We start from the raw sequence: 115,343 nt of genomic DNA, 5'->3' as shown, positions 1-115,343 counted from the left end.
GAGCGGCATTTCGCACATCCCGACGCTGCTGCTGGACAACACCGACCGCAACCGCACCTCGCCGTTCGCCTTCACGGGCAACCGCTTCGAGTTCCGCGCCGTGGGTTCGTCGGACAACTGCGCCGAGGCGATGATCGTGCTCAACTCGGCGATGGCATACGAACTGACCGAGTTCAAGAAGGCCGTGGACGCCAAGATCGAGGCCGGGGCCAAGAAGGAGAGGGCCATTTACGAGGTGCTCAAGCAGATGATCAAGGCCTGCAAGGCCATCCGGTTCGACGGCAACGGCTATTCGGACGAGTGGAAGGCCGAGGCGAAGCGGCGCGGTCTGGACTGCGAGACGTCGACGCCGCTGATCTTCGACCGCTACCTGGACAGGGAGAGCCTGAAGATGTTCGGCGATATGGGAGTTTTCACCAAGGTCGAACTCGAAGCCCGCACCGAGGTGAAGTGGGAGACCTATACCAAGAAAATCCAGATCGAAGGCCGCGTGCTGGGCGACCTGGCGATGAACCACATCGTGCCGATCGCTTCGAAATACGAGGCGCAGTTGCTCGACAAGGTCTATAAGATGCATCAGATCGGAGGGCTGAACGCCTCGTCGGACATTCTGCTTATCAAGAAGATTCAGGACCATACGGCCTCGATCCAGAAACTCACCGGCGAGATGATCGACGCCCGCAAGGTTGCCAACCGGATCGAGGACCCGCGTGAAAAGGCCATTGCCTACCACGATACCGTGGCTGTCTGCTTCGACGAGATCCGCCGCCATATCGACAAGCTGGAAGAGATCGTCGACGATCAGATCTGGCCGCTGCCGAAGTATCGCGAACTGTTGTTCCTGCGCTGATCGGGCTGATTACGGCATAGAAAAACCGGGAACATTCCTTTCGGAGTGTTCCCGGTTCTGGTTTCATATCTTGCGGAAATTATTCGTCGTCGCGGTACATGTGTTCCACGTAAATGGCGTGCTGCATCGCCTCGCGCTTCGCGATCGAAGGCTTGGTGAAGTACTGGCGGCGGCGAAGCTCCTTCAGGACGCCCGTGCGCTCGTATTTACGTTTGAACTTTTTCAGGGCGCGCTCGATGTTTTCGCCCTCTTTTACCGGCATGATAATCATAATATTCTTTGTTTTTTGTTGTTTTGAATCTGTTTGTTCGTTCTGAAAACTGCGGGGTGCGCATCCTCGATGCATCTTCCCCAAAAACGGTCGTTTTATTCGTCGGCAGGTCCGCTGTCCGACCCGAATTGCAGATAAGGAGCCAGCCGTGCTGCCTCCTCGCGGGTCAATATGTTCTGTTCCACCAATTCTCCAGCGGTACTCCAACCTCCTTTCAACTGTCTTGCTTTCAGCAATTTTCGTAATGCCTGCGGTGCTATGTAGGGGTGTTTCCCCAGCACTTTCGGACTTGCAAAGTTAATATCAATTTTCCGAATTTTGCAACTATCGCAGTAAATTTGTTTCAAAATTTTTTCATAATTGCGTTCCCGCACTCCCGGAACCTCTGCGAGTTGCTCCGCGCGGACGAATCCGCCGAGCCGTTCGCGGTAGTGCATGATCGCCACGACGGTCCTGGGACCGATGCCCACAACCGAGCGCAGCGTCGCCGAATCGGCCGTGTTCAGCTCCACGGGCTGTTCGATCGGCCGCGCCTTCCGTTCCGGGAAGATGACGTAGGGTTTCAGCGCCGCGGCCACCGAGTCGCTCACGACGTAGCATTCGCGCAGGTCCTCCATGTCGTAGATGCCGCTCAAATCCCGCCAGCGGATGAACGCCTCGGCCTGACGCTTCGACAAGGCCCCGATGGCGCGCAGGTAGCGGGCGCTCACGGTGTCGATGCGGAACGGCCCGGGTGCGAGCGGTTCGGGGAGAATGCGCCCCGTGCGGTATTTTTCGGGTGCGATGGCGTATTTGCGGCCGATGCGCACCCAGGGTTCGAGCCGCCGGTAGAGCGAGTCGCTGATGCCGTAGCAGAGCGTCAGGTCCTCGGGTATGCGGAACACTTTGCCCGCGGCGCGGTATTTCAGCAGGCTCACCGCTTCGTGCTTCGTAAGCCCGAGTCGCCGCAGGTCGTCGAGCGAGGCCGTGTTGGGGTCGAAATGCGACATCACGACGCTGTCCGCGGGCAACGCCTCCTCCATCTCGGCCTCGGCGCGGCGGGCCGCTTCGGGGTCGGCTGCCGGGCGTACGAGCATCAGGGCTATGATCAGCAGCCCGGCCAACGGCAGGAATACCGCAATGGCGCGTATTTCGCGGTCGGAAAAAAGTTTAGCCATTGTTCTGTTTATGCGGTCATATGCTTTATCGTTTCAACTGCCGGGAGCATGCGTCGTCTCCCTTCCGGAGGGAGGCCGGGGCGGGGCCATGCTTGTAGATGGCTCCGCAGGCGGCAATGACGGCGGTCGAAAGCGATTTGTACGTCGAAGTGTGTATTCGTTTTGTCTATTTTCCGATCTCCTCCAATGCCCGCTTCACCGAACCCCAGCGCAGCAGCAGTTTGCGGGCCTCGGTTTCGTCAAGCCCCGACGCTTCGGCGACCATCCGCGTTCCGCGGGCCACGAGCTTGTCGTTGGTCAGCTGCATGTTGACCATGCGGTTGCCCTCGACACGCCCCAGGCGGATCATCACGGCTGTCGATAACATGTTGAGCATCAATTTCTGGGCCGTTCCGGCCTTCATGCGCGTCGATCCGGTCACGAACTCCGGTCCTACGACCGCTTCGAGCGCATACTCCGCTTCGGCAGCTACGGGCGACGCGGGGTTGCAGGTGATCGAGCCGGTCAGCAGTCCGTGGCGCCGCGCCGCGCGCAGTCCGCCGATCACGTAGGGCGTCGTTCCCGATGCCGCGATGCCGATCAGCACATCGCCGGCTGTGGGGTGGTAGGGCGCCATGTCGCGCCAGGCTCCTTCGGTGTCGTCTTCGGCGTGCTCCACGGCCCGCCGCAAAGCGCCGTCGCCTCCGGCGATCAGCCCGATCACCCGGTCGAACGGCACGCCGTAGGTCGGGGGCAGCTCCGAGGCGTCGGTGACCCCCAGCCGGCCGCTCGTCCCGGCGCCGATGTAAAACATCCGGCCTCCGCGCTGCATGCGCTCGACGATGCGTTCGACGAGTAGCTCCATGACGGGGATGGTCCGCCGCACGGCTTCGTGCACACGGGCGTCCTCGCGGTTGATGCCCGTCAGGATGTCGTGCACCGACATCCGTTGCAGGTCGTCGTAGGCCGAATCCTGTTCGGTGATTCTATCTTCCATAGTGGTATTTCAAAAGCCCTTCGGCGGGCGATTCTACGATGGTTTCCACGCGGCGGCCCTCCGCTTCCAGCGCCTCGCGCAGCAACGCCTCGAAGTGGGCCGCCACGCCGCCCAGCAGCGATACGGGGAGTTCCGCCGGATAACGGCTCAGGTTGCGGGACGCAAAGTCGCGGAACGACCGGAGTACCAGCTCCCTGATCTCCGGGCTGTCGATATGCGCGCGTATGAAAGGTGCGAACGAGGCCAGAAAGCGGTTGGCGTAAGGCTCGCGGTAGACGCGGCGGATGATCTCCTCGTAATTCAACCCGTGCGCCGCGAGAAACTCCTCTTTCAGCGGAATGTGCCCCTTGAAGATGCCGTTCACCAGGTTGCGCCCCAGCACGGCCCCGCTGCCCTCGTCGCCCAGCACATAGCCCAGCGGGGGGACGTTTTTCAGGATTTCGCCGTCGCGGCACAGGCAGGAGTTCGATCCCGTGCCGAGGATGCAGGCGATGCCCTCCCCGCGGCCCCAGAGCGCCCGCGCCGCGCCCAGCAGGTCCGATTCGACCGTAATGTCCGTCGTTCCGAAGTGCGCTTCCAACTCCCGGCGCAGCTTCTCGCTCGCCTCCGGGAAGGTCTCGCCGCACCCCGCGCCGTAGAATCTCACGCTCGTCACGCCGTCGCATGGCGGCAGTTCCGCGAGGGCTTCGCGTATCTGTTCGGCCGAGTGCTGCACGGCGTTGATCCCCCGCGTGCGCACGTTTGTCGTCCGTGCGCCGTCGCTGGCGATCCACGTGCATTTGGTCGATCCGCTGTCGGCTATAAGTACCATAATTCAAAGATACGGATTAATCTTCAAATTCCGGAAAAAAGCCATAACTAAATTTTTTAGTTTAAAAACTATGTAAAATAGTTGCATGTGAATTTTTTTTAGTTACCTTTGCTCCCGGGTGCATGAAAAAGGACCGATGAAGCGATGGGCGGCTGTTCCGGAGGGAGCATTTCCGGCCGGGCGTGTCCGGAAAGTCGTGGGACGAATCCGGCGGGATCGTCGGCCGCGAGGGCGCTGTTCGCCGCATCGGGACCGGACCGGGCGTTTTGCTGCGCCGCCGTATGCTGGAATGCCTCCGTTTCAACTGAAAACGATACCTGATAACGCTTGTTTGAGTGAAATATGAAAGAGAATCCTGAAAAACTGACACGCAGGGAAGAGGAGCTGATGCGCTGCTTCTGGGAGCACGGTCCGCTGTTCGTACGCGAACTGGTGGCCCTTTCGCCCGATCCCAAACCCCATTTCAACACCCTTTCGACGATGGTCCGCGCGCTCGAAGCCAAAGGCTATGTCGCCCACAACTCCTTCGGCAGCACCTACCAATACTATCCGGTGGTGAGCGAGGAGGAGTTTTCGCGCTCGACGCTCGGCAGCGTGATCAGCCGCTATTTCGAGAATTCCTACCTCGGGGCGGTCTCGGCGCTGGTCGAGGAGGAGAAGATCTCGCTCGGCGAACTGCGCAGCCTGATCGACCGCATCGAAAATCAAAACCGGTAGCGCCATGTACGACCTGATGATTTACAGCCTGAAAGTCGGCGTCTGCCTGGCTGTCTTCTACCTCTTTTTCAAATTGCTGTTGAGCCGTGAGACCTTCCACCGCTTCAACCGGATCGTGGTTCTGGGGGCGATGTTCCTCTCGTTCGTGCTGCCGCTGTGCGTGATCACGGTTTACCGCGAAATCCCCGTCCTGCCGGAAATTCCGGACGGGGAGGCTGTTGCGACGGCCTTCGCCGAACCGCTTTCCGAACCTTTTCCGTGGGAGATGCTCGCCGGGGCGGCATTCCTGCTCGGGGCGGCCGCCACGCTGCTGTGGACGCTTTGTTCGCTCATCGGAGTCCTGCGTCTGATCCGCGGCGGACGTCGCGAACGGCTGGAGGACGGGGCTGTGCTGGTGCGCACGGAACGGCCCGTGACGCCTTTCAGCTGGGGACGCTATATCGTGATGTCCGAGAGGGACCTGGCGGAAAACGGCGGGGCGATTCTGCTTCACGAACGGGCGCACCTGCGGCTGCGTCATTCGCTCGATTTGATCGTGACCGACGTTGCGGGCTGCCTGCAATGGTTCAACCCCGCGATGTGGCTGCTGCGCCGCGAACTGCGGGCCATCCACGAATACGAAGCCGACGAGGCGGTGCTCGACAGCGGCGTCGACGCCCGGAGTTACCAGATGTTGTTAATAAAGAAAGCTGCCGGCGGGAGGTGGTACTCGATTGCCAACAGCTTTAATCACAGTAAACTTAAAAACCGTATTACCATGATGTTGCGTAAAAAATCGTCGCGGTGGGCCGGAGCCAAAGCGCTCCTGTTGCTGCCGCTTATGGGCGTGGCCCTCGGGGCTTTCGCCGAAACCGCTTATGTCTTTCCGGAAGACAAAGGTAAAAAAGAAACCAGTACGATTTACATTCGGGGGTCGAAATCTTTTTCCGATGGGCAACAACCGCTGATTCTGGTCGATGGCAGGGAGGTGAAGTCGATGGACAGCCTCGCTGCCGACCGGATCGAGTCGATCACCGTGCTCAAGGATTCCGTTTCGATGGCTGTGTACGGCGAAAAGGCTGCCGACGGCGTGATTCTTGTAACGCTCAAAAAGACTGGAGAACCGGGCGATGGGGCGCAGGTCCCGGGACTGAAAGGCAAAGTCGTGACGGTCACCCGGGCGGACAGCGCCGGGACGAACGAGTCGACAACCGTGCGGGGGATCGGTCACGGTACGAGGCCGAAAGACGGAACGGTTGTGGTGAATACGGCCGGAATCGCGAAATCGTATCGGTTCAAGGTCGAGAACGGCTCGTCGGTTGAGTCGAATCCTGTATTTATCGTCGACGGCGTACAAGTGTCTGAAATCGAATCGCTCGACCCGGATCAGATTGAAAGCATGTTGGTGATCAAAGGCACGAATCTCCCCGGGGAGTTTGCCGACAAGGGGTATGAGGGCGTGATAACGATTACGACCAAACAGGCGGCTGCCGCGCAAAGGGCTGCCGCGAAGTCGGCCCGGGAGGGTATCGAAGCCGGTAGAGCCGGGATCGAAGCGGCCCGCGAAGGGATGAAATACGCCCGCAAGTATATGGATTCGGACGCCTGGAAACAGGCGCAGAAAGCGCTCGACAAGGCCCAAAAGGAGCTTGAAGCAGCCCGCAAGGAGACTTCGGCACAGCTTTCCGAAGCGCAGAAAGCGGTGGGAACGTCGCTTAAACTTTCGGCGGACGCCGGGCATGCCGATAAGGTGACCATTCAGGGCACTCCGGAAAGTTCGGTGTCGGTTTATAAGGGACAGGTTACGCTGAAAGGCGGATTTCCCGACGGCATGCTGATCCGTATCAACGGCAGGGAGGCCTCGAAAGAGGATGTTGAACGGCTGGAATCCGGGAAGATCAAGCGCATGGAGGTCTACAAGGGCGACGAGGCCGTGAAGCGTTACGGCGAGAAGGGGCGCAACGGCGTGGTCGAGATCCGCGCCCGCAGGTAAAGGCTTAAAGGAAAAACCATAAGCAGATAAAAAGTTCACGAAGGCGGGGGATTCCACGGGAATCCTCCGCCTTTTTTGTGCGTGCCTATTTGAATTCGACGATCTCGGGCCGCGTCGGCCGGTAGCGGTACTGCTCCATGCGTGTCGGGTTCGAAAGGCGGAAATATTCGCTCTCGACCAGCCCGCGTTTGCCGAAGGCCACGCCCAGCCGGATCTGGATCGTGTTGAACACCAGCCGTTCGTTTCGCAGCCGCACGCCCAGTCCGAACGAGGTGAAGAAGTCGTTTTTGAAGATATTGGGCGAATAGCCGATCAGCCCGAAGTCGGCGAACCCGAAGACGGCGATGCGGAATCCCAGCGGCTGGTAGGGGGTGAATACCACCGTCTCGGTGTTGAGGATCATGCGGTTGGTTCCGATGATGTACTCCTTGAGGGCTTGCAGGCCGTCGGTGCGCGTGAAGCGGATGCTCTCGTCGCTGCCCGTCGCACGGTTCCAGCCCTGCGTGTAGTTGAAGGCGAGGAACTGGCGGATGCGGCTGCGCTTGAACAGGAAAAGGTTGGAGAACCACCGCAGGTCGACATCTACGGCGCTGCGCTGCCACATGCCGTTTTCGAGGTCTATGTAGCTTCCGAGCGTGAAGCCGCCCATGATGTAGCCCAGTCTGCGGAATCCACCCGTTTCGTAGCTCGCGCCGAGGTAGAGGGCGTCGTTGAATTCGCCCCACGAATAGCCCGTCGTCACTTCGGCCTTGTAGCCCGTCGCGAGGTACTCGCGCGTACCGAATCCGTAGATCATGTTGGCCGTGTAGAATTTTTCGCGGTAGAGACCCCCGCCGACCAGCAGGGCGTCCTGGTCGTGCAGCGCGGGGTTGTAGTCCGGGGCTACGAGGGGCCTGCGGCTCACGCGCCGGTAGTTGTAGCGTCCCGAGAGATAAACGCTCGATTTGATCCCGCGCAGGTAGTGCGAGTAGCCGCCCCAGACGTCGAGGTTGCGCTCCTTCACCAGCAGCGACGTGTCCTGTTCGATCATGTAGCGCTTGGCTTTGATGTCGCTGTATGTAAGGCCTATCTCGTAGTCCGTGGGTTTGAGGAACTCTTTGCGCAGCCCCATGTTGAGCGTCGAGTTGTAGAAGTCGCGCCCTCCGCCGATCTCGGCGGTGTAGAAGGTCCCGAGCAGGTTGGGGATTTCGTATTCGACCATGTTGCCGCCGTAGGAGAAGTCCTTGCGGCTGAAGTTGGTCATAAATTTGAGTTTGTTGCCCGATCCGAAGATGTTGGCGTCGGAAAGCCCCACCATCGTCCGGCCCTCGGAATGCCATCCTCCGTCGACGGAGATGGTCCAGCTGTCGCGCGTGGTGATCAGGAGGTTCACGCGTGTCGAGTCCACCGCGTCGGGGAGCACCGTGACGTCGATGTCCGAGATGTAGTCGCGCGAGCGGATCAGCTGCTTGTTGCGCACGATGAGCTGTGGGTCGAGCTTGTCGCCCGAGCGGAACAGCAGGTCGCGCCGGACGACGCGGTCGCGGGTGAGCATGTGGGTTTTGTTGGCCATGCGTTCGAGCCGGTTGCCGCCGGGGTCGAAAACCTGCTGGCGTTCGATGGTGATGTCGCCGATGGTTTTCCCGGCGTAGGGTTCCAGCAGGCGGCTCTCGTCGGTGACGCGGCCGCTCATCGTGGTGTCGAGCACGGGTTTTACGAAGAGCATCCGGTAAAGCATGCGCGGCACGGCGCGCCGGCTGGTTTTCGACTGGATGCTGTCGTAGAGGCGCTGGTTGCGCGCCGATGCGTCGGGATTCGCCACGCGGGCGCTGTCGGGCGTGAACCGGTCGGGGGCGTGCGTGCCGGGTCCTGCGGCACGGACCGAGAGGACCGTTGCCGCCCCAATCAGGATCAGGGAAAATATGCAGAACCGGGCGAACATTGTGTCAAAGATAACGGATTTTTTCGGCAAAAAGTGCGACACAGGGGCCTAAATTGAGGATTCGATACCCAAATCCCGATTATTCCGTCTCGGCGGCGGGTGCAGCTCCCCGCATAGCTTATAATCCGTGTTTTCCATCCCTCTCTTTTCTTTGCCGCGACATCCTCCCCCGGAGAAGACGAAAAAGACGGCCCGAAGGTCGTCTTTTTCCATTTTCCGTTCAGCGTGGAATGGGGTCATCCCTTCCCCGCCTTATCTGCGGCCCTCTTTGGCCTCGATGCATTCCGTGGCGTGGGGCACTTTCATCAGCCGCTCCTTGGGAATGAGCTTTCCGGTCGTTTTGCAGATGCCGTACGTCTTGTTCTCGATGCGTACGAGCGCCATTTCGAGGTTGCGGATAAATTTCATCTGATGGGCAGCCAAACGACCGCTTTCCTCTTTGGAAAGAGTTGCGGCGCCCTCCTCCAGCACCTTGAACGTCGGCGATGTGTCTTCCGTATCGTTGTCGGCGGTATGGGTGATCGTGGCGCGCAGCAGCTCGTAGTCCGCACGCGCGTTCTCAAGCTTTTTCAGGATAAGCTGCCGGAACTCTTCGAGTTCGGCGTCGCTGTATCTGGTTCTTTCGTCTGCCATAATAATCTCCTCTCTTTTAAGGTTTACTGTAAAATTAAGCAATAATTCCGATATTACCAAATTTTACCGGAATATATCAAGGGGCTATATCCGCGTCACGGCGATGCGCAGCGGTTCGTCGTCCACGTCGGTTTCGACGACTGTTTCGCCTGCCGGTTCCGCTGCCGGACGGACCTCCACGGCGAGGGTCTGCGAAGCGATGTAACCGGCGAATCGGGCGATTGCGTCGGCCACCAGGGGCTTCTGTTCGATCTCTGCGCGGATCTTGTCCGTGACCTCGAATCCGGAGTCCTTGCGGATATTCTGGATGCGGTTTATCAACTCGCGTGCCACACCTTCGGCTTTCAGCTCCTCGGTGACGGTAATGTCGAGCGCCACGGTGAGTTTTCCCTCCGAGGCGACGAGCCATCCGGGCATGTCTTCCGAGGTGATCTCGAAGTCGGCGGGCGTCACGGTGATCCGCTCCGCTCCGAGGTCGAGCACCGTTTCCGGCGCGGCCTCCACCTCGGCGATACGTTCCTGCGAGAACTCCGCGACGAGGGCGGCGATCTGCTTCATCCACTTGCCGTAACGCGGCCCGAGGGTCTTGAAGTTGGGCTTGATGCGTTTGGTAATCAGCCCCGTGGTCTTTTCGATCAGCTCGATCTCCTTCACGTTGACCTCGTTCATAATGAGGTTCTTCACGGCCGAAATATGCTCCGCCGTCGCGGGGTCGAGCACCGGGATCAGGATTTTGGTCAGCGGCTGGCGCACCTTGATCGACACTTTGCGGCGCAGGGCCAGCACCATCGACGAGACCTTCTGCGCCAGCGACATCATCTCTTCGAGGCGGGCGTCGATCAGCCGTTCGTCGGCCGTCGGGAACGCCGCGAGATGCACCGATTCGTCCTTGTGGCGGCCGCTCACGGCGTTGAGGTCCGTGAAGATGCGGTCGGAGATGAACGGTGCGAACGGCGCTGCGAGCATCGTGACGGTCTCAAGACAGGTGTACAGCGTCTGATAGGCCGCCAGTTTGTCTTCCGACATGCCGCCTCCCCAGAACCGCTTGCGGTTGAGGCGCACGTACCAGTTCGAGAGGTTCTCGCCCACGAACTCCTGAATGGCGCGGGCCGCCGGAGTCGGGTCGTAGTCTTCGAGTGATTCGGTAACGTTCTTCACCAGCGTATTCAGGAGCGAGATGATCCAGCGGTCGATTTCGGGACGCTTCTCCATCGGAACCTCCTCTTCACGGCCCGTGAAGCCGTCCACGTTGGCGTAGAGGGCGAAGAACGAGTAGGTGTTGTAGAGCGTTCCGAAGAATTTGCGGCGCACTTCGTCGACGCCGTCCCTGTCGAACTTGAGGTTGTCCCACGGCTGCGAGTTGGAGATCATGTACCAGCGCGTCGCGTCGGCTCCGTAGGTGTCGAGCACCTCGAACGGATCGACGGCGTTGCCCAGGCGTTTCGACATCTTGTTGCCGTTCTTGTCCAGCACCAGACCGTTCGAAATGATATTCTTGAAAGCCATCGAGTCGAAAAGCATCGAGGCGATGGCGTGCAGCGTGAAGAACCAGCCGCGCGTCTGGTCGACGCCCTCGGCGATGAAGTCGGCGGGGTAGACCTGGCCGAAGCCCTCCTTGTTCTCGAACGGGTAGTGCACCTGCGCATAGGGCATGGCGCCCGAGTCGAACCACACGTCGATCAGGTCCGATTCGCGCCTCATCGGCTCGCCCTTCGACGAGACCAGCACGATCGAATCGACATAGGGGCGGTGCAGGTCGATGTTCTCGGTCGAGTAGTTCTCCTTCGACATGTCGCCGACCCTGAAATTCCTGTACGGGTTTTCCTGCATGACGCCCGCCGCTATCGAACGCTCTATTTCGGCCATCAGTTCTTCGACCGAACCGATGCACTTCACCTCGGAGTAGTCCTCCGTGGCCCATACGGGCAGCGGGGTTCCCCAGAAGCGCGAACGCGAGAGGTTCCAGTCCACCAGTCCTTCGAGCCACTTGCCGAAGCGGCCCGTTCCGGTCGATTCGGGTTTCCAGCGGATCGTTTTGTTCAGTTCGATCATCCGCTCGCGCAGCGCCGTGGTGCGGATGAACCACGAGTCGAGCGGGTAGTAGAGCACGGGTTTGTCCGTGCGCCAGCAGTGGGGGTAGGAGTGGGTGTGCTTCTCGATCTTGAAGGCCTTGTTTTCGGCTTTCAGCATCACCGCGATGTCGATGTCCAGCGTCGGGTCGGTCTCGCTCAGCCGCTCGTCGTAGGCGTTCTTCACGTAGCGGCCCGCATACTCCCCGTATTTCGCGGCGTCGACGTGCGTCTTCACGAACTCCGGGTCGAGCTCTTCGATCAAAAAGAATTTGCCCTGCCTGTCGACCATCGGCTGGTTCTTGCCCGCGCGGTCGACCATGAAGAGCGGCGGGATGCCGGCGGCCTTGGCCACGCGGTCGTCGTCGGCGCCGAACGTCGGGGCGATGTGCACGATGCCCGTACCGTCCGAGGTGGTCACGTAGTCGCCGACGATCACGCGGAAGGCGTCGCCTTCCGGCTTCACCCACGGGATCAGCTGCTCGTAGCGGATGCCTTCCAGCTCGGGACCTTTCCAGCTCCCCTCCATGATCTCGTATGTGCCTTCCATCTTCTTGGTGAAGTAGGAACCCAGTAGCTCTTTGGCCAGGATGACCGTCTGCGGCCGGTCGGTGTAGGGGTTGCGGCACTTGACCTTCACGTATTCGATCGCAGGGCCTACGGCCAGCGCCGTGTTCGAAGGCAGCGTCCACGGCGTGGTGGTCCAGGCCAGGAAATAGAGTTCACCTTCGACCCCTTCGAAGAGTTTCTCGCTCTTCGCGTCGCGGATCACGCGGAACTGCGACGTGCAGGTCGTGTCCTTCACGTCGCGGTAGCAGCCGGGCTGGTTCAGTTCGTGGGTCGAGAGACCCGTTCCGGCGGCGGGCGAGTAGGGCTGGATGGTGTAGCCCTTGTAGAGCAGCCCCTTGTCGAAGAGCTGCTTCAGGAGCCACCACAGCGTCTCGATGTATTTGTTGTCGTAGGTGATGTACGGGTCGTCCATGTTGACCCAGTAGCCCATCTTGCGCGTGAGGTCCTCCCACTTGCCCGTGAACTCCATCACCGCCTCGCGGCACGTGCGGTTGTACTCCTCGATGGAGATCTTCTTGCCGATGTCTTCCTTGGTGATGCCGAGCTTCTTCTCGACGCCCAGTTCCACGGGCAGTCCGTGAGTGTCCCATCCGGCCTTGCGGTGCACGAGGTAGCCCTGCTGCGTCTTGTAGCGGCAGAATACGTCCTTGATCGTGCGGGCCATGACGTGGTGGATGCCGGGCATGCCGTTTGCCGAGGGGGGACCTTCGTAGAATACGAACGTGGGATGGCCCTCGCGGGTCGTGATGCTTTTGTGGAACGTGTCGCGTGCGTCCCATTCGCCGAGCACGTCGGCGGCTATGCCTGCCAGGTCGAGGCCTTTATACTCCTTGAACTTCATATCGGTAGAAATTTCTTCGCTAATTTTCTGACAATTGGCAAAGATATAAAAAAGATTTGAAAAACGGGTCTGAAGCGTTCGATTTATGGATCTCCGTTCCGGGAAGCGGGGTCTGCGGGGGCCTTCCCTTCGTCGGGGCTGTCCGCGTCCGGCTTCGGGGCGATGACCGTCCCGGTCGTTTCCCGTCCGGTTCTGCGCCCGGGACGGACGCGGGTTTTGGGGATTACTCCCCCGCGGGAATGTCGATCCGGAAACAGGAGCCTTCGCCCGCCACGGAGTCGACGCCGACCGAGCCGCCCAGCTGTTCAGCGATCGACTTGCAGATCGACAGCCCGAGCCCGGTCCCCTGGGTGAAGGTGTCGAGTTTGACGAAACGTTCGAAGATGCGTTCCCGGTCTTCGGGCGCGATGCCGATGCCCGTGTCGCGGACGTAGAAACGGATGTGGCCGGGAATCCGGCGGAATCCGATCGTTACCGATCCTTTTTCGGTAAATTTCAGTGCATTGCGCGTAAAGTTGTTCAGCACCTGGGCAAGCCCCTTCCTGTACTCCGTGACGGGGAATTCCGGCAGCCCTTCCTCGACGCGCAGTTCCACGCCCGGCCGGCGCTGGAGGCGGAGCGAGTCGGCGACCTCCCGGCATAAGTCCCGGGCGTCGAACTGCGTGCGCTCGATGTCCGTGCGTCCCGACTCGATGCGCGCCAGATCCAGCACGTCGGAGATGATTTGCAGCAGCAGGGTGTTGTTGCGCAGGATGATGTCGGTGTACTCCCGGCGGGTTTCGTGCCTGCTTTCGTCTGCCAGCAGCTCCGAGAATCCGACGATGGCGTTCAGCGGGGTGCGGATTTCGTGGCTCATGTTGGCCAGGAACGCCGACTTGAGTTTGTTGGACTCCTCGGCGCGCTTCTTCGCTTCGCGCAGCTCCTCCTCCTCGGTGCGTTTGAGTTCGCTGATGTCGTAGTTGACGCACGCCAGGTCGATCACGCCCTCCTCCGGACGGTAGTCGCGGCAGAGCAGGTGGATTTTGATCCAGCGCATCGGCTCCTGATCGCTCACGATGCGCACTTCGTTGACGAAAGTCCGGATTTCTCCGGTTTTGAGGCGTTCGAACTCCTCCTCAAGGTGTTGCCGGTCGTCGGGATGGACCTGCCGCCAGTGGCCGAGAATCTGTGAGGCGGGCGTGTTTTCCGCTTCGCCGTAATTTTTGGCCCAGGGACCCTTGGTGTAACCCTCTCCCGTAAGGGGGTTGTAGCTGACGCAGCCCACGTGCGCGAAGTCCGAAACCAGGTTGAAGAGATGCTCGAAATCGTCCAGCTGTTCGCGGCTGCGCGTGGCGTCGGTGATGTCTTCGAGCAGGATGACCAGTTCGTCGTCGCCCGGCGTGTTGTAGATCAGGAAGCGGCAGGTGCGTTTGCCGTCCGGGCTTTTCCCGGTCTGCTCCCAGAAGGAGCAGGAGGGGATGTGCTCGAATGTGGGAATGTGTTTCAGGGGATCTATTCCCACCTCGCGGGCCGTCTTTCCGGCATGGCCCTGCGTGTGGATGCCCAGTATCCTGCCGGCCTGCTGGTTGATGTACGAAAGCAGGTAGTCGACCGCTTCGCCCGATTTGTCGCGCAGGATGTTGACGCGCAGGTAGCCGATCGGCAGGTGTTCGATCAGTTGTGCGAGGTGGCTGTAATTGCGTTGCGTCGCCTTGTAACTCTGATTGATGGAGGCCAGTTCGGCATTTTCGGGAGTGCCTTCCGTAACGCGGCGGACGGTTCCGAAAACCGAGCGGACGCCCGTCAGCGGATCGTTGGCGGCAGCCACGGCTCTGACTTGCAGGCATCTGTCGCCGTTGGCCGTGACGAACGTTTCGTCGAGCGAGTCGGAGACCTTGAGGGCGGCGCAGCGGGTGTAAATGCGCGCCCGGTGCTCCTCGCCGGGCAGCAGGTAGACCTCCTCGAACGAAATGCGGGTGCGATCTGCGCCGAAAAGGTCCGCCGCCAGCCGCGAACAGGTCATTTCGCGCTGTCCGAAGTCGAGCTGCCACCATCCGACGCCGGAGGCGTCGAGTGATTTTTGCAGCAGGTCGGGGGCGGCTTGTTCGGAGTGCATGGCAGAAATACCCTTTTTTCGATGTTTCTGCAAAAATAGAAAATTTCGGGAGAAAACGAATTTTGTCCGGATGATTTTTTGCGCGGCGGCGCTATTCGGTTTCGTCCTGCCGCGTCAGCGTGCGGATCACGCGCGCCGGGTTTCCCACGGCCACCGAGTCGGCCGGGATGTCGCGCGTCACGACGGCTCCGGCGCCGATGACCGAACGGTCGCCGATGGCGACGCCCGGGCAGACGATCACCCCTCCGCCCAACCAGCAGTCGTCGCCGACGGTGATCGGACGGCCCGCTTCGAGTCCAGTGCGGCGCTGTGCCGCGTCGAACGGATGCAGGGCGGTGAGCAGCTGCACTTTGGGCCCTATGAGCGTGTGGCGGCCGATGCGGATCGGCGCCAGGTCGAGGAACACGCAGTCGAAATTGACGAACGACCCTTCGCCGATTGAGATGTTGAGTCCGTAATCGCAGCGGAACGGTTCGCGGATGAATCCTTCGCAGCCGGGGCACAGCTCGCGCAGTGCGGCGCGGTAGGCGTCGTCGTGGCCGCAGAGTTCGACGTTGAGGCGGTGCATCAGGCGCGTGGCGTTGTCCCGGATGGCGGTGAGTTCCGCATCCCGGGGGTCGAACCACCCGCCGGCGAGCATCTTTTCCCGCTCGGTCATTTTAGTCGAAGGATTGCATTTCGATCAGCTTGGCGTAGATGCCGTTGCGTTCCATCAGCTCGTTGTGCGTGCCCTGTTCGGCGATGCGGCCGTGGTCGACGACAACGATCAGGTCGGCGTTGTGGATGGTCGACAGGCGGTGGGCGATGACCACCGACGTACGGCCTTTGAGCAGGTTGTTGAGGGCGTCCTGCACGAGTTTTTCGCTCTCGGTGTCGAGTGCCGAGGTGGCCTCGTCGAGGATCAGGATGTCGGGGTTCTTGAGCACTGCGCGGGCGATCGAGAGCCGCTGGCGCTGGCCGCCGGAGAGTTTCACGCCCCGGTCGCCGATGTTGGTCCCGTAACCGTCGGTGCATTCGCGGATGAAGCAGTCGGCGTTGGCGACCTTCGCCGCCTCGACCACCTCTTCGTGCGTGGCGCCGCGCTTGCCCATGCTGATGTTGTTTTCGATGGTGTCGTTGAAAAGCACGGTGTCCTGCGCCACGACGCTCATATGGGCGCGCACGCTCTCCTGCGTGTAGTCGCGCAGCGAAATGCCGTCGATGAGTATTTCGCCCGCCGAGGGGTCGTAGAAGCGGGGCAGCAGCTCGCTCAATGTCGACTTGCCGCCTCCCGAGGGACCGACCAGAGCCACGGTCTGCCCGCGGCGTATCTCGAACGAAATGCCGTCGATCACTTCGCGCTCCCCGTCGTAGGTGAAGTGCACGTCGCGGAATTCGATTTTCTCTTTCAGCCCCGTGAGTTCCCGGGCGCCGGGTTTGTCCTGTATTTCGGGTTTCGTGTCGATGATCGAGAAGATGCGCTCTCCGGCGGCGATTCCCTGGTTGATGTTGGCGAACTGGTCGATGAAGGTGCGCACGGGGCGCGTGATCTGCGAGAAGATGGCGATGAAGGCGATGAATCCGCCGGGGTCGAGCACGCCTTTGGCCACGAGCGAACCGCCGAAGACGAGGATCACGCCCACGGCCGTGATGCCGAGGAACTCGCTCATCGGCGAGGCCAGCTGCTGCCGGCGGGCCATCGAGAGGGTCAGGCGCGCCAGGTCGGCGCTGATGGCGTAGTATTTCTGCTTGATGTATTCCGTGGCGTTATAGCTCTTGATGACCTTGATGCCCGAGAGCGACTCGTCGAGCGTCGAGACCATCTCGCCCATGCGCTGCTGGTTGGTGCGGGCCGGGTGGCGGAGTTTCTTCACGATGCTGCCGATCAGCAGGGCCACCACCGGGAGGAACAGCACCGAGAAGATGGCCAGCTCCCACGAAATGGCCACCATCATTACGATGTAGCCGATGATCAGAAACGGTTCGCGGAACGACACCTGGAGGGTGTTGGTGATGCAGAACTGCACCACGCCCACGTCGGAGGTGATTTTCGAAATGATGTCGCCCTTGCGCTGGTCCGAGAAATAGCCCACGTTCATGTCCATCACGCGCGAGAACATTTCGTTGCGCATGCGTTGCAGGGTCCGTGTGCGCATGTTCTCCATGGTCCATGCGCCGAGGTAGCGGAACAGGTTGCTCATCAGGCTGATGCAGATGGCCACCACGGCCAGCAGCATCAGTACGTTCTGGCGGTCGTATTGTTCGAAGATGTGCGAATAGGCGAAGTTGAAAAGTGTTGCGAGGTAGTCCTGATTGAGTTCCAGGGGAGGCAGCTTTTCGACGTATTCGAAGGAGTAGTTCGCGTCGAACATGGTGTTCAGGATCGGGATGATCAGCATGAACGTCAGCGAGTTGAACAACGCGTAGAAAAGCGAGTAGAAGAAGTAGGGGATCGCGTATTTCTTGATCGGCCGGGCAAAACCCAACAGCCGCATGTATGTTTTGAACATTCGGAGCGTATGTTTGTTGGTTACGCAATTAGCGGCGTAAAGATAGGAATAATAACCCGAAAAGCGAAAAATGTACGATAATTCGATGGATTATGGTGGACTTTGTGCCGAAAAAACGGTGCGGCGGCCTTCCGTTTTACCGCTCTGCGGGATCGTAGCCCGTGTCTTCGAGCCAGTGCGCCTTGTCGTTGGCCGCCGCCACGGCCAAATAGTCGCAGCGGTTGTTCTCGACTGTTTCGGCGTGGCCCTTGACCCAGACGAAACGGACGTTGTGGCGGTTGTACATGCGCAGGAAACGCATCCAGAGATCGGGGTTTTTCTTGCCCGCGAATCCCTTGCGGACCCAGCCGAAGACCCAGCCTTTCGAGACGGCGTCGACGACGTATTTCGAATCGGAGTAGATGACCACGTCCGAACCCTCGAACTTGAGCGTTTCGAGCGCCACGCACACGGCCATCAGCTCCATGCGGTTGTTGGTCGTGAGGCGGAATCCCTGCGACAGCTCCTTGCGGTGGTGTCCCGAGAGAAGCACTGCGCCGTAGCCGCCCGGCCCGGGGTTTCCGAGGGCCGAGCCGTCGGTGTAGATGGTGATCGGAGACAAAATATGCGTAGATTAGAGATCAAACATAGAGTTTATGACGGGATGTTCCGGTCCGGTTTTCCGGGGCTTGCGCCTGCCGTCCCGCCGCCGGCCGTTTCGCGGTTCATTCGGCGGCCGTTCCGCCCAGTTCCTTGTCCAGAATCTTTTTCGCCTGGTAAAAGGCATTCGTGTAATTGCGTGCCAGTATGGTGCCGTCCGGACCGATCAGAACGAAGAACGGCCAGCCTTCGATGGCATACGTTTCCATGATCTGCCGGTTTTCCGGATGACCGGTTTCCAGTTCCGCTTCGATCCATCCGTGTTCCAGCATGCCGGCCAGCACGGGGCGCATGTCGTCCACACCCGGCGACGGCGTTTTTTTGCCTGCGGGCAGACTTTCGTATACGCTCCGGATATCGGCGATGGATTCGGTCAGTCCCACCACCTGCAACCCTTTGTCCTTGTACTTTTCGAACAGATCGCTCACCTGCCGGTCGATATGGATCGAGCCGGGACACAATCCCCAATGGTAGAGCAGCAGGTATCGGCCTTTGAAATCAGCCTTGGCGACAGTACGGTCTTCGGTCGTTGCCAGTGTGAAATCCGGCGCCGGTTTTCCTTCGGCGAGTTGTTCCATTCTTGCCATGCAGTCTGCGTACATCCGGCCGAAATAGCTCGTTTTCAACCCTTCGGACAATGTCTTGTAAAACCTGCGCGCCTCCTTGGCCGGGGTGTACGACAACTTGGGTATCCTGTCGATCAACAGGTACAGGCTTCCGTGCGGATTGGCCGCTTCGTAGGCTTTTCGCAGCATATCCTTCCGTTCTACGCCGGGATTGCCGTTGTAAAATCGGTTGAATTTTCCGCCCCATTCCCGGCTGGCTGCCGTATCGTTCCGCTCCGACGCTTCCCGTGCATTTTCCAGATAACGCCCCCGGACCCGGCCGAGCGAATCATCGACCGCCAGCAGGCTCGACAGCATGGGCTCGTCGTAAATTCCTCCGCCGAGACGGCAATAATAGATCGCATCCGTCGAGCCGGTCATGCCGATCCTATCGCCGGGCCTGACGATGACGGGTTTGCCTCCGCGATCCCCGGCTGCGGCTCTTCCGGCTTTCGGGCGGTAGGTCATCAGGTAGTACTGGTCGTGTTCCGACTTCCCCCGATGACGGAATGCGCCCGGTTTGCGGACTACGACGTCGAATCCCGGGCCGTACTTCCATGAAGGCAGGAGAATACGCTCGAAACGGAGGGTGTCTCCGGCTTGCAGTCCCTCGATCCTTCCCTCCAGTCTGAATCCCCGGGCATAGGCACAGGCTGCCGTCATGGTCAGGGCGCAGCATGACAGGAAAAGTTTGTATCGTAGGGCCATGATAGCTGTTTTAATGCTTATTTGCCGGATTCGAGCGCCGCCAGCTGTTCGCGGATCGCCGTGATCTTGGCTTCGGCGTCGGCCTGCTTGGCGCGCTCGTTGGCCACCACCTTCTCGGGCGCCGAGGCGACGAACCGCTCGTTCGAGAGCTTCTTCATCACCGAGGCGAGGAATCCCTCGTAGTAGGCCAGATCGTCCGCGAGCTTTTTGCGCTCGGCCTCGGCGTCGATCTTTCCGGCCATCGGCACGAAGTACTGCGTTGTCTTGACGATGAAAGCCGCGGCCGCCGGGTCCTTCTCCGCCACGGTCTCGATGGCCGTGAGGTTGGCCATCTTCATCACGACGGGGGCGAACTCCGCGGGATAGTTCTCATCGGCGATGACCCGGAGCGTCAGCGCCTCTTTCTGCGGCAGGCTCTTCTGGTTGCGGATGTTGCGCACCGAGGTGATGATCTCCTTCGCCAGTTCGAAGCGCGCCAGCATCGCGGCGTCTTCGGCCGCAGGCTCGGGCATCTGCGCCACGCAGATCGAAGCGCCTTCGGCGCGGGGCGCGAGGTCCTGCCAGATCTCTTCCGTGACGAACGGCATGAAGGGGTGCAGCACGCGCATCAGGGCGTCGAAATAGCCCTTCGTCGCCTCCATCGTCGGGGCGTCGATGGGCTGTCCGTAGGCGGGCTTCGCCATCTCGAGGTACAAGCCGCTGAAATCGTCCCAGAAGAGGCGGTAAGCCTCCTTGAAGGCCTCCGAGATGCGGTATGACTTGAAATCCTCGGCGATCTGGCGCAGCGAGCGGCCCAACGCCTGCCCGAACCATGCCACGGCCAGACGGTTGTTCTCGCTTTGCGCCGCCGCGGCGTCCACCGCCCAGCCGTTCAGGAGGCGGTAGGCGTTCCAGATTTTGTTGCCGAAGTTGCGGCCCTGCTCGCACAGCGCCTCGTCGAACATCACGTCGTTGCCGGCCGACGACGAAATGAGCATGGCCATGCGCACGCCGTCGGCGCCGAACTTTTCGATCAGCTCCAGCGGATCGGGCGAGTTGCCCAACTGCTTGGACATCTTGCGGCCGATTTTGTCGCGCACGATGCCCGTGAAGTAGACGTTCGAGAAGGGCTTTTCGCCGCGGTATTCGTAGCCGGCCATGATCATGCGGGCCACCCAGAAGAAGATGATGTCGGGACCGGTCACCAGATCGTTGGTGGGGTAGTAGTAGCCGATCTCCCTGTTGTCCGGGAAGCGGATGCCGTCGAATACCGAGATGGGCCACAGCCACGACGAGAACCACGTGTCCAGCACGTCCTCGTCCTGCCGCAGGTCCGTCAGCTGCAACGAGGCGTCGCCGCTCTTCGCGCGGGCCTTTTCCAACGCCTCTTCGGCCGTCAGGGCCACCACGAAGCCACCTTTGGGAAGATAGTACGCCGGAATGCGCTGGCCCCACCACAGCTGGCGCGAGATGCACCAGTCCTTGATGTTCTCCATCCAGTGGCGGTAGGTGTTCTTGTATTTCTCGGGCACGAAACGGATCGCATCCTCCATCACGGCCTTCGTCGCCGGTTCGGCCAGCTCCTGCATCGAGAGGAACCACTGCATCGAGAGTTTCGGCTCGATGGCCACGCCCGTGCGCTCCGAATAGCCCACGTTGTTGGTGTAATCTTCGGTCTTTTCCAAAAGGCCCGCCGCGTCGAGGTCCTTTTCGATCTGCCGGCGTACGTCGAAGCGGTCCTGACCCACGTACATGCCCACCTTGTCGTTGATCGTGCCGTCGTCGTTGAAGATGTCGATGGTCTCCAGCCCGTATTTCTCGCCCAGCATGTAGTCGTTCACGTCGTGGGCCGGAGTCACCTTCAGGGCGCCCGTTCCGAACTCGATGTCGACGTATTCGTCGCGGATCACCGGGATCGACCGTCCCACCAGCGGCACGACGACGCGGGCGTCGGCGGGCAGGGCCTTGTAACGCTCGTCATTGGGGTTGACGCACAGCGCCGTATCGCCCAGGATGGTCTCGGGGCGCGTCGTGGCGACGATGATTGCCCGGTCGGTTCCCTCGACCTTGTAGCGCAGGTAGTAGAGCTTGCCGTGCGACTCCTTGAAGACCACCTCCTCGTCCGAGAGGGCCGTCTGCGCCGCGGGGTCCCAGTTGACCATCCTTACGCCGCGGTAGATCTTGCCTTTCTCGTAGAGGTCGCAGAAGACGCGCAGAACGCTCTCCGTGCGGGCTTCGTCCATCGTGAAGCACGTGCGGTCCCAGTCGCACGAGGCGCCCAGCTTGCGCAGCTGTTTGAGAATCACGCCGCCGTATTTCTCCTTCCATTCCCAGGCGTGGCGGAGGAACTCCTCGCGCGTGAGCGACGACTTTTCGATGCCCTTTTCGCGCAGCATCGCCACCACCTTGGCTTCGGTGGCGATCGACGCGTGGTCCATGCCCGGCACCCAGCAGGCGTTCTTTCCCGACATGCGGGCGCGGCGCACCAGTACGTCCTGCAACGTGTTGTTGAGCATGTGCCCCATGTGGAGCATGCCCGTCACGTTGGGGGGAGGGATGACGATCGTGTAGGGTTCCCGCTGGTCGGGTTCCGAGTGGAAAATATGCTGTTCGATCCAGTAGTCGTACCATTTGGATTCGATCTGCTGCGGTGCGTATTTGTCTGCGATTTGCATGGCGCGTTGAATTTTACTTTGTTTTCAGGGATGCAAAGTTATTAACATTCTGTCAAAGATAAAATAAAATTTCTAAAAAATCGTTATATTTGCACCATTATATATCTGTATATCCTATGAGCAAAAAAGATAAGATCAAAACCATCGAAGTAGACGACGTGAATCTCGTCCCCGAGCTGCTCGACGGCAATCACCGCGTGATCCCCATCGTGACCGGCGGCGACGAGCCTGTGGAGGAGGTCGAAGTGCCCGAAATCATACCCATTCTCACGCTGCGTTCGTCGGTGCTTTTCCCCGGCGCCATCACGCCCATCACGGTGGGCCGCGACAAGAGCATCAACCTCGTGCGCGCCGTGAATGCCGAAGGCGGCATCCTGGGCGCCGTGTTGCAGCGCGAAAGCGACGTCGAGGACCCCGCGCCGGACGACATGTACAAGGTCGGCACGGCCGCGCGGATCATCAAGATCCTCGAAATGCCCAACGGCAACCTCACGGTGATCCTGAACGGCCTGGAGAAGGTCGAGATCACGGAGTACATCACCACCGAGCCTTATTTCAAGGCCCGGGTGACGGCCCTGCACGATTCGACTCCCGATGTGAAGAGCATCGAGTTCGAGGCTTTCGTGGACTCGATCCGCGACGTGGCGCTGAACATCATCAACGTGTCGCCGTCGATGCCCAAGGAGGCGGCTTTCGCCATCAAGAACATCGACTCGAAGCGCGGCATCATCAACTTCATCTGCTCCAACATGGAGCTGACGGACGAAGACCGCCAGTCGCTGCTGGAGGCCCCCGGCCTGCTGGCCCGCGCCCGCAAGCTGCTCGAAATCCTGATCCGCGAGCAGCAGCTGGCCGAGCTGAAGAACCAGATTCAGGAGCGCGTCAAGCAGGAGATCGACAAGCAGCAGCGCGACTACTACCTCCAGCAGCAGATGCGTACGATCCAGGACGAACTGGGCGACGGCGCCGATGCCGACATCGAGAAGATGCGCGAGGAGGCCAAGAAGAAAAACTGGCCCGCGGAGGTGGGCGAAACCTTCGAGAAGGAGTTGCAGAAGGTCGAGCGGCTGAACCCCGCCGTGGCCGAATATTCGGTGCAGATGACCTACCTGCAGCTGCTGCTGGAACTGCCGTGGAACGACGTGACGAAGGACAACCTCGACCTCAAGTGCGCCCGCGAACAGCTCGATCACGACCATTTCGGTCTGGACGAGGTGAAGGAGCGGCTGCTGGAGCACCTGGCCGTCATCAAGCTCAAGGGCGACCTCAAATCGCCGATCCTCTGCCTCTACGGCCCTCCGGGCGTGGGTAAGACCTCGCTGGGCAAGTCGGTGGCCGCGGCGCTGGGCCGCAAGTTCGGCCGTATTTCGCTGGGCGGCCTGCACGACGAGTCGGAGATTCGCGGACACCGCCGCACCTACATCGGCGCCATGCCGGGCCGGATCATCCAGACCATCAAGCGGTGCGGCTCGTCGAACCCCGTCATCATCCTCGACGAGGTGGACAAGGTGACCGTTTCGAACCACGGCGACCCGTCGAGCGCCCTGCTGGAGGTGCTCGATCCGGAGCAGAACACCACGTTCCACGACAACTACCTCGACATGGAGTACGACCTGTCGAAGGTGCTGTTCATCGCCACGGCCAACAACGTGGCCAATATCGCTCCGGCGCTGCGCGACCGCATGGAGATGATCAACATCGCCGGTTACCTCCTGGAGGAGAAGGTGCGCATCGCGCTGGACCACCTGCTGCCCAAGCAGCGCGAGGCCCACGGCATCAAGGAGCAGGAGATGACGATGACCCCGGAGGTCGTCGAGAACGTCATCGCCTGCTATACGCGCGAAGCCGGCGTGCGTTCGCTGGACAAGAATCTGGCGAAGATCGCCCGCGCCCGCGCCAAACAGATCGCTTTCGACGAGGCTTTCGCGCCCGAGATTTCGATGAAGGACGTCGAGAAAATCCTCGGCATGCCCAAGTTCCTCAAGGAGGAGTACGAAGTGGGCGGCATGACGGGCGTCGTGACGGGCCTTGCGTGGACCGAGGTCGGCGGCGACATCCTCTACATCGAGTCGGTGCTGACGCCCGGCAAGGGCAAGGTGAGCCTCACGGGCAACCTGGGCGATGTGATGAAGGAGTCGGCGACGATCGCCCACGAGTGGACGATGGCCCACTACAAGGAGTTGGGCATCGACCCCAAGCTGTTCGAAACGAACGACATCAACATCCACGTTCCCGAGGGCGCGATCCCGAAGGACGGTCCTTCGGCCGGCATCACGATGGTCACTTCGATCGTGTCGAGCTATACGGGGCGCAAGGTGAAGGAGCGTATCGCCATGACGGGCGAGACCACGCTCCGCGGACGGGTGATGCCCGTGGGCGGCGTGAAGGAGAAGATCCTGGCCGCCAAACGCGCCGGCATCACCGAGCTGATCCTCTCGGAGGAGAACCGCAAGGACATCGCCGAGATCAAACCCGAATATATCGCGGGCCTCACGTTCCATTACGTGAAGACCAACGAGGAGGTGTTGCAGCTGGCTCTGGAATAGTTTTTTCGTGATGGCGGCGAACTCTGGCGCTTCCTTCGTCGGCTTCGGCAGCCACATACCCCGTGTATGCTTCTGCCTTGCCGGTTTCACGAAGTCCCGGATTTCATCCGCCCTGACGAAAAAACGGGAGGCTGTAATTATGAATTTTGAATTCTGAATTATGAATTTTTTGGCAATCATCCCCGCGCGCTACGCTTCGACGCGCTTTCCCGGGAAGCCGCTGGCGCGGCTGGGCGGCAAGCCCGTCATCCAGCGGGTCTACGAGCAGGTCGCCGGCGTGCTGGACGATGCCGTGGTGGCCACCGACGATGAGCGCATCCGCGACGCCGTGCGGGCCTTCGGGGGACGGGTCGAAATGACCTCCCCGGACCACCGGAGCGGCACCGACCGCTGTTGGGAGGCCTACTGCAAGCAGGGCCGCGAATACGACGTGGTGGTCAACGTGCAGGGCGACGAACCTTTTATCCGTCCCTCGCAGCTGGAGGCCGTGAAACGCTGTTTCGACGATCCCGCGACCGACATCGCCACGCTCGTGAAACCCTTCACCAAGGCCGACGGACTGGCGGCCCTCGAAAATCCCAACTCGCCCAAGGTGGTCCTCGACGCGCAGTCGCGGGCCATCTATTTTTCCCGCTCGGTGATTCCCTACCTGCGGGGCGTTCCGCGCGAAGAGTGGCTCGCGCGCCACACGTTCTACAAGCATATCGGGCTTTACGCCTTTCGCGCCGACGTGCTGCGGGCGGTGACGGCGTTGCCGCAGTCGCCGCTTGAGCTGGCCGAATCGCTTGAACAGCTGCGCTGGCTGGAGAATGGTTACAAGATCGGCGTGGGGATTTCGGAGGTCGAGACCATCGGCATCGACACGCCCGAAGACCTGGAGAAAGCGGAACGCTTCCTCCAATTAAAAATTAAAAATGAAGAATGAAAAATTAGGGATTGAAAATTCTCCGGAATTCTTAATCTTTAATTTTTAATTTTTAATTCAAATTTTATGGCAATAAAATTTATCGCAGGTCCGTGCGTCATCGAATCGGCCGAACTGCTGGACGCCGTGGGCGAAAGGCTTGCGGCCATCAACCGCACCCTCGGCACGGAAATCATCTTCAAGGCCTCGTTCGACAAGGCCAACCGCACCTCCATATCGTCGTTCCGCGGCCCGGGACTCGAAAAGGGATTGCAGATGCTTTCGGACGTGCGGGCGAAGTGGGGGCTGCGTCTGCTCACCGACATCCACGAATCGTGGCAGGCCGCACCCGTCGGCGAGGTCGTCGACGTGATCCAGATCCCGGCGTTCCTCTGCCGCCAGACCGATCTGGTGGTTGCCGCAGCCCGGACCGGCAAAACGGTGAATGTCAAGAAGGCCCAGTTCCTTTCGGGCGCGGACATGCGCTATCCCTACGAAAAGGCCCGCGAGGCGGGGGCCGGTGAAATCTGGCTCACCGAGCGCGGCAACTCGTTCGGCTACAACAACCTCGTCGTCGATTTCCGCAATATCCCCGACATGCTCAAAATCGCCCCTACGGTCGTGATGGACTGCACCCACTCGGTGCAGCGCCCCGGCGCGGCGGGCGGCAAGACGGGCGGCAACCGCGAATTTGTGCCCGCCATGGCGCATGCGGCCAAGGCGTTCGGGGCCAACGGTTTCTTTTTCGAAGTGCATCCCGATCCCGACAAGGGGTTGAGCGATGCGGCCAACATGCTGCGGCTCGACGATCTGGAGACCCTTGTGAAAAGCCTGCTGTAAAATACCCATCTAACTCTCGTTAAGCATGACAGATACGACCAAGGCGCAGATTCTGGAGGTTGCCCGCAAGGCGATCCATACCGAAATGCTGTCGCTCAAACGCATGGAAGACACTCTCGGCGACGAGTTTGCCACGGCCGTGGAGATGATCCTCGGAAGCCGCGGCAAGTGTATCGTTACGGGTATGGGCAAGTCGGGCCTCGTGGGGCGCAAGATCGCCGCGACGCTCGCTTCGACCGGAACCCCGAGCTTCTTTCTCCACCCCGGCGAAGCCTTCCACGGCGACCTGGGCATGATTTCGAAGGAGGACATCGTGGTCGCGCTCTCCTATTCGGGCGAGACGGACGAAATCCTCAAGATCGTCCCCTTCATCCACTCCAACGGCAACAAGCTGGTTTCGATGACCGGAAACCCCGACTCGGCGCTGGCCAAGAACTCCGACGTGCACCTCGACGTGGGGGTGAAGGAGGAGGCTTGCATCCTGCACCTCGCGCCCACTTCGTCGACCACGGCGCAGATCGCCATGGGCGACGCGCTGGCCGTGTCGCTGATGCAGATGCGGGGTTTCACGAGTGTCGATTTCGCGCGCCTGCACCCGGGCGGAAGCCTCGGGCGGCGTCTGCTGATGACCGTAGGGAACGTCATGCGCGACCACGATCTGCCCGTCGTGGCGCCCGACTGCCCGGCTGCGGAGATGATCCACGCCATTTCGAAGGGCGGATTGGGGCTGATCGTGATCTGCGAGGGCGAGCGGATCGAGGGCATCGTCACCGACGGCGACGTGCGCCGCGCGATGGAGCGCCTGCGCGGGGAGTTCTTCAATATCAGGGCTTCCGACATCGCCACGCGCAATCCCAAGACCATCTCGCCGGACGAGAAACTGATCGAGGCCGAGAAGATGATGACCCGCAACAAGGTCACCTCGCTGCTCGTGACGGACGCCGCCGGCAAGCTGACCGGAGTGATCCAGATTTACGACATCAAGTTGTAGCAATGCTGCCGGTTTCGGACCGTTTCCGTAAAACGAGGGGAGGTTTTCAAAAAACCTCCCCTCGTCTATTTATTTCCTTATGTAGTGCGGCATTTCGTCCGGCAGCTCCATCGAGATTTCCACCAGCCCGCGGATTTCGCCGCGCTCCCTCCACGCCGTCTGGTAGATCATCTTGCGCACGCCCTGCTTTTCGATGGTGTAGGCGTTCGTGCCTCCCGATGCGAGCATGCGGCGGATCGTTTCGCGCGACCGTTCGTTGTGGCAGTCGAACAGGTTCCGGCCGATCAGGTCGCCGTGTTGGGCGAAGGTCGCACGCGCCTTTTCGTTCATGTAGAGGATCACGCCTTCGGTGTCGCACACCGTGACGGCGCAGTCGGCCTCTTCGGCCCAGGGAAGGGCATTTTCCGTTGTCATTGCTGTATTTTTACGAGTTGTTCGCGGTATGCGTTCAGAATGCGCGACTTGGAGATGAATCCCAGGTAGCGGCCCTGCTTGTCCACGACGGGCAGCATCCAGGCGTGCTTGTCCTCGAATTTCTCCATGACGCTCAAAATCGCCTCGTGTTCGATGATCTTGTCCGGCGGCGGAATCATGTAGTCCGAGATCGGGTGTCCGTATTTCTCGTGTTTGAACATGTCCTCGCGCAGATCGTCCAGCTGCACCACGCCGATCAGCCGGCCGAAGTTGTCGATCACGGGGAAGATGTTGCGGCGGGCCGTCGAAATGATGTGCACGATGTCGCCCAGGGTCATGTTCTCCTTGATGCGCAGGAAATCGGTCTCCATCAGCTCTTCGAGTTTCAGGAAGACGAACACCGACTGGTCCTTGTCGTGGGTCAGCAGTTCGCCCTTCTGGCGCAGCTGCTTGGTGTAGATCGAGTCGGGGTCGAGGTAGTAGTCCACGGCGAACGAGATGCAGGCGGTGATCATCAGCGGGATGAACAGTCCGTAGCCGTTCGAGAGTTCTGCGATCAGGAAGATCGAGGTCAGCGGGGCGTTCATCACCCCCGACATGACGCCCGCCATGCCGACCAGCGTAAACGAGACGATCGACACCTCCCATCCGAACAGCGTGTTGCACACCAGCGCCAGCGAGGCGCCCGTGAAGGCTCCGACGAACAGCGACGGTGCGAACGTACCGCCCACGCCTCCCGCGGCGTTGGTCGTCGACATGGCGATGACCTTGAAGAACATCGTGGCGATGACGAAGAGGATGATCACCCAGTCGATGTCGCGGAAGCGGTAGAAGAGCGAGTTGTTGAACAGCTCCTGCGCGTTGCCGTGCATCAGGGAGGTGAATCCCTCGTAACCCTCGCCGTACAGCGGCGGGAAGACGAAGATCAGGATACCCAGAATCGCACCGCCCCACAGCCATTTCTTGTACTGTTTGTCGATGCTCTTGAAGAAACCTCCGACCCGCGAGTTCATCGACGTGAAATACCACGCCATCAGCCCGCACAGCACGCCGAGCAGGATGAACAGCGGTATCTGCCACAGCTCGAAGGCATCCGCGGGAGCCAGCGTCACGGCCAGAATCGGGTCGAAGCCGCGCAGCATGAAGGCCATCGTCGTCGCGGTGATCGAGGCGATCAGCAGCGGGATGACCGACCCGGCGGTGATGTCGAGCATCAGGATTTCCAGCACGAAGACCACGCCCGTGATCGGGGCTTTGAAGATCGCGGCGAGGGCGGCGCCCGCGCCGCAGCACAGCAGCAGCGTCGTGTGTTTGTAGTTGAGGCGCGCCAGCCGTCCGATGTTCGAGCCGATGGCCGCTCCCGTGAGCACGATCGGGGCCTCGGGTCCCACCGAACCGCCGAATCCGATGGTCGTCGCACCGCCCACGATCGAGGTCCAGCAGTTGTGCCGGGCGATGCGCGAATTGCGGCGCGACATGGCGTAGAGGACGCGCGTCACGCCTTCGGAGATGTTGTCGCGGACGATGTATTTGACGAACAGCGTCGCCAGGATGATGCCCACGGCGGGGTAGATCAGGAAGAGGATATGTGCGCTGTCCACCGGGAACCAGCGTATCAGCCCGCTCTTGATGCCGTGCAGCAGCATTTCGAACAGGTAGGCTCCCAGCCCTGCGAGCACACCGACCACCACGGCCAGCAGCATCATAATCTGCTGGTTGGAGAGTCTCCGGGTCAGCCGGAGAAACTCGAGGTAGATGCGGTCGGCGCGGAAGGACATAAAAAGTTAAAAGTTAAAAGTGAAACATTGCGATTGACCGAGACCGGGCGGTTTGATTTCATCCTGTACGATGCCCGGTGTGCAAGTCAAATGCCTTTGATTTTCAATTTTTAATTTTCCGTTTTCAACTTGAAATGCTCGGTCTGGCCGTCGATCAGCTCGCGGTCGTCGAAATAGTTGATTTTCATGGCCGCACGGACATCCGCCAGGGTTTCGGCGGCCGCTGCGCGGGCCTTGGCCGAGCCTTCGCGGAGAATGTCGTACACCTCGCCGATACGCGTCTCGTAGTGGCGGCGGCGTTCGCGGATCGGGTCGAGCATCTCGTTGAGAATGGCGATCAGCAGGCGTTTCACCTTCACGTCGCCCAGCCCGCCCCGGCGGTAGTGGGCCTTCAGCTCGTCGAGCGAAGCGTATTCGGGCAAATATTTCGAAAAATGCTCGGGGCGGCTGAAAGCGTCGAGGTAGGTGAACACCGTGTTGCCTTCGACCTTGCCCGGGTCCTCCACGCGCAGGTGGTCGGGGTCGGTATACATGCCCATCACCTTCTTCTTGACCTCCTCGGCCGTGTCCGACAGGTAGATGCAGTTATTCAGCGACTTGGACATCTTGGCCTTGCCGTCGGTTCCCGGCAGGCGCATGCAGGCCGCGTTCTCGGGCAGCAGGATTTCCGGCTCGACGAGCGTTTCGCCGTACACCGCGTTGAATTTGTGGACGATTTCGCGCGTCTGCTCGATCATCGGCTCCTGGTCCTCGCCCACGGGCACGGTCGTGGCCCTGAAGGCCGTGATGTCCGACGCCTGGCTGATGGGGTAGGTGAAGAATCCGACGGGAATGCCCTGACGCTGGGTCGTGTCGCCTTCGGCGGCGCCCTCGGCGAATCCGCGCAGGGCGATCTCGGCCTTCACGGTCGGGTTGCGCTGCAAACGCTGCACGGTGACCAGGTTCATGTAGTAGAACGCCAGTTCGCACAGTTCCGCCACCTGCGACTGGATGAAGAGCGTCGATTTCGCGGGGTCGAGACCCACCGAGAGGTAGTCCAGCGCCACTTCGATGATATTCTGACGCACCTTTTCCGGGTTGTCGGCATTGTCGGTGAGCGCCTGCGCATCGGCGATCATAATGAATATTTCGTCGAACTCGCCCGAGTTCTGCAGCTCGACGCGGCGGCGGAGCGAACCCACGAAGTGGCCCAGGTGGAGCCGGCCCGTGGGACGGTCGCCGGTAAGGATGATTTTTGCCATATTTTTAGAGAAAGTACATTTTGCAGGCGAAGATACGAAAAACTATGCGGCAATGCGAAAAAGTTGTCCGATATAGATTTTTTTTATATCTTCGCTTTCTCAAATAGACGCCTGTTATGACAATCATCCAACTCGAATATCTGCTGGCCGTGGCCAACTGCGGGAGTTTCTCGCTTGCGGCCGAACATTGTTTTGTGACGCAACCTTCTTTGAGCATGCAGGTTAAGGCGCTTGAAGAGGAGCTTGGCGTGGTGCTTCTGGACCGTTCGAAAAAGCCCGTCATTCCCACCGAGGCGGGCGAGGTGGTGCTGGAACAGGCGCGCGAGACGATCAAGGCGTACAATTACATCAAGGAGGCCGTTTCGGAGCTCAAGGGCGAAACCGCGGGCAAACTGCGGCTGGGCGTCATCCCGACCATCGCGCCCTACCTGCTGCACAAATTCATTCCGGCCTTCGTGCGCGACTACCCGAAGGTCGAGCTGGAAATATCCGAGATGATCACTTCGGACATCGTCGAGGCGCTCAAGCGCGACCGTATCGACGCGGCGCTGGTCGCCAGCGGCACCTGCGGCGAGGGCATCCTCGAGCAGGAGCTTTTCAACGACCGCTTCTACGCTTACGTGTCGCCCGAAAATCCGCTCTATGAGCGGCAGAATATCCGTATCGAGGAGATCGACCTCAAGGACCTGGTGATCTTGAGCCCCGGCAACTGCATGCGCGACCAGATCATCGAACTCTGCCAGGCCCGGCGTTCGATGCCGTCGCACTATTCGTTCGAATCGGGTTCGCTGGATACGCTCATGCGGATCGTCGACTGCACGTCGTGTCTGACGATCATTCCCGAAATGGCCGTCGAATACATCCCCTCGGACCGCCGCGACCGGCTGAAAACCCTTTCGAAAGGGGCTACCTCGCGCAAGATCGCCGTCGCCGTGCGCCGCACCTACGTCAAGAACTCGATCATCCGGGCCTTGACCGAGACCATTCTGGCCAATGTTCCGGGTGCGAAGGCATAGCTTCCGCTCTCTGAAAGAATGCGCCCGGCCTGCAAAACGCAGGCCGGGCGCATGTCGATTATCCGGTCGGTTATTCCGGAATCGTTACTTTGGTCGCTTTTCCCGTCCAGTCGGCGAAGATTGATTTGCCGTCGGAAAGTTTGACGGAGAGTTTGACGGAGAAATTATCCCCGTCTCTGGTGACAGTGAGCATTCCGTAGGAGACTGTTGCCGAAGAGATGTCGTCTCCATTGCTTACCGTAATTCTTTCAAACGAGTGTACGATGTCGAACTCTGTTTCACCGATTGCCCCGACGGAGAGGTATGGTCTGAGAGGCCCGGTTTGGGTAACGGGTTCTGTGAGGTCGATAGTTTTGCCTATCAGGGATTCAGAAACTTCTATATCGACACCGTAGTCGGACATTGTAAACGGTAATGTTGAAAAATACTCTCTGAATAGAATGAGGTCGTATGAGGTTTCCCATTGCTCGTCGGCTTTTTCTTCCACATAGAAAGCGCTTTTGACCTCGCAGATCTGACCATTGACGGTGATCGTCTGCATGGTGGTTACTTTTTCGTCCTTGCAGGACGTCGTGGCCAGTGCGAGTGCGCCGGTCAGGCAGAGCATGAAGATTTTTCGCATAAATTGAACTTGGGTTAGTTGGAGTATCTCCAAAAGTAGTGATAAAAAACGAATCCGGCGACAAAAAGGGCGAAATAATGAATCGCTTCCGGAACAATATGCCCGCTTGCGGCGCGATTTTTACCGCGTTGCTTTCAAATCTCATTCTCTTTTCATACCTTTGCAAGGTTATAGATACCTATTGAACATTTATGGATAAACTGATCGAAACGATCGTCAGCGCGATTGAAGATAAAAAAGGTAAGAATATTGTATCGTTGGACCTCTCGGGATTCGATGGAGCGATCTGTTCGCATTTCGTGGTCTGCAACGCCGATTCCACGACGCAGGTGTGCGCCATAGCCGCCGAAATCGAGGAGAAGGTGTTCGAGAAATTGGGCGAGAAGGTGTGGCGCATCGAAGGCCAGCAGAACGGCGTGTGGGTCGCCATGGACTATGTGGACGTCGTGGTGCACATTTTCCAGACCGAGCTTCGGAGCTTCTACAAGCTCGAGGAGCTGTGGGCCGACGCACCGCTGGTGAAATATGAATACGAAGAGTAATCCGGATTATGGCACAGAAAAGCAAGAACAACAATAAAATGAATATGAACATGCCGCGGCCTTCGATGCTGTGGATCTACGGCCTGATCGGTTTGTTCATCATCGGCTGGTATCTGTTCGACGGCAGCAATGAAGCGCCGCTGCCCAGCGACTGGACCACCGTGCAGGAGATGGTTGAGAAGGGCGACGTGGAGAAGATCCGGGTCGTGAACCGCGACCAGGCGCAGGTGTTCCTGAAAAAGGAGGCCGGCGAGAAGTACCGTAACGATCAGGTGGACAAGCGTTTCCGCCGCCTGCCCGAATCGGGCGTGCAGCTGACTTTCACCATCGGTTCGGTAGATTCGTTTCGCGAGGATTTGAAGGCCGCCGAGGAGAAGTCGGGGCAGACCGTTCCGGTGATCTATGAAAACAAGGCCAACGACTGGACCTCGATTCTGATCAACCTGCTGCCGTGGGTGGTGATCATCGGAGCGTGGTTCTTCATCATGCGCTCCATGTCGCGCGGCGCGGGCGCCGGAGGCGGCGGTGGCATTATGAACGTCGGCAAAGCCAAGGCGCAGGTCTTCGACAAGGACAACTCCAAGCGCGTGACGTTCAAGGATGTGGCCGGCCTGGAGGAGGCGAAGGTCGAGATCATGGAGATCGTCGATTTCCTCAAGAAGGCCGACAAATACAAGGAGCTGGGCGCCAAGATTCCGAAGGGCGCGCTGCTCGTAGGCCCTCCGGGAACGGGCAAGACCCTGCTGGCCAAGGCCGTCGCAGGGGAGGCCAACGTGCCGTTCCTCTCGATTTCGGGTTCCGATTTCGTCGAGATGTTCGTCGGCGTGGGCGCCTCGCGTGTCCGCGACCTGTTCGAGCAGGCCAAGCAGAAGGCTCCCTGCATCGTCTTCATCGACGAGATCGACGCCATCGGCCGCGCCCGCGGCAAGAACGCCGGATTCTCGGGCAACGACGAGCGCGAAAATACGTTGAACCAGCTTCTGACGGAGATGGACGGCTTCCAGACCAATACGGGCGTCATCGTTTTGGCCGCCACCAACCGGGCCGACATCCTCGACAAGGCGCTGATGCGCGCCGGGCGTTTCGACCGCCAGATCGAGGTGGGACTTCCCGACGTGAAGGAGCGCGAGGAGATTTTCAACGTCCACCTGCGTCCGCTGAAGCTCGATCCGCAGTTGGACCGTTCGTTCCTGGCGCGCCAGACCCCCGGTTTCTCGGGCGCCGACATCGCCAACGTCTGCAACGAGGCCGCGCTGATCGCCGCGCGCCACAACAAGAAATTCATTTCGAAAGAGGACTTCCTCGCCGCCATCGACCGCATCGTGGGCGGCCTGGAGCGCAAGAACAAGATCATCACCGACGAGGAGAAGCGCGTGATCGCCTTCCACGAGGCGGGACACGCCACGGTGAGCTGGATTCTCGAAAACGCCAGCCCGCTGATCAAGGTGACGATCATCCCGCGCGGCAAGGCGCTGGGCGCCGCCTGGTATCTGCCCGAGGAACGTCAGATCACCACGCGCGAGCAGATGATGGACGAGCTGGCCGCTACGCTCGGAGGCCGCGTTTCCGAGCAGCTGACCTTCGGCGAGATTTCGACCGGGGCGCTCAACGATCTGGAGCGCGTCACCAAGCAGGCTTATGCTATGGTGGCCTACTACGGCATGAGCGAGAACGTCGGCACGCTCTCCTTCTACGACTCCACGGGCCAGAGCGACATGGCCTTCACGAAGCCCTATTCGGAACTGACGGCCCAGCAGATCGACGCCGAAGCCAAGCAGGTGATCGAGAAGGCCTACAAGATGGCCGAGAAGGTGCTCCGCGAACATGCCGACGGTCTGAAAGAGCTGGCCGAACTGCTGCTCTCCCGCGAGGTGGTCTTCACCGAGGACGTCGAGCGCATCTTCGGCCGCCGCAAGAAGGACATCGAACGCGAACGCCGCGAGGCCGAGGGCGGCAAACCCGCCGGAGAGGAGCCGCAGGCCGGCAAGCAGGCCGCCGCGGTCGCCGATCCTTCGGTCAAATCGGATAAGTCCGAAACGGCCGAACCGGCTCCCGTAGCTCCGGCCGTTGCCGCGCCCGAAACCGAATGACCCCGTTGAAACCCAACTACACCCTTAAAAAACAATGAGTGAAAAAATGAAGAACCTCTGGGTGCGCACTGTGAGCGGGGCCGTCCTCGCCGTGGTGATGCTGGGGGCTATCGCATGGTCGCAATGGAGTTTCGGCCTGCTGCTGGCGGCGTTGCTGGTCGTCGGCATGACGGAGTTCTATTCCCTGGCCGAGGAGCAGGGCAGCAATCCCCAGCGGATCGTCGGACTGGCTGCGGGACTCGTGCTTTTCGCCCTGAATTTCGCATTCGTGTCGGACGACATCCAGATACTCGGCAGCGCCCGGCAGGCTTTCGCCTGCGGAATGGCCCTTCTGCTGTTGCTGCTGCCCGCCATGTTCATCTGCGAACTTTACCGCCGTCGGGAGAATCCCGCCGCCAATATCGGCATCACTTTCATGGGCGTCGTCTACGTGGCGCTGCCGTTCTCGCTGATGTGTTACATTCCGATCATCGGCAGCGAGGCGTGGAGTCCGTGGATGATGATTTTCTACGTTTTCATCATCTGGGCCAACGACGTTTTCGCCTATCTGGTGGGCATGTCCGTCGGCAGACACCGCCTGTGCGAACGCCTTTCGCCCAAGAAGTCGTGGGAAGGGTTCTTCGGCGGCATCGCCGGAGCTGTGGCAATGGGGCTGGTAGCCGCCCGCGTGATGGACGGCAGCTGTTGGGTGTGGGCCGGGCTGGCGCTCGTCGCGGCCGCTACGGGGGTTCTGGGCGACCTGGTGGAGTCGATGTTCAAGCGCGCCGCCGGGGTCAAGGATTCGGGAACGTTGATTCCCGGTCACGGCGGAGTGCTGGACCGCTTCGACGCCATGCTGCTCTCGGCGCCGTTCGTCTTCGTCTATATGCTTTTTGTGATGTAACTGCAAACTTAACCGTATTATGAGAATCAATAAGGAAGGATACAAAATCATCGGCATCTCGGGCGCTGTCTGCCTGCTTCTGTGGTGGCTGTTTTACCATTTGCTGGTCCACGATGCGAACGTCTCGCTGCTGTGGTTCAGCACCCTCGTGCTGCTGCTGTTCTGGTTCTTCATCGTAGCCTTCTTCCGCGAACCCCGCCGGGTGCGCATCCACGATACCGATCTGGTCTTCGCTCCCTGCGACGGCCGCGTGGTCGTGACGGAGGTCGTCTCCGAGGACGAGTACCTCAAGGAGGAGATGTTGCAGATTTCGATCTTCATGTCCATTACGAACGTCCACATGAACTGGGTTCCCGTGGGCGGCGAGGTGGAGTATTTCAAATACCATCCGGGGCGTTTCCTGGTGGCCTGGCACCCCAAATCCTCGACCGAGAACGAACGCACGACGACCGTGGTGCGGATGCCCTCGGGCCAAAAGGTGCTCTTCCGCCAGATCGCGGGACTGATCGCCCGGCGCATCATCTCGTATATGACCGTCGGTCATCAGGTCGAGCAGAACAGCGTCTGCGGATTCATCAAGTTCGGCTCGCGCGTCGACGTGCTCGTCCCCAAGGACAGCGAACTGCTGGTGGAGATCGGCGATCCCACGGTGGGTTCGCAGACTCCGATCGCCCGGCTGCGCAAGAACCTCGAAAACGAATAACGCCATGAAGGCGACGCCCCAGACCTTCCTGCGGTTCATCGCGGGCGCGGCGGTTGCCGCGGCCGTGCTCTTTCTGGTCTGGTATTTCTCCTCGATCGTCGTCTACATCCTCGTTTCGGCCGTGCTGGCCGTCATGGGCAATCCGCTCGTGAAGTTTCTTTCGGGGCTTCACTTCAAGGGCTGGCAGGTTCCCCGCTGGCTGGCCGCGCTGGCGACCCTCGTGGTGATCTGGGTCGTCCTGGCTACGCTGTGTTCGTTGTTCGTGCCGCTGGTCTTCAACAAGATAAACCAGTTCGCGCACGTCGACTTCGCGGCGGTCGTGGGGAGCATCGGCGAGCCGATCGCCCGGATGCAGCACGATTTGCAGGCGCTTTTCTCCCTGCCCGAGAGCACTTTCTCGCTCTCCGACGAACTGACGGCCGCCCTCCGGCAGATCATCGACATCAATTCGCTCAACACGATTTTCTCGTCGGTCATCAACCTCGTGCTTTCGTCGGTGATCGCCATTTTCTCCGTTTCGTTCATCACCTTCTTCTTCCTCAAGGAGGAGGGCCTGTTCTACGCGATGGTCACCTCCGTTTTCCCGGAACATTATCACGGCAACATCACCCGTGCGCTGGATTCGGTGACGGTCCTGCTGGCGCGCTACTTTACGGGTATCCTTTCGGAAAGCCTGCTGCTCACGATCGCCGTGACGCTGGTGATGATGGCCTTCGGGATGAAGGCCGCCGACGCGGGGTTCATCGGCCTTATCATGGGTGTGATGAACGTCGTGCCTTACGCCGGGCCGCTGATCGGCGGCGTGGTCTCGGTCTTCGTGGGCATCGTCTCGCCGATCGAGGGCATGAGCGTGGGGCATACGGCTTTCGTGATCGCCGGGTCGCTGCTGATCCTCAAGGGTATGGACGATTTCATCCTCCAGCCGACGCTCTATTCCGAACGAGTGAAGGCGCATCCGCTCGAAATCTTCCTGGTGATTCTCATTGCCGGGTCGCTGGCCGGAATCCTGGGCATGCTGCTGGCGATACCTTCCTATACGGTACTGCGTGTCTTTGCCAAGGAGTTCTTCTCGCAGTTCCGGCTGGTGCGTAAACTGACCGAAAAAATCTGATGGAACGGATTCTGATCGAAGGCGTTGTGGAGCACGGACGCCGACTCGGACGTGAGTTGGGTTTTCCGACGGCCAATCTGGCCGTTCCGGAGGACGTCGCCGCTGCCGACGGGGTCTACCGTTCGCGTGCGGAGGTCGGCGGGAAAGTCTATGACGCCATGTCGAACCTGGGCCGCAACCCTTCGGTCGGGGGTGTCGAGCGGCGTTTGGAGACGCATATTTTCGACTTCCGCGGCGAACTTTACGGCCGTCGGCTGCGGGTCGAACTGCTCGAAAAGATCCGCGACGAACGCCGGTTCGCTTCGGTGGAGGAACTGCGCGGGCAGATTGCCAGGGACAAGGAATATATTTTAGGATTGAAATAATGTGTCCGTATTTTGGTCAAAAACCCGGTTGCGTTGCGACAAGCCCCTCCCGAGGGAGGGGTTTGGGGTGGGGTCAGACTTGTAAACGCGGCGGTACGCCGCGGGTCTCAACCGGGCAGATACGGACGAACGATGCGATAACTTAAAAACATACTGCTATGTATATTGACAACACTCTTCCCTATAAGGTTGCCGACATGTCGCTGGCCGAATGGGGCCGCAAGGAGATCGAGATTTCCGAGCATGAAATGCCCGGCCTGATGGCCGTGCGCCGCAAATACGGACCCGAAAAACCGCTGAAAGGCGTACGCGTGATGGGTTCGCTGCACATGACCATCCAGACGGCCGTTCTGATCGAAACCCTCGTGGAGCTGGGCGCCGACGTGCGCTGGTGCTCGTGCAACATCTTCTCGACGCAGGACCATGCGGCCGCCGCGATTGCCGCCGCAGGCGTCCCGGTCTTCGCGTGGAAGGGCGAGACGCTGCCCGAATACTGGTGGTGCACCGCCATGGCCCTTTCGTTTCCCGGCGGCAAAGGCCCGCAGCTGATCGTCGACGACGGCGGTGACGCCACGCTGCTGATCCACAAGGGTTACAAGGCCGAGAACGACGCCTCGACGCTCGATTACGAACCTTCGTCCTACGAAGAGGAGGTGATCCTCGGCACGCTGAAAAGCATTTTGGCCGAGGACCCCGAAAAATGGCACCGCACGGTCGCCGAATGGAAGGGCGTGAGCGAGGAGACCACCACGGGCGTACACCGCCTCTACCAGATGCAGGAGGCCGGCGAACTCCTGGTTCCGGCCATCAACGTCAACGATTCGTGCACCAAGTCGAAGTTCGACAACCTCTACGGCTGCCGTGAGTCGCTGGCCGACGGCATCAAGCGCGCCACGGACGTGATGATCGCCGGCAAGGTGGTCGTCGTGTGCGGCTACGGCGACGTGGGCAAGGGCTGCGCCCGCTCGATGCGCTCCTACGGCGCCCGGGTGATCGTCACGGAAATCGACCCCATCTGCGCCTTGCAGGCCGCCATGGAGGGCTTCGAGGTGAAGACCGTCGAGAGTGCGCTCGCCGAGGGCAACATCTATGTCACCTGCACGGGCAACTGCGACATCATCACGCTGGAGCACATGGAGCGGATGCGCGACCAGGCCATCGTCTGCAACATCGGCCATTTCGACAACGAAATCCAGATGGCGCGCCTCGAAACGTCCGGGGCCGTGAAGTTGAACATCAAGCCGCAGGTCGACAAGTTCACTTTCCCCGACGGCCATTCGATCTTCATTCTGGCCGAAGGCCGTCTGGTGAACCTCGGCTGCGCCACGGGGCATCCTTCGTTCGTGATGTCGAACTCTTTCACCAATCAGTGCCTCGCGCAGATGGAGCTGTGGCAGAAGGAGCACGCGGTCGGCGTCTACCGCCTGCCGAAACACCTCGACGAGGAGGTGGCGCGCCTGCACCTGGACAACCTCGGCGTCGAACTGACCCGCCTGACCCGGCGTCAGGCCGACTACATCGGCGTTCCGGAGGACGGTCCCTACAAGGCCGAGCACTACCGTTATTGATTTCAGGGGCTTGCCTCTTTCGTTTGTCCGGCCCGGATGGAACATATGCTCCTCCGGGCCGGACTGCGTTCGCATTCTTCTCCCGAAGCCCTGTCAGCAGGGCGGTTTTTCCGGATTGTTTCCCGTTATTCGCATAAAAACACCTCTCCGATTAAGAACTTTTGCGATTTTAGGGTACTTAATCAATAGAAAGCATGGACCCGACCGACATCCGTTACATCCTCGACGACCTGGCCTGCAATGCTTCCCAGGAGGCTTTGCAGGAACTTTATATGCTTTATTACAAGCGTATAGCCCGTTATATCGGATTGTATGTCCGCTATGACGGGGCTGTTATGGAACTGACTTCCGATGTGTTCTTCGCGGTCTGGGAGAACCGTCTTGAACTTCCCGAAATCCGGAATTTCAATGCTTATATCTACCGGATCGCCAAATTCAAGGCATTGAATTATCTCCGGAAACGCAACCTGCCCACCGTCAATCTGGACGAAATGCCGCTGGACCTTTTCGCCCGCACCAGCACGACTCCCGAGGACGACTGCATTTCCGCCGAGACCGTCCGCGAGATAAACCGTGCCATCGAGTCGCTGCCGCCCAAATGCAAGCTGGCCTTCAAACTGGTGCGCGAGGACCGGATGTCGCACCGCGAAGCGGCCGAGACGCTCTATATCTCCGTCAAAACCCTTGAAGTGCACCTGGGCCATGCCGTGCAGAAGATCCGCGAGGCTCTGCGCAAGAAAAATATTTGCTGATCCGTTAAGAACATTCCGCCGTTTCCGGTACTTAATCCATAAGACATGAAATCAAAAACAGACATACGCACCCTTTCGGAAAAGGAACTCAACGCCCGGCTTGTCCGTGATCTCACGGAGGTTTGCCCGGCCGGTGAACGCGAAGCCCTCGCCGCCTGGCGGGCCGCCGATCCCGCGCATGAAGAGGAATACGCTCGGATCAGGAGCTATTGGAACGCCCGCGTGACGACGACCCGCAGCATTGACCCGGAGCGGGAGTTCCGGAAATTGCAGCGGCGGATCGCTGCCGGCTCCGAATCGCGCAGGAGCGGCATGCTGCGCCTGCTCGCCACTCGTATGGGGCGTTATGCGTCGATGGCCGCCATGCTGGCCGTGGGACTGTTCTGCGGATGGGCGCTGTCCGGTCCCCGTGCTGCCGAAAGGTTCGCCTTCATCACGGGCAGCAGCATTTCGTCGTTCGAGCTGCCCGATGGCAGCCGCATTACCCTCGATAAGGAGAGCCGTTTGGAGTACGACGGTGATTTCGGCAGGGACGAGCGGAACGTGCGGCTTGTCGGCAAGGGCTTTTTCGAAGTCGAGAAGATGCCGGACAAACGATTCGTTGTCGAGATGGGCGATGTGCAGGTCTCCGTGCTGGGCACGACTTTCGATGCCAGCAACCGGACTGAAGAGGGCATTGTCAGCGCTTCGCTGGTCGAAGGGTCGGTCGCGTTCCGCGCCGGAAATCAGAATCTGCGGTTGACGCCTTCGCGCCGGGCCGTTTATCATGTCGGGAGCGGCGAAATCACCGTCAGCGAATTCGATCCCGAGATCACGACCGCCTGGAAGGACAATCTGTTCCGCTACAAATCGCTCACTCTGGAGGAGCTCCTCGAACAACTCTCCGCGCGTTACGACGTCCGCATCATCACCGATGCGGGAGACGTCGGCCGGACCCGCTTTTCAGGTGCGCTCGAAACACGGCTGTCCGTCGAGCAGGCGCTCGACATCGTGAGCCGCCAGACCGGCATGGAGTGGAGCAAACTCGACAATGTCTATTTCGTTACCAAACGCTGAAAATCCAACCCGATAATACCGAACTCCTAAATTTTCCGATGCCTATGAACTGACAAGATCCCTGTCTTCGCCTTTCCGATTTTTGCGGCTTCCGCCCGAACGGATGCCGTTCTGCTTCGGTCCGATGCCCCGATCGCGGCAACGTACCAATACCTTTAAACTTCCAACCCGGAAACAATGAAACCAAACTTTACCAACGCATTTTTTCAGAAGACACGCTGCTTGCGCACCGTCCTGCGCCGTGCGGTCGTGTGCATGCTGTTGCTGGGCACGACGGTCGTTCACGCCCAGGAACGGAAAATCACCGTGGATACCCGACAGGAGGTGACGCTCGTGCAGCTTTTCCGTCAGGTAGAAGCCTCCAGCGACTATCTGTTCAATTACAAGGACCAGGATGTGGCGGACATCCGTGTTTCGGTGAAGGTCGCCGACGCCTCGATCCAGGAGGTGATGGATCTGGCATTGGCGCGCACTTCGCTGACCTATACCGTCAAGGGCCGCCATGTCATCATCGGACAGTCCGCAGCGCGGTCTGCCGGAACACCCGGAACCGATTCCCGGCCGGTGGCCCTGACGGGGCGTGTTACCGATGAAAAGGGCATGCCGTTCGTCGGCGTCACGGTCATCCAGGAGGGAACCACCAACGGATGCGTCACCGATGCCGACGGCAACTACCGCATCAGCGTCCCGGTCGGGGCGTCCGTTTCGTTCAGTTATATCGGCTACAAGACCCAGCGGACGCATGTCGGCGTGCAGACCCGTGTGGACATCCGTCTCGAACCGTCGGACATTTCGCTGGAAACGGTCGTGGTCACGGCCCTCGGCATCAAGAAAGCCGAGAAGAGCCTGGGATATTCGCTCCAGCAGGTCAACTCCGACGCTTTCGACAAGGTGAAGACCGATAATCCGATCAACGCCCTGAACGGCAAGGTTGCCGGACTTACGGTCAATACCCGCGCCGGCATTCTGGAAGATCCTCCGATCAAGCTGCGTGGCGAGACCCCGATCTACGTCATCAACGGAACGCCCGTGACCTATTACCGCGGCGTTTCGTCGGACGACATCGAATCGATCACGGTCCTGAAAGGTCCGCAGGCGGCCGTGCTTTACGGTTCGCGCGGCGCCAACGGTGCGATCCTGATTACTACCAAGACAGGCGACGACATCGGCGAGAAGACCGAGATCACGCTCAACTCCTCGACGATGTTCACCGCCGGGTACCTCACCCTGCCCGAGCAGCAGAGCATCTACGGTACGGGCGATTTCGGCCAGTATTCCTACCTCGACGGCAAGGGCGGCGGCGTATACGACGGTCTGTGGACCTGGGGCCCGAAACTCGACCAGAAGGACCCCACCACGCCGAGCGGTTATTTCGAGACCGTACAGTACAACAGCCCGATCGACCCCAAGACGGGGAAGCGGATTCCGACGCCTTTCGTCTCCCACAAGGACAATTTCCGCAATTTTCTGCAACAGGGCCTCACCACGAGCAACAACGTCAGCATCTCCCATAAATTCAAGGAGGGGTCGTTCCGCATCAGCCTCAACCAGCTCTACCGCCGGGGGCAGACTCCCAACACCGATCTCAAGCGCTTCGGCGTCAATATGGCGGCCAACTACAACATCACCAGGAAGCTGCATATCAATGCCAGCATGATCTACAACTATACCTATTCCAAAAACCGTCCCTGGTCCGGTTACGGCAATTCGCATCCGTATTACAACATTCTGGTGTATATGGGCGCCAACAACGACATCCGCGATCTGCGCAATTACTGGGAGGAGGGGCAGGAAGGCTACGCCCAGCGTAACTGGAACCACGTGTGGTTCAACAATCCCTGGTTTGTGGCCGAGGAGTACACGCGTCCTTACAGCGAACCCGAACTGATCGCTTCGGCGTCGCTGGACTACGACATCACCGACGACCTCAATTTCATGGTCAAGGCCGCCACCGACTCCAAACACCAGAACCAGGAGGAGTGCAAACCTTACGCCTGGGTGGGCAACGACCGCGGTCTCTATTCGGTCGGCAGCGACCGCCGCGTCGACGTCAACCTCGACGCCATGCTCTCGTACAAGAAACGGTTCGGGGAGTTCGACCTCGACGCCATGCTGGGTGTTTCGCTCTTCAACTACCAGCGCAATTACCTCTTTTCGACGACCGAGGGCGGACTCCAGCAGCCCGATCTCTACAACCTTTCCAACTCGCAGAACACCCCGTCGACCACTTCGAAGATCGAACGCCGCCGCATGGCCGGCGCTTACGGGTCCGTCACGCTGGGTTACCGCGATGCATTCTACCTTTCGTTCACCGGCCGCAACGACTGGTCGTCGACGCTCAACAAGAACAACCGCTCCTTTTTCTATCCGTCGGTGGCGTTCAGCGCACTGATCACCGAGGCGGTCAAGCTTCCGAAGGCTGTTTCCTTCTGGAAAGTCCGCGCCTCGTGGGCCAAGGTCGGGTTCGACCAGTCGACCGTCTACATGTTGCAGGACACCTATTCGTTCAATACCTACTGGGACGGCAATGCCGCGTTCACGCCTCCGACCACGATCATCGATCCCAATATCAAACCCTATTTCACGAGTTCGTTCGAGGTCGGCACGGACCTGCGCTTTTTCGGCAGCCGCCTGCGTTTCGACTTCAGCTATTACCGCACCTACGACGAGGGCCAGATCCAGAAGGTCGACATCAACCAGTCGAGCGGCTACGAGGAGATGCTCACCAACGGCAACGACTACCGCCGTGAAGGATACGAACTGATGGTCGGGGCCACGCCGATCAAAACCAAGGATTGGAAATGGGACATCAGCTTCAACTGGTTCCAGACCCGTAAGTACCTCGACAAGATTTACAACGGGGCCTATAACTACAACAACCTCAAGGTGGGCGACCGTGCCGATGCGCTCTACGAGAGTGTCTGGCAGCGTGATCCGCAGGGCAATTTCATCGTTTTCGAGAACAACGGGCGTCCCATCGAAGACCCCTTCAAGCGTGTGATCGGCTATGCCGGCGCCGATTGGGAGTTCGGCATCTCGTCGACGCTGCGTTACCGCAACTGGAGCCTGTCGTTCGACATCGCGGGCCGTGTCGGCGGTGTCATCCGTTCAGACCTCAACGCCCGTATGATCGAAGCCGGAACCCACAAGCTCACGGCCGCTCCCGAGCGGGAGCTGGACTGGACGAAAACTCCGTCGTACATCCCTTCGAACGCCGTGGTGGTGGTCGACGGCGACATCGAGTATGACGATCACGGCAACGTGCTCTACGATACGCGCGGCTACGCCCCTTCGACTACGCCCGTCTATTTCAAAAGCTGGATCGGCTACATGGGTAAGCTCAACGGTCCCTACACGATGGGTTACAACCTTTTCAAGGGCGATTTCATCAAACTCCGCACGATGTCCGTCGGCTACGATTTTTCGGATTTGCTCTCCGGCAGCCGGATTTTCAAGGGGCTCGAACTCTCCGTTATCGGCACCAACCTGCTCATCTGGAAGAAGCTCGACAACGAAGACCCCGATGCGGCTTACAAGAATTTCTCCTATCCGACCGAACGCATGATCGGCTTCAATCTTACCCTCAAACTCTAATACGGATATGAATATGAAACGCTTTCTCTCGATATTTTTCGTCCTGCCGTTGGTGTTCGTTTCCTGCGACCTGACCATGGACGAGGTGAGCCAGGACGTGAACAAGCCGACGCAGGTGCATCCGAAAACCATCCTCACACAGCTCTGCATCACGACTTTCGGCATCGAATACTACGGTGTGCAGCCCTACCGGCTGGCCTGGCAGTGGGATCAGCGCGGTGGCGGCGGCCATTTCAACTTCCAGCGCCGCAATTTCATCAGCGAATACCGCCGTGTGACCTGGTGCTACGACATGGTCCGCGAAGCCGAACGCCTCAACGATCCCCGTTACATCCACCTTGCGGCATATTTCCGTGCCAGCTGGATTTTCGACACCACCCGACTGTTCGGCGACGTGCCTTACACCGAGGCTGCGCAGGGACGCTTCGACGATCCGAACTTTTCGCCCAAATACGATCCCCAGGAGGAGATCGTGGCCGGGTTGCTGCGGGAGCTTGCAGCGGCCAACGAGGCTCTGGGGGACTACGACAATACCAAAATCGACGGCGATGTGATCTTCGGCGGCGACATTCGCAAGTGGCGTCAGCTGATCAATCTTTACCGCCTGCGCATCCTGATCAACTGCTCGATGAAGCAGACCATCGCCGGGGAGCGTGTCGGCGAACTGTTCGCCGGCATCGTCGGCGATCCGGAGGGCAACCCGATCATGGGGGCGTTGTCCGACAGCGCCATCCGCGACGAAAAGGGCAATATGGAGAATTACAAGTATTACAACGACAACAATTTCGTTTCGTCGTACCGGATCTCCAAGTTCGTCGTCGACTGGATGCGGGAGCGCGGGGACATGCGCCTGCCGAAACTGGCCGAAATGATGATCAAGCTGGACGGCAAGAATGCCGATCCCACGGACCTTGCGAATTACAAGGGCGTCATTCCCAATCCCGGCGCTACGGGCGACAACAACAATACCGACATGGAAGACGGGTCGCAGTCGCGCCTGAAGTCGAAATGGTATCTGGAGCCGGTCGGTCCTTCGGCCATGAACATCGGCTATCCCGAGCAGGAATTCATCCTCGCCGAAGCCGCCCTGCGGGGCTGGACCGACGACGATCCGGAGACCCATTACCTGAACGGCATCCGCGCTGCGCATGAGTTCCTGGGGGTGAGTTCTGCCGACACCCGGGCCTACCTGGGGCACGAAAAGGTGCAGTTCAAGGGCAGCGACACCGAAAAACTGGGTAAGATCATCACGGAAAAATACCTCAATTTCTTCATGCAGGGCGGCAACGAGGCCTATTTCGAACTGCGCCGTACGGGCTATCCCGATTTCTCGGCCTACCTGACGCACAACACCGACCAGATTTACAACGACGGCTACCTGCCTCTGCGCTACCGCTATCCGCAGTCGGAGATCGACAACAACAATGCGCAGGTTTCCGAGGCGATCAAGCGTCTGGACAAGGGCGACGACCGCAATTCACGGATGTGGCTGTTGCAGGGTTCCGATCCGCTCTTCAACCCCGCTCCGTTCCCGTTCCGATATAAAAACTGATAAAAGCAAAACACCATGAATACTTTCCATATTACGAACCGACTTCTGAAATCGACCCTTTTTTGCGGACTTCTGCTGTTCAGCTCCTCGGCCCTCTCGTGCAGTTCGGACGACGACGGCGGCGGCAACGGCGGCACACAGCTGGAATGGCTCGAACCCATCCGCGTGGCGAGCTACAACATCCAGTACGACAACCGCAACGAGGAGGCCGGACGCTGGGAGAACCGCAAGGAGATCGTCTGCCGGCTGCTCGAAGCCGAGGATTTCGACATCTTCGGTGCGCAGGAACCCTACAAGTTCCAGATCGAGGATATGGCCGCCGCCCTTCCCGGATACACCTGGATCGGCACGAGCGTGACGGGCGAAGACAATGTGGAGCGCCGTCATTTCAATCCGATATTCTACAAGACCGACAAATTCGAAGTGCTCGAAAGCGGTTCGTTCTGGTATTCGGAGACGCCCAACGTTCCCAATACGAAATTCTCCGACTCCTATTCCCCGCGCATGTGCAATTGGGCGCATTTCCGCGTGAAGGCCACGGGCAAGGAGTTCTTCCACTTCAACTCGCATTTCGACCATATCGGAACCGTCGCCCGGGCCGAGAGCGCCAAGCTGCTGATCGAGAAGGTCGCGGAGATCGCCGGAAAGACCCCGGCCTTCTGCACCGGTGACTTCAACTCGAACCAGCAGACCAACGTCTACAACACGATCGTTACCTCCGGGACGCTGGTGGACAGCTATGCCCGTACGACCGATAAGGTCAACGCCGACTGGCCCTCCTACAACGGTTACAAGTATATCTCCACACCTCCGGCCAAGGCTTCGCGCATCGACCATATTTTCGTGACCAAGGGCCGGACGAAGGTGCAGTCGTGGGCGATTGTCAACACCTCGTATTCGCAGAAGTACCCTTCGGACCATTTTCCGGTGGTCATCGAGTGGTCCTTTGCCAAATAACGTATATCCATGCCTAAAAGAAACTGAACAATGAACACATACTTCATCAAGCGGTTTATCGCCCGTACGGCGGTCGTGTTGAGCGCCGCGGCGCTCTTCTGCGGCTGTTCGGACGACGACGAGACCTCCACGCTGCATTTCGACAAGCCCGAGGTCGTCATCGGCCCCGAGAGCAGCACCGCCTCTTTCATCCTGCGTTCGGACACGTCGTGGAAACTCCACAGCGACGCGGACTGGTTCACACTCAACCTGACGAAGGGCGCCAAAAGCGCCTCGGTGATCATCACCTACTCGGAGAATACCTCGATGACCGAGAAGCGTACGGCCGTCATTACGGCCACGACGCTCTCGGGCGACGCCAGCGACTCGTTCATCCTTTCGCAAATGCCCGTCGAGTCGTATATCCGTCTCGAAACCGAAGCCCTGCCGATTTCCGCCACGGCAGCACACCACGAAATCGCCGTTGAAACGTCCGTCGATTCGGGCATCGACCTCTCGGTCAGCTACGGGGACGAGGAAGGCGGGGCATGGATCGAAAACCTGACCCTCGCCGACGGAAAACTCGCATTCGACGCCGGGGAGAACGGCTCGTCTGAACGGCGCATCGCGGTGATTTCGCTCCTCTATCAGGATGAGTTCGGCCGCACGACCGAAGCGGCCGTACGTATCACCCAGTCTTTCAGCATGAATCCCTCTGCCGCCACGGAAAAGGACTTCGCCTTTGCGGCAGCCCTCGGGACCGGCGACGTGGAGGAAAACGTCTACGTCACGGGACAGATCGTGCTCGACGGACGCAATGCCAACTTCCCGAATCGGCGTTATTCGATTCAGGACGCCGAAGGCCGTGCGCTGCTCTTCGAGTCGACGATCGACCTGGGCGTCGCCCGCAACGACCGTGTCCGGCTCTGGCTGCTGGGCAGCACCGTGAAGGAGGTTGCCGAAGGGACGTTCACCTATAAAGTTTTCACGGGTATCGCCGCCGAACATATCATGCAGAAAGAGGCCGGTTCGCCCGTACAGCCCCGCGAGGTTTACATCCGCGATCTGACCGACGAGATGCTTTTCTCGCTGGTCCGGCTGCGCGACGTGGAGATCGCGATGCCTTACGGCGGTCTTGTCAACTACGACGAGTACTATGTATCCGGCGGCGGCGTCAATGTCTACGGCAAGAATCTCACCAAGTACTACGGCACGTGCCTGCGCGATATCAACGGCGACCATCTGTACATGTTGACCAATTTCGGCGTGGATTACCGCCGTCATTCGCTGCCGATGGGTTCGGGAACCGTCACGGGCATCCTGACCCGCGAGTACAACTCCAATTTCGGGGAGATGGGCGCTTTCCAGATCCGTCACCTCACCCAGGCGGAGATCGCCCTCGACCCTTCGCGCGAGAACAGCTTCAGCAAGGTGCTCGTCGAGTGGACCTGTGTCAAACCCGCCGGATTCAAGGAGGGCGTGACCCACGTCGCCCCGACGACCGGCCCGGCGTCCGCCTCGCTCTACAAGAGCAATGCCGACGGTTTCTACAACGCCTTCCTCGCCGGCAGCGGCCGCATTTATTTCGGCAACAAGCCGCGCGGCGACGTCGACTCGAACGGTCAGGGTACGGCCAATACGGTCAAGGGCGGCGGTATGTATTCGGCGCTGTGGGATACGGACACCTACTGGCTTATCAGCAACGTCTCGACCTCGGGAATCCGTTCGCAGCTGTCGTTGCAGATCGAGACCAATTCGCTGCTGGCTACCGGACCGCGCGATTTCGTAGTCGAATATTCGACCGACGGTACGTCGTGGACGGCCGTTCCGGGCGGCAGCTATACCGTCATCGGCCAGTGCGACTCGAAAAATGCGCTGCCTCATTACATGCCCGGCTTCAAGGTCTTCGACTTCGCCCTGCCCGCCGCTTTGCAGGACAAGGCGTCGGTCAGCATTCGTCTGCGCTGCGCCAGCCTGACCGGAACCGACGGCAAGTCGTCGGTCGTGCCCAACGCCACGAACCGGCTGGGCCACGTATCTATCAAGTATAACAAGTAAATGACGATTCCATGAAATTCCAGAATATCCTGTTGCTGCTCACGGCCTGCCTGCTGGCAGGTTCGTGCAGCGACGACGACAACGACGGCGCCTGGTTCCTGCCGCGCACGCTTCAGGTGATGGACGCCAAGACCGACGCCCCGCGTGCCAACGAGCCGCTCACGCTCAACTTCATCGGCGACGACGGAGAACTCTACTCCCACCGGCACACCACCGACGAGAACGGCTGCATCCATTTCAAGGGAAGCACCCGGGGGGAGTACCGCGCTGCGTTCAGCTACTTCCCCGGTACGGCCAGCGACTGTTTCCATTCGTTCCGCCTGGATTCCGGCGATGAGGCGCCCATCATTATGACGGTCGAGCCTTTGGCCAAGGAGTTCCGCAGCGCCATCGTCATTACGGGCATGCTGGCCGACGCCAAGGGTAGCGACACGAACAACGAATACATTCAGTTCATGGCCCTCGAGGAGATCGACTTTGCGCAGACGCCCTACTGCGTTATCGCCTGCCGCAACAACAAGGTCAACGCCAAGGGCTGGGTGCAGGGCAGTTACGTTACCTACAAGTTCAACCTCACCTCGGGCCGTGCGGCCAAGGGCACATTTTTCTATGTCGGCGGTGTCAACAAGCGGCTCAACGGCAATTCGAGTGCGGACATCAGCGGAGCCAACTGGATTTGCAGTGTCGACTACAATACGCAGGCCGGGGCCGACGGCATCGGCGACAAGACCACCGGATTCCTTCACAACTACAACAGCAACGGCAATAAAAATATCGCCGACGGCATCGCTGTTTTCAAGGGTACGGAGGTCGACGAAAAGAGTGTCCCGTGCGACGCGGTCTTCTACGGCGCCACCATTACCACGGACGTCTACAACCCGGCCGGTTACGGCTACCGGATTCCCGACAACGATCTTTACAGCACGAAGAACCTCCTGTCGGGCGTCGGTCAGCCCTTCTTCGGGCAGGGAACCAATACGTTCCTCTTTCCCGACGGCGGCAACGATGCCGGGGAGTTCGTTTTCTTCGGCGGCAGTTTTACGCAGGGCGGTTACTATCGCGGCCGTTCGGCTGTCTGCCGGAAGCTGGCCGCCGATGCTTCGGGATCGCTCGCCGACATCGAAAGCGGGGACGGCGTTACGACTTATCTCTGATTCCGGAAGGGGAGCGCGCTGCGCCTCCTCTTTGTCCGGACTGCCTGAAAAAAGCCCTTTCCGAAAGGAAAGGGCTTTTTGGAACATCTTTTGCCGGTTTAATACCCGAATATCTCCTCCTGCGAGACGGTCCGGATCGGACCGAGCGTCTTGAGGTAGTTGAGGTCGAGATCCTGGATGTCGCCCAGGATGCCGTAGACGTATTTGCGGTTCTTGACCCACTTCTCCTGCGCGGCCTTCACGTCGGCGAGCGTCATCGCCTGCACCTTTTCGAAAATCTGCTTGTCGCGGTCCTCCTCAAGGCCCAGGTTGCGCAGTCTGATGAAACTCCACAGCACCTGTTCCTTCACCGTGCGGTCGGTGCGCAGGCGCGAGATCAGTCCCTCTTTGGCGATTTTGAACGCAGTCTCCGATTCGGGCATGTTGTTGATGATCTCGTCGAAAGCTTCGATCGCCATCTGCATCTTGTCGTTCTGCGTGGCGATGAAAGCTATGTAGCCGTATTTCGTGTCGGCGTAGTTCGGTTGCATGATGTATGCCGAAGCCGAGTAGGCCAGGCCGCGTGCCTCGCGCATCTCCTGGAAGACGACCGAGTTCATGCCGCCGCCGAAATACTCGTTGTAGAGCGTGATTTCGGGGTCGGCCGCGACGTCGAACTGTTTGCCGAGGTTCGCATATTGCAGGTAGTAGAGCTGCTTGGCGTCGTATTGGGCCATCAGCACTTTGCTTTCGTCCGTGGGCAGCAGTTGCAGGTGCTTCTTGTCGAGCGGCTGAAGCTCCGCAGACGTTTTGTGGTGCATGGCCAGCGCCTCCGTCACCTCCTTCTCCGACTGCGGGCCGTAGTAGAGCACTTCGTGCTGTTTGCCCATCAGTTCGCCGATCTTCGCCAACAACATTTCGGAACTCATCGCTTCGAGCGCCGGGTTGGTGAGCGTCGTGCGGCGGATGAAGTCGGGACCGTAGAACACGTAGGTCCGCAGGGCGCCGAAGCAGCGGCTCTGGTTGAGTTTGGCGTCGGCGCGGCTCTTGATCATGTCGGCCTTGAGGTTGGCGAGAATCGCCTCGTCGGGCTTGGGCCTGTTCAGCAGTCCCTCGACGATTTCCATGGCTTCGGCCATATTCTCTCCCAGTCCCGTAATCGAGATGCGGCACGAGGTGGGGCCGGCCTGCATCGAGAACGAGCAGGCGATGCCGTACATCTTCGAGGCGATCTGCTCGGCCGTCAGCGACTCGGAACCGAGGTAGCCCAGGTAGTCGAACGCCAGATTGAGCGCCGGATCGTTCTCCGTGCCCGTGTCGAACACATAGGTCAGTGTGAAGATGTCGTTCGACTCGTTTTTCTTATAAAGTACGTCGATTCCCTTGCGGGCCTCGAACTGCGACATGTCCTTCTTGTAATCCACGAACACCGGTTCGATGGGTTTCACCTCCGTGTTCTGGATTTCGGTCAGGAATACGCTCTGCGCGTCGCGGTTGGTGGCGATGGGCGTGATTTTCGGGGCTGCGATCTTCTGCTCACCGGGGTCCTTGCCTTCGCGTTTGTAGACGATGGCGTAACTTTCGGGACCGAGGTATTTGTTGGCCCAGTCCACCACATCCTGCTTGGTGATCTTTTCCATGCGTTCCAGTTGGCGGATGTCGTCGGCCCACTCCTTGCCGTAGATGAACGAGTAGACGTAGAACATGGCGCGCTGGTCGTATTTGTCGAACTCGTTCATCAGCTGCATCTTGTAGTTGTTGATCGAAGCCTCGATCAACCCTTCGTCGAACTCTCCGGCGCGAATCTTTGCTGCTTCGGCCAACAGCAGGTCGCGCACCTCGTCCAACGACTGCCCGGCTTTCGGATTGCCATCCATGAGGAACATTCCGTAGTCGGGCTGCGTCGAGGCATAGGCATAGGCCGAGAGCACCTTCTGCTGCTGGTTCAGGTCGAGGTCGATCAGGCCTGCCTGCCCGTTGTAGAGGACCGAACCTACGATATCCGCCACGTCGTTCGAGGGGTCCGTTGCGGCCGGCAGCCGCCATCCCAGCATGACGCGCGCGGCCTCGGGACCATAGACCTCCTTCACCACGGGCGCGGTGATCGGCTCTTCGGGCTTGAATTCCAGTTTCGGCAGGTCGGGGTTGGGCTGCATGTCGCCGAAGTACTTGTCGATCGTTGCGATCATCTGGTCGGGATCGAAGTCGCCCGAGACGCAGACGGCCATGTTGTTGGGCACGTAGTAGGTCTTGTGGTAGTTCTTGACGTTGGTGATCGACGGGTTCTTGAGGCTCTCCTGCGTTCCCAGCACGGTCTGCGTGCCGTAGGGATGGTTGGGGAAGAGCGCGGCGTCCATCGCCTCCCAGATTTTGCGGCCGTCCTGCGTCAGCGACATGTTTTTCTCTTCGTAGATGGTCTCCAGTTCGGTGTGGAAGCCACGGATCACGGGATTAAGGAATCGGTCGGCCTGGATTTTAGCCCAGTTGTCGATCTGGTTCGAAGGGATGTCCTCGACGTAAACGGTCATGTCCTGCGACGTGAAGGCGTTGGTCCCGTTGGCGCCGATGGCGGCCATCAGTTTGTCGTATTCGTTGGGAATGGCGATCTTTGAAGCCTCGTAGCTGATCGAGTCGATGCGGTGGTAGATTGCCGCGCGCTCGGCTTCGTCCGTGGTCTTGCGGTAGACCTCGAAGAGCCGTTCGATCTCGTCGAGCATGGGTTTCTCGGCGGCGTAGTCGGACGTTCCGAACTTTTCGGTTCCCTTGAACATCAGGTGTTCGAAGTAGTGTGCCAGACCGGTCGTCTCGGCGGGGTCGTTCTTGCCGCCGACCCGCACGGCGATGGCCGTCTGGATGCGGGGCTGCTCCTTCATGACGCTCATGTAGACCTTCAGGCCGTTTGGAAGCGTGTAAATCCGGGTTTTCAGCGGATCGCCCGACACCGTCTCGTACTTGTATTTGCTGCAAGACGAAGCGAGCATCGCGAGGATGACCGCCGTTAGTAGTAGAAACCTTTTCATATGCGATATGTTTTAGAAAGTGGTTGCGAACCAGTCCCGGAGAGCGGGGTAGGTGTCGGCCGCGACATGGATCAGCATGCCTGCCGAGGCGGCCAGCTTGACGCCCGTGCCGACGACGAATGCGAGGAACGACCCGAATCCCACGAGGAAAGCCTTCGGAACGTCGCTCCGGTCGTTGAGCAGTTCGCCCAGCACGGCGCCCGCGAACGGGCCGAGGATGATCCCCACGGGCGGAAAGAGGAAGAACCCGGCGAAGACGCCTGCCGTGGCCCCGATGGCTCCCGAGCGCGATCCGCCGAAGCGCCGCGTCATCCATGCGGGCAGGAAATAGTCGGCGGCGCTCACGGCGACGGTCACGGCGAGCCACAGCCAGATCGCCCCGGAGGTCATCTGGGAGTAGGAGGTGAACCAGGCGCAGAGAAGTCCGGCGTAGCTCAACGCCACGCCCGGCAGAGCCGGTACGATGCAGCCGATGATGCCCAGTATCGAGAGCGCAAAGGCGGCTATGGAGAGGGTTATGTCCATCGAAAAGTGCTTGGCCCTGCGGCGGCGGAACTATCCGGTGAGCCGGGCGGATTCGTCCGGACCGGCCGGGGCGCGCGGCCGCCGCAGGGGTTATCTTCTGCAAAGATAACGGATTAAACGAAAAAACCTCCCTTTTCGGGGAGATTTTGTGTCGGGTCGGCCTGCCGCCGCGCCGGGGCGCGTTATTTCACGAGCCGGTTGGTCGCCGTGTCGGGGAAAACGATCCACGGGCGGAACTGCTTGGCGTCCTCGAAATCCATCAGCGCGTAGGATGCGATGATGATCACGTCGCCCACCTGCACCTTGCGTGCCGCGGCGCCGTTCAGGCACACGCAGCCGCTGTTGCGCTCTCCCTTGATCGTGTAGGTCTCGAAACGCTCTCCGTTGTTGATGTCCATGATCTGGACCTTCTCGCCTTCGATCACATTGGCGGCTTCCATGAGCGCCTCGTCGATGGTGATGCTCCCCACGTAGTTCAGGTCGGCCTGCGTGACCGTTACGCGGTGGATCTTCGATTTGATGACTTCAATCTGGAATTTCATGATCGGATACAGATATTATCAATTAAACGGATCTCCCCGGCCTGTACGGCGATGCAGCCCTGGATATGCTCCGAGTCGCTCCATGCGGCGACCTCCTGCATCGTCAGCGCGTCGACCGACTGGTAGTAGATGACCTTGAGCAGCGGGTTGCGCTCCACTTCTGCCGTGACCCATGCCTTCAGTTCGGCGGGCGTCATTTCGTGCGATTTCTCCACGGCTGCGCGCAGCGTGGCGTAGATGTGCGGCGCTGCGGCGCGGTGCGCCTCGTCGAGCAGCGTGTTGCGCGACGAGAGCGCCAGTCCGTCCTCTCCGCGGACGATGGGGCATTCGACGATCTCCACCGGCAGTTTCAACTGGGCCGTCATCGCCTTGATCACGGCGATCTGCTGGAAATCCTTCTCCCCGAAGTAGGCGCGTGCCGGGCGCACGATGTCGAACAGGCGGCTGACGACCTGCGCCACACCGTTGAAGTGTCCGGGGCGCGTCGCACCCTCCATCACCTTGTCGATCTGCCCGAAATCGAAAATCCGGGTGTCTTCCTCGGGATATATCTCTTCGACCGAAGGCATCAGCACGAAATCCGCGCCGGCCTCTTCCAGCAGGCGCCGGTCGGCCTCCGGGGTGCGGGGGTAGTGCCGCAGGTCGTTCTTGTCGTTGAATTGCGTGGGGTTCACGAAGACGCTCACGACGACCGTGGCGTTCTCCCTGCGGGCGCGCTCCACGAGCGAGCGGTGGCCCGCATGCAGGGCGCCCATCGTGGGTACGAAGCCGATACCCGACTGTTCCGTCCGGTCCAGTTCGGCGCGAAGTTCCTTGACGCTTGTAAATACTTTCATCTCTTTCTTGAAACGAGTTGCGGGGCAAAGGTAGAAATTCCCGCAGACATAAAGAAGGAAAATCGCAGAAAAAGCATTACTTTTGTAGGAATACTAATTTCGAACGAGCATGAAAAAGCTTTTTACTATTGTATCTATGACACTCATCATTCCCGCACTGACCTCGTGCGGCGGTGGCCCCAAGGGCGATATGCCGTGGATCGTCGACCGTTTCGACGACATCAAGGTCATCCGTTACGAAGTTCCCGGTTTCGACGCCCTGCCGCTCGAAGAGAAGGAGCTGATCTATTACCTCTCCGAGGCTGCCAAATGCGGCCGCGACATTCTTTTCGACCAGAACTGCCCGGTGAACCTCCCCGTGCGCCGCACGCTGGAGACGGTTTACGAGAACTATAAGGGCGACCGCACGACGGCCGAGTGGAAGGCGTTGGAGAAATATCTCAAGAAGGTATGGTTCGCCAACGGCATCCACCACCACTACTCGAACGACAAGTTCGTGCCCGAATTCACCGAAGGCTACCTGCTCGACGCGATCGAGACCATCCCCGAGGAGAAGTTCGGCTCCCTGAACTCCCTGCGCGGCGAGGTCTGCCGGGCGATCTTCGATCCGGCGCTCTATCCGACGAAGCTCAACCAGAAGGCCGGCGACGACCTGCTGCTCACCTCGTCGAGCAACTACTACCACAACGTGAGCCAGGCCGAGGCCGAGGCGTTCTACGCCGACATGGCCGCCGCCGATGCGGGCAATCCCGAGCCGGTCTCCTACGGCCTGAACTCGCAGCTGACGAAGGATGACGCGGGACGCATCTGCGAGCGTGTCTGGAAGCTGGGCGGCATGTATTCGCCGGCCATCGAGTGGATCGTCTACTGGCTCGAAAAGGCGCAGGCCGTGGCCAAAGAGCCGCAGAAGACCAACATCGCGGCGCTCGTCAGCTACTACAAGACGGGCGATCTGAAAGAGTTCGACCGCTACAACATCGGCTGGGTGAAGGACACCGTTTCGAACGTTGATTTCGTCAACGGCTTCATCGAGGACTACGGCGATCCGCTGGGCCGCAAGGCTTCGTGGGAGGCCAACGTCAACTTCATGGACACCGAGGCCTGCCACCGCACGGAGGTGATCTCCGACAACGCCCAGTGGTTCGAGGATCATTCGCCCGTGGCCGAGGCCTACCGCAAGCCGGTCGTGAGGGGCGTTTCGGCCAAGGTCATCACCGTGGCGATGCTCGGCGGCGACTGCTATCCCGCGACGCCCATCGGCATCAACCTGCCCAATGCCGACTGGATTCGCAAGGAGTACGGCTCGAAGTCGGTCACCATCGACAACATCACCTATGCCTACGACATGGCTGCTCACGGCAACGGTTTCAACGAGGAGTTCGTGCTCCGCGCCGAGGACCGCGAGCGGATGGAGCGGTACGGCAAGCTGGCCGACGACCTGCACACCGACCTGCATGAGTGCCTGGGGCACGGCTCGGGCCAGCTGGCTCCGGGTGTCAAGGGCGGCGAGCTGAAGAGCTACGGCTCGACGCTCGAAGAGACCCGCGCCGACCTGTTCGGGCTTTACTACCTGGGTGATCCGAAGCTGGTCGAACTGGGGCTGATTCCCTCGCTCGACGTCGCCAAGGCGGGTTATGCCAAGTATATCCTCAACGGCATGATGACCCAGCTGGCGCGCATCGAGCCGGGCAAGAACGTCGAGGAGTCGCACATGCGCAACCGCAAGCTGATCTGCGAGTGGTGCTACGAGCGCGGCAAGGCCGACAAGGTGATCGAGCTGGTGAAGGAGAACGGCAAGACCTACGCCGTGGTCAACGACTTCGGCAAACTGCGCGACCTGTTCGGCCAGATGCTCCGCGAGGTGCAGCGCATCAAGTCCGAGGGCGACTACGAAGCCGGCAAGACGCTGGTCGAGCAGTATGCCGTCACGGTCGATCCCGAGCTGCACAAGGAGGTCCGCGACCGCTACTATGCGCTCGACATCGAGCCTTACGGCGGTTTCGTCAATCCCGAATACGAACTGGTGGAGAAGGACGGCAGGATCGTCGACGTGAAGATCTCCTACCCGGCCGACTACGTGGGACAGATGCTCGGCTACGCGAAGGATTATTCGTTCCTGCCCAACATCAATTAGTTTTCGATGATTGCGGTGCACCTGCCGCACATCCCTCGAATCCCCGAATGGGACGTCCGCTGAGGACTACCCATCCGGGGATTCTTCACGATGCACGACATCTGCACCGCACTGACCGAAGACGTTTCGATTCTCACGGGCTCTTTACCTGCTCCGCGATAAGCGAAAACGGTGCAGAATCGCTCTGCACCGCACTGATCGGAACCGTGTGGTTCCGGCTTACTCTTTCGCCGCGGCTCCGCCGTCGATGGCGAACGCCGAGACGATCACCATCTTCTCGTCCACGTTGTTGGGGTTCGAGACGATGATGCCGTATTCGCCTGCGGGGCGTTCGTCGAAGGTCAGACGGTAGGAGCTTTCGCCGTATTTCTCGGCCGAAAACCGCAGGTAGTCCATCGTGTTGGAGTTCACCGAGAACGACCCGACGGCCGAGATCACCGCCGACCGGTTTTTCTTGGTGCTCTTCATGCGGAAGACGCGCACGATGGACATGGGGTCGGCCTTATTGTCCTTGGCGCGGACGATGAGCGCGATCGGTTGCGCTGCGTCGAACCGCACGCTGGCCGAACCGCCTTCCACGAGTACTTTTGTTTTGGATTTGCTGGCTGCGAATCCGGCGATGTAGACGCCGGCGCCCGTTCGCATCCGCACGTTGTGTTTTTCGAGCTTCTTGGACGAGCCGTCGGGGAATACGCCGACGACCTCTCCCTCGAATTCGGGTTCGAGGGTCTGTGCCTTTACTGCATCACACCCCCACATCATGGCCGTTGCAGCCATCAGGAATAGGATTTTTTTCATCATTGTATTGATTTGATTCTTAACCGCGCACCGTGCGCGACGGACAAAAATAGCAAAAATCGGCGAAGGTTGTATACCCCCCCCGATTTTTTTGAAACGGCTCTCCGAAATGCCGCGGGGCGCTCCTTTTCGGGGCTGCGCCTCGCTTTCCGGGCTGCTCCTCGACCTCTTCGGAATTGCTCTTGCCGACGCCGCAAACCGGGCATGTCCGGTCGTCGGGAATCTCCTCGGACGGCGTTCCGGGCGCGGCGGAAATCCGGCCGACGTCCTATACCGATAATATATATAGGCGAAATCATCCGTCCGCTCTTTTCGCAAAGCGGTTCCGGGGCCGTTTTTGTTGTCGTCCGGGCCGTTTCGGCCACTCCGTATCGGAAAACTATTTCACCGCAAACAGCTCAATTATCACTTTTATTGCTATCTTTGTCGATGATAGGAACCACCGACGGTTTCCTGTCCGACAAAAGCATCCGGAAATTGAATGATTCGGTAAATACAACACTATCAATGACTCCCAATCCGATTTTTATCGGGGGGGGGAATTTTTGATGGGCGAATCCTGAATCGGGTTCGCCGGTGTTTTCGTGTACCGGACAGACGGGACTTCAAATGGCAGACGTCAAGACAGACAGCATCTCCTCCACGGAATTCGGGAAGTTATTTTTCGAATTCAAGCCCCGTTTTATCGCCCTGGCATACCGCTATGTCCGCGATCGGGAGACTGCCGAAGACCTGGTGTCGGACAGTTTTATGACCTTTTGGGAAATGCATGAAACCCTGCCGGCGGACATCAATGTGCCGGCTTATATCCTCACTTCGGTCAAAAACCGCTGCCTGAACCATCTCAACGCCCAGATCCGCCACCGCAGGGCGGAACAGGACATGCATTCGACGCTGACGCGCCGGCTTCAGGCCGACGTGCGCTCGCTGTCGGCCTGCGATCCCGATCTGCTCTTCTCCGAAGAAATTCGCGCCATCCTGAAACAGGCAGTCCGCAAGATGCCGAAAATGACCCGCAGCGTATTCCTGTTAAGCCGGATCAGGAATATGACATACAGCGAGATCGCCGCCGAACTGGGAATTTCCGTCAGCCATGTCAATTTCGAAATCCGCCGGGCGCTCAACCTGATGCGCTCCGAACTGAAGGATTACCTCCCGGCCGTGCTGATCACCCTGATACTCTCGTCCCAGTGGTGAAATAGCGCCCCGCAGGGCTGTCAGGAGTCCGTTCCGATCTTTTTTCAAAAAAACTTGCATTTTTTACTACTTACCCCCTCCGTGTGTTTGTTATTACTATATAACACGAACACATGGACGATCTTTTATTGCAGAAATACTTGAGAAACGAGACCTCGGAGGAGGAACTCGTCGAGGTGCTCGACTGGCTGGACGCGTCAACGGAAAACCAGCGGTATCTCGATCGGCTCGATTATATTTCCAACCTCAATATCCTGGCCGGAGAGGCGCAGCCCCGTATCCGCAGACATACCGTTTCGCTCTGGAAGAGAACGGCTCAATGGAGTGCCGCGGCTGCGGCCGTGCTGCTCGCATGCGCCGGGTTGGGCCACTATATGGCCGACCGGATTCTCGAACGCCGTACCCAGGACATGATGGCCATTACCGCGCCCAACGGGCAGAGCATGTCCGTCACCTTGAGCGACGGGACGACCGTATGGCTCAATTCGGGCGCCAAGTTGGAATACCCTTCGATCTTTTCCAGAAAGACACGCCGGGTCAAGATTTCGGGCGAGGCCATGTTCGAGGTGGAACATGACGCCAGCCGTCCGTTCATCGTGGAAACATTCGCCTGCGATGCCGAGGTGCTGGGTACGAAATTCAACATCCTGGCCGATGCCCGGACCGCCGATTTCTCGGCGGCGCTGCTCGAAGGACGGCTGAAAATCTCGAACCGCCTCGTCGGCGGCGAATCCTTCATTCTCTCGCCCAACGATCAGATCGACCTGGTCGACGGACATCTCAAACTCAACCGGATAACCGATCCGGACGACTTCCGCTGGGTCGACGGGCTGATGAACCTGAACACGCTGTCGTTCGGGGAGGTGATCCGCAAATTCGAGAACTATTACGGAGTCCGGATCACGATCGACAATCCCGAGGATATGCCCGAACTCAAGTACCACGGCAAAATCCGCGTGTCGGACGGTGTGGACCATGCGCTGAAGCTGCTCCAGATCACCAATAACTTCTCCTATACGCGCGACGACGAGACGAATACGATCCACATAAAAATAACTAAAATCTAAACCGACTCTATGGAATAAACCGCCTCTGCCTCAAGACACTTTTATGCTGCACCGCCGACGCGTCCGGACACGGTCGTGTCCGCCGGCGGGAGATAAACAGTGATTCGATTGCTAACCTATTGATCTTAAATCAGCAAACTTATGAAAAATTTAAGTATTAGGCAGATAAAATGCCTGATTACTCTAATTCTCGCCGTGTTCCTGTGCGGTGCGCCCGCCGTGGCCCAAACGCAGAAAATCGCGGTGAAGCTCGACATGACGAAGGTTCCGATGAAGACCGTCATGAACGAAATCGAAAAGCAGACCAAGTATCTTTTCCTTTATACGGACGAAATCGACACGAAACGCATCGTCTCGATCAAGGCCGATTCCAAGCCTCTCAACGAGGTGCTGCCGCTGCTGTTCAAGGACACGGACATCACCTATGAGATCACGGTTCCCAACATCGTGCTGTCGAAGCGCGTCGCCGCAGCGCGGCCGTCGGCCATCTCGGGCGTGGTGAAGGATTCCGGCGGCCTGGGCATTATCGGAGCCACCGTTCTGATCAAGGGCACGACCGTCGGAACGACCACCGGCATCGACGGAGACTTCGCCCTGACGGTCCCCGCCTCGGTCGACAACCCCGAACTGTCGGTCAGCTTCATCGGCTACGAAACCCGTGTCGTGCCCATCGGCTCGCGCACCACTTTCGACATCACGCTGGCCAATTCGTCCATCGAGGTCGAGCAGGTCGTCGTTACGGCCCTGGGCATCAAACGTGCCGAGAAAGCCCTGTCGTACAACGTGCAGCAGGTGAATTCCGATGCCATCACGGCCAACAAGGACGCCAACTTCATCAACTCGCTCAACGGTAAGGTGGCTGGTGTGAACATCAACGCCTCGTCGGCGGGCGTCGGCGGCGCTTCGAAGGTCATCATGCGCGGTATGAAGTCCATTTCGCAGACCTCCAATGCGCTTTACGTGATCGACGGCGTGCCGATGTTCACCAAAGCCCAGGAGGGCGGCACAGAGTTCAGTTCGCAGGGTACGACCGATCCCATTGCGGACATCAACCCCGAGGACATCGAGTCGATTTCCGTACTGACGGGTGCTGCGGCAGCTGCATTGTATGGCTCGGACGCGGCCAACGGCGCCATCGTCGTGACAACGAAAAAGGGACAGGCGGGGCAGCTCTCCGTCACCGCGACGGCCGGTGTTGAGATCATGACTCCGTTCGTTCTTCCCGAGTTCCAGAACCGGTACGGTACGGGCAACCTTACTACGCCGATCAACGTGGCCAGTTACAGCTGGGGTAAGCGGCTCAACCGCGCCAACCGATACGGCTACGATCCCCGTGAAGACTATTTCCGTACCGGCGTAGCCAATTCCGAGAGCGTTTCGCTTTCGACCGGAACGGAGAAGAACCAGACCTATTTTTCAGCCGCGGCCATCAATTCCAACGGCATCGTGCCCAACAACAGCTATGACCGTTACAACTTCACGTTCCGCAACACCTCCTCTTTTCTGAACGACAAGATGAGACTGGACGTAGGAGCCAGCTACATATTGCAGGAAGACTGCAACATGATCAATCAGGGAACCTACAACAACCCTCTGACGGGAGCCTACCTCTTCCCGCGCGGCGATGACTGGGCGGATATCGAAATGTATGAGCGCTACGATCCCATAGACAAGATTTCGAAACAGTACTGGCCGATGGGTGACGGCTCCATCACCATGCAGAACCCCTACTGGGCGAACTACCGCAACCTGCGCGAGAACCGTAAGGATCGTTACATGCTCAACGCGGCGCTGTCGTACGACATCCTCGACTGGCTGAATGTTTCAGGCCGCATCCGCATCGACAACTCGCACAACACCTACACCGAAAAGATGTATGCTTCCTCGAACGTGCAGCTCACCGAGCAGTCCGCCAACGGTCTTTACGGCGTCACCAAGACGATGGACCGCCAGGTTTATGGTGATGCTTTGCTCAATATCAATAAAACGTTCGGTGACGACTGGTCGTTGCAGGCCAACATCGGTGCTTCGTTCTCGGATATGAAGAACGACGCCCTGAAGATCCGCGGCCCCATTGCCGACGGTACGTCGGGCGAGAAGCAGGGGCTGGCCAACGTCTTCAACATTCAGAACTTGAGTAATTCGACCAAGACCGTCCGTAAGCAGGAGGGCTGGCGTGAGCAGACGCAGTCGATCTTCGCTTCGGCCGAGGTGGGATACAAGGGCACCTACTACCTGACCCTTACGGGCCGCAACGACTGGCCTTCGCAACTGGCGGGTCCGCATTCGAACGCCAAGTCGTTCTTCTATCCTTCGGTCGGACTTTCGGTCGTGTTGTCGCAGCTCATTCCCAACATGCCTGAAAATCTCTCCTATATCAAGTTGCGCGGTTCGTTCGCCTCGGTGGGCGTTGCCTTCGAGCGTTACATCGCCAACCCGCTCTATTCGTGGAACGAAAGCGGCCTGTCGTGGAACACGCAGACGCAGTATCCCGCCTATCACCTCAAGCCCGAGCGCACCAAGTCGTTCGAGGTGGGTCTGACGATGCGTTTCCTCAAGCATTTCAACCTCGATTTCACCTACTACAATTCGCATACGTCGAACCAGACCTTCGACCCGCAGATCTCGGGCGGTACGGGTTTCTCCAAGATCATCATCCAGTCGGGTAACGTCCGTAACCAGGGTATCGAGCTGGCATTGGGTTATCGGAACACCTGGCGCGACTTCACGTGGGATACCAACTACACCCTGTCGACCAATCAGAATAAGATCATCTCGCTGGCCAACAACGTCATCAACTACGCTACGGGCGAGCGCTTCTCGATCGACCGGCTCAACATGGGCGGTCTGGGCGACGCACAGTTCCTACTGCAGGAGGGCGGTACGTTGGGCGACCTCTACTCCCGCCGCGATTTGCGCTACGACGAGAACAATGCCATTTACATCGACGAGAACGGAAATGTAGCTACGGAGACGATCCAGGATGTGAATAAGTATGTCAAGCTGGGCAGCGTACTGCCCGATGTCAACATGTCGTGGCGCAACGACTTCCGCTGGAAGAACCTGAACTTCGGCTTCATGATTTCGGCCCGTCTGGGCGGCATCGTCTACTCGCGTACGCAGGCCATGCTCGACCAATACGGCGTGTCAGAGGTTACGGCCGCGGCGCGCGATGCCGGAGGCGTGACGCTCAACGGCGGCGACGTGGTGGATGCCTACACTTGGTATTCGGCCATCGCAGGCGGCAATTCCATCCCGCAGTTCTACACCTACTCGGCCACGAACGTGCGGTTGCAGGAGGCTTCGATTGGCTACACGATTCCCCGCAAGCTGCTGCGTAACGTCTGCGAGATTACGGTTTCTATCGTGGGCCGCAATCTGTGGATGCTCTACAACAAGGCTCCGTTCGATCCAGAAAGCATCGCTACGACGGGCAACTACTATCAAGGTATTGATTACTTCATGATGCCGTCATTGCGCAACGTAGGATTCAATCTCCGTCTCAAATTCTAAAACAGCGACACGATGAAAGACAAATTGATAAAAGCGGCGCTCTCCTTCGCAGTTGTGTGCGTTCTGGGCGCATGCACCAAGAATTACCTCTACATCAACAGCAATCCCTACGAGGTGGACAAGGAGCAGATGGAGGCCAAGGACTACGCCATCGCCTCGGGACTCTCTGCCATGTTCGGGACCGTCGTCTCGACGGATGTCAATACGGCGCAGTTCACTGACTGTCTGCTGGGCAGTACGCAGGGCGGTTATTACGCTGATGCGAACAATGGCTGGACGAACACCATTTCCAAATACAACCCGACCGACAACTGGACGAACGTGTTCATGTACAGCGACAAAGTCATCCCGCAACTGTACAGTAACATGTCGAACGTGGAGGGGATTTCGGAGGATCCGCTCGTTTTGGCCATCCTCAAGATCGTGAAGGTCTGCGTCCTGAACCGTGTGACGGACACTTATGGCCCTATTCCTTATTCCGAGATCGGAAGCACCGGTAAGATCCAGGTGGCTTACGACGACCAGCCCAAGGTCTATTCGCAGATGTTCGATGAATTGGACGAGGCAATCGCCCTGTTGGACGAGAACATCGACAGGAGCATCACGAGCACGACCGACCAAGTCTTCGACGGCACAGCCGTGAAATGGTGCCGTTTTGCCAACTCGATGAAGCTGCGGCTGGCCATGCGGGTGGTATACACCGATTTCGTAAGCTCGAAGGGCCTCTCTCCGCAGCAGTTGGGCGAACAGGCCGTGGCGCACTCTGTCGGTGTCATGCAGTCGAACGCAGACAATGCGCAGCTTTCGTCCCTGGCCTTCGGCAAGGACGGCAATCCGCTCTATACGGCATGCATGTACAACTCCCCAGCTGGGTCGGTGACGGGCGGCGATTCGCATGCTGCAGCCGACATCATCTGCTACATGAACGGTTATGAGGATCCGCGCCGCGAGAAATATTTCAGCAAGGCACAGTTCTCCGGGGACAACGCCCTTGAGTATGTGGGCATGCGTCGTGGTATCGCCATTCCAGCGCTCAGCACTGTGGGGCTGCTCTATTCAGGCGTCAACTTCGTAGATGGCATGGCTACTCCGTTGCAGTGGATGAATGCCGCCGAGGTGGCCTTCCTGAAGGCGGAAGCCGTCGGCGTGTTCGGCTGGAACATGGGTGGCAGCGCTAAGACCTTCTACGAGCAGGGCGTCCGCCTCTCGTTCGAACAGTGGGGTGTTGCGGGCGTCGACGAATACCTTGTCGGCACCACTCTTCCGGAATCCTACACCGACCCCAACGGCGGTGCGACCTCCTATTCTACACAGCTCTCCCAGCTGGGGGTGGCTTGGAACGACGGCGCCTCGAAGGAGGAGATGCAGGAGCGCATCATCATCCAGAAGTGGATCGCCAACTTCCATCTTGGCAACGAGGCGTGGGCTGATTTCCGCCGTACAGGCTTTCCGCACCTGATTCCGGCCATGGAGTCTGCCGTGGGCAATAACTCGCAGGGCATCCGGAACCTTACGCTCGGCGCTCGCCGCATGTCCTATCCTGCGGACGAGGCGACCAACAACCCGGAGAACTACGCCAAGGCTGTGGAGATGCTTGGTGGCTCCGATAACATGGCAACCCGCATGTGGTGGGACTGCAATCCGGCCGTCAAATAACCGTACACACCGTTTAACCCATTAAAACGAAATTCGACATGAAACGCATATTCATTCCGTTCTTCGCCGCGGCGGCCCTGCTGGCCTCGTGCAGCGACTGGACGGAAGCCGAACACAAAGATTTTCTGCCGCCGATGAATCAGAATGATCCGGCTTTTCTGACATCGCTCCGGGATTTCAAGGTCGGCGAACACCTGGTGACGATGATGATCGTCCGGGGAACTTCGACCGCTCCGAACCGGCAGAACCAGCATCCGATGTCCATGCCCGACAGTGTGGATTACCTGCTCATGACCGACGTCGACGACCTGCATCCGGCGCTGTCGGACGAGATCGCCGAAGTACGTTCGAAGAAGGGTACCCGCACGCTCAACGTCGTGGACTATACGACAATCCGCAGTACCTGGGACGCCATGAAGGAGGCATCTTTCGGTACAGAGCACGAGGGCGACTATACGGAGGAGAAGTTCGCCGAGTACTGCAAGGCCGAGACTGAAAAGCAGCTTGCGGCCTGCTCCCGATACGGATTCGACGGCATCGTCGTCTCCTATCTGGGCGGTTACGACAGCAGCGCCGCAGCTCCGTTCGTCCTGGCGGCGGACACGTGGCGCCGCGACAATCCCAACAAGCTACTCTTCTTCCGCGGATACCCCGCCTTCATCACGAGCATCGAGAACCAGACGATTCTTGCGGAGTGTGACTACGTCATCATCCTGACTGAGGGTGCCTCGTCGTCGGTGGCTATCTCCCGTATGGTGCGCGACCAACTCGAAGAGGGTGTTCCGAGCAACCGGGTCGTGCTGGAAGCCTCCGTGCCGTCGATCGCCGACGGTGGCGACGACGCTCAGGTGGGCGCTTCGCTCCAGGTGGCCGCGCAGTGGGTGATGGATCCGAAAACCTCCCAGACTGTACAGTGCGATAAGCTGGGGCTCTGCGCATCGAACGCACAGGAAGACTATTTCAATACGCCAACATACAAGAGAATCCGCGAGGCGCTCGGCATCCTGAACCCCGAGCCCGAAGAGGAGCCCGAAAACAATCCCGAAAATAAAAACGACGATGAAAAATAAATTAGGATTCGCATTGTGTCTGCTCCTGGTAGCCGTATTCATGGGCTGCAAGGAGGATGAGGAGGGCAAACACCACTTCAGCAATCAGGTGTTCATCTCCGCCACGTCGTTCACCGACGACGTGTTTATCAAACGGGACAACCTCGACGTGACCCGGGAAGAGAGCTGCGACGTTACCGTCGCCATGGCCCAGCCCCGGGAGCGCGACATCACGGTCACGTTCGCCGAGGCTCCCGGTCTGTTGGAGCACTACCGGATGTTCTACGACGATCCAACGGCCGAACTGCTCCCTGCCAACGGCGGCTATTACGATTTCGCGGATAATTCGACTGTCATCACGGCCGGGATGGTGGAGAGTGCGCCGCTCACCTTCGCCTTTACGAATTTGGACAATCTGCCCATCGAGGAGAAGCAGCGTTATGTGCTGCCCGTACGCATCGTGTCGGCCGACGGCATGAATATCCTCGAAAGCGCCCGGACGGTCTACTTCGTCTTCTCGAAGGCCGCGCTCATCAACGTCGTGGCCGAGATGGAGAACAACTGCGCCTGGCCCGAGTGGACGGCTGATACCGAGGCGGTGAAGGACATGGAGACCTTCACGCTCGAAGCGCTCGTCTACGCCAACTCGTTCGACCGCAAGATCTCGACAATTATGGGCATCGAGGATACGTTCCTCATCCGTTTGGGCGACGACGGCCGTCCGACTAACCAGTTGCAGGTGGCCTTCGCCAAGAAGGTTTCGGAGGAGGAGACCTCGCCTGCACGCGGGAAGATTCCGGCCGAGGCCGACAGCCGTTATGACCTCAAGCTGTTCGTTTGGCATCATATCGCCGTCACATTCGATCGTGGCACTATCTGCGTCTATATCGACGGCAAGCTGAAGGATACGGTCAAGGCTTCAGTATCTGGTACCGACGGGCATGCCGTGATCATCGACAAGATCAACTTCGCCATTCCGCACTCCGACGAGACGGACGGCAAGGAGCGCTGCTTTTGGATCGGCCACTCGTACCGCCTCCAGTCGGACGGCGACTTGTTCTACGAGCGTCGTTTCGACGGCATGATGGGCGAAGTGCGCCTCTGGAACAAGGCCCTGACGGCCGAGGAGATCGCTTCCGAGAACCATTTCTACAAAATCGATCCCGCATCAGACGGACTGGTGGCTTATTGGAAGTTCGACGACAATACGAAAGGTAAGACCGTCAAGGATTATACCGGCAACGGCTTCGATCTGAAGACCGAGCGCGAAGTGAATTGGCAGAGCGTCGCGCTTCCCGAAGAGTGAGAGATTTATTACCTGAAGAATCGTAATTCCTTAACTTTAATTTAACCTTTTTAATTAACCTAATCAACCAAACATGAAAAGAAAGTCATTTCTGATGCTTTTAACGGGTATGTTCGCCATTTCATCGGGGGCTCTCGTCGGTTGCAACGATGACGATGATGTGAACAAAAAGAATTCCCTGTCGGTAACACCTGCGTCTGCTATTGAGTTCAAGGCCGGCGACAATCAGGACGTTGTGCTGACCGTCAAGACCGACGCCAAGTCGTGGGCATTCGAGAAGAACGGTGAGTGGATCGTCGCCAAGCAGGACGGCGACAAACTAACTGTGAATGCCCAGGCTAATACCACGGAGTCCGTACGTCCGGGCCGCATCACGATTACGGCCGGTAACGCCGAACCCGTCAACATCAACGTAAACCAAAAGGGGCTTGAAGTAGGTGAAATCGTACTGAGCATTTCGCCGTCGGATCCCATTGGGTTCGAGGCTACTGGCAACAAGGCCGTTGAACTGACCGTTACGACTAATGCACCCGACTGGACGTTCTCCTACCCCGAGGAGTGGATGACGGCCGAGAAGCAGGGCGACAAGCTGACGGTCAACGCCAAGGACAATACGGGAGATGCCCGTGTGGGGCAGATCGTCGTGACGTCCAGCGAGGGTGAGAAGACTGCGAAGATCGCCGTGTCGCAGAAGGCCGGCAGCGAGAATCCCACCCCGGGCGAGGAGATCGCCGGTTCGCTCTCGACGGCCGATGATCTGAACATCCAGTTCGCTCACGATGCCGTGGAGCCCGTCAAGAAAACCCTGACCTTCACGCTGGAGAAGACCGCTATGGTTGAGACCAAGGTGAAGCTCGTCTTCGACGAACGCCATGTCGAAGAGTACAACTTCGACCACGCTACCGAGTATGTCGTATTCCCCGAGAAACTCTGCACCATTGCGAACGACGGCGTGATGACTATCCCCGCCGGTGAAACCTCTGCGCAGATCGAGGTAACGCTCACGCCGAGTGCTTCCGATCTGGAGTATGTAACCACCTACATGGTTCCCCTTCAGGCCGTAGCCCAAACGGAGGGTATCGTCGTTAAAGATGAGGCTGAATACGTTGACTTCCTAGTTTCGCGCATTGGTTCGAAGAAGATCCGTAACATCTGTTATTTCGAGGTGAACGACTGCAACCCGCTCAACGCCATTGAGTACATTTTGGAGGACGGTCAGCCGTTTTTCGATGCTGTCGTGCTATTCGCTGGCAACATCAACTGGGATGCTTCGAAGCAGAAGGTCTACATGAATGCCAACCCCAACGTGCAGGCGTTACTCGACAACTCGGAGGAACTGCTCCAGCCGCTGCGTAAGAAAGGTATCAAGGTGTTGCTCGACATCTTGGGCAACCACGACCAGGCCGGCATCGCTGGTTTGAGCGACTGGGGTTGTGAGCAGTTCGGTAAGGAGCTGGCTCAAATCTGTCTCGACTATAAACTCGATGGTATCGGTTTCGATGACGAGTATTCGCGCTACTACGGATCCGGAAAATGGTTCGCAGGCCCCAGCTCCCAGCAGGCCGCCCGTCTCTGCTACGAGACCAAAAAGGCGATGAAGGAATTGTGCCCCTGGGAGACTTGGGTACACCTCTATTACTTGGGCTATATCCAGTCCTCTCTGCCTTCGGTATTCATCGACGGTGTGGAGCATAAGCCGTCTGAATTCATTGACAACGTCTGCGCCGACTACGGCGGTTCGGCAAGACCGGTAAACGGTATGGGACTGAGCGGATGTGCCGGCAACTCTATCCAACTCAACTATGGCTACTCCATCTCGTCGTCTGGAGCCAAGGCACTGATGAATCAGGGTTACGGCTGGATCATGTGGTTCGCATTCGATCCTTCCGGAACCGGAACGGTCAGCAACAACCGTTCGCATTCGCTCCGGCAGTTCCGCAACGTGGCAGAGGGCTGCTACGAGCAGAGCGTACGCGATCCCAAAAATGTCTACAACAAGATCAGCGAGGGCCAATACGATCCCGCACCGCACCCGATCAACTAATTTGAAAACGAACGACTCGGTCGTGCGTTCCGGCTTCGGCCGGGATGCCGCCGATCGTTCGGTCGGAACCGGGCGAAGCCGTTTTCCGGTTCGCTGGTAATGAACAAATCCTTAAAACCTGAACGACAAGATATGAAAATTTCGAAAATATTTCTTTTTACCGCTGCTGCGCTCGCACTCTGCGGAGCCTGCGATGACAGCGACGACAAAGTGGATCCTTCGACTACCGAAGACAAGATTTCCGTTTCGCCGATGGAAGGCGTTGTGGGGAGTAAGGGCGGCGATGTCTCGGCCATGGTTACCAGCTCGGGCGCGTGGACGCTCGAAGGCGCCGAGAACGCTTATGTGCTCCCTTCGGCCGTTAAGGGCAAGGATGGCGACATCGTGGCCTTCACCGTGAAGGCCAACGACAAGGAGGAAGACCAGGTCTTCACCTATACGTTCACATGCGGCAAGAAGACCGCGTCTTTCAAGATTACGCTCAAGAAAAAGGCCTCCGAGACCGAGGAGCAGCTCGAACTCTTCTATGCCGATGGGGCGAACATCCTGTCCTGCGAAGGCGGCAAGGTGACGGTGCTGGTTACCAGCTCGGGCGCGTGGACGCTCGAAGGAGAGTCCGATTTCGTGACGCCGTCGGCTACGAGTGGAGAAGACGGTGCCGAGATAGTCTTCGAGGTGGATCCCAATGAGACCGAGGAGGAGCGGAGCGCCAACTACGTCTTCAAGATGGGCAGTAAGGAGGTCGAATTCCAGATCGTCGAGAAAGGCGAAACTGGCGAGACCATCGAAATCACGTCGAAGTCGGAAATGCGCCTGGCTTATACGGCTGTGGAGCGTTTGGCCGTGGAGTTGACGACGAATGTCAACTATCGCAACCTGACGGCCGAAATCGTATCGGAGACCGAGGGGTGGCTGACCTATACGATTGCCCGCCCCACCGAGGGCGGCGCCGAGACCGACGTGACGGCCTATTTCTCCATGGCCCAGAACGACGGTGAGACTCCGCGTGAGGCTACCGTGACGATCAAGGGTGTGAAGAACGGCACAGCCGTGCTGAAGGTAACTCAGCTTCCCAAGTCGAAGATCGAGCCCGAGAAGTTGGCCTATTTCCTAGATGTGGAGGCTCAGACACTCGATATTCCGGTAACGGCCAATGTCGAGTTCGATGTGACGGTAAGCGAGGGGGCGACGGGCTGGTTTACCTATAATAATGCCGACGATAGCGGCCTGCACTTCACAGTGGAGGCTCTGGTTAACGGATCTGCTCGCAGCTGCGATGTCGTGCTCACCGAGAAGAACGCTCCCGACAACTCCGAGGCGCTGACGGTCAACATCAATATTACGCAGAAGCCCAAGGGTCTGATCGAGTGTGTGGCCGACATGCGCCGCTCGCGCTGCTATTTCCCGTTTTTGAAGAATGGCGGAGCGCTCAACAGCTTGAAGAACGGCACCATGGAGGCGCTGGTCAATATTCAGGAGACGCGCGTATCCGGATCTTTGTCGACCATCATGGGTGTCGAGGGTAAATTCCTCCTCCGCCTGGGCGACGTCAATGTGCCTTGGAACCAAATTCAGCTGGCCATGCAAGGCGGAAACCGTACGGATACCAAGTTGAAACTCTCCGAACTGGATCGCTGGTACCATGTCGCCGTGACGTGGGACGATACTTTCGCTTATTTCTACATTGACGGAGAACTTTTGTATCGAACCGGTATCTCCAATTACTCCGGTTTTAACCTAGGTGTGGCATACGGCGGTTCCGAGAGCGACTACAACCGTGCTTTCTGGATCGGTTATGCCTACAACGCCGACCGTTTCTTCCCCGGTTATATGGCCGAGGTGCGCGTATGGAACCGCACGCTGACCAAGGAGGAGATCAATGCCGAAAACCACTTCTACTCCGTTCCGGTGGATTCGGAAGGTCTGGTAGGCTACTGGAAACTCAACGACGGAGCAGGTCAGATTATCAAGGATCATTCTCCTTCGGGCAACAGCATGCTGGGTGAAATCAACGTCCACTCTTCGGGTGGTCAGCAGATCGGTGACCCGGGTATGAACTGGGTGGAGATGAGTCTGCCCTAATTTCGAGCGGATAAAATAAGCGTTGCCTGTCCGTCGGGAACGACGGTTCGTGTGTGGCAGCTGAATCCCATTCTGCTATGGGATTGAAAGAGCGTAACGACTCGATTTATCGAGTCGTTACATTCTTTATACAGTAGAGAAGGCAACAGTCTATTTTCAGCCTATTGCGTTCAAATACCGCATTTCAAATAACCTATCACAAGATACAAAAAATTTCGAACAGGTTTCTTTGTTAAAATACAAGATTGTATTTCGCGATTGTCGCACTATATCAGAATAAGTAATAACCTATTGTGATTTAGTATAAAACATATAAAAAAGTTGTTCATATCGGATGAAATCCGTATATTTATAATGTTTTAAGCATTCTTTTAGTTGTGTATTATGCAATCTCTTAGTCATCTTAAACATTCTCCTTTGGAATGGGTTCCGAGTTTGTACTTTGCGATGGGGCTTCCGTTTGTGGTTCTGAACATGGTTTCTGCGGTTCTGTACAAGGACCTGGGGATCTCGGATGCTCAGATCGCGTTCTGGACCTCTCTGATCATGTGGCCATGGACGATCAAGTTTCTGTGGAGCCCTTTTTTGGAGCTTTACCGGACGAAGAAGTTCTGGGTCGTGGGGAGCCAGTTGTTGAGCGGCGTTCTGTTCGGCGTCGCGGCCCTGTCGCTTCACCTTCCGCTGTTCTTCTCGGTCAGTGTTGCTGTCTTTGCGGTCGTTGCGTTCAGCGGCGCCACGCACGACATCGCGGCCGACGGCGTCTACATGTCGGAACTCACGACGCAGGATCAGGCGAAGTATATCGGCTGGCAGGGGGCTTTCTACAACCTTGCGAAACTTGTCGCCACGGGCGGTCTGGTGTGGCTTGCGGGGTGGCTTTACGAGGGTTTCAGCACCTCGGGGACCGCATCGTTCGACGCTTATGTCCGTTCGTGGACGGTCGTTTTGCTGCTCCTGTGCGTCACGCTCGTCGCTTTGGGCCTTTACCATCTCCGCGCGCTTCCTTCAGGCGGTTCGGCTTCAGAAGGCCGCTCGCTGCGGGATGGCCTTTCGGGCCTGAAAGAGGTTATCGCGGCGTTCTTCACCAAACGGCATATCTGGTACTATATCGCCTTCATCATCCTGTACCGGTTGGGCGAGGGCTTCGTGATGAAGATCGTTCCGCTGTTCCTCAAAGCGGATACCGCATCCGGGGGCTTGGGTCTTACGAACCAGCAGATCGGCCTTTACTACGGGACTTTCGGCGCGGGGGCGTTTCTGCTGGGCTCGCTTTTGGCGGGCTACTACATCGCCCGACGAGGTCTGCGGCGCACTCTTTTCACACTGTGCTGTATCTTCAACCTGCCGTTCGGGGTCTACGCCTTGCTTGCATGGTTCCAGCCTTCGAGCATGTGGCTCGTCGGCGGGGGCATCGTCGTGGAGTACTTCGGCTACGGCTTCGGCTTCGTGGGCCTGACGCTGTTTATGATGCAGCAGGTCGCTCCGGGGCGTCACCAGATGGCGCACTACGCTTTCGCTTCGGGTATTATGAACCTCTCGGTGATGCTCACGGGCATGGCTTCGGGCTTTTTGAGCGATCTGATGAGCTACCGGATCTTCTTCCTCGCGGTGATGCTCGCCACCATTCCGGCTTTTGTGATCACCCGGCTGGTTCCCTTTACCTATGACGACAAACCAAACGACAAATAATTTATATGGATACACTGAAAATTGCGGGCTCGAATCAGCCCGATATGCCGTGGGAGGATCGTCCCGCCGGCTCCAAAGAGGTGATGTGGCGTTACACGCAGAACCCGATCATCGGGCGTCATGCGCTTTCGACGTCGAATTCGATCTTCAACTCGGCGGTCGTTCCCTTCAAAAAAGGAAAATATAACTATGCGGGCGTTTTCCGGTGCGACGACACGAACCGCCGGATGCGCATCCACGTGGGCTTTTCGGTCGACGGCCTTCGGTGGGAGATCGAGGAGTCCGACTTCCGGCTGGAGGGTGCGGACGCCGAGATCGGCCAGTGGGTCTACGGCTACGACCCTCGCGTTGCGAAGATCGGCGACAAATACTACGTTACGTGGTGCAACGGCTACCACGGGCCGACGATCGGCATTGCATGGACGGACGATTTTGAGACGTTCCACCAGCTGGAAAACGCCTTCATCCCCTTCAACCGCAACGGCGTGCTGTTCCCCCGCAAGATCAACGGCCGTTTCGCCATGCTGTCGCGTCCGAGCGACAACGGGCATACGGCTTTCGGCGACATCTTCTATTCGGAGAGTCCCGACATGGAGTTCTGGGGCCGCCACCGGCATGTGATGTCTCCGGCGGCTTTCGAGGTGTCGGCATGGCAGTGCATGAAGATCGGTGCGGGTCCCGTGCCCATCGAGACGAGCGAGGGCTGGCTGCTGCTCTACCACGGGGTGCTGCGCTCGTGCAACGGTTATGTCTATGCGTTCGGTTCGGCGCTGCTGGATTTGGAGGAGCCTTGGAAGGTCACGGCCCGCAGCGGTCCCTACCTGATCTCCCCTCGCGAAACGTACGAATGCATGGGCGACGTTCCGAACGTGACGTTCCCGTGCGCTGCGCTGCACGACCCCGCGACGGGGCGCGTGGCCGTCTACTACGGATGCGCCGACACGGTTACGGGCCTTGCGTTCGGCTATATCCCCGAAATCATCGACTTCACGAAGCAAAACTCGATCCTCTGATGCGACTGCGACGAACGCTGCTTACCCTGGCGCTCGCCGCAGCCGTTTTCGGTGCTGCGGCTTCTGCGCAGACCCCTGCCGACCGGGTCGACCCGTTCATCGGGACTACGAACTTCGGGACCGCGAACCCCGGGGCGGTCACGCCGCACGGGATGATGTCGGTGGTTCCGTTCAACGTCATGGGGTCGGAGGAGAACGTCTACGACAAGGACGCCCGCTGGTGGTCCACGCCCTACGAATACCACAACAAATTCTTCACGGGCTTCGCGCACGGCGCCTTGAGCGGCGTGGGGTGCCCCGAGCTGGGCGCGCTGCTGACGATGGCCACGACGGGCCCTCTGACGGTGGATTACCGGGAGTACGGCACGTCGTACAGGGACGAAAAGGCCTCTCCGGGCTATTACTCGGTCTTTCTGGACAAGTACGGCGTCCTTGCCGAAGCCACGGCCACGGCGCGTACCTCGGCCGAGAGGTACACCTTTCCGGAAGGCACAGGGCATATTCTGTTAAATCTGGGCGAGGGGCTTACGAACGAGAGCGGTGCGATGGTTCGCCGGGTGAGCGCCACGGAGATCGAGGGCACGAAGCTGCTGGGGACGTTCTGCTACAATGCGCAGAAGGTTTTCCCGGTGTACTTCGTGCTGCGCGTTTCGAAGACTCCGAGTGCCGGCGGCTATTGGAAGAAGCAACGGAAGATGACGGGCGTGGAGGCCGAGTGGACGCCGGACAACGGGAGGTATAAACTCTATACGGAGTACGGGCGCGAGCTTTCGGGCGACGACGTGGGCTACTGGTTCTCCTTCGACGGCCTTGCGGCGGGCGAGCAGGTGGAGGTGCGCATGGGCATCTCGTATGTCTCTACGGAGAACGCGCGCAAAAACCTCGATGCCGAGCAGGCCGCGGACGCACCGTTCGACGCCATCCGGGAACAGGCCCGCAAGGGCTGGAACGAGGCTCTGGGCAGAATCCGGGTCGAGGGCGGCGCCGAGCAGCAGCAGAGGGTGTTCTACACGGCGTTGTACCATGCGCTGCTGCACCCGAACCTCGTGAGCGACGTGAACGGCGAATACCCGCTGATGGAGCGTTCGGGCGAGACGGGCGTGACGGATGGCGAACGTTATACGGTCTTCTCGCTGTGGGACACCTGCCGCAACCTGCACCAGCTGCTGACGCTTGTCTACCCGGATCGTCAGCGGGAGATGCTGCGCTCGATGACGGGGATGTACGAGGAGTGGGGTTGGCTTCCGAAATGGGAGCTTTACGGCCGCGAGACCTTCACGATGGAGGGAGACCCTGCGATCCCGGTGATCGTCGACAGCTGGATGAAGGGCCTTCGGGATTTCGATGTCGCCAAGGCCTACGAGGCGATGCGCAAGTCGGCCACGACGCCCGGTGCGCAGAACCGCATGCGGCCCGACATCGACCCCTATATCGAAAAAGGCTATATCCCGCTGGGATTCTATGCCAAGGACCTTGCGGGCGACACCTCCGTCTCGCACGCGCTGGAGTACTACATGGCCGACGCTGCGCTGTCGCTGCTGGCCGACTCGCTCGGACAGGGGGACGACGCGCGTCTGTTCCGCGCCCGCTCGTTGGGCTACAAACGCTATTACAGCCCGGAAAGCGGGACTTTGCGTCCGCTCCATCCCGACGGAACTTTTTTAAGCCCCTTCGACCCGAAGGCGGGCGAGAACTTCACGGCGGCTCCGGGCTTCCACGAGGGGAGTGCGTGGAACTATACGTTCTACGTTCCGCACGACGTGGAGGGGCTTGCGAAGCTGATGGGCGGACGACGCAAATTCATCGACAAACTGCAAATGGTCTTCGACGAGGGATTGTACGACCCTGCGAACGAACCCGACATCGCCTATGCGTATCTTTTCAGCCGCTTCCGGGGCGAGGAGTGGCGCACGCAGCGGGAAACCCGGCGGCTGTTGGAGCGATACTTTACCACCGCCCCCGACGGCATCCCGGGCAACGACGACACGGGGACGATGTCTGCGTGGGCTGTCTTCACGATGCTGGGCCTCTACCCCGACTGCCCGGGCGAGCCGTACTACACGCTGACGTCCCCGACGTTCGACCGTGTGGAGATCGACACGGAGCGGGGAACGCTGGTGATCGAAAAACGCGGCGAAGGGTATATCGACCGGATGACGCTTGGCGATAAACCGTTGAAAAATTATCGTATCTTGCACGATGAATTGCTCAAGGGCGGAAAACTTACTTTTGAACTTCAAACTGGAAAATAGATGAAACTTACCGGATTCTTATTCGCCGCGGCCCTGCTGGGCGCGTGCACGCAGCCTGCCGCGGAGGAGAATTACACGCGCCATGTCGATCCGAAGATCGGCACAGGCGGCCACGGGCACGTCTTCGTGGGTGCCAACGTCCCCTTCGGCCTGGTGCAGGTGGGTCCGACGAGCATTCCGCAGACGTGGGACTGGTGCTCGGGCTACCATGCGAGCGATTCGACCGTTATCGGCTTTTCGCACACGCACCTTTCGGGCACGGGCATCGGCGACCTGTTCGACATTACCGTCATGCCCGTCGTGGGTGAAGTGACCTATGCCCGCGGCGAGGAGAATGACCCGGCCTCGGGCCTGTGGTCTTACGCCGACCGTACGCGGGAGATCACGAAACCCGGTTATTACTCGGTTCCGCTTGTGCGCTACGGCATTACGGCCGAGCTGACGGCCACGGAGCGCGTGGGTCTGCACCGCTACACGTTCCCGGCGTCGGACGCCGCAGCCGTGGTCTTCGATCTGGAGAACGGCGGCTGCTGGGACAAGGCCACCGATACGGGCTTCCGCTTCTCGGACGACAGCACGCGCATCGCCGGATGGCGCTGCTCGACGGGGTGGGCCAAAAATCAGGAGGTCTACTTCGTGGCCGAGTTTTCAAAACCCGCGAAGGGGATTTCCTACCTGCAGCCGGGCGAGATAGACGATTCCAAAATGCCCCGGATCGCGGCCCGTTATGCACGTGTGGACTTCGACACGGCGGAGGGCGAACAGGTGCTCGTGAAAGTGGCCCTTTCGCCCGTAAGTATCGAAGGCGCGAAGGCAAACCTTGCGGCGGAACTCCCCGGATGGGATTTCGACGCTACGGCGGCCGCTGCCGACAAGGCGTGGAACGATGAATTGTCGAAGGTGAAGATCACGACCGCGGACGAGACGGCCCGCAGGATTTTCTATACGGCCCTTTACCATACGATGATCGCCCCGTCGCTCTTCTGCGACGTGAACGGCGACTACTACGGTTCGGACCATGCGATCCACCGCAACGCCGATTTCACGAACTATACGACCTTCTCGCTGTGGGACACCTACCGGGCGGCGATGCCGCTGATGACGGTGCTGCATCCCGAGAAGATGGCCGACATCGTGCAGACGATGCTGCATATCGCCGACGAGCAGGGCCGCCTTCCGGTGTGGCATCTGTGGGGCAACGAGACCGACTGCATGGTGGGCAACCCGGGCATCGTAGCGGTGGCGGACGCCATCGTGAAGGGCATCGGGGGCTTCGACCGCGAAAAGGCCTTCGAGGCGATCCGTAAGACGGCCATGAATCCCGACCGGGGCAACGGCCTGCGCATGGAGTACGGCTACATCCCGTGCGAGATGTTCAACGAGGCCGTAGCCTATGACATGGAGTACGCTTTGGCCGACGGCGCGGCGGCGCGTGCCGCCGAGACGCTGGGCAAGGCGGAGGATGCGAAGTATTTCGAGGAGCGCAGCCATAGCTACCGCAACTATTTCGACCCTGCGACGCGCTTCATGCGGGGCCGGGATTCGCGGAAGGGCTGGAGGACGCCCTTCAATGCGTTCGCCTCGACGCACCGCGCCGACGACTACTGCGAGGGCAACGCCTGGCAGTACACCTGGCTGGCTCCGCACGATGTCAAGGGCCTCGAAGGGCTGTTCGGCTCGCGTGCGAAGATGATTGAAAAGCTGGATTCGCTCTTTACGGTAAGTTCGGTCATCGAAGGCGGCGAGACCTCGCCCGACATCTCGGGGCTGATCGGGCAATACGCCCACGGCAACGAACCGAGCCACCATATTTTGTACCTCTATACGATGCTGGGGCAGCCGTGGAAGACGGCCGACAAGGTCCGCGAGGTGCTCACGACGCTCTACCACGACCGGCCGGACGGATTATCGGGCAACGAGGACGTGGGGCAGATGTCGGCATGGTACGTCCTCTCGTCGCTGGGAATGTACGAGGCCGAGCCTGCGGGCGGACGCTACTGGTTCGGATCACCGCTCTTCGACCGGGCCGAAGTGAAGGTCCCGAGCGGTGTGTTCACGATCACGGCCGAGAACAACTCCGCTGCGAACAAATATATCCAGCGGGTGTGGCTCAATGGCCAACCCTACACAAAGCCTTGGATCGGTCATGCCGACCTGATGAAGGGCGGGGAGCTGCGCTTCGAAATGGGGGCCGAAGAGAAGGTGTGGTACTGTCCGGACGAACCGGAGGCGTACGCCGACCAGCGGCCCGCGGAGGAGCAGCGGCTTTTTAAGTCGGAAGCAGTGGAAGGGGAGATCGCCCGCGTGTGCGGTCTTCTGACCAACGAACGCCTGCGGTGGATGTTCGCCAACTGCTTCCCCAACACGCTCGACACCACCGTACACTACGGCGAGGACGAGGCGGGCAATCCCGATACCTACGTCTACACGGGCGACATTCCGGCCATGTGGCTCCGCGACTCGGGGGCGCAGGTGTGGCCCTACGTGCAGCTGTGTAAGGAGGACCCGGCGTTGCAGAAGATGATCGCGGGGGTGATCCGCCGCCAGCTGAAGCTGATCAACATCGACCCCTATGCCAACGCCTTCAACGTTGCGCCGACGGGGGCGCACAACAAGACGGATTTTCCGCAGGCCGACCCGATGGTCTTCGAGCGCAAATGGGAGATCGATTCCCATTGCTATCCTCTGCGCCTTGCGCACCATTACTGGAAAACCACGGGCGACACGTCGGTCTTCGACGGGGAGTGGATCTCTGCGATGCGCAATATTGTAAAGACTTTGAAAGAACAGCAGATGAAGGAGGGGCCGGGCGATTACATCTTCCTGCGCACGACCGACCGCCAGCTGGATACCCGCTGCCATGTGGGGCGCGGCAACCCCGTGAAACCCGTGGGGCTGATCGTCTCGGCGTTCCGCCCCTCGGACGACGCCACGACCTTCGGATTCCTCGTGCCGTCGAACTTCATGGCCGTCACGTCGCTGCGCAAGGCTGCCGAAATCCTGACGGCGGTGAACGGCGAGCGGGAGCTTGCCGCGGAGTGCACGGCGCTGGCCGACGAGGTGGCCGGGGCATTGCAGCAATACGCTGTCGTGGAGCATCCGGAGTTCGGAAAAATCTACGCCTTCGAGGTCGATGGTTTCGGCAGCACGCAGCTTATGGACGACGCCAATGTGCCGTCGCTCTTGGCCATGCCCTATCTGGGCGACGTGGAGCGCACGGACCCGATTTACGAGAACACGCGCCGGTTCGTGTGGAGCACGGAAAATCCCTATTTCTGGCGCGGAGCTGCCGGAGAGGGCATCGGAGGACCCCATATCGGCGTCGAAATGATCTGGCCCATGAGCATTATGATGCGGGCCTTCACGGCGACCGACGACGAAGAGATTCGCGACTGCATCTGCCAGCTGATCACCACCGACGCCGGAACGGGATTCATGCACGAAAGTTTTTCGCGCCACGATGCCGCGGATTTCACCCGCGCGTGGTTCGCCTGGCAGAACACCCTCTTCGGGGAGCTGATCCTCAAACTCGTAAACGACGGGAAAACGGACCTGCTGAATTCCATCCGATAATGAAGAACCGCGCATTCATCGTTCGGAAGGCCCTCTCCCCGGACTTGTTGCGCGGCTCCGAACGCCGCAATGTCGCTGCTCCCGTCTTTTTCCGGCCTTGCCGTCCCCTGGTGGATCGGTTATGAACCGGCCTGCCGGCGTCCGTGCGAAAGGCAGGGGGCGGGAAATTGCGGGTTTGTTAACGAAAAGATGCGCTCCCTTCCGGGGCGCATCTTCCGTTTCTCCGAAGCGGGGCCTATTCCTCGACCTCTTCGAAATTGCTCTTGTCGACGCCGCAAACCGGGCATGCCCAGTCGTCGGGAATCTCCTCGAACGGCGTTCCGGGGGCGATGCCTCCGTCGGGATCGCCGACTGCGGGATCGTAGATCCACTCGCAGACTACACAACGATACTTTTTCATCTTTTACTCGTTTTATAAGGTGAATAATGGGTATGCAAATTGGCTGCCGCTTACGCCTCCTCCTCGGCATCTTCGTCGGGGCGGTTTCCGCCCGGCGGAGTGAGTTCGGCCACCAGCCGGTCGGCATCGGCGCACGAGACGTAGAGCCGGTCTTCGTAGATGTCCGTGATCTCGACGAAATTCCGCCACTCCGAGGCGTAGAGCCGCACGCGGTCCAGCCTCCGCAGGTCGATGAAGTGTCCGTAGTAGCCGAAGAACCCGCATCCGCCGAAGATCGGCAGAAACCATTTCATGCGTTTGGGGTCCACCCGGCGCACCGAGGCGATTTCGTCGCGGCGTATTTCGGTGATGTCCAGCAGACAGCGCACTTCGACCGTCTCGTCCGACACGACGATCTTGCGGGGAATCGACAGCGACATCAGGGCCACCAGCGCCACGATGAACGAGGTGAACCACGCCGAGAGGTAACCCCCTTCGTACAGGTGGTACAGCAGGCCGCCCAGCAGGACGAAGACGATGATGTAAATCAGCGTCCAGTAGATCGTGCTGTGATCGAAGCGGTATTTATACGTGCTCTGCATCGGTAGTCCCTTCTTCGTTTTCGGCCTCTTCGCGTGCGGCGATCAGCGCTTCGGCGATGACGAAATCCCCGGGGGTTGTGAGTTTGAGGTTTTCGCGCTCGCCCTCCGCCAGGCAGACCGCCTGTCCGACGGCCTCGACCACCGAAGCGTCGTCGGTGAACTCCGCGCGGTATTCGCTCTCGTAGGCGCGGCGCAGGACCTCTGCGCGGAAGATTTGCGGGGTCTGCACGATGCGCAGAAGCCGGCGGTCGACGATGTGCGACGCAGCGCGCCCTGCGGCGTCCGCCTCTCCGTCCGTTTCGCGGAACGAATCCACCGGCTCCACGACCGGAATCGCAGCCCCGTGTTTTGCGGCGGCTTCGGCCACACGGCGGATCATCGCGACGCTCCCCAGCGGGCGCACGCCGTCCTGCACGGCGATCAGCCCGGGGTCGGACGTCAGCGCGGCCAATCCGTTCCTCACCGAGTGGAACCGCTCCGCGCCTCCCGCGGCGATTTTGTGTTCGGCGACATCGAAACGCGCCGAGAGGTTTTTCCAGAACCCGATGTGCTGTTCGGGAAGTACCGCCACGATCTCGGCGCCGGGCAGCGCCGCGGCGAACGTGTTGATCGTGCGCGCCAGTACGGGCATGCCGCCCAGAAACCGGAACTGCTTGGGCCGTGCGCCGCCTGCGCGGCTTCCGCTGCCCCCTGCTACGATGATGACTCCCGTGCGTTCCATAGGCCTGTCGTTTTATTGTTTGTCGGGTGTTTGTACGGTTGCGGGCAGGACGAGCGAATCGAGCTGCGTGATCTGCTCCTCGGGGCTGACTTCGCCGTTGAGTTCAGCCGTGATGCGGTCGCGGACGAATTCGAACAGCGCGCGGTTCTCCCTGGCGATCGGCTCGGCGGGTTCCGACGGAATCTTCAGCGGGTCGATCGGCGTGCCGTTCTTCCAGACGCGGTAATCGAGGTGCGGGCCGGTCGATGCGCCCGTCGAACCGACGTAGCCGATCAGCTGACCCTGCGACACGCGCGAACCTTTGACGATGCCCTTGGCATAGCCGCTCAAGTGGAGATAACCCGTCATCAGGTTGCCGGCGTGCTTGATCTTGAGCGTGTTGCCGCCTCCGCCGCCCCAGCCTTTGAAGGTCACCGTGCCGTCGGCCACGGCGTGTACGGGCGTACCTTTCGGCGCGGCGTAGTCGACGCCCGTGTGCGGGCGGTAGACCTTGTAGATCGGGTGTTTGCGGGCGTAGGAGAATTTCGAACTGATGCGCGAGTATTTCAGCGGGGCCTTGAGCATCTGCTTGCGCAGGCTCGCGCCGTCCGCCTCCCAGTACTGGATTTTGCCGCCCTGGCGGAACGGGATGGCGTAATACTCCTTGCCGCCCTGCGAGAACTTCGCGCCCCAGATGCGCCCGATGCCCACCGACACCGTGTCGTCGATGAACCGCTCGTCGTAGATCACCGTGAAGTCGTCGCCCTTCTGGATGCCGAAGAAATCCACCGTCCACTGGTAGATGTCCTCCAGTTCGGCGGCCAGAGCGTAGGGCAGCTGCTGCTCCATGATCGCGCCCCAGAGCGAGGAGTTGATCACGGCGCTTTTCTTCGTGCGGCGCAGCGTGTAGGCCTTGGCGTCCTTGCGCACGGAGACCGAGTCGTCGTGGAATCCGAAGACCACGTAGTCGGTGACCGATATTTCATAGGCGAGGTAGTCGAGATGGGGTGCGTAGAGCGAATCCTCGTGGATAAAGGCCGTGTACTTGTGCCCGGCGCGGATGTTGCGCAGCGGGAACACCTCCTTCGAGGCTTTGTCCAGCCGGTCGACCGCGAGGGCCGACACGCCGAATCCGTTGAGTATTTTCCCCAGCGTTTCGCCGCTTCCGACCTCCCCGGTCTCGGTGCGGTAATCGTCGGCATTGATGCCGTAGAGCATGTTGTGAGGCTCCTCTGCGTCCTCCACTTCCACCGCCGGACCCTGGGTCCGGTTGCAGGCGCCTGCCGCTGCGAGCAGCAGGGCGCATATCGTTATTTTCAGACCGTTCATAAGATGAAGACAAAGATAGTGCAAGACGGGCGCAAATGCAAACTTGTTTGCAATTTGCCGAGCCGCCGCCTGTATAAGGCGCTGCCAAAGATAGTGCAAGACGGGCTCAATGCCAAATTTTTTTTGCGGATCGCTTGTCGTCGTGCGGTGCGGACCGCAGGGACTGTCGGTGCTTTTTGACCGTCCGGGAGACAGAACCGCGGCGGTTGCCGCGGGGTATAGCTACCTTTTGGTGTCAAAAGGTAGCGCCAAAATCATCCGCATGTCGCTTTCGCGGGAACAACCTCCGGCCCACGTTGAGCGGGCGCAGCAAGAACAAGACTATGCAGCCTCCCGCTCCGGGCACGCGGGCTGTCGGTTGTTCTTGTTCCGCTGCAAGCGAGAATGCGGACTTTTCTCGCCGCGTTCCGCGGCGAACGACTCCCGCTTGGCAAAAAAGGCGTTCAAAAAGATGCGGACTAAAAGCGCGAGCGGAGGGGACGGTTTGTTTACAAACCCGCGAATAGTCGCCCGGAGCCAGCGTTAGGCCGCGTCTTTTAGCCTTTTTTGTCGGCGGGGCGGTTTTTGCGCCGCTTTTTGCCGACCAAAAAGCGGCAAAGAACACCAGTCGCAGACTGCGATCAGGACTTTTTGCGGAAAAAAGGTACAAAACACCCGCGACATCGTCACGGCTTTCTCGCTACTTTTGACACCAAAAAGTACAAAGTACCCCGCGGGCGAAGACCGCGGTTAACAGCCGACCAAAAAGCGGCAAACAACACCAGTCGCAGACTGCGATCAGTACTTTTTGCGACCCAACAGCATCTGGAAATCCCCGCGACAGGGGGCGGTGCCCGGGCCTCCGTTTCCGCAAAATCAGTCGCTATTTTCCGCTCTGGAACCAGATTTGCGACTTTTGGTTTGGTGGTCCCGGGAAAAATCGTTACCTTTGAAAGTTATCTGTTCAAACCGATAGAAAGATGCTCAAATGCCTGCTCGCGCCTGCGGCCTTCCTCTATAAAGCGGGGGTGACGTTCCGTCACCGCCTCTTCGACTGGGGCATCCTCAAAAGCGAGAAGTTCGACATTCCGATCATCTGCATCGGCAACATCACCGTTGGCGGCACGGGCAAGACTCCGATGGCCGAAATGGTGATTGCCTACATGTCCCAGATGCACAATGTGGCGCTGCTTTCGCGCGGCTACGGACGCCGCACGAAGGGGTATCTTGAAGTTCGGGCCGATTCGCACTACCGCGACGCGGGCGACGAGCCGCTGCAAATCAAACTCAAGTTTCCCGATACGGTGGTCGCCGTCTGCGAGAAGCGTTCCGAAGGTATCCGCCGCATCTGCGCCGAGCATCCCGAGGTCGATCTGATCGTTATGGACGACGGCTTCCAGCACCGCTACGTGGAGCCGAAAATCAATATCGTGATGATCGACGCCACGCGGCCCGTCCAGCACGACAGGATGCTGCCCGTGGGGACGCTGCGGGACCTTCCGGAGGAGTTGCACCGCGCCCACTATTTCGTAGTCACGAAATGCCCCGAGCGGATGGCCCCGATCGACCGCCGCATTCTGCGCAAGGTGTTGATCCAGGTGGCCTACCAGCGGGTCTATTTCACGCGTTTCGAGAGTTTCATGCCCCAGCCTCTCTATGCCGAGGAGGCGTCCGGCGAGCCGCTGGCGCAGGGGCGGCCGGTGATCGCCCTTTCGGGCATCGGCAACCCGAAGCCCTTCGTGCAGACGCTCCGCGAACGTTACGAGGTCGTGGCCGAGATGACGCTCGACGACCACCATGTCTACAAAGTCCGCGACATGAACGCCCTCGCGGCGCTTCTGGAGAAGCATCCGGGCGCGGTAATTGTTACCACCGAGAAGGATGCCGTCAAGATGACCAACCGGGCGAAAATCCCCGCCCGGGTCCGCAGCAACCTGTACTATTTACCGATAAATATTTCATTCATAGAGGATTCGGCAACGGATTTTCTGCAAAAATTAGAAGAAGATGTTAGAGGAAATTAAGAAAACCGCCGCTTTCGTCAGAACCCGGACCGAGGATTTCGCGCCCGAAGTGGGGATCATACTCGGAACCGGACTGGGCGATTTCGCCGATAAGATCGACGCCCGGTTCATCATCGAATACAAGGACGTTCCCGGATTCCCCGTTTCGACGGTCGAGGGCCACAAGGGCCGCATGATCTTCGGAGAGATCGAAGGCCGCCGGGTCGTCGCCATGCAGGGCCGCTTCCACTACTACGAGGGCTACACGATGCAGCAGGTGACCTTCCCGGTGCGCGTGATGCAGCAGATCGGCATCAAATACCTCTTTGTGTCGAACGCTTCGGGCGGCATCAACCCGTCGTTCCGCGTGGGCGACCTGATGGTCATCACCGACCACATCAACCTGATGCCCAATCCGCTGATCGGTCCCAACATGGCCCAGCTCGGGCCGCGTTTCCCCGACATGCACAACTGCTACGACAAGTCGCTGATCGCCGCTGCCACGAAGATCGCCGAAGAGGAGTCGATCAAGCTCCAGTACGGCGTCTATGTCGGCGGCACGGGTCCCACGTTCGAGACGCAGGCCGAATACCGCTATTTCAAGGCCATCGGCGGCGACGCCGCGGGCATGTCGACCGTTCCCGAGGTGATCGTGGCGCGTCACATGTCGATTCCCGTCTTCGGCGTGTCGGTTATCACCAACTGCGGCCTTTCGGACGAGGTGGGCGATCACGAGGACGTGCAGCGTCAGGGCAAAAAGGCCGGCGTGCGCATGGAGCTTCTTTTCCGTCGAATGATTAAAAACCTGTAAACTTATGGTAAATAAGGTTATATTGATCGGCAACGTGGGCCTCGATCCCGAGGTGCGTACGACCGAGGGCGGCGTGAAGGTCGCCCGCGTCCGTCTGGCGACGACGGAGCGTCTGTTCGACCGGGCGTCGAACGAGACGAAGGAACACACCGAGTGGCATACGATCACCTTGTGGCGCGGTCTTGCCGACGTGGTGGACCGTTTTGTCCGCAAAGGCTCGCAAATCTACATCGAGGGGCGCCTGCGCACCCGCGAATGGATGGACAAGGACAACAACAAACGCTATACGACCGAAATTCTGGCCGACACGATGAACCTCTTGGGGCGTCGCTCGGACAATCCCGCTTCGGACGGCGCTCCGGCTCCCTCCTACGGCGCACAGCCGCAGGGGGCTTCCTATGGCCAGCAGGGCGGTTATCAGCAGCAGACACCCCGTCCGGCAGCGGCTCCGCAGCCCCAGCCGGCGGCTCCTTCGGTCCCGGCCGACGATCCGGACGACCTGCCTTTTTGATTTTCGATTTATAAGCGGCTGTTTCCGCACATCCCTCGAACGGGGCGAATGGAATGTACTTCAAGTACTACCCATCCGCTCCGTTTTTCACGATGCGCGAAACTCACTCGCTTAAAATCAAAAATTGCAGGGATAATCCGAAAAATCCGTTCTCGGAGGGTTTTATGGCTGATGGTTTGGAGTGCTACCGGTTCAGCCACTGCCTGAAATCGGGCACGCGGTCGGTGCTGACGAACGCCTCCTCTCCTTCGGCGAGGGGCGGGTGGAGCACCACCTTGATTCGGCTGCCCGAGTAGCGTATCATCTCCCGGATGGCGTCGAAGGCGACGATGAAACGGCGGTTGATCCGAAAAAAGAGGTTCGGCGGCAGTTTTTCGCCCACTTCGGTCAGCGTGCGGTCGACGATGTAGTCTTTTCCGTCGTGGGTCACGAGGTGGAGGTACTTGCCGTCGGCCATGAAATAGGCGATCTCGGCCGTGGTGACCGATTTCATCCGGGCGCCCATGTGTACCAGGAACCGTTCCTGGTAAACCGGTGGCGTCTGCGTCGGGGCTCCGTGCTCCGCAGACGCGCTTCCCCCCCCCGATAGAAGCCCCAGCTTGTCGATCGCCCGCTGCAAATCCTCGCGTCCGAAGGGTTTCAGCAGGTAGTCGATGCCCTTGTTTTCGAAGGCTTTCAGGGCATAGGAGTCGTAGGCCGTGATGAAGATGACCGGCACGGAGATCTCCGTGCGCTGGAAGATGTCGAACCCGCTGCCGTCTCCGAGGTGGATGTCCATGAAAATCAGGTCGTGACCGACGCCGGCGATGACAGCGGCGGCCTCCGCGACCGACGATGCCGTGGCGACGACCTCGATCTGCGGCGCGACCTCTGCGAGCGTCGTGCGCAGCTCCGCGACCGACAGCGGCTCGTCCTCTATGATAATGGCTCTCATGGCGTGTAAAATTATAAAAAAAACAGTCCGGTGCAAAAACCGGACTGTTTTTTCATCGGGACCCCGAAGGTCTCCGGACCGTTCCCTCGGTTCAGTCGTTCAGCTCGGGGTTGCTGTCGATGGCCGACTGCGGGAAGGGCAGCGTGTAACGCGCGTCATTCGCATTGAGCGTGTAGGTCCGGTCCTTGTAGGTTTTGACGATGGCCGGCCGGGTCGTCCGGCGGAGGTCCATCCAGCGGTGTCCTTCTCCGATCAGTTCGCGGGCGCGCTCGTCGGCGATCTCTGTGCGCAGCTGCTCCGCATCCATCGCTCCGACCTTCGTGCGCTGGGTCTCCATCGCCTCGGGTTTCAGCCGCTTGGCCTTCAGGTCGAGCAGGTATCCCTTGGCCTTTTCCAGTTCCGCAGGCAGGTATGAGCCGGCTTCGGCGGCGATGAGGTACATCTCGGCGATGCGGATCGACACGCGGTCCGACGACGAGCGGTTCACGCAGTATCCCAGCAGCGTCGGCGTCCAGTTTTCGTCGTAGGCATTCACCGGGTTGAGGTAGTTGCGGCGGTTGTCCGTCGCTTCGTCCAGCAGCCCGAGGATCTTGTCCGACAGGATGCTGGCGCCGCGCAGATCGCCGTTTCCGCCGCCGAACGGGCGTTCCCAGGCCAATATGGCTTCCGGAGAGGTCGCTTTCCACGGCAGGTCGCCGCTTTCGGGAGAGGCATTGAAATCCACCAGTTCGTATTTGGGCAGCAGGCCCGTCGCTGCATCGTAAGCCGCCTGCCAGTTGCGCATGTAGAGCATGACGCGTGCCTTGAAGGCGGCGAGCGCATCGAGCGAGAACCGGTAGTTGAGCGTCGGACTCTCCTGTTTCTCCAGGGTCATCGTCCTTTCGGCGGCCTCGATGTCTTCGACGATCTGCCGGTAGACTGCGGCGACGTTCGTCGGGCGGTATTTCTGCTCGATGTCGATGTAGGTGGACAGGGGTACGCCCCGGTCGGTCGAAGCGGTCTGCGGATCGTAGGGCTTCCCGTAGAGGTTCACCAGATCGAAGTGTGCGTAAGCGCGCATGGCATAGGCTTCGCCGAGAATCTGCCGCTTGTCTTCCGAGGAGTCGTCGTCCGCGTCCGCCACGCCGTCGATCACGGCATTGGCCTGGAAGGCGGCGCGGTAATAATATTGGTAGGGATACTCCCACATCTGCGTTTCGTACTGCCAGGTGTAGTTGTAGGAGAGGGCTATGGCGTCGCTGCTGTCGAAGAAGTTGCCTTCGTGGAACATGCCGACCTCATCGGACAGCAGTCCGGTGTAGGCCTTCGAACTGGTGTAGGGAAACCGGCTGTAACCCTCGGTGAGCAGCGCCCGGTATTCCGAGGTCTTGTGGGGAATCACCTTTCCGACAGGCTCGATTTCCAGGTAGTTGCACGAGGCGAGTCCCAGTGCGGCAAGCAGGATATATGCGTTTTTTCTCATTTTTTCAACGTATTAGAAGGTAATGTTCAGTCCGACCGAGTAGGTGCGCGCCATCGGCTGCGCATAGATGTTGCCGTAGGTCTCGGGATCGAAATAGCCGTCGTAGTTCGTGGCGATCACCAGCGGGTTGCGGGCTTCGAAGTGCACGCGCAATCCGGCCATGTGGAGTTTGCGTGTGATTCGCTGCGGGAAGGAGTATCCCAGCCGGATGCTGTTCACGCGGAAGTAGTTGATCTTCCTGTTCCAGATGTCGAGGCTGTTGAACAGGTTGACGTTTGTCGGGAAATTGTCCATGATCCAGTAATAGACCCTGTACGGATCGGGATTCTCGTCCCAGTCGCCCCAGGCCGAACCGTCGGCCTGCAGGTTGCCCGTGAGCGAAGGATAGGTTCCCGAGGTGTTGGACGGCGACCACACCTTGTTCATTTCGGTGGTGTAGTTTTGCCCGGGGTTGGTCTGCGCGGGGTTGTAGAAGGGCGAGCGCGTCATGAGCTGTCCGAAAACGAAGTTGCACGAGATCGCCAGGTCGAAATTCTTGTAGTAGAACCGGTTGTTGAAACCTCCCGTCACATCCGGGTTGCGGGAACCGACGTAGGTCAGGTAGCTGCGCACGTCCTTCTGCGATACATTCATCGCCGGACCGTATTCGAAATATTCCGGAATTCCCAGTCCCCAGGGGTCGCTGGCTTCCACGCGGAAACCGACGAACTCCTGGAGCGAGATCTTCTTTCCGTCGCGCCAGAACATCGGAATGCCGTTTGCGTCCAGCCCGGCGGTTTTGATGGCGAACACGGCGCCCGACGAATAGCCTTGCAGCGAGGGGCTCCAGCTGTTGTCGTCGATACGCACCTTTTCGACCTTGTCGGTGTTGTGGGCGATGTTGATCGAGGTCTCCCAGCGGAAGTCTCGCGTGCGGACGTTCACCGTGTTGAGCGTGAATTCGATACCTTTGCTTGAGATTTCGCCGTAGTTGCTCGATGTCGAGATGAATCCCGTCTCCGAAGGGATCGTGCGCGTGGTGATCAGGTCCTTGCTTCGGCGTCCGTAGAGTTCGAACGTGAAGCCGATACGGTGTTCGAAAGCAGCGAAATCGAGGGCCGTGTTCCACGAATAGGTCGTCTCCCAGCGCAGGTTCTGGTTGGGCGGCGACGTTACGTCGATGCGGTCTTCGCTCGCTCCGCCGAGCGAGGTGCTGTTCCACGTACCGAGAATGTAGGGCGAGGTGGTGCGGTCGATATTGCCCTGGGCGCCGTAGGATACCCGCAGGCGCAGGTTGTCGAGCCACCGGGCGTCGCGCAGGAACCGTTCGCGGTTGATGCTCCATGCGCCCGAGATGGACCACATCGGGTTGAACTTGTATTTGGGGTCCACGCCGAAGAGGTTCGTGCCGTCGTAGCGCATCGAACCGAAAACGGTGTAGCGGTTGTCGTAGGTGTACGACCCTGTGAAGAAGTACGACATGTAGCGGTTTTCGTAGAAGCTTTTCGTATACTGCCTGAAACTCTCGTCGTCCAGCAGGTCGCTGTCTTCGGGTACGTTGATCGGTTTGGTCGTCATCGTTTTGTGGTCGTATCCGAATCCCTTGGTGTGTACGGTCGTGTTGGTTACGCCGCGCATCTCCAGACCGGCCATCAGGTCCAGTTCATGCTTTCCGCCGAACGTGCCCGCATATTCGGCCTGCGCTTTCCAGTTGTACTGCGAGAGGTCGCCGTTCCAGTTCTGGATTACGCCGCCTTTCGGCAGGCGCACTACCTGATCCACCATTGATTTGAGCTGATACTTGCGGGTGAAGTAGGTGTTTTCCTGCGCCATTTTCTCGGTCGCGGAGTTGTCGACCTGCAGGCCGAACTGCGTGTAGAGTTTCAATCCCTTCACCGGACGGTAATCCAGGTCGAAAATCGTCTTGATCGAACGGGTCTTGAGCGTGTACTCCGTGCGGGCGCGTTCCTCCAGGAAGTTGAAGTCGAGCACGTCGGTGTTGCCCGTATTGACCGTCATGTCGGGGTCGTACGCGTAGCTGCCGTCGGGATTGTAGGCGTTGAGGTAGGGGTTCACCGTGCGGGTGTAGCGCGACGGGTTGGTGAACACGTCCGTGTCGGAGAGGTAGGAGTCGTTCTTGTTCTGTCCCACGAACACCGAGGCTCCGAAGCGCAGGTTCTGCAGCAGGTCGTAGTCGGTCTTCATCGTGAGGTTCAGACGCTCGAATCCCGTTCCGACGGTCGTTCCCTGCTCGTTGTAGTAGCCGCCCGAGAAGTAGTAGCCGGTCTTGCCGCTGCCGCCCGAAATGCTGACGCTGTACTGCTGGTTGAGCGCAGTCCGGTAGATTTCGCGGCCCCAGTCGGTGCCGTTGCGGCGCAGGGCGCCGATCGCGCTCTGCGTCTCGGGGGAGAGCGATGCGAGGCTTCCGCCGTTGACGAGCGCCGGGCGCTCCCCGGCCTTGTCCAGAATGCGGGCTACGCCGCCCATGCCCGGCAGGTAGTTGAGCCGGGCGTTCGCCGCCAGCCCCAGCTCCAGATAGACCTTCTGCGAGGCGTTCATCAGGTTGAGGCGCGAGAGGTCGGGACGGTCGGTCACGAACAGCGATGCCGAGACGTTGACGCGCATCGCCTGGTTGCGGAGGCCTTTCTTGGTGGTGATGATGATGACGCCGTTCGCCGCGCGGGCGCCGTAAATGGCCGTCGCAGCGGCGTCTTTCAGTACGGTGATGTCCTCGATGTCCCACGGGTTGAGTCCCGCGATCGACATGTTGTAGAGGTTGTCGACGCTCTCCTTCGACGACCAGTCCTTCGGAATGTCGTTGCCTTCGAGCGGCATGCCGTCGAGCACCCACAGCGGGTCGGTGTTGCCGTTCAGCGTCACGGTGCTTCGGATCTTGATCTTGCTGGCCGCGCCCGGTCCGCCCGAGGTGGGGATCGACACGAGACCGGCGATCGAGCCGGAGAGCATTTCGTCGACGCTCGCCACGCCGTCCCGCGCGATGTCCGACATCTTGACAGAAGAGATCGACGAGGTCAGTTTGCGTTTCTCGATGCGCTGGTATCCGGTCACCACCACGGCGTCCACCTTGTTGTCCGACGCCGAGAGGTAGATCGTGAAATCGCTCTTGCCCGAAATATCGAGGGTCCGGGCTTCGTAGCCGAGGTAGCTGACCACGACTTTCCGGACGCTTGCGGGCAGTTTGAAGGCGAAGCGTCCCTGCTCGTAGGCGATTGTTCCCTGCGGATTGTAGTCTTTGGCCTGGGTCTCCTCGGGTGCGATGAAGACGGTTGCTCCCACGAGCGGCGCTCCGTCGGCGCGGTCGAGCACCTGGCCCGTGATCTGCCGGGTCTGCTGCGCCAGCGCCAGCAGGGGACAGACCAGAACGAATAGCGTAAGGAATTTTTTCATATTACAAATATAGATGTGTTTGAGTTGTTTTTCTGTTAAATCGAATCTGTTTTTCCGATATTGCTTCGAGATCGTAACCTCTTTAACAGCCCTTTCAGTTGCCGCAAAGCCGTCTTCCCGGGGTGGAAGACGGCTTTTGCAGCGTTTTGGTTTATAACATTCGCAAGGCTTCTTTCAGCCTCAATTCGAGATCGCGGTAATGGTTTCGGGTCGCCTGGTCGCCGCTTTGGAAGCGGCCCTGCACGACGGTCAGCAGCCTTCGCATTTCAGCCCGTTTGGCCGACGTGGTTTCGCTCACGCGCTGCATCATGTCGTAGTTGCGCGCCGTGCGCAAGCCGATCTCCTCGGGTCTCGGCAGCGGTTCGAGGTTCAGCTCGGGAGCGTCCTGCATCAGCGAGCAGGCGCATCCGCGCCCGTCGTGCGCGTGGTCGCGGAGCGTCGATCCCAGCTTGGTGGTCTTCACCATCGTCAGGTTCGACGAGACGATCAGCGCGTCGACGTAGTTCTTCTGGCTCATCCGTTCCCAGATCGAGAGCGAGCGGCCTCCGGGGCGGATGAAGACGGCGCGCGTGATGTCGTCCATCATCTGCTCGGGCGTGTAGGTCTTCGCCCCGCGCCCCTGCCGCGCCTCGACCTCGTACATGCGGACCAGCCGCTGGTCGGCCAGCAGTTCGTAGTAGGTCTTGTACTGGAGTTCGCGCGCGAAGTTGTAGGGGGCGTATTCCATCTGTCCCACGGGCGACGATCGCTGTGCATAGGCCTTGTCCCACGCCTTGGCGCCGAACAGCCATTCGGGGGTGGTGAACACCTCGTCGATGAGGTATTTGACGCTCTTGCGCTGGTAGTCGGCCGGAACCGGCACGTAACGGTCGATGTCGTGTCCCGCCACGACGTTGTTGAGGTAGAAACCGCCGACATTGGTCTTCACATGGTCGGCATAGGCCAGCCACTGGAAGACGATGGCCATCAGCAGCCGGCCGCCTTCGTATTGCAGTTTGCCCTCCTCCGAGGTCCAGTCCGTCACGTGGGGAATGATGCGCCGGAGGTTTTTCAGACCGTATGTGCTGGCCAGCACGGCGTCGTTGCTCAAGTCTTCCGACTGTGACCGGGGGTCGATGCCTTCGCGCGACTGTTCGCCGTACCAGTATTCGGGATCGTTCTCGTGCTCGCGCAGCCAGGCGTTGAGCGTCGGCAGCTCCTCGTGCGGGTCCTTCACGTCGAGCCAGCGGTAGCCCCAGTTGATGGCGTGTTTGTCGTAGGTTCCGATCTTGGGCGTCAGTTGCGTGATGCCGTCCTCGGGCTGGGCTACGTAGTTGAAGCGGGCGTAGTCCATGATCGAACTGGCCGTCCCGTTCGTTGCGGTGTAGCTCTTCGAGCGGAGCGAATCCACCGGCACGGAGTACGAAGCCCCGAAATTGTGCTTCAGTCCGAGGCTGTGCCCCAGCTCGTGCGACGAGACGAAGCGCACGGCATTGCCCATCACCTCCGTCGGCAGCGTGTTGCCGCGCGCTGCGGGGTCCACGGCGCCGGTCTGGAGGCGGATCCAGGCGTGGAGAATGCTCATCACGTTGTGCCACCAGATGATGTCGGCCTCGATGATCTCGCCGCTCCGGGGGTCGATCACCGAAGGGCCCATGGCGTTGGCCATCTCCGAGGCGGCGTAGGTCACCACCGAGTAGCGCACGTCGTCGATGTCGAACTCCCGGTCGTCGGGGGTGACCTCCCGTGCTACGATGGCGTTCTTGAAGCCTGCGGCCTCGAAGGCCTCCTGCCACTCGACGATGCCTTTCTTGATGTAGGGAATCCATACGGGCGGGGTCGCCGGGTCGATCCACAACTCGATCGGCTTCTGCGGTTCGACCAGTTCGCCTTTCTTGTAACGCTCCACGTCCTCGGGTTTCGGCTCCAGCCGCCAGCGGTTGATGAACGCGCGTTCCTCGGCCTTCTGCTGTTCGTCGTTGAAGTAGAGGTGCCCGATCTCGAAATAGCCCACGCGGTCGTCGGAGAACCGCGGTCGCATCGGCTCCCTGGCGAGCAGCACCAGGTTCGAGGTGATCTCCACGGTCAGGGGGATCGTCGTGCCCTCCTCGGTGTGCGAGGTCGAGAGGAGCGATTTGACGATGATGTTTTCGGGGAACGACTTGACGGATTCGATCTTCGAAAGGTCCTTCTTGGGCGAACCGGGCAGTCCGATGGAGCCGAAAACGTTGTTGAAACTCTTTTCGCTGCCGTCGAAGACCTTGTTGACCTTGATGACCACCGATGCCGAATCCTTGCCGTAGGCATCGATCGGGAATTGCTCGATCGCCGTTTCGCGGTAGTTGTCCCTTACGGAGCGGGTGATGCGGTCGCCTTCGGGCGAGGTGATGCGCGGGTCGTAGGTCATGACCCATACCTTTTTATAAAGGGTGTCCTTGCGGAAACGCACGATCTTCTCGCCGTAGCCCATGCCTTTGTTGACGCCCGCGTCGTTCAGGGCGTAGGGAACGCCCGAAATCTTGTTGACGATCAGTATGTCGCGGCCCATCAGCGAGTCGGGAATCTCGAACAGGAAGTCGGTTCCCTTGCGGTGCACGTCGAACATGCCCTTGTCGGTCACGGCGCCTTTCAGCAGTTCTTCGTACCCTTTCTTCTCTTTTTTGGTCGTGTCGGCCTTCTCGGCCGCGGTTTCGGTTTTCTTCGACTTGCGGCCCGGCTTGCCCTTCGCTTCGGCCGTCGGGGCCGTCAGCAGGAGGAGCGTCGCCAGCGCAAGCATGCTCCCGATCAATCGTCTCTTGTTCATCGTTTATTATTGCAGTTATCGCGCGAATCGGTAAAATCCGCAGGATGCAATAATAAAATTTAAATTTTTACCGGAAAAACGATCGGGGGCGAATGCCCGGATCGGGGGAGTGAATGCCTCAATCAGGCGGATTACTTTTCGGGCGGCAGCAGCGGCAGACGGCACCGGAAGGTTCCGGCGCCGACCGAAATCGAGATGTTCTCTTCGGTGTAGAACCGATATACCGAGCGGATTCGTTCCAGTCCCATGCCGAGCGACTCCTTGTCGCCGTCGCTGCGCGGCGTGTAGTTGTTCTCGATCAGGAAGCTTTCGCCCTCGGTGCGGATGCGGATGTGCAGCGGGTTGCCGCCCGTGATGCTGTTGTGCTTCACGGCATTCTCGACCAGCGTCTGGAGGCTCATCGAGGGAATCCGCCAGTTGCGCAGCGCGGGGTCGATGGCCGAGGTGAGTTCGATGCGGTCGTCGAAGCGGATTTTCTGAAGCGTGTAGTACTGCCACGTGAAGTCGATCTCCTCGGCGAGCGTCGAGAGTATCTGCTTGCGGCGTTCCAGCACCCGGCGGTAGACGCGCGAGAGGGTTAGCGTGAACTCCCGGGCCTGATCGGGGTTGCAGCGGATCAGCGCGTAGAGCGAATTGAGCGAGTTGAACAGGAAGTGGGGGTCGATCTGCTCCAGCAGCTGTTGCAGGTGGAGCTGTGCCGACTCCCGTTCCGAATGGCGGCGCAGATCGTATTCGCGGCGCCAGCGGCGTTGTGCCAGGACGAGCAGCACGGCGAAGAACAGCACCGAGATCACGGCGGCGAAAACCGTGTAGAAGTGAAAATCGTCGATCTCCTGCTCGATGACCAGCCGCGGGATGCCGATGCCCGCCACCCAGCGGCGTCCGCCCAGCTGAATGGGGTAGTAGATGCGCTCCTCGTCGATGTTGAGATAGTCCGAGATCGCGTGAACGGTGACGCTCTGTCCGGTGGCCGCGACCTTCCGGAATGCCGCCAGTCCCGTCGAGTCGCTCGCCGGACGGCCCAGTTTGAGGCTGTCGGGATGGTAGACGATCACCCCTTCGGGATCGAACAGCGTGGCGTATCCGCTGCTGGCCGGACTCTGCGTCATGCAGGTATAGATTTCGGGCAGCGGAAAATCAATGCCGCATATATGCCTGCGGCCCGTGCGGTCCGTCACCGGGCAGGCCATGCTCCAGACCTGAATCCGTCCCGAACCGGTCACATGGCTGCGCACCGAGTCGCCGTCCGTTGCGGCGATGAGCCGCTGCCGGAAATCTCCGGCTGCCTCCGTGGTGCGGGGCGTTTTTCCGCGCGGGTAGCTGCGGATCGTGCGGCCCCCGGCTTCAGCGAACCAGACGCACCCGGCTTTGGGGTCCATCCGCATCAGCGTCGCCGCGAGCACGTGCAGTTCGGCGTCCGTCGGCGCGGTGCGCTCGCGCATGAATTGCACCGAGGCGTCCAGCACCCCCTCCGAACGCTCGAACTCGACCTGTAACAGTCTGTAATGGTATTCGCTGATATGCCTGACGATACGGCCGCTCATCTGCACGGCCACGCCGTTGATCGTGCGTCCGGCGGTCAGGATGCCCGCCACGAGCAGGATCAGCAGAACCGTTCCCGTTATCAGAAGCCGCCCTTTGGGGGTATGTCGCTGTCGTGCCATGCGGAACAAATGTAGTGATTTTTTCGCCCCTGCGAAGAAAAACCCCGCGGAAATCTTTCTGCGGGGCCTTGTCTGGTCAGTCGTCCTTGCGTATGTTCAGCCGCTCCCAGAGCCACTCCGGAATCAGCTTCCAGAAGAAGACCATGAGGGCGTAGCGGCGGTCGATGACCACACGGCGGCGGGGATGCCGCAGTACGTGCATGATGCGTGCCGCGACCTTTTCCGTGCGCATCAGCATCGGGTAGCGGCCGTCGCCGGAGAGCAGCGGCGTTGCGACGAATCCCGGGCGGATGTCCGTAAAGCGGATGCCGCAGTTTTCCATGTGGGAAAGCTGCGCCAGCGCGTCGATGTAGGTGTTCTGCATCCGCTTGGTCGCCGAATAGGCCGGGGCCGATCCGAGACCTTTCGTGCCGGCGATCGAGCTGATGACGGCGATCCGTCCGCCGCCGTGGCTGCGGAAGTGGCCGAAAGCGGCCGTGACCATCCTGACGAACCCTTCGCCGTTGGTGCGCAGGGTGTTCAGTTCGATGTCGGGACGCAGCGCGGTGTTGCGGCTGCCGATGCCCGAGGCGTGGAAATAGATCTCCATGCCGCCCAGCCGTTCGACGAGCCGGGCAAGGCGTTCGGGAGCGTCGTCGCGGGTGATGTCGATGGTCTCGGTCTCGACCTGGCCGGGGGCTTCGGAGCGGAGGGCTTCGAGGGCCTCCTTGCGGCGTCCGGCGGCTCCGACCCGCCATCCTGCGCGGATGCAGAGCCGGGCGACTTCGAGTCCGATGCCCGATGTGGCGCCCACGATGACGATACGTTTCATGGCGGTTTGATTTTCAGGGTTTCACACACCGAATATACGAAAGGAATGCCGGAAAAGCAAATCTTCCCGGAAAAGAGAAAGAACCCCGGAGGGTTCTCTTTGTTTTATCGGTTTTTTCCGGGTTTCGGATTCTCCCCTTGGAGCGGGGTGAGCAGCGCTGTGCGCTGTTCCGCGGTCAGCCGGGCCGGGGCGATGCGCAGCAGGTAGTGGGTGAGGCTGTTTTCCTCGCCCGAGGTGTAGGCCTGCACGAGTTCCCATCCGCGGCACACCATGTAGTTGAGCGCCTCTATCCCCGAATTGAAGAGCAGTCTGTTGCCTGCGGCGTCTGTCAGGTAGTTGTATTTCAGGACTTCGGTCTTCTGCCCGAAATCGAACAGCACGCCGTTGTTGCGGTGCGTGGGCAGGTGGTGGGCCGTGATCTCGCAGTAGACATGGGGCGGTAGCGCCGGCAGGGTGTCGGCCTCGATGCTCTGCGCCGAACCGAGTCCGGCGTACGCCAGCGCTGCGAGCAGGAAAAGGATCTTTTTCATCGGACCGTCATTTTTCGTTCAACTCGTACTGTACGCACTCGATTCCCACGCGGCGCAACAGGTTCAGCCCCTCTTCCGAACGGTAATCCTCCGAGTAAACCACCCGCCTGATCCCCGCCTGAATGATCAGTTTCGAACATTCGATGCAGGGTGCGGCGGTGATGTAGAGCGTCGATCCGTCGCAGTTGTTGGCCGATTTGGCGACCTTGGTGATGGCGTTGGCCTCGGCGTGGAGCACATAGGGTTTGGTGTGGCCCTCGTCGTCCTCGCAGACGTTTTCGAAACCCGACGGCGTGCCGTTGTAGCCGTCCGAAATGATCATCTTGTCCTTGACGATCAGCGCCCCGACCTTGCGGCGTACGCAGTATGAATTTTCGGCCCAGATACTCGCCATGCGCAGGTAGCGCATGTCCAGCTGGCGTTGCTTCTCCTCCAGGTAACCCATAATTTTGAATTCTGGTTCTAAATTATGAATCGGAACTGTCAGGGTAAAGGCTTACAGGCCTTTACCGTGACAGTTCTTATACTTCTTGCCCGATCCGCAGGGACACGGATCGTTGCGTCCGGCCTTCTTTTCGGCGTGCAGGGGCATCGGCTTCTGCCGCTCCTCCTGTCCGGCCTGGGCCGCGGCCTGCATGCGCGAAGCCTGCAACTTGTTGACGTCGACCTTGGCGCGCTCCTGCTGCTGGCGCTGCACCGCTTCGGCGTTCTGGTCGCGCACGGGAATATAGGCCTTGTTCAGGATGGCCAGCACGTCGCGGTTGACCTTGATGATCATTTTCGAGAACAGTCCGAAGGACTCGAACTTGTAGATCAGCAGCGGGTCTTTCTGCTCGTAGGTGGCGTTCTGCACGCTCTGGCGCAGGTCGTCCATCTCGCGCAGGTGTTCGCGCCATGCGTCGTCGATGGTGGTGAACATCACCACTTTCGAGAATACCTTGTAAATCTCCGCGCCGTCCGAGCTCTGGCATTTCCGCAGGTTGACCGGCACGTTGTAGCCCAGGTGTCCGTCCGTCAGCGGGAAGTAGATGTTCGAATCCAGCTGGTCCTTGCGGTCCTCGTAGATGCGCTCCATGACCGGACGCACCGTGTCGGCCACGGCCTTCGCGCGGCGTGCGTAGGCCTCCTTGAGGGCCTTGACGATCGCCTCGACCAGTTCGCCGGGTTTCGCGTCCTTGTACGTCGCCTCGTCGATCTGCGGCTCCACGGCCACCTCGCGGATCAGCTCCATGCGGAAATCCTCGAATTCGATGCCGCGGTTCTCCTCCACGAAGTTGTCGGCGTAGTCGTACATGATGTTGTTCAGGTCGATCTCGATGCGCTCGCCGTAGAGTGCGTGGCGGCGGCGGGTGTAGATCACCTCGCGCTGCGAGTTCATCACGTCGTCGTATTCCAGCAGTCGCTTGCGGATGCCGAAGTTGTTCTCCTCGACCTTCTTCTGGGCGCGCTCGATGGCCTTGGTCATCATGCCGGCCTGAATCACCTCGCCCTCCTTCAGACCCATGCGGTCCATCATCGAAGCGATGCGGCCCGAACCGAACAGACGCATCAGGTCGTCTTCGAGCGATACGAAGAACTGCGACGATCCGGGGTCGCCCTGACGTCCGGCGCGTCCGCGCAGCTGGCGGTCGACGCGGCGGCTCTCGTGACGCTCCGTGCCGATGATCGCCAGACCTCCCGCGGCCTTAACCTCGGGCGTCAGCTTGATGTCGGTACCGCGGCCGGCCATGTTGGTCGCGATGGTCACCTGTCCCGAGCGTCCTGCCTCGGCCACGACCTGCGCCTCCAGCGCGTGCTGCTTGGCGTTCAGCACGTTGTGCCTGATGCCGCGCAGTTTGAGCATGCGGCTCAACAGCTCCGAGATCTCGACCGACGTGGTGCCGACCAGCACCGGACGTCCCGCCTCGACGAGTTTGACGATCTCCTCGATCACGGCGTTGTATTTCTCGCGCTTGGTTTTGTAGATCAGGTCCTGACGGTCGTCGCGGACCACCTTGCGGTTGGTCGGGATCACCACGACGTCCAGTTTGTAGATGCTCCAGAACTCCGACGCCTCCGTCTCGGCCGTACCGGTCATGCCGCCCAGCTTGTGGTACATGCGGAAGTAGTTCTGCAACGTGATGGTGGCGAAGGTCTGCGTCGCGGCCTCGACCTTCACGTGCTCCTTGGCCTCGATGGCCTGGTGGAGTCCGTCCGAGTAGCGGCGTCCTTCGAGGATACGGCCCGTCTGCTCGTCGACGATCTTCACCTTGTTGTCCATCACCACATACTCGATGTCCTTTTCGAACATGGCGAAGGCTTTCAGCAGCTGGATCACCGTGTGCACGCGCTCCGACTTGATCGAGTAGTCGTTGATCACCTCGTCGCGTTTCTGCGCCTTCTCCTCGGGCGTCAGGCTGCTTTTCTCCAGTTCTGCGACTTCGGCGCCGATGTCGGGCATCACGAAGAATCCGTCCTCGTTGAAGTATTTCGACAGCGCCTCGTGGCCCTTGTCCGTGAGTTCCACCGAGTTGAGTTTCTCGTCGATGACGAAGTAGAGGTCGTCGGTGATCTCGGGCATGCGGCGGTTGTTGTCCTGCATGTAGGTGTTCTCGGTCTTCTGCATCAGCGCCTTGACGCCCTGTTCCGAGAGGTATTTGATCAGCGGTTTGTACTTCGGCAGACCCTTGTGGGCGCGGTAGAGCTTCACGCCGCCCTCGTCGTTCTTGCCCTCCGAGATCAGCTGGCGCGCCTCGGCCAGCAGGGCCGTCACGAGGTTCTTTTGCAGGTTGTAGAGGCTTTCGATGGCCGGGCGGTACTGCTCGAACATCTGGTCGTCGCCCTTGGGCACGGGTCCCGAGATGATGAGCGGCGTCCGGGCGTCGTCGATCAGCACGGAGTCGACCTCGTCGACGATGGCGAAATGGTGCTTGCGCTGCACGAGGTCCTTGGGCGACGAAGCCATGTTGTCGCGCAGGTAGTCGAAGCCGTATTCGTTGTTGGTTCCGAACGTGATGTCGGCCATGTAAGCCTCGCGGCGGGCGTCGGAGTTGGGCTGCGTGTCGTCGATGCAGGCCACCGACAGACCGTGGAACTGGTACATCGGGCCCATCCACTCGGAGTCGCGCTTGGCGAGGTAGTTGTTCACCGTCACCATGTGCACGCCCTTCTTGGCCAGCGCGTTGAGGAATACGGGGAGCGTCGCCACGAGGGTCTTGCCCTCGCCCGTCGCCATCTCGGCGATCTTGCCCTGGTGGAGCACCACGCCGCCGAACAGCTGCACGTCGTAGTGGATCATGTCCCATTTCGTGTCGTTGCCGCCGGCGAGCCAGTGTGTCGCGTAAACGGCCTTGTCGCCCTCGATGGTGACGAAATCCTTCGTCGCCGCCAGGTTGCGGTCGAAGTCGTTTGCCGTCACCACGACCGTCTCGTTCTGTGCGAAACGGCGCGCCGTATCCTTCATAATGGCGAATGCCTCGGGAAGGATCTTGTCGAGCACCTCCTCGATTTTCTCGTCGATGCGCTTGGTCGTTTCGTCGATCTCCTTCGAAATTTTCTCTTTCTCTTCGAGCTGCGTTTCGGGCTTTTCGAGTATGGCTTTCAGCTCGACGATGCGGGCCTCGTCCGCGGCGATGAAGTCGGCTATCTGCTTTTTCAGCGCTTCGCTGTGCGCGCGCAGCTCGTCGTTGGTGAGTTTCTCGATCGAGGGGTAGACGGCCTTGATCTTCTCCAGATAAGGCTCGATCTGTTTGCGGTCCTTGTCGGCTTTCGAGCCGAAGAGGGCTTTGATTATACTTGCAACTATATCCATAATGCGTTTATTGTTTTCTCGGTTCGGGTTCTAAATCTTACAAAGATACTCATTTTTTGCGATTTGTCAATCTTCGGCGAGGCTTTTTGCGATCCGCCGTCCGACGGGACATTCCGCGCAGCGGCGTGCGGCGCAGTATTCGGTGGCCAGTTGCAGCAGGGCCTGCGATTCGAAGGCGTTGCGCGGACGCACGCCGGCGGCCTGCCATGCGCGCATGTAGCGGTTGTCTTCGGCCAGCAGGCGTTCGAGGAGCGTCAGGGCGCTGTCGCGCAAACGTTCGCTGCCGGTGTAGCTTCCGTAGGCGAATTGCAGGACGGCGACGAGGTTGATTCCGATGATGTTGGCCTTGAACGCCCCGATGCGCTTGGGACTTTCGTCGCTCTCGGCGCCGGGGACGTGGTGCGTGCGCCAGTAGGAGGGCGCTTCGATGCAGAAAAGCCGCCGGACGTCCTCCTCCGTGCGGCAGGCCATGGCGCGTTCCATGATGAACTCATCCTGCGCGAAGAACTCCGCGGCCTGCGCCAGCCGCAGCACGGGGTGGTTGGCCGGACGAATCTCCGTGAGCGTCCACTCCGAAGCGTCCGTCGCCTCGATCCCGTATTTGGCCGCGAGGTACTCGAAACTGCGCCGCAGATCGAGCGTGTAGGCGTCGCCGCGGTAGAGTTCCAGAAGCCCCGAGGCGCCGAGAAGCATCGCTTCGACGGCATGCGGGGCGAGCCGTTCGCGCAGCACGATTTTGTAGGGGACTTTCCGGGCCAGCCGCAGGAAGGCTTCCTGATTCTGACGGTCGCCCAGCGTGCGGAAATAGAGCAGGTAGAAAGTCTGGTTCCAGTTCCCGTCGGCTTCGCCGTGCAGGGTTTCGACCGTGCGCATTTTCCGTTGCAGGCGGTCGAAGATCAGCGCCGTGCAGATTTCGGTGCGTTGCAGTCCGTCGAGCGCGGCCAGATAACCGCCGCAGGCGTAAGTCCCGGCCCCGGCCCGCAGGCGTTCGATCGTTCGTGCTTCCGCCTCCGTCATGTCAGAACAGGTTGAGTTCCAGCAGGGCCTCTTCGGACATCATGCTCTTGTCCCACACGGGGTCGAACGTGAGGATGACGTTCACCGATTTCACGTCCTTGACCTTGCCGACCTGTATGTTCACGTCCTCGACCAGCATGTCGGCCATCGGGCAGTTGGGGGCCGTGAGCGTCATGCGGATCGTCGCCACGCCGTCGGGCGTGTAGTCGATTTCGTAGATCAGCCCCAGGTCGTAGATGTTGACCGGGATTTCCGGGTCGTATATGTTCTTGAGGGTCGCGACGATGTCCTTTTCCACCTCAAGTATTTCGTCAGGTGACATACCCTAATTGTGAATTATGAATTGTGAATTATGAATTGCTTTTGGCCTGAAAAGCCAAAGCGTACAACCGCATCTGCTTGACCATCGCCGCCAGCCCGTTGGCCCGCGTGGGCGAGAGGTTGGCCGCAAGTCCGATGGCGTCGATGAAATAGAGTTCCGTATCGAGAATCTCCTGCGGCGTGCGCCCGTTCAGCACGCGGATCAATAACGCAATGATGCCCTTGGTTATTATGGCGTCGCTGTCGGCCGCGTAGTACACCCGGCCGTCCTCCAGTTTCGCATCCACCCACACCCGCGACTGGCAGCCCTCGATCAGGTACCGTTCGGTGCGGTGTTCTGGGGCGATGGCCGGGAGCGTCTCGCTCAGGCCGATCAGGTAGTCGTATTTGTCGAGCCAGTCGTCGAATACGGAAAACTCTTCGATGATCTCGTCTTGTATGCTATCCATGGTATAACGTTTTTTTTATGGTCGTTTCTCTTCCGTGCGTCGTTTGCCGGTCTGATTCCATTCCGCCCCCCCCCTCCCTTGGGAGGGACTTGTCGCATGCGACCGGGTTTCGGCCGGAATTACGCCTCGTTCACTCTGCAATTTCCTCTAAAACTCCGCCCTCCGATGCCGCCGGTTCGCGAATGCCCGCCAGACGCGCCAGCGTCGGAGCCACGGCCGTCATGTCCACGCGGCGGTTGACCCGCTGCATGCCTGCGCCCTTGCCGTAGAAGACCAGCGGCACTTCGGTGTCGTAGCCGTACATCGACCCCGACATCGACCAGCAGCGTTCCTGCTCCTCGATCCAGCCGGGCATCAGGTTCAGAATCACGTCGCCCGAACGGCGGGGATAGAAACTGTTCTGCATTCGGCGTGCATAGCCGCTGCCGAAATAGCTCGTGCGCATGGCCGTGGCGGCCAGCGCGTGGGAGATGCCGCTGAACTGCATGGCGAAGATGGCCACCTCGTTCTGCACCTCGGCGAGGTTCAATCCCCGCTCGTAGATCAGATTGTGGTTGAGCCACAGACACTTGTCGCTGTAATCCACCACCCAGTCGCCTACGCCGTAGCGGACGTTCAGGAATCCGTTGACGATCACTTCGAACTGCCGCGGGTTGAAGCGGTCGGCCTCCTCGGCCCCGGCGTCGAACGCAGGGCTGGTTCCGTGGTCGGAGGTGAGCACCACCGTCACGCTGCCGTCCTTGACCTGTGCGAATACGAAGGTCAGGAAGTCGGCCAGGTCGCGGTCCAGGCGGTAGTACATGTCCTCGACCTCGATTGATTCGGGCCCGTAGGCCTCGCTGATGCGGCGCGGCGAGTCGAGGCAGACGTTCAGCAGGTCGGGGATCTTGTCCTCCCCGAGGCGGTATTGCGCGATGGCCTGCTTGGCCAGCCCCAGTACGGCCGTGTTGCCCGCCGGGGTGTAGAGCATGCGTTCGAAATCGCTCCGCAGTTTCAGACGCCCCGAGCCGCTTTGGTCTTTGTCTTTCTTGCTCTTTCCGCTCAGCGCGATGTCGTAGTTGCGGGTGTTGAGGTAGCGGCCGCGTTCGAGGAGCGTGCGCCACTCGCCCGAGATGTACGAAAGGTTGTAGCGTTCACGGTTGCTGCGGGCGATCCATTCGGGCACTTCGGCGGCGTAGTAGGGCGAGGTCACCCAGTCGCAGCGCGCCGAGTCGAGCCAGAACACCTCTCCGCCGTGCCCGGCCGTCACCACGGCCGAAACGGCCTCCGGGGCGATCGTGACGGCGCGGCTGCCCGGGGCGTGCCGCAACAGCGTCTCCGCGAGCGTCGGGGCGATCAGGTGGTAGGCGCCGGGACCTTTGCGGCCTGCGGTCAGTTCGACGGTCCGGTTGGTGGTGTAATCCACCCAGCGCGAGCCGATCACGCCGTGGGTCGAGGGCATGGCCCCCGTGGTGAGCGTGGCCAGCGAGACGGGCGTAGTGGTCTGCAAATAGTCGTAGCGGCTGTCGGCATAGACCGTGCCGCCCTCCGTGAGGCGGCGGAAACCGCCTTCGCCGAAGTTTTCGGCGTAGCGGTCGAGGTCTTCGCCGCGCATCGAGCCGACGACGATCTGGACGATCAGCCGGGGCTGTGCCGCGGCGCTTTGAAGCGCCCCGAGAGCGGCTATGGCGTATAGGAAGAATTTTTTTGTCATCTGTGTCGTGAGTTGGCCGCAAATTTACGAATTTATTTCGAGACATCGGCGGAAATAGGCCGTTTCCGACTGAAAATCCATCTCCGGAAGTGCGGCGATCCGTTCCAGCTGACGGCGGCAGAAGGCGCGGTGCGCCTCGCCCTGCGGGTTGCGGGGGCGGTGGGCGGCCGCTGCGACGATGGCTTCGGCCTCCGGAAGCAGGCGCAGGGCTTCGTCCGTCAGGACCGCCGGGGCGAATTTCTCCCAGATGTAGGCCACGGCCTGCGGCGCGGGGTGCACCAGGTCGTCGGCGTAGAAGCGGTAGTCGCGCAGGTCGTCGGTAAGTATTTCGAACGCAGGGAAATACGCCGAGCACTTGAACCTTTCCGTCAGCTGCTCGGCGGCCAGCCGCAGCGTCGCCTTGCTCACGGCGTTGCCCGCCAGGGTGTCGCCTGTATGCCGTACCGGGCTGACCGTCAGGATGATCTGCTTTCCGGCGAGCGGCCCTTCGATCAGCTCCGCGAACGTCTCGACGATCTCCTCCACCGAAAGCCGTCTTCTGGAAAATTCCGCGGCGGGCCGGCGGTGGCAGTTGGCGACCGCTTCGCCCTGACGCTCGTAGACCCATGCCGTGCCGAAGGTGAGGACGATGCGGTCGGCCGTGCGGAGTGCGTCGGCCCCGGTCTGCCGCGCGGCGTTCATTTTTTGCAGAGCTTCGTCGGCCGTCGGGGCCGAGAAGTCGCCGTGGAACCCGAAATGGTGCCACACCTCGCCGTCGAACCCCAGCTCCCCGCGCGTCACGGGCGCCGGGTCGGCATAACTGCGGATCGCCGCGGCGATGGAGAGCGGATTGAACAGGATGCCCGAGGGGTTTTCCGCCACCCGGAATTTGGCGCCGGCGAGTTTTCGGGCGATGTGCGCGGCGAAGCACGACCCGAGCGCGAGCACCCGGTTTTCGTAGCCGATTTTCACCCCGAGGGATGTAATTTCGATTTCGGTGCGGAATTTCATGGCGTACAAATGTACAAAATTTCTTACCTTTGTTCTATGATTCTGAAAGCAAACTGCAAAATAAATCTGGGTCTCGACATCCTGCGCCGTCGTGCGGACGGGTTTCACGATCTGGAAACCGTCATGTTCCCCGTTGCGGGCCTTTATGACGAGGTGGAGGTGGTGCGCACCGCTGCGCCCGGCGCGGAGTTCCGCGCCGAAGGGCTGGCCGTGGACTGCCCTCCCGGGGAGAACATCTGTCTCAAGGCCTTCCGGCTGATGCAGCGGCATTACGGCGTGGACGGGGTGGCTATCCGCCTCGGCAAGCGCGTGCCTTTCGGCGCGGGGCTGGGCGGGGGATCGTCCGACGGCACGGCGGTGTTGCTGGCTGTCAACGAGCTGTTTGCACTGGGACTGTCCGAAGCGGAGCTGATCGCCCGGGCCGCAGAGCTGGGCAGCGACACGGCGTTTTTCGTGCGCAACACGCCGCAGCTATGTAAAGGAAGAGGTGAGGTGATGGAGCCTTTCGTGTTGAACCTGAAAGGGATGACGCTCGTTATCGTCAAGCCCGGCGAGGGGGTTTCGACCCGCGAGGCCTATGCCGGGGTGCGGCCGCGGATTCCGGAGGTGCCGCTCGCGGAGCGTCTCGGGAGGCCTGTGGCCGAGTGGCAGGGGCTGGTGACCAACGATTTCGAAGAGCACATCTTCGCCGCGCATCCGGCCATCCGTGCCGCCAAAGAGCGCCTGCTGGCCGAAGGGGCCGTTTACGCCTCGATGTCGGGCAGCGGCTCGGCGGTTTTCGGACTGTTCGCGGGGCATGAAAAAAGCGAAAGGCTGTGCAGCCTTTCGCCTTTCGTATTCGGTCTGTAAACCGCTGCGCCGGGGCTTTCGGCGGCGGTTTCCTGCTATTTTGCCGGAAGCGAATCCGTGGGCTGCCGCGCCGTTTCGGTCCCGTTAGTTGCGTCCCCGTCCGCTTCAGCCTTATCAGTTTCGGTTCCGTCCGCTTTGGTCCCGTCGGTTTCGCGCCCCTCGTTGAGGGTGTCGGCGATGCCGTCGGCAACGTGCTGCAAGGGGCCTGCTTCCGCCGTTTCCGGCTCTCCGGAGCGGGCGACTCTATTTGCAGCCCGCCACGGGCATCTTGGCGATGCGCGCGATATGGCGTCCGCCTTCGAACTCGGCGGCGAAATAGGCGTCGAGCATCTTGACGGCTTCGTCGTTGGTGATGAAACGCGCCGGGAAGACGATGATGTTCGCGTCGTTGTGGCGGCGGATCAGCGACGCGATCTCGGTGTCCCAGCAGAGACCCGCGCGGATGCCCTGATGTTTGTTGAGCGTCATGGTCATCCCTTCGCCCGAACCGCAGAGCGCGACGCCGCGTTCCAGTTCGCCGTTTTCGATCGCTTCGGCCAGCGGGTGGGCGAAGTCGGCGTAGTCGACGCTCTCGGGCGAGTGTGCGCCGAAATCGAGCACCTCATAGCCCATGGCGTTGAGGTAACCCACCAGGAATTCTTTCATTTCATAGCCGGCGTGGTCGCTGGCGATACCTATTTTCTTCATCGTATTTCGGTTTATTCGTGTTCGGCATTACAAAGATACAAAGAACTCGCAAAAAAACGGCAAAATTTGGATAAATAAAGTAAGTGTTTGGTATTGAGGAGAGTTAAGCCAAATTCTTCTATACCTTTCCAAATCGCTAAAATGCAGGATAATGAAAGGTTAAGAGAAAGATTTGCTACTTATCCGTTGCCTTTTTTAGCCCCGGATAATCCGGCAAAATAACGCTTGACCACCTGCGGTTTTACCGTTCACCATGCAAAGAACCCTATATTTTGCTCGTAAAGATAACCGTTTTTTTCCGTTTTTCATGGAAATACAGGTTATGTTACCGGCATCCGGGGTTTTATTCTTTGTTCCGCTATAATTTTCATAACTGTAAATAACTCTATATCAAGTAATTTTGCAACATAAAAAAATAGAGTTATGAAACAGACGGATGTAACGGTTACGTTCTACCTCAAAAAGAGCGAAATGAATGACGAGGGACATTGCCCGGTCATGGCGAAACTTGTTGTCGGCAAATTTTCAGAAGCGGCTTTTAGCGCGAAAATGTCCGTACCCGCTGCACTGTGGGCATCCGGACGTGCCACGGGTAAAAGTAACGCCGCGCGGGAAATCAACCGGCAACTGGACGATTTGCGAGCTTCAGCCATTTCCATTTATGCCGAACTGTCAGCCACCCGTGAGAATGTAACGGCTGAAGAAATAAGGAATCTGTTGTTGGGGACAGCTTTCGGGCAGGAAACCCTGTTGGGTTATTTCCGGACGTTCATCGAACATTTCGAAAAACGTGTCGGCGTGAACCGGGAAAAGGGAACAGCGCAATCTTACCGCTATGCTTGTAACTGTGTGGCCGCTTTCATCCAGGAGAAATACAAGTTGTCGGATGTTCCTTTCACGGCCCTGAACCGTTCATTCATCGACAACTATGACCTCTACCTACGCACGGAGCGCCGCTTTGCCCTGGGAACTATCGTGTTGCTTGTCACACGGTTGAACACGATTGTCGGGGAAGCCATCGCGGAAGGGATTATCACTGCCGACCCGTTCGCGGGTTATGAAGCCGAACATCCCGAGCGGGAACAGAAATACCTTACCGCCGTGGAGTTACAACGGCTGATGACCACACCCCTGCACGACCCGAAACTCTACCATATCCGCGACCTGTTCCTCTTCTCCTGCTACACGGGTATCCCTTACGGGGACATGTGCCGCCTGACGACGGAGGATCTGGAAGTGGCCGAGGACGGTGAGGTATGGATCAAGACCGCCCGCAAGAAGACGAAAATCGACTATGAAGTGCCGTTGCTCGACATACCGTTGCTCATCCTCGACAAGTACCGGGATATGGCCCCGGAAGGAAAACTGCTGCCGATGTACAGCAACAACGAACTCAACCGGACGCTGAAACGTATTGCCGCCATTTGCGGAATTGAACGGAAGCTCGTCTTTCACTGCGGACGCCATACCTACGCCACCGAGATCACGCTTTCGCATGGTGTCCCGCTTGAAACCGTCAGTAAAATGCTGGGGCATAGCCGCATTTCCACGACGCAGATTTACGCCAAAGTGACCGATGACAAGATCGACATGGATACCCGGTCTTTAGAGGAAAAGATTGCCGGTCGCTTCTCCGTAGCTATTTAATCTATCATTGACAATCAAATTCACAACGATTATGGAACCGAATAATAAAGAGATAAAACGTCGCAGCACGTTCTCCCTGCTGTTCTACATCAACCGCACGAAAGTCCGCAAGGACGGAACATGTAAATTGTTATGCAAGGTAAGCATCGATGCCAAGTCGGCCCCGATCAATATCAACGCGTTTGTCGAGCCATCGCTTTGGAATCCGGAAACCAAAAGGGCGAACGGACGAAGCGAGAACGCCCGAACGGTAAACCTGGCAATAGAGAAACTGACCGAAAAAATCACCGGACATTACCGTCATATTCGTAAAAGCCTCGGTTTCGTGACGGCCGAGCTGGTCAAAAACGCCGTGGAAGGAATCGGGCAGAAACCGTTCACCCTCCTTGCCTTGTTCCGCGAGCATAACGAGGAGTTCCGCAAGCGTGTCGGCGTGGATCGCAAGGAAGAAACCTATGAAAGTTACGAGAACTCCTATAATATTTTAGCCTCCTTCGTGAAAAAAAGGAAGGAAAAGGAGGATGTAGCGTTGCGGAGCCTTGACCGGGAGTTCTACGATGATTTTGAAATATTCCTGCGTACAGATCGTGAAATGAAACCCAAGACAGTACACGAGCATCTTTACCGGTTGAAGAAAATGACCAAGCGGGCTGTCAGTCAGGGTACACTCCGGCGCGACCCTTACGGGAAGCTGCACCCGGAACTGCCCCGGCGCAAGAGCCGCCATTTGAAACTCGAAGACCTCAAAAAGCTGATGGAAACTCCCGTCGATAAACCCAACCTCCAGCGGGTGCGGGACTGGTTTCTCTTCGCTACCTTCACGGGGTTGTCCTACGCCGACCTGAAACGCTTGTCCGAAAAAGACATCACGCAGTCGGACGACGGAACGTACTGGATACACATCCGGCGCCAGAAGACCGAAACGCCCTCGGCCATCCGCCTGCTGAACGTGCCGTTGCAGATCATCGAGAAATACCGCCACGAGCGTAAAAGCGACAGGATTTTCAATCTCTATTGCCGGGGGTATCTCATCAAGCTCACCAGAGAACTGGGACGGACATACGGCTTCGACATGACCTTTCACAAGGCGAGGCACAATTTCGGGACACATATCACGCTCTCGTTGGGTGTGCCTATCGAAACTGTCAGCCGCATGATGGGACACAAGAGCATTTCCACCACGCAGATTTACGCCAAAGTGACCGACCGCAAGGTGGACGAGGACATGAAACGGCTGAAAGAACAGACCAAAGGCCGGAAAATAAATCTCTACGAGGAGGACGAACCGGAAACGGCAGATATTATAACGGTAAACGGTTGAACAGTATAACAAAATTGATAAATTTGTATGACTATGACGACAAGAGAACCTATCAGCATTGAAAACGGGCGGGTGGAAATCCACACGCCGGAGAACCGTGTATGGCTCACGCGCCACCAGATTGCCGACCTGTTCGGAGTCTTCGTTCCTGCCGTGGGGAGCAACATCCGCTCCATACTCAAAAGCGGCATACTCTGTGAGGAGAGGGTTTACCGCCGGGAGCGCAACCGTGACGGCGGTATTGTCGAGCTGTATTCGCTCGAAATGATCGCCGCGCTGGCTTTCCGCTTAAAATCCGGGAATGCCGAAGCCTTCCGACGGTGGCTTGTCCGAAGGGCCACGACGACTGCTGTCGTCTGGCAGCTCCCCGGTATGAACACGATATTGAACTGAAAAAGAAGAACAGCCAAAACGTTGGCCGTTCTTCTTTTATACCCATTCCTGTCCCCCGATACATTTCTTCCGGGAATCTTCCAGGAATTTCTGTATCTCGGATTCCATGTATAGTACCTTGCCCTGAATCAAATAATAGGGAATGATCCGCGCCGTACGGTATTCCTGCAATGTACGCCTGCTGATTTTCAGCAGCCGGGACAATTCCTCGTCGGTGACGAACCGCTCTCCCTTGAGTGTCCGGCCTCCGGAGGATTCCAGTTTATCCAGTGCCTTGCCGGCCTTTTCCAAACGCCGGAAGAGATCCGCCACACGCGGATCGTGCTTGTCGATGAAATAATGGCTCATAACGCGGCGGTATTAGGATAGTGCGACGATTGCAGCAGTTTCCCGACATCTTCCGGTTTGTAGAAGATTTTGTGACGGATGCGGCTGAAAGGCAGCAACCCTTTCTCCCGGTAGGTTTGCAGGGTACGTTTCGATATACCCAGCACGTCACAGACATCCTGGTTGTCCAGCCATTTTTTCAAACTCACGTCCTCTTGCCTGCGGCATAACGCCTCGGCTTTTCTTTCAATGGCTTCCACGTGCCCTGCCAGCGCGTCGAAAGCCTTCACGTCCATACTTATTATTTCCATGTTCTGTTTCATTTTTTGTTTCCCGGATGCCCAAAAGTACACAAATGGACAGTATCTTGTTATCAGCCAGTGGCATATGGACGTATCCGTCTTCAAAGTGGCAGCGAGTGGCGCCACGTCCGGCGGAAACGATCCTCCGCCGATACGGGATCGGCACGCTCCGATACGCCAATCGCCCGTGAAAGGAAATGTTCGCGGGCGATTTATCATTCCATGCAGGGTGAGCCGTGAACCGACTTTCTCGAGCGTTCACGGCATATCGTTTTCTCCCCGTTTCTCTCCCATAACCTTTTCCTCTCTTTTTTTCATGCCGCGGAGCGCGGTATGGAAATCTGTTGTCAGTAGCAAAGGTAGTTACGGGGCTCACGCTGCTGCAAGATCGGGCCGCGGGGCGGTTTGCCGCAAAATCTTCCTCTTTCCCTGCGGGCGAGCGTATTTTCCGACAAAATCTTGCAGCAGCTATCCCCGACACCTTTTGATGCTACCGAAACAGATTCCATCCATACCGGCTCCGCTACGGCATAAAAAAAAAGTCAAAGGTTATGAGAAACGAAGAGAAAAATAAATGGAAACAGAAATCCTCCAACCTTCCACTTGGCATAAAGGCAAAGGTCGGGTTGGCGGTAAAGGTCGGGGCGGTGGCTTTGGGCTTCCACGTGTGGGGTATCGACTTTATTTGGGTCGTTTTGGGCTTCACGTTCTGTTATGACATCCTGCGGGGCATTTTCTCCTGCCTTGTTTCTCTCGTGGCTCTAATCGGCTTTTTCTATTTCCTATTCACTCACATCTTCTAAATTATTACAGGTATGACAAAGTACATTTCATTATTCGGAGCGACTACCACGGACACGCAGGTGCAGGTAGTCAAGGAAAACCAGGTTATCATCGGTATCGGTGCGGGTGCGAGCAGAAAGCGTTACGTCGTTTACAAGGTGGAACACACCGCCCGTGGCTACGTGTACCACATGGTCGATACCGAAACAAAGGAAATCAGCCAAACGGACATTCTGCGACCCCTCTCGCAAACATTCGGTATCGGCAGGTACTACGACGACGTGAACCCCGAGTTCATGGACGCTTTCGAGGTGGCTTTGCTCGTGAGGCAGGCGGAAGAGCAAGCCACGGCGCAGGCCATCGCCGCCGCCAAAGAGAAAGCCGAGCATGACCGCATAGCGGAAATAGGGGCGCAGAGGTTACGCCGCATCATGCCCGAAGGGGTGCAGGGCGTAATCATCGCCGAACTCAACGAAACGGAATACACTGACCCCTCTTACGAGTGTTCGACCACCCGAAGCGTGCGTACCGTCATTCTCGGCTTTTCGGCCACCTCCCGCAACGGCTTCGGGGAGTTGAGAAAGGCGGCGGCCAATTTCCCGCAAACGGCGCACCTCTCCGAATACGACCCCAAGAACGAACACCGCTATCCCGTTTTCACGCTCGGCAAAAGTCCGAAATACGGGTGGAGTGTCTGCAAACTGACCCACTACACCCGTGAAGGGTACATCGACAGGCTGGCATATATCGCAGGAAACGAGGAGAATATATGTCTGCCCGAGCCGAAAGACGAAAAACGGGCGGAACGCACTGAAACGAGCGTGCAAGGCGGGTTTATCATCGTGGACTATTCCGAGAAGGCGATAGCCGTATTCGGGGACACCAAGCCCGTCAAGGACGCCCTTCACGCACTCGGGGGACGCTTCAACGCACGGCTGACGCATGACGGGCAGAAGAAAGCGGGATGGATTTTCCAAAAGACCAAAGAGGACGAGGTGCGACGGCTTCTCGGAAAGGACGAATAAATGTTGAACACGGGGCGGCTCGCCGCCCCACAATACCAAAAAATCATGGCACAAGGAACAGATTATTTCAAACTGACGATACAGAACTATCTCGACGCACGAGCACGGGAGGACGAACTTTTCGCACCCCGATACGCCAACCCGAAAAAGAACATTGACGATTGCTGCACTTTCATCATCAACCAAGTACGGCAGAGCGGTTGCAACGGGTTTGCCGACGAGGAAATATACTCTATGGCACTCCACTATTACGACGAGGAGGACATCGACATCGGCAAACCCGTCAGTTGCAAGGTAGTGGTCAATCACACCGTTGAACTGACCGAGGAGGAAAAAGCCGAGGCACGGCGGAACGCCATACGGAAGGCCGAGAGCGAAGCCTACGCCAAGTTGGCGAAAGCCAAGTCCAAACCCAAGAAAATCGAAGATAACAAACTAATGCCCAGTCTATTTTAGTTATGAAACCGAGAACAAAATTCCAACAGAACGTCGTGGCGGCAAGCAAACACCTGCCGCCGCTTACCCCCGCACAAATCGAATGGGGGTACAAGAACTGCATCGAGCATATCGGACGCCGCACGCCGAAAGGACTTATCACCTGCACCGAGTGCGGCCACACGTGGCAGAGCGAAAACGGAGAACTCACGGACAATCTGTTAGGGTGCGAGTGTCCGCATTGCCACACCACGCTGAAAGTGGAAACCACCCTGCGCCGCAAGTTCAACGATTACGAGTATTTGTGCATCGTAACCCGCTGCAAGGGTTTTCAAGTCCTGCGCTTCGTCTATATCGAGTGTTGGGCGAAAGTGGGACAGACGCCCGTTTACACCCATATCGAAGCCGTACAGCGGTGGATTGCCCCCGACGGACGCTCCGCAACCTTCGCACGGCTGCGC

At 59.3% G+C, this 115,343-nt stretch carries 91 protein-coding genes (2 of these 91 cut by a window edge); 46 read left to right on the top strand and 45 right to left on the bottom strand.

The genetic code is table 11. The features are described 5' to 3' along the window. Nucleotides 1-850, top strand: partial view of a glutamine synthetase III family protein gene (locus tag NQ492_RS03240; protein WP_015547896.1) — the end only. Its footprint begins 1,307 nt before the window's first position; the window shows 850 of its 2,157 coding nt (coding positions 1,308-2,157); the start codon falls outside the window, past its left edge; the stop codon is at nucleotides 848-850. Nucleotides 851-929: 79 nt separating this feature from the next. On the opposite strand, the gene rpsU is transcribed toward NQ492_RS03240, so the two are convergent. From rpsU to NQ492_RS03220, 4 genes are all read right to left on the bottom strand, one after another. Further along, nucleotides 930-1,121 (bottom strand): 30S ribosomal protein S21, encoded by a 192-nt coding sequence (gene rpsU / locus NQ492_RS03235; RefSeq protein WP_015547895.1) that lies wholly within the window; start codon nucleotides 1,119-1,121, stop codon nucleotides 930-932. Nucleotides 1,122-1,216: 95 nt separating this feature from the next. Then, nucleotides 1,217-2,278, bottom strand: a complete 1,062-nt coding sequence (locus NQ492_RS03230) for a helix-hairpin-helix domain-containing protein (RefSeq protein ID WP_015547894.1) — start codon at nucleotides 2,276-2,278, stop codon at nucleotides 1,217-1,219. 166 nt (nucleotides 2,279-2,444) lie between these two features. Further along, on the bottom strand, nucleotides 2,445-3,254 hold the full coding sequence (gene murQ, locus NQ492_RS03225; protein ID WP_015547893.1) for an N-acetylmuramic acid 6-phosphate etherase: 810 nt from the start codon (nucleotides 3,252-3,254) through the stop codon (nucleotides 2,445-2,447). Then, entirely contained in the window at nucleotides 3,244-4,065 is an 822-nt protein-coding gene (locus NQ492_RS03220) for an N-acetylglucosamine kinase (protein ID WP_015547892.1), read from the bottom strand. The genes murQ and NQ492_RS03220 overlap by 11 nt, the downstream gene beginning before the upstream one ends. Before the next feature lie 342 nt (nucleotides 4,066-4,407). On the opposite strand from NQ492_RS03220, the gene NQ492_RS03215 reads away from it, so the two are divergent. Both NQ492_RS03215 and NQ492_RS03210 read left to right on the top strand, forming a co-directional pair. After that, complete coding sequence (locus tag NQ492_RS03215) at nucleotides 4,408-4,782, top strand: BlaI/MecI/CopY family transcriptional regulator (protein WP_015547891.1); 375 nt, start codon at nucleotides 4,408-4,410, stop codon at nucleotides 4,780-4,782. 4 nt (nucleotides 4,783-4,786) lie between these two features. Beyond that, nucleotides 4,787-6,754: a M56 family metallopeptidase gene (locus tag NQ492_RS03210; RefSeq protein WP_015547890.1), complete on the top strand. Its 1,968-nt coding sequence runs from the start codon at nucleotides 4,787-4,789 to the stop codon at nucleotides 6,752-6,754. An 85-nt stretch (nucleotides 6,755-6,839) separates the two neighbouring features. On the opposite strand, the gene NQ492_RS03205 is transcribed toward NQ492_RS03210, so the two are convergent. The 9 genes from NQ492_RS03205 to NQ492_RS03165 all read right to left on the bottom strand — a co-directional run bounded on the left by NQ492_RS03205 (nucleotide 6,840) and on the right by NQ492_RS03165 (nucleotide 21,978). Then, nucleotides 6,840-8,675, bottom strand: a complete 1,836-nt coding sequence (locus tag NQ492_RS03205; protein ID WP_015547889.1) for a BamA/TamA family outer membrane protein — start codon at nucleotides 8,673-8,675, stop codon at nucleotides 6,840-6,842. A 252-nt stretch (nucleotides 8,676-8,927) separates the two neighbouring features. After that, nucleotides 8,928-9,308, bottom strand: coding sequence for a TraR/DksA family transcriptional regulator (locus NQ492_RS03200; protein WP_015547888.1), 381 nt, complete (start codon nucleotides 9,306-9,308; stop codon nucleotides 8,928-8,930). Nucleotides 9,309-9,392: 84 nt separating this feature from the next. After that, a complete protein-coding gene (gene ileS / locus NQ492_RS03195) occupies nucleotides 9,393-12,788 on the bottom strand; it encodes an isoleucine--tRNA ligase (protein WP_015547887.1) in 3,396 nt (1,131 codons plus the stop codon). A 223-nt stretch (nucleotides 12,789-13,011) separates the two neighbouring features. Then, a complete protein-coding gene (locus tag NQ492_RS03190; protein ID WP_015547886.1) occupies nucleotides 13,012-14,883 on the bottom strand; it encodes a PAS domain-containing sensor histidine kinase in 1,872 nt (623 codons plus the stop codon). Nucleotides 14,884-14,974: 91 nt separating this feature from the next. Next, nucleotides 14,975-15,541 carry a sugar O-acetyltransferase gene (locus NQ492_RS03185; protein WP_015547885.1) on the bottom strand — a complete coding sequence of 189 codons (567 nt, stop codon included), beginning with the start codon at nucleotides 15,539-15,541 and terminating at the stop codon, nucleotides 14,975-14,977. 1 nt (nucleotide 15,542) lies between these two features. Continuing rightward, a complete protein-coding gene (locus NQ492_RS03180) occupies nucleotides 15,543-17,372 on the bottom strand; it encodes an ABC transporter ATP-binding protein (RefSeq protein WP_015547884.1) in 1,830 nt (609 codons plus the stop codon). A 136-nt stretch (nucleotides 17,373-17,508) separates the two neighbouring features. Continuing rightward, nucleotides 17,509-17,973 (bottom strand): ribonuclease HI, encoded by a 465-nt coding sequence (gene rnhA, locus NQ492_RS03175; protein WP_044054589.1) that lies wholly within the window; start codon nucleotides 17,971-17,973, stop codon nucleotides 17,509-17,511. Between the two features lie 103 nt (nucleotides 17,974-18,076). Continuing rightward, nucleotides 18,077-19,324: a peroxiredoxin family protein gene (locus tag NQ492_RS03170; RefSeq protein WP_044054588.1), complete on the bottom strand. Its 1,248-nt coding sequence runs from the start codon at nucleotides 19,322-19,324 to the stop codon at nucleotides 18,077-18,079. A 17-nt stretch (nucleotides 19,325-19,341) separates the two neighbouring features. Beyond that, nucleotides 19,342-21,978 (bottom strand): valine--tRNA ligase, encoded by a 2,637-nt coding sequence (locus NQ492_RS03165; RefSeq protein WP_015547882.1) that lies wholly within the window; start codon nucleotides 21,976-21,978, stop codon nucleotides 19,342-19,344. Nucleotides 21,979-22,094: 116 nt separating this feature from the next. Here NQ492_RS03165 and lon point away from each other — a divergent pair, with 116 nt between their 5' ends. The 4 genes from lon (at nucleotide 22,095) to NQ492_RS03145 (ending at nucleotide 27,259) form a co-directional block, all read left to right on the top strand. After that, a complete protein-coding gene (gene lon, locus NQ492_RS03160; protein WP_015547881.1) occupies nucleotides 22,095-24,524 on the top strand; it encodes an endopeptidase La in 2,430 nt (809 codons plus the stop codon). Nucleotides 24,525-24,684: 160 nt separating this feature from the next. Continuing rightward, nucleotides 24,685-25,449 carry a 3-deoxy-manno-octulosonate cytidylyltransferase gene (gene kdsB, locus NQ492_RS03155; RefSeq protein WP_015547880.1) on the top strand — a complete coding sequence of 255 codons (765 nt, stop codon included), beginning with the start codon at nucleotides 24,685-24,687 and terminating at the stop codon, nucleotides 25,447-25,449. A 66-nt stretch (nucleotides 25,450-25,515) separates the two neighbouring features. Beyond that, nucleotides 25,516-26,268 carry a 3-deoxy-8-phosphooctulonate synthase gene (gene kdsA / locus NQ492_RS03150; RefSeq protein ID WP_015547879.1) on the top strand — a complete coding sequence of 251 codons (753 nt, stop codon included), beginning with the start codon at nucleotides 25,516-25,518 and terminating at the stop codon, nucleotides 26,266-26,268. Between the two features lie 25 nt (nucleotides 26,269-26,293). Next, on the top strand, nucleotides 26,294-27,259 hold the full coding sequence (locus NQ492_RS03145) for a KpsF/GutQ family sugar-phosphate isomerase (RefSeq protein ID WP_015547878.1): 966 nt from the start codon (nucleotides 26,294-26,296) through the stop codon (nucleotides 27,257-27,259). Nucleotides 27,260-27,328: 69 nt separating this feature from the next. Here the strand turns inward: NQ492_RS03145 and NQ492_RS03140 are convergent, their stop codons facing one another. The 3 genes from NQ492_RS03140 to trpS form a co-directional block, all read right to left on the bottom strand. Continuing rightward, nucleotides 27,329-27,673, bottom strand: coding sequence for a PAS domain-containing protein (locus NQ492_RS03140; protein WP_015547877.1), 345 nt, complete (start codon nucleotides 27,671-27,673; stop codon nucleotides 27,329-27,331). Then, nucleotides 27,670-29,451 carry a chloride channel protein gene (locus NQ492_RS03135; protein ID WP_015547876.1) on the bottom strand — a complete coding sequence of 594 codons (1,782 nt, stop codon included), beginning with the start codon at nucleotides 29,449-29,451 and terminating at the stop codon, nucleotides 27,670-27,672. The genes NQ492_RS03140 and NQ492_RS03135 overlap by 4 nt, the downstream gene beginning before the upstream one ends. Before the next feature lie 110 nt (nucleotides 29,452-29,561). After that, a complete protein-coding gene (gene trpS, locus NQ492_RS03130) occupies nucleotides 29,562-30,692 on the bottom strand; it encodes a tryptophan--tRNA ligase (protein WP_015547875.1) in 1,131 nt (376 codons plus the stop codon). A gap of 116 nt (nucleotides 30,693-30,808) precedes the next feature. On the opposite strand from trpS, the gene NQ492_RS03125 reads away from it, so the two are divergent. Continuing rightward, nucleotides 30,809-31,708 (top strand): hydrogen peroxide-inducible genes activator, encoded by a 900-nt coding sequence (locus NQ492_RS03125; RefSeq protein ID WP_015547874.1) that lies wholly within the window; start codon nucleotides 30,809-30,811, stop codon nucleotides 31,706-31,708. A gap of 70 nt (nucleotides 31,709-31,778) precedes the next feature. Here the strand turns inward: NQ492_RS03125 and NQ492_RS03120 are convergent, their stop codons facing one another. Beyond that, nucleotides 31,779-32,330, bottom strand: coding sequence for a hypothetical protein (locus NQ492_RS03120; protein WP_231839936.1), 552 nt, complete (start codon nucleotides 32,328-32,330; stop codon nucleotides 31,779-31,781). Nucleotides 32,331-32,521: 191 nt separating this feature from the next. Between NQ492_RS03120 and rsfS the strand changes: the two genes are divergently transcribed. The 14 genes from rsfS (at nucleotide 32,522) to NQ492_RS03050 (ending at nucleotide 50,694) form a co-directional block, all read left to right on the top strand. After that, nucleotides 32,522-32,872: a ribosome silencing factor gene (gene rsfS / locus NQ492_RS03115; RefSeq protein WP_015547873.1), complete on the top strand. Its 351-nt coding sequence runs from the start codon at nucleotides 32,522-32,524 to the stop codon at nucleotides 32,870-32,872. Between the two features lie 8 nt (nucleotides 32,873-32,880). Continuing rightward, on the top strand, nucleotides 32,881-34,962 hold the full coding sequence (gene ftsH, locus NQ492_RS03110) for an ATP-dependent zinc metalloprotease FtsH (RefSeq protein ID WP_015547872.1): 2,082 nt from the start codon (nucleotides 32,881-32,883) through the stop codon (nucleotides 34,960-34,962). Nucleotides 34,963-35,008: 46 nt separating this feature from the next. Further along, entirely contained in the window at nucleotides 35,009-35,845 is an 837-nt protein-coding gene (locus NQ492_RS03105; RefSeq protein WP_015547871.1) for a phosphatidate cytidylyltransferase, read from the top strand. Nucleotides 35,846-35,864: 19 nt separating this feature from the next. After that, nucleotides 35,865-36,548: a phosphatidylserine decarboxylase family protein gene (locus NQ492_RS03100; RefSeq protein WP_015547870.1), complete on the top strand. Its 684-nt coding sequence runs from the start codon at nucleotides 35,865-35,867 to the stop codon at nucleotides 36,546-36,548. A 4-nt stretch (nucleotides 36,549-36,552) separates the two neighbouring features. Then, nucleotides 36,553-37,659, top strand: coding sequence for an AI-2E family transporter (locus NQ492_RS03095; RefSeq protein ID WP_118406678.1), 1,107 nt, complete (start codon nucleotides 36,553-36,555; stop codon nucleotides 37,657-37,659). After that, nucleotides 37,659-38,024, top strand: coding sequence for a riboflavin kinase (locus NQ492_RS03090; RefSeq protein WP_022062580.1), 366 nt, complete (start codon nucleotides 37,659-37,661; stop codon nucleotides 38,022-38,024). Before NQ492_RS03095 ends, NQ492_RS03090 begins: the two co-directional genes overlap by 1 nt. A gap of 158 nt (nucleotides 38,025-38,182) precedes the next feature. Further along, entirely contained in the window at nucleotides 38,183-39,592 is a 1,410-nt protein-coding gene (ahcY, locus tag NQ492_RS03085; RefSeq protein ID WP_015547868.1) for an adenosylhomocysteinase, read from the top strand. Between the two features lie 194 nt (nucleotides 39,593-39,786). Next, entirely contained in the window at nucleotides 39,787-40,344 is a 558-nt protein-coding gene (locus tag NQ492_RS03080) for a sigma-70 family RNA polymerase sigma factor (protein ID WP_015547867.1), read from the top strand. Between the two features lie 45 nt (nucleotides 40,345-40,389). Beyond that, nucleotides 40,390-41,400 (top strand): FecR family protein, encoded by a 1,011-nt coding sequence (locus tag NQ492_RS03075; RefSeq protein ID WP_015547866.1) that lies wholly within the window; start codon nucleotides 40,390-40,392, stop codon nucleotides 41,398-41,400. A 177-nt stretch (nucleotides 41,401-41,577) separates the two neighbouring features. Next, the gene (locus NQ492_RS03070) at nucleotides 41,578-44,994 is read left to right on the top strand and encodes a SusC/RagA family TonB-linked outer membrane protein (protein ID WP_083810259.1); all 3,417 of its coding nucleotides are present in this window, start codon (nucleotides 41,578-41,580) and stop codon (nucleotides 44,992-44,994) included. Nucleotides 44,995-45,007: 13 nt separating this feature from the next. Continuing rightward, nucleotides 45,008-46,546: a SusD/RagB family nutrient-binding outer membrane lipoprotein gene (locus tag NQ492_RS03065; RefSeq protein WP_172633823.1), complete on the top strand. Its 1,539-nt coding sequence runs from the start codon at nucleotides 45,008-45,010 to the stop codon at nucleotides 46,544-46,546. A gap of 15 nt (nucleotides 46,547-46,561) precedes the next feature. Beyond that, nucleotides 46,562-47,503, top strand: a complete 942-nt coding sequence (locus tag NQ492_RS03060) for an endonuclease/exonuclease/phosphatase family protein (RefSeq protein ID WP_015547864.1) — start codon at nucleotides 46,562-46,564, stop codon at nucleotides 47,501-47,503. 30 nt (nucleotides 47,504-47,533) lie between these two features. Further along, nucleotides 47,534-49,540, top strand: coding sequence for a DUF5689 domain-containing protein (locus NQ492_RS03055; RefSeq protein WP_015547863.1), 2,007 nt, complete (start codon nucleotides 47,534-47,536; stop codon nucleotides 49,538-49,540). Nucleotides 49,541-49,551: 11 nt separating this feature from the next. After that, the gene (locus tag NQ492_RS03050) at nucleotides 49,552-50,694 is read left to right on the top strand and encodes a hypothetical protein (protein WP_015547862.1); all 1,143 of its coding nucleotides are present in this window, start codon (nucleotides 49,552-49,554) and stop codon (nucleotides 50,692-50,694) included. 98 nt (nucleotides 50,695-50,792) lie between these two features. On the opposite strand, the gene NQ492_RS03045 is transcribed toward NQ492_RS03050, so the two are convergent. From NQ492_RS03045 to panC, 4 genes are all read right to left on the bottom strand, one after another. After that, entirely contained in the window at nucleotides 50,793-53,693 is a 2,901-nt protein-coding gene (locus tag NQ492_RS03045; RefSeq protein WP_044054585.1) for a M16 family metallopeptidase, read from the bottom strand. 12 nt (nucleotides 53,694-53,705) lie between these two features. Beyond that, on the bottom strand, nucleotides 53,706-54,218 hold the full coding sequence (locus NQ492_RS03040) for a DUF456 domain-containing protein (protein ID WP_015547860.1): 513 nt from the start codon (nucleotides 54,216-54,218) through the stop codon (nucleotides 53,706-53,708). A gap of 182 nt (nucleotides 54,219-54,400) precedes the next feature. Further along, complete coding sequence (gene panD / locus NQ492_RS03035; protein WP_015547859.1) at nucleotides 54,401-54,760, bottom strand: aspartate 1-decarboxylase; 360 nt, start codon at nucleotides 54,758-54,760, stop codon at nucleotides 54,401-54,403. After that, the gene (gene panC, locus NQ492_RS03030; protein WP_015547858.1) at nucleotides 54,757-55,596 is read right to left on the bottom strand and encodes a pantoate--beta-alanine ligase; all 840 of its coding nucleotides are present in this window, start codon (nucleotides 55,594-55,596) and stop codon (nucleotides 54,757-54,759) included. Before panC ends, panD begins: the two co-directional genes overlap by 4 nt. 109 nt (nucleotides 55,597-55,705) lie before the next feature. Here panC and NQ492_RS03025 point away from each other — a divergent pair, with 109 nt between their 5' ends. Continuing rightward, nucleotides 55,706-57,730, top strand: a complete 2,025-nt coding sequence (locus NQ492_RS03025; protein WP_407651300.1) for a dipeptidyl-peptidase 3 family protein — start codon at nucleotides 55,706-55,708, stop codon at nucleotides 57,728-57,730. Between the two features lie 219 nt (nucleotides 57,731-57,949). Here NQ492_RS03025 and NQ492_RS03020 read toward each other — a convergent pair whose 3' ends face one another. Together NQ492_RS03020 and NQ492_RS16250 are read right to left on the bottom strand one after the other, a co-directional pair. Then, on the bottom strand, nucleotides 57,950-58,528 hold the full coding sequence (locus tag NQ492_RS03020) for a hypothetical protein (RefSeq protein ID WP_231839935.1): 579 nt from the start codon (nucleotides 58,526-58,528) through the stop codon (nucleotides 57,950-57,952). 19 nt (nucleotides 58,529-58,547) lie between these two features. Then, nucleotides 58,548-58,784, bottom strand: a complete 237-nt coding sequence (locus NQ492_RS16250) for a rubredoxin (protein WP_083810299.1) — start codon at nucleotides 58,782-58,784, stop codon at nucleotides 58,548-58,550. A gap of 353 nt (nucleotides 58,785-59,137) precedes the next feature. Between NQ492_RS16250 and NQ492_RS03010 the strand changes: the two genes are divergently transcribed. The 12 genes from NQ492_RS03010 to NQ492_RS02955 all read left to right on the top strand — a co-directional run bounded on the left by NQ492_RS03010 (nucleotide 59,138) and on the right by NQ492_RS02955 (nucleotide 80,969). Beyond that, the gene (locus tag NQ492_RS03010) at nucleotides 59,138-59,725 is read left to right on the top strand and encodes an RNA polymerase sigma-70 factor (RefSeq protein ID WP_015547855.1); all 588 of its coding nucleotides are present in this window, start codon (nucleotides 59,138-59,140) and stop codon (nucleotides 59,723-59,725) included. A gap of 113 nt (nucleotides 59,726-59,838) precedes the next feature. Beyond that, nucleotides 59,839-60,792 carry a FecR family protein gene (locus NQ492_RS03005; RefSeq protein ID WP_015547854.1) on the top strand — a complete coding sequence of 318 codons (954 nt, stop codon included), beginning with the start codon at nucleotides 59,839-59,841 and terminating at the stop codon, nucleotides 60,790-60,792. A gap of 141 nt (nucleotides 60,793-60,933) precedes the next feature. Then, nucleotides 60,934-64,305 carry a SusC/RagA family TonB-linked outer membrane protein gene (locus NQ492_RS03000; RefSeq protein WP_044054583.1) on the top strand — a complete coding sequence of 1,124 codons (3,372 nt, stop codon included), beginning with the start codon at nucleotides 60,934-60,936 and terminating at the stop codon, nucleotides 64,303-64,305. A gap of 12 nt (nucleotides 64,306-64,317) precedes the next feature. Next, entirely contained in the window at nucleotides 64,318-65,961 is a 1,644-nt protein-coding gene (locus NQ492_RS02995; RefSeq protein WP_015547853.1) for a SusD/RagB family nutrient-binding outer membrane lipoprotein, read from the top strand. 38 nt (nucleotides 65,962-65,999) lie between these two features. Next, nucleotides 66,000-67,031, top strand: coding sequence for a glycoside hydrolase family 18 (locus NQ492_RS02990; RefSeq protein WP_015547852.1), 1,032 nt, complete (start codon nucleotides 66,000-66,002; stop codon nucleotides 67,029-67,031). After that, complete coding sequence (locus NQ492_RS02985) at nucleotides 67,021-68,316, top strand: DUF1735 and LamG domain-containing protein (RefSeq protein WP_022062561.1); 1,296 nt, start codon at nucleotides 67,021-67,023, stop codon at nucleotides 68,314-68,316. Before NQ492_RS02990 ends, NQ492_RS02985 begins: the two co-directional genes overlap by 11 nt. Before the next feature lie 160 nt (nucleotides 68,317-68,476). After that, on the top strand, nucleotides 68,477-70,360 hold the full coding sequence (locus tag NQ492_RS02980; RefSeq protein WP_172633822.1) for a BACON domain-containing protein: 1,884 nt from the start codon (nucleotides 68,477-68,479) through the stop codon (nucleotides 70,358-70,360). Nucleotides 70,361-70,492: 132 nt separating this feature from the next. Further along, nucleotides 70,493-72,442 (top strand): LamG-like jellyroll fold domain-containing protein, encoded by a 1,950-nt coding sequence (locus tag NQ492_RS02975; protein WP_015547849.1) that lies wholly within the window; start codon nucleotides 70,493-70,495, stop codon nucleotides 72,440-72,442. Nucleotides 72,443-72,889: 447 nt separating this feature from the next. Next, complete coding sequence (locus NQ492_RS02970) at nucleotides 72,890-74,131, top strand: MFS transporter (protein ID WP_259873715.1); 1,242 nt, start codon at nucleotides 72,890-72,892, stop codon at nucleotides 74,129-74,131. A gap of 5 nt (nucleotides 74,132-74,136) precedes the next feature. Continuing rightward, nucleotides 74,137-75,144, top strand: coding sequence for a glycoside hydrolase family 130 protein (locus NQ492_RS02965; protein WP_259872914.1), 1,008 nt, complete (start codon nucleotides 74,137-74,139; stop codon nucleotides 75,142-75,144). After that, complete coding sequence (locus tag NQ492_RS02960) at nucleotides 75,144-77,396, top strand: GH92 family glycosyl hydrolase (RefSeq protein ID WP_259873714.1); 2,253 nt, start codon at nucleotides 75,144-75,146, stop codon at nucleotides 77,394-77,396. Before NQ492_RS02965 ends, NQ492_RS02960 begins: the two co-directional genes overlap by 1 nt. Beyond that, nucleotides 77,397-80,969, top strand: a complete 3,573-nt coding sequence (locus tag NQ492_RS02955; RefSeq protein ID WP_259873712.1) for a GH92 family glycosyl hydrolase — start codon at nucleotides 77,397-77,399, stop codon at nucleotides 80,967-80,969. 235 nt (nucleotides 80,970-81,204) lie between these two features. On the opposite strand, the gene rd is transcribed toward NQ492_RS02955, so the two are convergent. Genes rd through NQ492_RS02935 form a run of 4 tightly spaced genes read right to left on the bottom strand, consistent with a single transcriptional unit; the run spans nucleotide 81,205 to nucleotide 83,979 of the window. Further along, nucleotides 81,205-81,369 carry a rubredoxin gene (rd, locus tag NQ492_RS02950; protein ID WP_015547243.1) on the bottom strand — a complete coding sequence of 55 codons (165 nt, stop codon included), beginning with the start codon at nucleotides 81,367-81,369 and terminating at the stop codon, nucleotides 81,205-81,207. 50 nt (nucleotides 81,370-81,419) lie between these two features. Next, nucleotides 81,420-81,950, bottom strand: coding sequence for a PH domain-containing protein (locus tag NQ492_RS02945; RefSeq protein WP_015547242.1), 531 nt, complete (start codon nucleotides 81,948-81,950; stop codon nucleotides 81,420-81,422). Continuing rightward, nucleotides 81,934-82,671, bottom strand: a complete 738-nt coding sequence (gene ispD / locus NQ492_RS02940) for a 2-C-methyl-D-erythritol 4-phosphate cytidylyltransferase (RefSeq protein WP_015547241.1) — start codon at nucleotides 82,669-82,671, stop codon at nucleotides 81,934-81,936. The genes NQ492_RS02945 and ispD overlap by 17 nt, the downstream gene beginning before the upstream one ends. A gap of 12 nt (nucleotides 82,672-82,683) precedes the next feature. Beyond that, a complete protein-coding gene (locus NQ492_RS02935) occupies nucleotides 82,684-83,979 on the bottom strand; it encodes a M23 family metallopeptidase (RefSeq protein ID WP_015547240.1) in 1,296 nt (431 codons plus the stop codon). Nucleotides 83,980-84,938: 959 nt separating this feature from the next. Here NQ492_RS02935 and lpxK point away from each other — a divergent pair. The 3 genes from lpxK to NQ492_RS02920 are packed head-to-tail and all read left to right on the top strand — an operon-like array spanning nucleotide 84,939 to nucleotide 87,283. Then, the gene (gene lpxK / locus NQ492_RS02930; protein WP_015547238.1) at nucleotides 84,939-85,982 is read left to right on the top strand and encodes a tetraacyldisaccharide 4'-kinase; all 1,044 of its coding nucleotides are present in this window, start codon (nucleotides 84,939-84,941) and stop codon (nucleotides 85,980-85,982) included. Next, on the top strand, nucleotides 85,966-86,772 hold the full coding sequence (locus NQ492_RS02925; RefSeq protein WP_015547237.1) for a purine-nucleoside phosphorylase: 807 nt from the start codon (nucleotides 85,966-85,968) through the stop codon (nucleotides 86,770-86,772). Before lpxK ends, NQ492_RS02925 begins: the two co-directional genes overlap by 17 nt. Nucleotides 86,773-86,776: 4 nt before the next feature. Further along, nucleotides 86,777-87,283, top strand: coding sequence for a single-stranded DNA-binding protein (locus tag NQ492_RS02920; RefSeq protein ID WP_022062656.1), 507 nt, complete (start codon nucleotides 86,777-86,779; stop codon nucleotides 87,281-87,283). Nucleotides 87,284-87,467: 184 nt separating this feature from the next. Here NQ492_RS02920 and NQ492_RS02915 read toward each other — a convergent pair whose 3' ends face one another. From NQ492_RS02915 to NQ492_RS02850, 14 genes are all read right to left on the bottom strand, one after another. Further along, nucleotides 87,468-88,217: a LytR/AlgR family response regulator transcription factor gene (locus NQ492_RS02915; protein ID WP_015547236.1), complete on the bottom strand. Its 750-nt coding sequence runs from the start codon at nucleotides 88,215-88,217 to the stop codon at nucleotides 87,468-87,470. 91 nt (nucleotides 88,218-88,308) lie between these two features. Then, complete coding sequence (locus NQ492_RS02910; protein WP_118406729.1) at nucleotides 88,309-89,679, bottom strand: RagB/SusD family nutrient uptake outer membrane protein; 1,371 nt, start codon at nucleotides 89,677-89,679, stop codon at nucleotides 88,309-88,311. 12 nt (nucleotides 89,680-89,691) lie between these two features. Next, nucleotides 89,692-93,066, bottom strand: a complete 3,375-nt coding sequence (locus NQ492_RS02905) for a SusC/RagA family TonB-linked outer membrane protein (protein ID WP_015547234.1) — start codon at nucleotides 93,064-93,066, stop codon at nucleotides 89,692-89,694. 151 nt (nucleotides 93,067-93,217) lie between these two features. Beyond that, the gene (locus NQ492_RS02900) at nucleotides 93,218-95,848 is read right to left on the bottom strand and encodes a zinc-dependent metalloprotease (RefSeq protein ID WP_044054427.1); all 2,631 of its coding nucleotides are present in this window, start codon (nucleotides 95,846-95,848) and stop codon (nucleotides 93,218-93,220) included. A gap of 131 nt (nucleotides 95,849-95,979) precedes the next feature. Continuing rightward, a complete protein-coding gene (locus tag NQ492_RS02895) occupies nucleotides 95,980-97,512 on the bottom strand; it encodes a histidine kinase (RefSeq protein WP_044054792.1) in 1,533 nt (510 codons plus the stop codon). Between the two features lie 76 nt (nucleotides 97,513-97,588). After that, a complete protein-coding gene (locus tag NQ492_RS02890; protein WP_015547233.1) occupies nucleotides 97,589-98,323 on the bottom strand; it encodes an SDR family NAD(P)-dependent oxidoreductase in 735 nt (244 codons plus the stop codon). Nucleotides 98,324-98,427: 104 nt separating this feature from the next. Beyond that, the gene (locus NQ492_RS02885) at nucleotides 98,428-98,853 is read right to left on the bottom strand and encodes a hypothetical protein (RefSeq protein WP_015547232.1); all 426 of its coding nucleotides are present in this window, start codon (nucleotides 98,851-98,853) and stop codon (nucleotides 98,428-98,430) included. Nucleotides 98,854-98,860: 7 nt separating this feature from the next. Then, nucleotides 98,861-99,298, bottom strand: coding sequence for a deoxycytidylate deaminase (locus tag NQ492_RS02880; RefSeq protein WP_015547231.1), 438 nt, complete (start codon nucleotides 99,296-99,298; stop codon nucleotides 98,861-98,863). A gap of 51 nt (nucleotides 99,299-99,349) precedes the next feature. Beyond that, on the bottom strand, nucleotides 99,350-102,643 hold the full coding sequence (gene secA / locus NQ492_RS02875; protein ID WP_015547230.1) for a preprotein translocase subunit SecA: 3,294 nt from the start codon (nucleotides 102,641-102,643) through the stop codon (nucleotides 99,350-99,352). 66 nt (nucleotides 102,644-102,709) lie between these two features. Continuing rightward, nucleotides 102,710-103,660, bottom strand: coding sequence for a DUF2851 family protein (locus NQ492_RS02870; protein WP_015547229.1), 951 nt, complete (start codon nucleotides 103,658-103,660; stop codon nucleotides 102,710-102,712). Between the two features lies 1 nt (nucleotide 103,661). Next, on the bottom strand, nucleotides 103,662-103,982 hold the full coding sequence (locus NQ492_RS02865; RefSeq protein WP_015547228.1) for a metal-sulfur cluster assembly factor: 321 nt from the start codon (nucleotides 103,980-103,982) through the stop codon (nucleotides 103,662-103,664). 28 nt (nucleotides 103,983-104,010) lie between these two features. Continuing rightward, nucleotides 104,011-104,430: a SufE family protein gene (locus NQ492_RS02860; protein WP_015547227.1), complete on the bottom strand. Its 420-nt coding sequence runs from the start codon at nucleotides 104,428-104,430 to the stop codon at nucleotides 104,011-104,013. A gap of 130 nt (nucleotides 104,431-104,560) precedes the next feature. Further along, nucleotides 104,561-106,123: an alkaline phosphatase family protein gene (locus NQ492_RS02855; RefSeq protein WP_147620612.1), complete on the bottom strand. Its 1,563-nt coding sequence runs from the start codon at nucleotides 106,121-106,123 to the stop codon at nucleotides 104,561-104,563. Nucleotides 106,124-106,147: 24 nt separating this feature from the next. Next, nucleotides 106,148-107,113 carry a GSCFA domain-containing protein gene (locus tag NQ492_RS02850; protein WP_015547226.1) on the bottom strand — a complete coding sequence of 322 codons (966 nt, stop codon included), beginning with the start codon at nucleotides 107,111-107,113 and terminating at the stop codon, nucleotides 106,148-106,150. A 36-nt stretch (nucleotides 107,114-107,149) separates the two neighbouring features. On the opposite strand from NQ492_RS02850, the gene ispE reads away from it, so the two are divergent. Then, complete coding sequence (gene ispE, locus NQ492_RS02845) at nucleotides 107,150-107,962, top strand: 4-(cytidine 5'-diphospho)-2-C-methyl-D-erythritol kinase (protein WP_015547225.1); 813 nt, start codon at nucleotides 107,150-107,152, stop codon at nucleotides 107,960-107,962. 35 nt (nucleotides 107,963-107,997) lie between these two features. On the opposite strand, the gene NQ492_RS02840 is transcribed toward ispE, so the two are convergent. Continuing rightward, nucleotides 107,998-108,162 (bottom strand): hypothetical protein, encoded by a 165-nt coding sequence (locus NQ492_RS02840; protein WP_181989621.1) that lies wholly within the window; start codon nucleotides 108,160-108,162, stop codon nucleotides 107,998-108,000. 43 nt (nucleotides 108,163-108,205) lie between these two features. Then, nucleotides 108,206-108,649 carry an RpiB/LacA/LacB family sugar-phosphate isomerase gene (locus NQ492_RS02835; protein WP_015547224.1) on the bottom strand — a complete coding sequence of 148 codons (444 nt, stop codon included), beginning with the start codon at nucleotides 108,647-108,649 and terminating at the stop codon, nucleotides 108,206-108,208. Between the two features lie 423 nt (nucleotides 108,650-109,072). On the opposite strand from NQ492_RS02835, the gene NQ492_RS02830 reads away from it, so the two are divergent. From NQ492_RS02830 to NQ492_RS02820, 3 genes are read left to right on the top strand one after another with little or no spacing between them, the layout of a single operon-like run. After that, nucleotides 109,073-110,296: a site-specific integrase gene (locus NQ492_RS02830; RefSeq protein WP_007568640.1), complete on the top strand. Its 1,224-nt coding sequence runs from the start codon at nucleotides 109,073-109,075 to the stop codon at nucleotides 110,294-110,296. Nucleotides 110,297-110,327: 31 nt separating this feature from the next. Further along, nucleotides 110,328-111,617 (top strand): site-specific integrase, encoded by a 1,290-nt coding sequence (locus NQ492_RS02825; protein WP_007486354.1) that lies wholly within the window; start codon nucleotides 110,328-110,330, stop codon nucleotides 111,615-111,617. 27 nt (nucleotides 111,618-111,644) lie between these two features. After that, entirely contained in the window at nucleotides 111,645-112,010 is a 366-nt protein-coding gene (locus NQ492_RS02820; protein WP_009123631.1) for a hypothetical protein, read from the top strand. A 36-nt stretch (nucleotides 112,011-112,046) separates the two neighbouring features. On the opposite strand, the gene NQ492_RS02815 is transcribed toward NQ492_RS02820, so the two are convergent. Together NQ492_RS02815 and NQ492_RS02810 are read right to left on the bottom strand one after the other, a co-directional pair. After that, nucleotides 112,047-112,358, bottom strand: a complete 312-nt coding sequence (locus NQ492_RS02815; protein WP_004295430.1) for a helix-turn-helix domain-containing protein — start codon at nucleotides 112,356-112,358, stop codon at nucleotides 112,047-112,049. Next, entirely contained in the window at nucleotides 112,355-112,648 is a 294-nt protein-coding gene (locus tag NQ492_RS02810; RefSeq protein ID WP_004319131.1) for a helix-turn-helix domain-containing protein, read from the bottom strand. The genes NQ492_RS02815 and NQ492_RS02810 overlap by 4 nt, the downstream gene beginning before the upstream one ends. A gap of 542 nt (nucleotides 112,649-113,190) precedes the next feature. Between NQ492_RS02810 and NQ492_RS02805 the strand changes: the two genes are divergently transcribed. The 4 genes in view from NQ492_RS02805 to NQ492_RS02790 are tightly spaced (at most 45 nt apart) and all read left to right on the top strand, a layout consistent with a single transcriptional unit that may run on beyond the window. Next, nucleotides 113,191-113,442 carry a hypothetical protein gene (locus tag NQ492_RS02805; RefSeq protein WP_004319132.1) on the top strand — a complete coding sequence of 84 codons (252 nt, stop codon included), beginning with the start codon at nucleotides 113,191-113,193 and terminating at the stop codon, nucleotides 113,440-113,442. Nucleotides 113,443-113,454: 12 nt separating this feature from the next. Then, the gene (locus NQ492_RS02800) at nucleotides 113,455-114,447 is read left to right on the top strand and encodes a hypothetical protein (RefSeq protein ID WP_004295433.1); all 993 of its coding nucleotides are present in this window, start codon (nucleotides 113,455-113,457) and stop codon (nucleotides 114,445-114,447) included. 45 nt (nucleotides 114,448-114,492) lie between these two features. Next, complete coding sequence (locus NQ492_RS02795; protein ID WP_009132163.1) at nucleotides 114,493-114,903, top strand: PcfK-like family protein; 411 nt, start codon at nucleotides 114,493-114,495, stop codon at nucleotides 114,901-114,903. Between the two features lie 2 nt (nucleotides 114,904-114,905). After that, nucleotides 114,906-115,343: the 5' end (the start) of a PcfJ domain-containing protein gene (locus tag NQ492_RS02790; RefSeq protein WP_015547222.1), read on the top strand. Its footprint extends 846 nt past the window's final position; 438 of the gene's 1,284 nt are visible here — the first part of the coding sequence; it begins with the start codon at nucleotides 114,906-114,908; its stop codon lies off the right edge, out of view.

Origin of the sequence: Alistipes shahii WAL 8301 (assembly GCF_025145845.1) — a bacterium.
Taxonomy (GTDB): Bacteria; Bacteroidota; Bacteroidia; order Bacteroidales; family Rikenellaceae; genus Alistipes; species Alistipes shahii.
This window is presented reverse-complemented; position numbering and strand designations above follow the sequence as displayed.

What these genes read in the sequence shown, in the direction of transcription:
- panC (WP_015547858.1), bottom strand. Translation starts at nt 55,596, where the DNA reads ATGAAAGTATTTACAAGCGTCAAGGAACTTCGCGCCGAACTGGACCGG.
- NQ492_RS03005 (WP_015547854.1), top strand. Translation starts at nt 59,839, where the DNA reads ATGGACGATCTTTTATTGCAGAAATACTTGAGAAACGAGACCTCGGAG.
- ftsH (WP_015547872.1), top strand. Translation starts at nt 32,881, where the DNA reads ATGGCACAGAAAAGCAAGAACAACAATAAAATGAATATGAACATGCCG.
- NQ492_RS02800 (WP_004295433.1), top strand. Translation starts at nt 113,455, where the DNA reads ATGACAAAGTACATTTCATTATTCGGAGCGACTACCACGGACACGCAG.
- NQ492_RS02890 (WP_015547233.1), bottom strand. Translation starts at nt 98,323, where the DNA reads ATGAAACGTATCGTCATCGTGGGCGCCACATCGGGCATCGGACTCGAA.
- NQ492_RS03215 (WP_015547891.1), top strand. Translation starts at nt 4,408, where the DNA reads ATGAAAGAGAATCCTGAAAAACTGACACGCAGGGAAGAGGAGCTGATG.
- NQ492_RS02985 (WP_022062561.1), top strand. Translation starts at nt 67,021, where the DNA reads ATGAAAAATAAATTAGGATTCGCATTGTGTCTGCTCCTGGTAGCCGTA.
- panD (WP_015547859.1), bottom strand. Translation starts at nt 54,760, where the DNA reads ATGAAATTCCAGATTGAAGTCATCAAATCGAAGATCCACCGCGTAACG.
- kdsB (WP_015547880.1), top strand. Translation starts at nt 24,685, where the DNA reads ATGAATTTTTTGGCAATCATCCCCGCGCGCTACGCTTCGACGCGCTTT.
- trpS (WP_015547875.1), bottom strand. Translation starts at nt 30,692, where the DNA reads ATGGCAAAAATCATCCTTACCGGCGACCGTCCCACGGGCCGGCTCCAC.
- NQ492_RS02945 (WP_015547242.1), bottom strand. Translation starts at nt 81,950, where the DNA reads ATGCAGAGCACGTATAAATACCGCTTCGATCACAGCACGATCTACTGG.
- ispE (WP_015547225.1), top strand. Translation starts at nt 107,150, where the DNA reads ATGATTCTGAAAGCAAACTGCAAAATAAATCTGGGTCTCGACATCCTG.
- NQ492_RS03210 (WP_015547890.1), top strand. Translation starts at nt 4,787, where the DNA reads ATGTACGACCTGATGATTTACAGCCTGAAAGTCGGCGTCTGCCTGGCT.
- NQ492_RS03075 (WP_015547866.1), top strand. Translation starts at nt 40,390, where the DNA reads ATGAAATCAAAAACAGACATACGCACCCTTTCGGAAAAGGAACTCAAC.
- ahcY (WP_015547868.1), top strand. Translation starts at nt 38,183, where the DNA reads ATGTATATTGACAACACTCTTCCCTATAAGGTTGCCGACATGTCGCTG.
- NQ492_RS02895 (WP_044054792.1), bottom strand. Translation starts at nt 97,512, where the DNA reads ATGGCACGACAGCGACATACCCCCAAAGGGCGGCTTCTGATAACGGGA.
- NQ492_RS03205 (WP_015547889.1), bottom strand. Translation starts at nt 8,675, where the DNA reads ATGTTCGCCCGGTTCTGCATATTTTCCCTGATCCTGATTGGGGCGGCA.
- NQ492_RS02975 (WP_015547849.1), top strand. Translation starts at nt 70,493, where the DNA reads ATGAAAATTTCGAAAATATTTCTTTTTACCGCTGCTGCGCTCGCACTC.
- NQ492_RS02900 (WP_044054427.1), bottom strand. Translation starts at nt 95,848, where the DNA reads ATGAACAAGAGACGATTGATCGGGAGCATGCTTGCGCTGGCGACGCTC.
- NQ492_RS02915 (WP_015547236.1), bottom strand. Translation starts at nt 88,217, where the DNA reads ATGAGAGCCATTATCATAGAGGACGAGCCGCTGTCGGTCGCGGAGCTG.
- NQ492_RS03040 (WP_015547860.1), bottom strand. Translation starts at nt 54,218, where the DNA reads ATGGACATAACCCTCTCCATAGCCGCCTTTGCGCTCTCGATACTGGGC.
- NQ492_RS02870 (WP_015547229.1), bottom strand. Translation starts at nt 103,660, where the DNA reads ATGACGGAGGCGGAAGCACGAACGATCGAACGCCTGCGGGCCGGGGCC.
- NQ492_RS02880 (WP_015547231.1), bottom strand. Translation starts at nt 99,298, where the DNA reads ATGGGTTACCTGGAGGAGAAGCAACGCCAGCTGGACATGCGCTACCTG.
- NQ492_RS03060 (WP_015547864.1), top strand. Translation starts at nt 46,562, where the DNA reads ATGAATACTTTCCATATTACGAACCGACTTCTGAAATCGACCCTTTTT.
- NQ492_RS03200 (WP_015547888.1), bottom strand. Translation starts at nt 9,308, where the DNA reads ATGGCAGACGAAAGAACCAGATACAGCGACGCCGAACTCGAAGAGTTC.
- murQ (WP_015547893.1), bottom strand. Translation starts at nt 3,254, where the DNA reads ATGGAAGATAGAATCACCGAACAGGATTCGGCCTACGACGACCTGCAA.
- NQ492_RS03065 (WP_172633823.1), top strand. Translation starts at nt 45,008, where the DNA reads ATGAAACGCTTTCTCTCGATATTTTTCGTCCTGCCGTTGGTGTTCGTT.
- NQ492_RS03050 (WP_015547862.1), top strand. Translation starts at nt 49,552, where the DNA reads ATGAAATTCCAGAATATCCTGTTGCTGCTCACGGCCTGCCTGCTGGCA.
- NQ492_RS03230 (WP_015547894.1), bottom strand. Translation starts at nt 2,278, where the DNA reads ATGGCTAAACTTTTTTCCGACCGCGAAATACGCGCCATTGCGGTATTC.
- NQ492_RS03055 (WP_015547863.1), top strand. Translation starts at nt 47,534, where the DNA reads ATGAACACATACTTCATCAAGCGGTTTATCGCCCGTACGGCGGTCGTG.
- NQ492_RS02995 (WP_015547853.1), top strand. Translation starts at nt 64,318, where the DNA reads ATGAAAGACAAATTGATAAAAGCGGCGCTCTCCTTCGCAGTTGTGTGC.
- NQ492_RS02925 (WP_015547237.1), top strand. Translation starts at nt 85,966, where the DNA reads ATGTTAGAGGAAATTAAGAAAACCGCCGCTTTCGTCAGAACCCGGACC.
- NQ492_RS02835 (WP_015547224.1), bottom strand. Translation starts at nt 108,649, where the DNA reads ATGAAGAAAATAGGTATCGCCAGCGACCACGCCGGCTATGAAATGAAA.
- NQ492_RS02825 (WP_007486354.1), top strand. Translation starts at nt 110,328, where the DNA reads ATGGAACCGAATAATAAAGAGATAAAACGTCGCAGCACGTTCTCCCTG.
- NQ492_RS03190 (WP_015547886.1), bottom strand. Translation starts at nt 14,883, where the DNA reads ATGCACTCCGAACAAGCCGCCCCCGACCTGCTGCAAAAATCACTCGAC.
- NQ492_RS03165 (WP_015547882.1), bottom strand. Translation starts at nt 21,978, where the DNA reads ATGCAAATCGCAGACAAATACGCACCGCAGCAGATCGAATCCAAATGG.
- NQ492_RS03025 (WP_407651300.1), top strand. Translation starts at nt 55,706, where the DNA reads ATGAAAAAGCTTTTTACTATTGTATCTATGACACTCATCATTCCCGCA.
- NQ492_RS02910 (WP_118406729.1), bottom strand. Translation starts at nt 89,679, where the DNA reads ATGAGAAAAAACGCATATATCCTGCTTGCCGCACTGGGACTCGCCTCG.
- ispD (WP_015547241.1), bottom strand. Translation starts at nt 82,671, where the DNA reads ATGGAACGCACGGGAGTCATCATCGTAGCAGGGGGCAGCGGAAGCCGC.
- NQ492_RS02965 (WP_259872914.1), top strand. Translation starts at nt 74,137, where the DNA reads ATGGATACACTGAAAATTGCGGGCTCGAATCAGCCCGATATGCCGTGG.
- NQ492_RS02795 (WP_009132163.1), top strand. Translation starts at nt 114,493, where the DNA reads ATGGCACAAGGAACAGATTATTTCAAACTGACGATACAGAACTATCTC.
- NQ492_RS02905 (WP_015547234.1), bottom strand. Translation starts at nt 93,066, where the DNA reads ATGAAAAAATTCCTTACGCTATTCGTTCTGGTCTGTCCCCTGCTGGCG.
- NQ492_RS03070 (WP_083810259.1), top strand. Translation starts at nt 41,578, where the DNA reads ATGAAACCAAACTTTACCAACGCATTTTTTCAGAAGACACGCTGCTTG.
- NQ492_RS02885 (WP_015547232.1), bottom strand. Translation starts at nt 98,853, where the DNA reads ATGAAAAAGATCCTTTTCCTGCTCGCAGCGCTGGCGTACGCCGGACTC.
- NQ492_RS02970 (WP_259873715.1), top strand. Translation starts at nt 72,890, where the DNA reads ATGGGGCTTCCGTTTGTGGTTCTGAACATGGTTTCTGCGGTTCTGTAC.
- NQ492_RS03135 (WP_015547876.1), bottom strand. Translation starts at nt 29,451, where the DNA reads ATGTCCTTCCGCGCCGACCGCATCTACCTCGAGTTTCTCCGGCTGACC.
- NQ492_RS03145 (WP_015547878.1), top strand. Translation starts at nt 26,294, where the DNA reads ATGACAGATACGACCAAGGCGCAGATTCTGGAGGTTGCCCGCAAGGCG.
- NQ492_RS03220 (WP_015547892.1), bottom strand. Translation starts at nt 4,065, where the DNA reads ATGGTACTTATAGCCGACAGCGGATCGACCAAATGCACGTGGATCGCC.
- NQ492_RS03090 (WP_022062580.1), top strand. Translation starts at nt 37,659, where the DNA reads ATGGAACGGATTCTGATCGAAGGCGTTGTGGAGCACGGACGCCGACTC.
- NQ492_RS03100 (WP_015547870.1), top strand. Translation starts at nt 35,865, where the DNA reads ATGAGAATCAATAAGGAAGGATACAAAATCATCGGCATCTCGGGCGCT.
- NQ492_RS02805 (WP_004319132.1), top strand. Translation starts at nt 113,191, where the DNA reads ATGAGAAACGAAGAGAAAAATAAATGGAAACAGAAATCCTCCAACCTT.
- NQ492_RS03185 (WP_015547885.1), bottom strand. Translation starts at nt 15,541, where the DNA reads ATGACCGAGCGGGAAAAGATGCTCGCCGGCGGGTGGTTCGACCCCCGG.
- NQ492_RS02920 (WP_022062656.1), top strand. Translation starts at nt 86,777, where the DNA reads ATGGTAAATAAGGTTATATTGATCGGCAACGTGGGCCTCGATCCCGAG.
- NQ492_RS02820 (WP_009123631.1), top strand. Translation starts at nt 111,645, where the DNA reads ATGACTATGACGACAAGAGAACCTATCAGCATTGAAAACGGGCGGGTG.
- NQ492_RS02865 (WP_015547228.1), bottom strand. Translation starts at nt 103,982, where the DNA reads ATGTCACCTGACGAAATACTTGAGGTGGAAAAGGACATCGTCGCGACC.
- rd (WP_015547243.1), bottom strand. Translation starts at nt 81,369, where the DNA reads ATGAAAAAGTATCGTTGTGTAGTCTGCGAGTGGATCTACGATCCCGCA.
- kdsA (WP_015547879.1), top strand. Translation starts at nt 25,516, where the DNA reads ATGGCAATAAAATTTATCGCAGGTCCGTGCGTCATCGAATCGGCCGAA.
- NQ492_RS03000 (WP_044054583.1), top strand. Translation starts at nt 60,934, where the DNA reads ATGAAAAATTTAAGTATTAGGCAGATAAAATGCCTGATTACTCTAATT.
- NQ492_RS03020 (WP_231839935.1), bottom strand. Translation starts at nt 58,528, where the DNA reads ATGAAAAAAATCCTATTCCTGATGGCTGCAACGGCCATGATGTGGGGG.
- NQ492_RS02935 (WP_015547240.1), bottom strand. Translation starts at nt 83,979, where the DNA reads ATGAACGGTCTGAAAATAACGATATGCGCCCTGCTGCTCGCAGCGGCA.
- NQ492_RS03080 (WP_015547867.1), top strand. Translation starts at nt 39,787, where the DNA reads ATGGACCCGACCGACATCCGTTACATCCTCGACGACCTGGCCTGCAAT.
- secA (WP_015547230.1), bottom strand. Translation starts at nt 102,643, where the DNA reads ATGGATATAGTTGCAAGTATAATCAAAGCCCTCTTCGGCTCGAAAGCC.
- NQ492_RS03180 (WP_015547884.1), bottom strand. Translation starts at nt 17,372, where the DNA reads ATGTTCAAAACATACATGCGGCTGTTGGGTTTTGCCCGGCCGATCAAG.
- NQ492_RS02850 (WP_015547226.1), bottom strand. Translation starts at nt 107,113, where the DNA reads ATGAAATTCCGCACCGAAATCGAAATTACATCCCTCGGGGTGAAAATC.
- NQ492_RS03120 (WP_231839936.1), bottom strand. Translation starts at nt 32,330, where the DNA reads ATGCGAAAAATCTTCATGCTCTGCCTGACCGGCGCACTCGCACTGGCC.
- NQ492_RS03105 (WP_015547871.1), top strand. Translation starts at nt 35,009, where the DNA reads ATGAAGAACCTCTGGGTGCGCACTGTGAGCGGGGCCGTCCTCGCCGTG.
- NQ492_RS02855 (WP_147620612.1), bottom strand. Translation starts at nt 106,123, where the DNA reads ATGACAAAAAAATTCTTCCTATACGCCATAGCCGCTCTCGGGGCGCTT.
- lpxK (WP_015547238.1), top strand. Translation starts at nt 84,939, where the DNA reads ATGCTCAAATGCCTGCTCGCGCCTGCGGCCTTCCTCTATAAAGCGGGG.
- rpsU (WP_015547895.1), bottom strand. Translation starts at nt 1,121, where the DNA reads ATGATTATCATGCCGGTAAAAGAGGGCGAAAACATCGAGCGCGCCCTG.
- NQ492_RS02990 (WP_015547852.1), top strand. Translation starts at nt 66,000, where the DNA reads ATGAAACGCATATTCATTCCGTTCTTCGCCGCGGCGGCCCTGCTGGCC.
- NQ492_RS03095 (WP_118406678.1), top strand. Translation starts at nt 36,553, where the DNA reads ATGAAGGCGACGCCCCAGACCTTCCTGCGGTTCATCGCGGGCGCGGCG.
- NQ492_RS03170 (WP_044054588.1), bottom strand. Translation starts at nt 19,324, where the DNA reads ATGGCCCTACGATACAAACTTTTCCTGTCATGCTGCGCCCTGACCATG.
- lon (WP_015547881.1), top strand. Translation starts at nt 22,095, where the DNA reads ATGAGCAAAAAAGATAAGATCAAAACCATCGAAGTAGACGACGTGAAT.
- NQ492_RS02955 (WP_259873712.1), top strand. Translation starts at nt 77,397, where the DNA reads ATGAAACTTACCGGATTCTTATTCGCCGCGGCCCTGCTGGGCGCGTGC.
- NQ492_RS03125 (WP_015547874.1), top strand. Translation starts at nt 30,809, where the DNA reads ATGACAATCATCCAACTCGAATATCTGCTGGCCGTGGCCAACTGCGGG.
- NQ492_RS03140 (WP_015547877.1), bottom strand. Translation starts at nt 27,673, where the DNA reads ATGACAACGGAAAATGCCCTTCCCTGGGCCGAAGAGGCCGACTGCGCC.
- rsfS (WP_015547873.1), top strand. Translation starts at nt 32,522, where the DNA reads ATGGATAAACTGATCGAAACGATCGTCAGCGCGATTGAAGATAAAAAA.
- NQ492_RS02815 (WP_004295430.1), bottom strand. Translation starts at nt 112,358, where the DNA reads ATGAGCCATTATTTCATCGACAAGCACGATCCGCGTGTGGCGGATCTC.
- NQ492_RS02810 (WP_004319131.1), bottom strand. Translation starts at nt 112,648, where the DNA reads ATGGAAATAATAAGTATGGACGTGAAGGCTTTCGACGCGCTGGCAGGG.
- NQ492_RS03045 (WP_044054585.1), bottom strand. Translation starts at nt 53,693, where the DNA reads ATGAAAAGGTTTCTACTACTAACGGCGGTCATCCTCGCGATGCTCGCT.
- NQ492_RS02860 (WP_015547227.1), bottom strand. Translation starts at nt 104,430, where the DNA reads ATGGATAGCATACAAGACGAGATCATCGAAGAGTTTTCCGTATTCGAC.
- NQ492_RS03010 (WP_015547855.1), top strand. Translation starts at nt 59,138, where the DNA reads ATGGCAGACGTCAAGACAGACAGCATCTCCTCCACGGAATTCGGGAAG.
- ileS (WP_015547887.1), bottom strand. Translation starts at nt 12,788, where the DNA reads ATGAAGTTCAAGGAGTATAAAGGCCTCGACCTGGCAGGCATAGCCGCC.
- NQ492_RS02960 (WP_259873714.1), top strand. Translation starts at nt 75,144, where the DNA reads ATGCGACTGCGACGAACGCTGCTTACCCTGGCGCTCGCCGCAGCCGTT.
- NQ492_RS02830 (WP_007568640.1), top strand. Translation starts at nt 109,073, where the DNA reads ATGAAACAGACGGATGTAACGGTTACGTTCTACCTCAAAAAGAGCGAA.